At 62.2% G+C, this 113,676-nt stretch carries 98 protein-coding genes, 1 tRNA gene and 3 pseudogenes (1 of these 102 only partly in view); 51 read left to right on the top strand and 51 right to left on the bottom strand.

What is annotated here, in order from left to right:
- Window positions 1-1,489 carry the 5' portion of a GMC family oxidoreductase gene (locus ROS217_RS01695; RefSeq protein ID WP_009815912.1) on the bottom strand. Its footprint begins 125 nt before the window's first position, so only the first 1,489 of its 1,614 coding nucleotides appear in the window; the start codon lies at window positions 1,487-1,489; its stop codon lies off the left edge, out of view.
- A 115-nt stretch (window positions 1,490-1,604) separates the two neighbouring features.
- On the opposite strand from ROS217_RS01695, the gene ROS217_RS01690 reads away from it, so the two are divergent.
- The 4 genes from ROS217_RS01690 to ROS217_RS01675 all read left to right on the top strand — a co-directional run bounded on the left by ROS217_RS01690 (window position 1,605) and on the right by ROS217_RS01675 (window position 5,745).
- Window positions 1,605-2,840: a TRAP transporter substrate-binding protein gene (locus tag ROS217_RS01690; RefSeq protein WP_009815911.1), complete on the top strand. Its 1,236-nt coding sequence runs from the start codon at window positions 1,605-1,607 to the stop codon at window positions 2,838-2,840.
- 98 nt (window positions 2,841-2,938) lie between these two features.
- On the top strand, window positions 2,939-3,607 hold the full coding sequence (locus ROS217_RS01685; protein WP_009815910.1) for a TRAP transporter small permease: 669 nt from the start codon (window positions 2,939-2,941) through the stop codon (window positions 3,605-3,607).
- A gap of 1 nt (window position 3,608) precedes the next feature.
- The gene (locus tag ROS217_RS01680; protein ID WP_040650288.1) at window positions 3,609-4,967 is read left to right on the top strand and encodes a TRAP transporter large permease; all 1,359 of its coding nucleotides are present in this window, start codon (window positions 3,609-3,611) and stop codon (window positions 4,965-4,967) included.
- Window positions 4,968-4,980: 13 nt separating this feature from the next.
- Window positions 4,981-5,745 carry an IclR family transcriptional regulator gene (locus tag ROS217_RS01675; protein ID WP_009815908.1) on the top strand — a complete coding sequence of 255 codons (765 nt, stop codon included), beginning with the start codon at window positions 4,981-4,983 and terminating at the stop codon, window positions 5,743-5,745.
- 7 nt (window positions 5,746-5,752) lie between these two features.
- Here ROS217_RS01675 and hemF read toward each other — a convergent pair whose 3' ends face one another.
- Genes hemF through clpS form a run of 4 tightly spaced genes read right to left on the bottom strand, consistent with a single transcriptional unit; the run spans window position 5,753 to window position 8,850 of the window.
- Window positions 5,753-6,643, bottom strand: a complete 891-nt coding sequence (gene hemF / locus ROS217_RS01670; protein WP_009815907.1) for an oxygen-dependent coproporphyrinogen oxidase — start codon at window positions 6,641-6,643, stop codon at window positions 5,753-5,755.
- A gap of 28 nt (window positions 6,644-6,671) precedes the next feature.
- Window positions 6,672-7,472, bottom strand: a complete 801-nt coding sequence (locus ROS217_RS01665; protein ID WP_009815906.1) for an SDR family NAD(P)-dependent oxidoreductase — start codon at window positions 7,470-7,472, stop codon at window positions 6,672-6,674.
- 45 nt (window positions 7,473-7,517) lie between these two features.
- Window positions 7,518-8,510 (bottom strand): class I SAM-dependent methyltransferase, encoded by a 993-nt coding sequence (locus ROS217_RS01660; RefSeq protein WP_009815905.1) that lies wholly within the window; start codon window positions 8,508-8,510, stop codon window positions 7,518-7,520.
- A 1-nt stretch (window position 8,511) separates the two neighbouring features.
- On the bottom strand, window positions 8,512-8,850 hold the full coding sequence (gene clpS / locus ROS217_RS01655) for an ATP-dependent Clp protease adapter ClpS (protein WP_009815904.1): 339 nt from the start codon (window positions 8,848-8,850) through the stop codon (window positions 8,512-8,514).
- Between the two features lie 282 nt (window positions 8,851-9,132).
- Between clpS and ROS217_RS25090 the strand changes: the two are divergent.
- Window positions 9,133-9,237, top strand: a pseudogene (locus ROS217_RS25090) (IS6 family transposase); the annotation flags it as partial.
- Window positions 9,238-9,467: 230 nt separating this feature from the next.
- Here ROS217_RS25090 and ROS217_RS01650 read toward each other — a convergent pair.
- Window positions 9,468-10,763, bottom strand: a complete 1,296-nt coding sequence (locus tag ROS217_RS01650) for an NAD(P)/FAD-dependent oxidoreductase (RefSeq protein ID WP_050766403.1) — start codon at window positions 10,761-10,763, stop codon at window positions 9,468-9,470.
- A complete protein-coding gene (locus ROS217_RS01645) occupies window positions 10,763-11,443 on the bottom strand; it encodes an HAD-IA family hydrolase (protein WP_254656466.1) in 681 nt (226 codons plus the stop codon). Before ROS217_RS01645 ends, ROS217_RS01650 begins: the two co-directional genes overlap by 1 nt.
- 132 nt (window positions 11,444-11,575) lie before the next feature.
- On the opposite strand from ROS217_RS01645, the pseudogene ROS217_RS24580 reads away from it, so the two are divergent.
- The 9 genes and pseudogenes from ROS217_RS24580 to ROS217_RS01605 all read left to right on the top strand — a co-directional run.
- A pseudogene (locus ROS217_RS24580) lies at window positions 11,576-11,722 on the top strand (LysR family transcriptional regulator); the annotation flags it as partial.
- Between the two features lie 192 nt (window positions 11,723-11,914).
- Entirely contained in the window at window positions 11,915-12,514 is a 600-nt protein-coding gene (locus ROS217_RS24575) for a LysR substrate-binding domain-containing protein (protein ID WP_254656465.1), read from the top strand.
- Complete coding sequence (locus tag ROS217_RS01635; RefSeq protein WP_009815899.1) at window positions 12,511-13,416, top strand: LysR family transcriptional regulator; 906 nt, start codon at window positions 12,511-12,513, stop codon at window positions 13,414-13,416. The genes ROS217_RS24575 and ROS217_RS01635 overlap by 4 nt, the downstream gene beginning before the upstream one ends.
- Window positions 13,417-13,506: 90 nt before the next feature.
- A complete protein-coding gene (locus tag ROS217_RS01630; RefSeq protein WP_009815898.1) occupies window positions 13,507-15,009 on the top strand; it encodes an FAD-dependent oxidoreductase in 1,503 nt (500 codons plus the stop codon).
- A 49-nt stretch (window positions 15,010-15,058) separates the two neighbouring features.
- A complete protein-coding gene (locus ROS217_RS01625) occupies window positions 15,059-15,901 on the top strand; it encodes a transporter substrate-binding domain-containing protein (RefSeq protein WP_009815897.1) in 843 nt (280 codons plus the stop codon).
- Window positions 15,902-15,952: 51 nt separating this feature from the next.
- Entirely contained in the window at window positions 15,953-16,699 is a 747-nt protein-coding gene (locus ROS217_RS01620) for an amino acid ABC transporter permease (RefSeq protein ID WP_009815896.1), read from the top strand.
- The gene (locus tag ROS217_RS01615; RefSeq protein WP_040650287.1) at window positions 16,696-17,496 is read left to right on the top strand and encodes an amino acid ABC transporter permease; all 801 of its coding nucleotides are present in this window, start codon (window positions 16,696-16,698) and stop codon (window positions 17,494-17,496) included. Before ROS217_RS01620 ends, ROS217_RS01615 begins: the two co-directional genes overlap by 4 nt.
- A 14-nt stretch (window positions 17,497-17,510) precedes the next feature.
- On the top strand, window positions 17,511-18,272 hold the full coding sequence (locus ROS217_RS01610; protein ID WP_009815894.1) for an amino acid ABC transporter ATP-binding protein: 762 nt from the start codon (window positions 17,511-17,513) through the stop codon (window positions 18,270-18,272).
- A gap of 69 nt (window positions 18,273-18,341) precedes the next feature.
- Entirely contained in the window at window positions 18,342-20,375 is a 2,034-nt protein-coding gene (locus tag ROS217_RS01605; protein ID WP_009815893.1) for an NADH:flavin oxidoreductase, read from the top strand.
- A gap of 575 nt (window positions 20,376-20,950) precedes the next feature.
- Here ROS217_RS01605 and nthA read toward each other — a convergent pair.
- The 4 genes from nthA to ROS217_RS01585 are packed head-to-tail and all read right to left on the bottom strand — an operon-like array spanning window position 20,951 to window position 23,317.
- Window positions 20,951-21,607, bottom strand: coding sequence for a nitrile hydratase subunit alpha (gene nthA / locus ROS217_RS01600; RefSeq protein WP_009815892.1), 657 nt, complete (start codon window positions 21,605-21,607; stop codon window positions 20,951-20,953).
- Window positions 21,597-21,875: an SH3-like domain-containing protein gene (locus ROS217_RS01595; RefSeq protein WP_009815891.1), complete on the bottom strand. Its 279-nt coding sequence runs from the start codon at window positions 21,873-21,875 to the stop codon at window positions 21,597-21,599. Before ROS217_RS01595 ends, nthA begins: the two co-directional genes overlap by 11 nt.
- Window positions 21,868-22,206 carry an SH3-like domain-containing protein gene (locus tag ROS217_RS01590; protein ID WP_009815890.1) on the bottom strand — a complete coding sequence of 113 codons (339 nt, stop codon included), beginning with the start codon at window positions 22,204-22,206 and terminating at the stop codon, window positions 21,868-21,870. Before ROS217_RS01590 ends, ROS217_RS01595 begins: the two co-directional genes overlap by 8 nt.
- 40 nt (window positions 22,207-22,246) lie before the next feature.
- Window positions 22,247-23,317 (bottom strand): flagellar motor switch protein FliG, encoded by a 1,071-nt coding sequence (locus tag ROS217_RS01585; RefSeq protein WP_009815889.1) that lies wholly within the window; start codon window positions 23,315-23,317, stop codon window positions 22,247-22,249.
- A gap of 125 nt (window positions 23,318-23,442) precedes the next feature.
- On the opposite strand from ROS217_RS01585, the gene rnr reads away from it, so the two are divergent.
- From rnr to ROS217_RS01555, 6 genes are all read left to right on the top strand, one after another.
- Window positions 23,443-25,698 carry a ribonuclease R gene (gene rnr, locus ROS217_RS01580; protein ID WP_009815888.1) on the top strand — a complete coding sequence of 752 codons (2,256 nt, stop codon included), beginning with the start codon at window positions 23,443-23,445 and terminating at the stop codon, window positions 25,696-25,698.
- 293 nt (window positions 25,699-25,991) lie between these two features.
- Window positions 25,992-27,209, top strand: a complete 1,218-nt coding sequence (locus tag ROS217_RS01575) for a lytic murein transglycosylase (protein WP_009815887.1) — start codon at window positions 25,992-25,994, stop codon at window positions 27,207-27,209.
- On the top strand, window positions 27,206-27,832 hold the full coding sequence (locus ROS217_RS01570) for a paraquat-inducible protein A (RefSeq protein ID WP_009815886.1): 627 nt from the start codon (window positions 27,206-27,208) through the stop codon (window positions 27,830-27,832). Before ROS217_RS01575 ends, ROS217_RS01570 begins: the two co-directional genes overlap by 4 nt.
- 14 nt (window positions 27,833-27,846) lie before the next feature.
- Window positions 27,847-28,455: a paraquat-inducible protein A gene (locus ROS217_RS01565; protein ID WP_050766401.1), complete on the top strand. Its 609-nt coding sequence runs from the start codon at window positions 27,847-27,849 to the stop codon at window positions 28,453-28,455.
- A complete protein-coding gene (locus ROS217_RS01560) occupies window positions 28,452-30,545 on the top strand; it encodes an MlaD family protein (protein ID WP_009815884.1) in 2,094 nt (697 codons plus the stop codon). The genes ROS217_RS01565 and ROS217_RS01560 overlap by 4 nt, the downstream gene beginning before the upstream one ends.
- A gap of 5 nt (window positions 30,546-30,550) precedes the next feature.
- On the top strand, window positions 30,551-31,114 hold the full coding sequence (locus tag ROS217_RS01555) for a PqiC family protein (protein WP_009815883.1): 564 nt from the start codon (window positions 30,551-30,553) through the stop codon (window positions 31,112-31,114).
- Between the two features lie 245 nt (window positions 31,115-31,359).
- Here ROS217_RS01555 and katG read toward each other — a convergent pair whose 3' ends face one another.
- From katG to ROS217_RS01535, 4 genes are all read right to left on the bottom strand, one after another.
- The gene (gene katG / locus ROS217_RS01550; RefSeq protein WP_009815882.1) at window positions 31,360-33,525 is read right to left on the bottom strand and encodes a catalase/peroxidase HPI; all 2,166 of its coding nucleotides are present in this window, start codon (window positions 33,523-33,525) and stop codon (window positions 31,360-31,362) included.
- A gap of 158 nt (window positions 33,526-33,683) precedes the next feature.
- The gene (locus tag ROS217_RS01545; protein ID WP_009815881.1) at window positions 33,684-34,103 is read right to left on the bottom strand and encodes a PaaI family thioesterase; all 420 of its coding nucleotides are present in this window, start codon (window positions 34,101-34,103) and stop codon (window positions 33,684-33,686) included.
- Window positions 34,100-35,122, bottom strand: a complete 1,023-nt coding sequence (locus ROS217_RS01540) for a phosphotransferase family protein (protein WP_009815880.1) — start codon at window positions 35,120-35,122, stop codon at window positions 34,100-34,102. The genes ROS217_RS01545 and ROS217_RS01540 overlap by 4 nt, the downstream gene beginning before the upstream one ends.
- The gene (locus tag ROS217_RS01535; protein WP_009815879.1) at window positions 35,119-36,762 is read right to left on the bottom strand and encodes a long-chain-fatty-acid--CoA ligase; all 1,644 of its coding nucleotides are present in this window, start codon (window positions 36,760-36,762) and stop codon (window positions 35,119-35,121) included. The genes ROS217_RS01540 and ROS217_RS01535 overlap by 4 nt, the downstream gene beginning before the upstream one ends.
- Before the next feature lie 112 nt (window positions 36,763-36,874).
- Between ROS217_RS01535 and ROS217_RS01530 the strand changes: the two genes are divergently transcribed.
- The 4 genes from ROS217_RS01530 to ROS217_RS01515 are packed head-to-tail and all read left to right on the top strand — an operon-like array spanning window position 36,875 to window position 40,804.
- Complete coding sequence (locus ROS217_RS01530) at window positions 36,875-37,864, top strand: metal ABC transporter solute-binding protein, Zn/Mn family (protein ID WP_009815878.1); 990 nt, start codon at window positions 36,875-36,877, stop codon at window positions 37,862-37,864.
- Window positions 37,861-38,652, top strand: coding sequence for a metal ABC transporter ATP-binding protein (locus ROS217_RS01525; RefSeq protein WP_009815877.1), 792 nt, complete (start codon window positions 37,861-37,863; stop codon window positions 38,650-38,652). The genes ROS217_RS01530 and ROS217_RS01525 overlap by 4 nt, the downstream gene beginning before the upstream one ends.
- A gap of 2 nt (window positions 38,653-38,654) precedes the next feature.
- On the top strand, window positions 38,655-39,854 hold the full coding sequence (locus tag ROS217_RS01520; RefSeq protein ID WP_009815876.1) for a metal ABC transporter permease: 1,200 nt from the start codon (window positions 38,655-38,657) through the stop codon (window positions 39,852-39,854).
- Entirely contained in the window at window positions 39,854-40,804 is a 951-nt protein-coding gene (locus tag ROS217_RS01515; protein ID WP_009815875.1) for a metal ABC transporter permease, read from the top strand. The genes ROS217_RS01520 and ROS217_RS01515 overlap by 1 nt, the downstream gene beginning before the upstream one ends.
- Here ROS217_RS01515 and ROS217_RS01510 read toward each other — a convergent pair.
- Window positions 40,758-41,507: a WecB/TagA/CpsF family glycosyltransferase gene (locus ROS217_RS01510; protein ID WP_009815874.1), complete on the bottom strand. Its 750-nt coding sequence runs from the start codon at window positions 41,505-41,507 to the stop codon at window positions 40,758-40,760. The genes ROS217_RS01515 and ROS217_RS01510 overlap by 47 nt on opposite strands.
- A gap of 209 nt (window positions 41,508-41,716) precedes the next feature.
- Here ROS217_RS01510 and ROS217_RS01505 point away from each other — a divergent pair, with 209 nt between their 5' ends.
- From ROS217_RS01505 to ROS217_RS23950, 6 genes are all read left to right on the top strand, one after another.
- Window positions 41,717-42,871 (top strand): Gfo/Idh/MocA family protein, encoded by a 1,155-nt coding sequence (locus tag ROS217_RS01505; protein ID WP_009815873.1) that lies wholly within the window; start codon window positions 41,717-41,719, stop codon window positions 42,869-42,871.
- On the top strand, window positions 42,862-43,761 hold the full coding sequence (locus ROS217_RS01500) for an NAD-dependent epimerase/dehydratase family protein (RefSeq protein ID WP_009815872.1): 900 nt from the start codon (window positions 42,862-42,864) through the stop codon (window positions 43,759-43,761). The genes ROS217_RS01505 and ROS217_RS01500 overlap by 10 nt, the downstream gene beginning before the upstream one ends.
- Window positions 43,758-44,999 (top strand): glycosyltransferase family 4 protein, encoded by a 1,242-nt coding sequence (locus ROS217_RS01495; RefSeq protein WP_009815871.1) that lies wholly within the window; start codon window positions 43,758-43,760, stop codon window positions 44,997-44,999. Before ROS217_RS01500 ends, ROS217_RS01495 begins: the two co-directional genes overlap by 4 nt.
- Complete coding sequence (locus tag ROS217_RS01490) at window positions 44,996-45,955, top strand: glycosyltransferase (RefSeq protein ID WP_009815870.1); 960 nt, start codon at window positions 44,996-44,998, stop codon at window positions 45,953-45,955. Before ROS217_RS01495 ends, ROS217_RS01490 begins: the two co-directional genes overlap by 4 nt.
- A 9-nt stretch (window positions 45,956-45,964) precedes the next feature.
- Window positions 45,965-48,073 (top strand): NAD-dependent epimerase/dehydratase family protein, encoded by a 2,109-nt coding sequence (locus ROS217_RS01485; protein WP_009815869.1) that lies wholly within the window; start codon window positions 45,965-45,967, stop codon window positions 48,071-48,073.
- 167 nt (window positions 48,074-48,240) lie between these two features.
- Window positions 48,241-49,374 (top strand): CpsD/CapB family tyrosine-protein kinase, encoded by a 1,134-nt coding sequence (locus tag ROS217_RS23950; protein ID WP_009815868.1) that lies wholly within the window; start codon window positions 48,241-48,243, stop codon window positions 49,372-49,374.
- A gap of 217 nt (window positions 49,375-49,591) precedes the next feature.
- On the opposite strand, the gene ROS217_RS01470 is transcribed toward ROS217_RS23950, so the two are convergent.
- The 7 genes from ROS217_RS01470 to ROS217_RS01440 form a co-directional block, all read right to left on the bottom strand.
- Window positions 49,592-50,890, bottom strand: a complete 1,299-nt coding sequence (locus tag ROS217_RS01470; RefSeq protein WP_009815867.1) for a GumC family protein — start codon at window positions 50,888-50,890, stop codon at window positions 49,592-49,594.
- Window positions 50,891-51,105: 215 nt separating this feature from the next.
- A complete protein-coding gene (locus ROS217_RS01465) occupies window positions 51,106-51,765 on the bottom strand; it encodes a 4'-phosphopantetheinyl transferase family protein (RefSeq protein ID WP_009815866.1) in 660 nt (219 codons plus the stop codon).
- Window positions 51,762-56,267: a MupA/Atu3671 family FMN-dependent luciferase-like monooxygenase gene (locus tag ROS217_RS01460; protein ID WP_009815865.1), complete on the bottom strand. Its 4,506-nt coding sequence runs from the start codon at window positions 56,265-56,267 to the stop codon at window positions 51,762-51,764. Before ROS217_RS01460 ends, ROS217_RS01465 begins: the two co-directional genes overlap by 4 nt.
- Window positions 56,264-57,238 (bottom strand): glycosyltransferase family 2 protein, encoded by a 975-nt coding sequence (locus tag ROS217_RS01455; RefSeq protein ID WP_009815864.1) that lies wholly within the window; start codon window positions 57,236-57,238, stop codon window positions 56,264-56,266. The genes ROS217_RS01460 and ROS217_RS01455 overlap by 4 nt, the downstream gene beginning before the upstream one ends.
- Window positions 57,235-63,624 carry a type I polyketide synthase gene (locus ROS217_RS01450; protein ID WP_254656361.1) on the bottom strand — a complete coding sequence of 2,130 codons (6,390 nt, stop codon included), beginning with the start codon at window positions 63,622-63,624 and terminating at the stop codon, window positions 57,235-57,237. The genes ROS217_RS01455 and ROS217_RS01450 overlap by 4 nt, the downstream gene beginning before the upstream one ends.
- A 104-nt stretch (window positions 63,625-63,728) precedes the next feature.
- On the bottom strand, window positions 63,729-65,096 hold the full coding sequence (locus ROS217_RS01445) for an oligosaccharide flippase family protein (RefSeq protein ID WP_009815862.1): 1,368 nt from the start codon (window positions 65,094-65,096) through the stop codon (window positions 63,729-63,731).
- Between the two features lie 47 nt (window positions 65,097-65,143).
- Complete coding sequence (locus ROS217_RS01440; protein WP_009815861.1) at window positions 65,144-65,986, bottom strand: glycosyltransferase family 2 protein; 843 nt, start codon at window positions 65,984-65,986, stop codon at window positions 65,144-65,146.
- 92 nt (window positions 65,987-66,078) lie between these two features.
- Here ROS217_RS01440 and epsE point away from each other — a divergent pair, with 92 nt between their 5' ends.
- On the top strand, window positions 66,079-67,299 hold the full coding sequence (gene epsE, locus ROS217_RS01435) for an exopolysaccharide biosynthesis GT4 family glycosyltransferase EpsE (RefSeq protein WP_009815860.1): 1,221 nt from the start codon (window positions 66,079-66,081) through the stop codon (window positions 67,297-67,299).
- 250 nt (window positions 67,300-67,549) lie between these two features.
- Here the strand turns inward: epsE and ROS217_RS01430 are convergent, their stop codons facing one another.
- The 8 genes from ROS217_RS01430 to ROS217_RS01395 form a co-directional block, all read right to left on the bottom strand.
- A complete protein-coding gene (locus tag ROS217_RS01430) occupies window positions 67,550-68,596 on the bottom strand; it encodes a threonine aldolase family protein (RefSeq protein WP_009815859.1) in 1,047 nt (348 codons plus the stop codon).
- A complete protein-coding gene (locus ROS217_RS01425) occupies window positions 68,596-69,066 on the bottom strand; it encodes a YcgN family cysteine cluster protein (RefSeq protein WP_009815858.1) in 471 nt (156 codons plus the stop codon). The genes ROS217_RS01430 and ROS217_RS01425 overlap by 1 nt, the downstream gene beginning before the upstream one ends.
- Window positions 69,063-70,001: a bifunctional riboflavin kinase/FAD synthetase gene (locus ROS217_RS01420; RefSeq protein WP_009815857.1), complete on the bottom strand. Its 939-nt coding sequence runs from the start codon at window positions 69,999-70,001 to the stop codon at window positions 69,063-69,065. The genes ROS217_RS01425 and ROS217_RS01420 overlap by 4 nt, the downstream gene beginning before the upstream one ends.
- A gap of 42 nt (window positions 70,002-70,043) precedes the next feature.
- Window positions 70,044-73,394, bottom strand: a complete 3,351-nt coding sequence (locus ROS217_RS01415) for an efflux RND transporter permease subunit (RefSeq protein ID WP_009815856.1) — start codon at window positions 73,392-73,394, stop codon at window positions 70,044-70,046.
- A 5-nt stretch (window positions 73,395-73,399) separates the two neighbouring features.
- Window positions 73,400-74,851: an efflux RND transporter periplasmic adaptor subunit gene (locus ROS217_RS01410; protein WP_009815855.1), complete on the bottom strand. Its 1,452-nt coding sequence runs from the start codon at window positions 74,849-74,851 to the stop codon at window positions 73,400-73,402.
- A 106-nt stretch (window positions 74,852-74,957) separates the two neighbouring features.
- The gene (gene moaB, locus ROS217_RS01405; RefSeq protein ID WP_009815854.1) at window positions 74,958-75,500 is read right to left on the bottom strand and encodes a molybdenum cofactor biosynthesis protein B; all 543 of its coding nucleotides are present in this window, start codon (window positions 75,498-75,500) and stop codon (window positions 74,958-74,960) included.
- Between the two features lie 4 nt (window positions 75,501-75,504).
- A complete protein-coding gene (locus ROS217_RS01400) occupies window positions 75,505-76,125 on the bottom strand; it encodes a LysE family translocator (protein ID WP_009815853.1) in 621 nt (206 codons plus the stop codon).
- Window positions 76,122-76,916, bottom strand: coding sequence for a uracil-DNA glycosylase (locus tag ROS217_RS01395; protein ID WP_009815852.1), 795 nt, complete (start codon window positions 76,914-76,916; stop codon window positions 76,122-76,124). Before ROS217_RS01395 ends, ROS217_RS01400 begins: the two co-directional genes overlap by 4 nt.
- A gap of 178 nt (window positions 76,917-77,094) precedes the next feature.
- Between ROS217_RS01395 and ROS217_RS01390 the strand changes: the two genes are divergently transcribed.
- From ROS217_RS01390 to plsY, 5 genes are all read left to right on the top strand, one after another.
- A complete protein-coding gene (locus ROS217_RS01390) occupies window positions 77,095-78,042 on the top strand; it encodes an aspartate carbamoyltransferase catalytic subunit (RefSeq protein ID WP_009815850.1) in 948 nt (315 codons plus the stop codon).
- Window positions 78,039-78,572, top strand: a complete 534-nt coding sequence (locus tag ROS217_RS01385) for a hypothetical protein (RefSeq protein ID WP_009815849.1) — start codon at window positions 78,039-78,041, stop codon at window positions 78,570-78,572. The genes ROS217_RS01390 and ROS217_RS01385 overlap by 4 nt, the downstream gene beginning before the upstream one ends.
- Window positions 78,569-79,012, top strand: a complete 444-nt coding sequence (locus ROS217_RS01380; RefSeq protein WP_009815848.1) for a hypothetical protein — start codon at window positions 78,569-78,571, stop codon at window positions 79,010-79,012. Before ROS217_RS01385 ends, ROS217_RS01380 begins: the two co-directional genes overlap by 4 nt.
- Before the next feature lie 141 nt (window positions 79,013-79,153).
- Window positions 79,154-80,440 (top strand): dihydroorotase, encoded by a 1,287-nt coding sequence (pyrC, locus tag ROS217_RS01375; protein ID WP_009815846.1) that lies wholly within the window; start codon window positions 79,154-79,156, stop codon window positions 80,438-80,440.
- The gene (gene plsY / locus ROS217_RS01370) at window positions 80,431-81,039 is read left to right on the top strand and encodes a glycerol-3-phosphate 1-O-acyltransferase PlsY (RefSeq protein WP_009815845.1); all 609 of its coding nucleotides are present in this window, start codon (window positions 80,431-80,433) and stop codon (window positions 81,037-81,039) included. The genes pyrC and plsY overlap by 10 nt, the downstream gene beginning before the upstream one ends.
- Before the next feature lie 220 nt (window positions 81,040-81,259).
- Here the strand turns inward: plsY and trhO are convergent, their stop codons facing one another.
- Window positions 81,260-82,174, bottom strand: coding sequence for an oxygen-dependent tRNA uridine(34) hydroxylase TrhO (gene trhO / locus ROS217_RS01365; RefSeq protein ID WP_009815844.1), 915 nt, complete (start codon window positions 82,172-82,174; stop codon window positions 81,260-81,262).
- A gap of 105 nt (window positions 82,175-82,279) precedes the next feature.
- Between trhO and pncA the strand changes: the two genes are divergently transcribed.
- From pncA to ROS217_RS01350, 3 genes are all read left to right on the top strand, one after another.
- Window positions 82,280-82,876 (top strand): bifunctional nicotinamidase/pyrazinamidase, encoded by a 597-nt coding sequence (pncA, locus tag ROS217_RS01360; protein ID WP_009815843.1) that lies wholly within the window; start codon window positions 82,280-82,282, stop codon window positions 82,874-82,876.
- A 61-nt stretch (window positions 82,877-82,937) separates the two neighbouring features.
- Complete coding sequence (locus ROS217_RS01355) at window positions 82,938-83,525, top strand: uracil-DNA glycosylase family protein (RefSeq protein WP_009815842.1); 588 nt, start codon at window positions 82,938-82,940, stop codon at window positions 83,523-83,525.
- Entirely contained in the window at window positions 83,518-84,303 is a 786-nt protein-coding gene (locus ROS217_RS01350) for an SseB family protein (protein ID WP_009815841.1), read from the top strand. The genes ROS217_RS01355 and ROS217_RS01350 overlap by 8 nt, the downstream gene beginning before the upstream one ends.
- A gap of 10 nt (window positions 84,304-84,313) precedes the next feature.
- Here ROS217_RS01350 and ROS217_RS01345 read toward each other — a convergent pair whose 3' ends face one another.
- From ROS217_RS01345 to ROS217_RS24265, 10 genes are all read right to left on the bottom strand, one after another.
- Window positions 84,314-85,246 carry a 2-hydroxyacid dehydrogenase gene (locus tag ROS217_RS01345; RefSeq protein ID WP_009815840.1) on the bottom strand — a complete coding sequence of 311 codons (933 nt, stop codon included), beginning with the start codon at window positions 85,244-85,246 and terminating at the stop codon, window positions 84,314-84,316.
- Window positions 85,247-85,251: 5 nt separating this feature from the next.
- Window positions 85,252-86,391, bottom strand: coding sequence for a rod shape-determining protein RodA (gene rodA / locus ROS217_RS01340; protein WP_009815839.1), 1,140 nt, complete (start codon window positions 86,389-86,391; stop codon window positions 85,252-85,254).
- Window positions 86,388-88,331 carry a penicillin-binding protein 2 gene (mrdA, locus tag ROS217_RS01335; RefSeq protein WP_009815838.1) on the bottom strand — a complete coding sequence of 648 codons (1,944 nt, stop codon included), beginning with the start codon at window positions 88,329-88,331 and terminating at the stop codon, window positions 86,388-86,390. The genes rodA and mrdA overlap by 4 nt, the downstream gene beginning before the upstream one ends.
- The gene (locus tag ROS217_RS01330; protein ID WP_009815837.1) at window positions 88,328-88,867 is read right to left on the bottom strand and encodes a hypothetical protein; all 540 of its coding nucleotides are present in this window, start codon (window positions 88,865-88,867) and stop codon (window positions 88,328-88,330) included. The genes mrdA and ROS217_RS01330 overlap by 4 nt, the downstream gene beginning before the upstream one ends.
- Window positions 88,860-89,789 (bottom strand): rod shape-determining protein MreC, encoded by a 930-nt coding sequence (mreC, locus tag ROS217_RS01325; RefSeq protein WP_040650284.1) that lies wholly within the window; start codon window positions 89,787-89,789, stop codon window positions 88,860-88,862. Before mreC ends, ROS217_RS01330 begins: the two co-directional genes overlap by 8 nt.
- Window positions 89,790-89,820: 31 nt before the next feature.
- Entirely contained in the window at window positions 89,821-90,867 is a 1,047-nt protein-coding gene (locus ROS217_RS01320; protein ID WP_037275078.1) for a rod shape-determining protein, read from the bottom strand.
- Window positions 90,868-90,999: 132 nt separating this feature from the next.
- On the bottom strand, window positions 91,000-92,301 hold the full coding sequence (hisD, locus tag ROS217_RS01315; RefSeq protein WP_009815834.1) for a histidinol dehydrogenase: 1,302 nt from the start codon (window positions 92,299-92,301) through the stop codon (window positions 91,000-91,002).
- 103 nt (window positions 92,302-92,404) lie between these two features.
- Entirely contained in the window at window positions 92,405-92,875 is a 471-nt protein-coding gene (locus tag ROS217_RS01310; protein ID WP_009815833.1) for a DUF2948 family protein, read from the bottom strand.
- On the bottom strand, window positions 92,872-94,140 hold the full coding sequence (murA, locus tag ROS217_RS01305; RefSeq protein ID WP_009815832.1) for a UDP-N-acetylglucosamine 1-carboxyvinyltransferase: 1,269 nt from the start codon (window positions 94,138-94,140) through the stop codon (window positions 92,872-92,874). The genes ROS217_RS01310 and murA overlap by 4 nt, the downstream gene beginning before the upstream one ends.
- 5 nt (window positions 94,141-94,145) lie before the next feature.
- A complete protein-coding gene (locus tag ROS217_RS24265; protein ID WP_009815831.1) occupies window positions 94,146-94,313 on the bottom strand; it encodes a hypothetical protein in 168 nt (55 codons plus the stop codon).
- 86 nt (window positions 94,314-94,399) lie between these two features.
- Here ROS217_RS24265 and ROS217_RS01300 point away from each other — a divergent pair.
- Window positions 94,400-94,474, top strand: a tRNA-Thr gene (locus ROS217_RS01300).
- Window positions 94,475-94,526: 52 nt separating this feature from the next.
- Here ROS217_RS01300 and ROS217_RS01295 read toward each other — a convergent pair.
- Complete coding sequence (locus tag ROS217_RS01295; protein WP_050766399.1) at window positions 94,527-95,579, bottom strand: DMT family transporter; 1,053 nt, start codon at window positions 95,577-95,579, stop codon at window positions 94,527-94,529.
- Window positions 95,580-95,783: 204 nt separating this feature from the next.
- On the opposite strand from ROS217_RS01295, the gene ROS217_RS01290 reads away from it, so the two are divergent.
- From ROS217_RS01290 to ROS217_RS01280, 3 genes are all read left to right on the top strand, one after another.
- The gene (locus ROS217_RS01290) at window positions 95,784-96,986 is read left to right on the top strand and encodes a hydantoinase/carbamoylase family amidase (protein ID WP_009815829.1); all 1,203 of its coding nucleotides are present in this window, start codon (window positions 95,784-95,786) and stop codon (window positions 96,984-96,986) included.
- A gap of 145 nt (window positions 96,987-97,131) precedes the next feature.
- Window positions 97,132-97,449, top strand: a complete 318-nt coding sequence (locus ROS217_RS01285) for a 4Fe-4S dicluster domain-containing protein (RefSeq protein WP_157046504.1) — start codon at window positions 97,132-97,134, stop codon at window positions 97,447-97,449.
- A gap of 86 nt (window positions 97,450-97,535) precedes the next feature.
- On the top strand, window positions 97,536-98,201 hold the full coding sequence (locus ROS217_RS01280) for an alternative oxidase (RefSeq protein ID WP_009815827.1): 666 nt from the start codon (window positions 97,536-97,538) through the stop codon (window positions 98,199-98,201).
- 27 nt (window positions 98,202-98,228) lie between these two features.
- Here ROS217_RS01280 and ROS217_RS01275 read toward each other — a convergent pair whose 3' ends face one another.
- A complete protein-coding gene (locus tag ROS217_RS01275) occupies window positions 98,229-98,930 on the bottom strand; it encodes a response regulator transcription factor (RefSeq protein WP_009815826.1) in 702 nt (233 codons plus the stop codon).
- Window positions 98,927-100,864, bottom strand: coding sequence for a hybrid sensor histidine kinase/response regulator (locus tag ROS217_RS01270; protein WP_009815825.1), 1,938 nt, complete (start codon window positions 100,862-100,864; stop codon window positions 98,927-98,929). Before ROS217_RS01270 ends, ROS217_RS01275 begins: the two co-directional genes overlap by 4 nt.
- A gap of 199 nt (window positions 100,865-101,063) precedes the next feature.
- On the opposite strand from ROS217_RS01270, the gene ROS217_RS01265 reads away from it, so the two are divergent.
- From ROS217_RS01265 to ROS217_RS01230, 8 genes are all read left to right on the top strand, one after another.
- Window positions 101,064-103,010 (top strand): AMP-binding protein, encoded by a 1,947-nt coding sequence (locus ROS217_RS01265; RefSeq protein WP_009815824.1) that lies wholly within the window; start codon window positions 101,064-101,066, stop codon window positions 103,008-103,010.
- Between the two features lie 26 nt (window positions 103,011-103,036).
- Complete coding sequence (locus ROS217_RS01260) at window positions 103,037-103,855, top strand: ABC transporter ATP-binding protein (RefSeq protein WP_040650283.1); 819 nt, start codon at window positions 103,037-103,039, stop codon at window positions 103,853-103,855.
- 102 nt (window positions 103,856-103,957) lie between these two features.
- The gene (locus ROS217_RS01255) at window positions 103,958-104,944 is read left to right on the top strand and encodes a branched-chain amino acid ABC transporter permease (protein ID WP_009815822.1); all 987 of its coding nucleotides are present in this window, start codon (window positions 103,958-103,960) and stop codon (window positions 104,942-104,944) included.
- A gap of 4 nt (window positions 104,945-104,948) precedes the next feature.
- Window positions 104,949-105,203, top strand: coding sequence for a hypothetical protein (locus tag ROS217_RS01250; RefSeq protein WP_009815821.1), 255 nt, complete (start codon window positions 104,949-104,951; stop codon window positions 105,201-105,203).
- Window positions 105,204-106,280, top strand: coding sequence for a branched-chain amino acid ABC transporter permease (locus ROS217_RS01245; protein WP_009815820.1), 1,077 nt, complete (start codon window positions 105,204-105,206; stop codon window positions 106,278-106,280). It abuts the gene before it with no gap.
- Between the two features lie 99 nt (window positions 106,281-106,379).
- Window positions 106,380-107,666, top strand: a complete 1,287-nt coding sequence (locus tag ROS217_RS01240; RefSeq protein ID WP_009815819.1) for an ABC transporter substrate-binding protein — start codon at window positions 106,380-106,382, stop codon at window positions 107,664-107,666.
- 106 nt (window positions 107,667-107,772) lie between these two features.
- Window positions 107,773-108,597 carry an ABC transporter ATP-binding protein gene (locus ROS217_RS01235; RefSeq protein WP_040650282.1) on the top strand — a complete coding sequence of 275 codons (825 nt, stop codon included), beginning with the start codon at window positions 107,773-107,775 and terminating at the stop codon, window positions 108,595-108,597.
- Window positions 108,598-108,642: 45 nt separating this feature from the next.
- Window positions 108,643-109,863 carry a phenylacetate--CoA ligase family protein gene (locus ROS217_RS01230; protein ID WP_009815817.1) on the top strand — a complete coding sequence of 407 codons (1,221 nt, stop codon included), beginning with the start codon at window positions 108,643-108,645 and terminating at the stop codon, window positions 109,861-109,863.
- 57 nt (window positions 109,864-109,920) lie between these two features.
- Here ROS217_RS01230 and ROS217_RS01225 read toward each other — a convergent pair whose 3' ends face one another.
- The 6 genes and pseudogenes from ROS217_RS01225 to ROS217_RS24260 all read right to left on the bottom strand — a co-directional run.
- On the bottom strand, window positions 109,921-111,159 hold the full coding sequence (locus ROS217_RS01225; RefSeq protein WP_009815816.1) for an NAD(P)/FAD-dependent oxidoreductase: 1,239 nt from the start codon (window positions 111,157-111,159) through the stop codon (window positions 109,921-109,923).
- A gap of 67 nt (window positions 111,160-111,226) precedes the next feature.
- Entirely contained in the window at window positions 111,227-111,619 is a 393-nt protein-coding gene (locus tag ROS217_RS01220) for a rhodanese-like domain-containing protein (RefSeq protein ID WP_198134849.1), read from the bottom strand.
- Window positions 111,620-111,712: 93 nt separating this feature from the next.
- Window positions 111,713-112,009 carry a hypothetical protein gene (locus ROS217_RS01215; protein ID WP_157046503.1) on the bottom strand — a complete coding sequence of 99 codons (297 nt, stop codon included), beginning with the start codon at window positions 112,007-112,009 and terminating at the stop codon, window positions 111,713-111,715.
- A complete protein-coding gene (locus ROS217_RS23945; RefSeq protein ID WP_157046502.1) occupies window positions 112,002-112,295 on the bottom strand; it encodes a hypothetical protein in 294 nt (97 codons plus the stop codon). The genes ROS217_RS01215 and ROS217_RS23945 overlap by 8 nt, the downstream gene beginning before the upstream one ends.
- A 68-nt stretch (window positions 112,296-112,363) precedes the next feature.
- Entirely contained in the window at window positions 112,364-113,254 is an 891-nt protein-coding gene (locus ROS217_RS01210; RefSeq protein WP_040650862.1) for a DDE-type integrase/transposase/recombinase, read from the bottom strand.
- A 31-nt stretch (window positions 113,255-113,285) separates the two neighbouring features.
- Window positions 113,286-113,676: pseudogene (locus tag ROS217_RS24260) on the bottom strand (hypothetical protein); the annotation flags it as partial.

Here is a 113,676-nt window from a genome sequence, read left to right as displayed (position 1 = left end):
CAATGCCATGCACCCGGAGCCGTGCATCGACCACGGTATCCGGTCCCTGTCCCATCTTGCAGGTGCCGGTTGGGTGATAGATGGTGGTCGAATACCGCCTTGCCCAGTCAAGCGTGCCCTCGTAATCCTCTAGATCAAGCGTGCGGTCGGGGCGGAATTCTTCCGAAATCTTGGAGGTGAGAGGTGCGCATCGAGCTATGCGGCGGGCGATTTTGATCCCTTCCACGATGGTTCGGCAATCGGTTTCAGTGGAAAGATAATTCGGGTGGATCTTGGGGTAGTGACTCGGGTCGGCAGAAGTGAGTCGAATCTCGCCTCTACTCTCGGGCCGTAATTGACAGACCGACATCGTAAAGGCTGAGAATGGATGCACCCCCTCGCCGGGACTGTCGGCGGACCATGGCTGAACGTGGAACTGAATATCCGGTGTCTCGACATGGTCGCCCGTACGCATAAAGCCGGTGGCGAGGCTTGCGGCCATGGCCATGGGACCGGCGCGAAAGAGGGCATATTTCAGAGCAATTCGCGCCTGATTGGTCAGGCTGCGTACTTCGTCGTTCAAGGTGGGTTCGTTGCATTTGAAGACCAGCCGCGCCTGCAGATGGTCCTGCATATTGCGGCCCACGGCGGGCAGATCATGGCGCACTTCAATACCATTATCGTGCAAATGAGCCGCTTCGCCCAACCCCGACAGCATCAAAAGCTGCGGTGATCCGATCGCCCCAGAGGACAAAATCACCTCGGCGTGCGCTTTGACCACATGTTCGCGTCCGGCGCGGTCACGGTAGGCCACACCTATTGCGCGTCTGCCGTCAAAGAGGATGCGGCTGGCCTGAGCATGAGTGACGATGGTCAGGTTCGACCGCTTGCGGGCTGGGTTGAGAAAGGCCACGGCGGCAGAGCAACGCCGTCCGTTGCGCGTGGTCAACTGGAAATAGCCGACACCTTCTTGCTTGGCCCCATTGTAATCTGGGTTGAACGGATAGCCAGCCTCTTGGGCTGCCGCCACCCATGCGTCACATATGGGCCTTTGCAAGCGCATATTGGACACCCAAAGCGTGCCTTGATCGCCGTGATAGTCATCAGCACCGCGCTCCTGACGTTCTGACCGTTTGAAGAGAGGCAACACATCGTCCCATCCCCAACCGGGATTGCCCATCTGCGCCCAGCGGTCGTAATCCTGCGGTTGACCACGCACATAGAGCAGCCCGTTGAGCGAGGACGACCCACCCAGAACCTTGCCGCGCGGCCAATCCAGCGCACGGCCGTTCAGGCCGGGATCTGGCTCTGTCCGATAACACCAATCCACGCTCGGATTGTGCATCGTCTTGAAATATCCGACCGGAATATGGATCCACGGGTTCCAGTCGCGCCCGCCAGCCTCAAGCAGAACCACCTTGATCGTGGGGTCTGCAGAGAGACGATTCGCCAGAACGCATCCAGCAGAACCGGCGCCGATGATCACGTAATCCGCTGAAATCTCCGACATTCCTGCCTACCCTCCTCAATCCTGACGCGAGGAAAAAATTATCCTTGCCAGATCAAGGATAATTCGATCATTATTGAGACTGCAAGTATCAAAATTGCAAAATAGGGAGGAGACCATGAAAGTATCGAAAGCCCTGAGCGAGATTTCTCGCCGGGATTTGTTCCGTCTGTCAGGTCAGTTCGGCCTGTCATCCGTGGTGTTGGGCGCGGGCGCTCTGACTGGGGCGGTCTCGCTCCCGTCTTTGGCGCGTGCCGCCGAGAGCACCTATGACAAGCGGTTCGGGAAAGAACCCAAACATACTCTAAAACTGGGAGCCTCAGGCTTCAACGCGCGCAACCTGCTGATCGAGCGGGCTGGCGTTCTGGAATTCGCCCGCGATCTGGAGGAGCGGACCGACGGCGAAATTCGCGTTGAATTCATTGGCGACAACCAGATCTGCGGTCAGCTCAACTGTGTTGAAAAAACCCAGTTGGGGGTCGTCGACATGTATGCGGCCTCGACCCAAAACTCTGCCGGTGGCGCGCCCTATCTCAATGTGCTGGATTATGCCTATATGTTCCCCAGCCGTGCCGCACAGTATCATTTCCTCTACAGCCCCGCCTCGCAGAAAATCCTACGCGAGCCTTTGGAGCAACGGCATGGCCTGAAATTCCTGTTTTCGCATTGCGAACTCCGCGGTCTGCAGATGGGTCAATCCTTTGCTCAAAAGCCAACAGTGACCAAGATTGAAGAGTTGTTCGGCACCAAGAACCGCGTCACTGGCACACAGTTGGGGCGCATCGCCATGCAGCTTCTCAATCTCAATCCGGTGCCGGTGGCCTGGGAAGAGACGCTTGATGGTCTCAAGCAGGGTTTGATCGACGGTGCTGAGACATGGGCCTCTGCTGTGGCCTATGCCAATATGTCGCCAGTGGTCAGCCAGTCTGTTGATCTCAAGTTCTTCTGTGGCACCGAGCATACCTCGATGTCGGCCAAAGTCTTCGACGCGATGGAGGGGCATTTACAGGATGCGATCATGGAATCCGCCTATCTGGCGCAGGTCCATGTGCAGGCTGCCAATGAGGCGGCGCTGGTCAAGACCGTCGGGTTCTCTGATCCGCAACTGCCCGGTACTATTTTTGCCGAGAACAACGTGCGCCCGGCCTTTCTTGCGGATGACCAGATCAAGATCGCCGAGGAAATGTGCTCGCCAGAGTTCAACCCCGAGCCTTGGGCGCAGTGGCGTGAGCGGCTCAATGGCTGGTCAGGTGGCATCGATACCTATCAGGCGATTTATGACGTGGCGCGGGAAATCCCGGTGGATACTCTGCCCGAAAACGTCGAACCGCGCCGGTGGTGGCGGTCGGCCTGAGCCTTTGACACAGGAACCGGGCTGCCCTCCGGGTGGCCCGGGCGACAACGCAACGATTGATGTTGCGCAATTGGAATGACCCGAAGGGAGATTCAAGCATGACCGGCTGGTTTCAGGGCACAGGCGAAATCCTGAGCGCCCTCATGGCAGGCGATTCCTGGATGTTGAGCGCGGCGATGAACCAACCTGCGGTTTGGCCGCTTGGTCTCGCTGCGATGTTGGCGCTGTCCCTGTTGGTCCTTTTGCTCTATCGCCTCAGCCCTTGGGCCGAGCGCAATCTGGAGCAGACACTCATGGTCGTCTCCTACCTTGCCATCGGTGGTATCATTTTCGTTGAGGTGTTCCGCCGCTTCGTCTTCTCGCAACAGGTGCCGTGGTCTACAACGTTGCCGCCATTTCTCTTTCTCATCATGACGTGGTTCGGATGCAGCTATAACGTTAAACTGCGCACGCATCTGGCCTTTGCCGAATTTCGAACCGCCATGCCGCGCGGCGGGCAAATTGCCTGCCTGATGCTGGATGCGGCTCTGTGGATCGGATTTTCATGGGTGGTTGTCGTCACCTCGTCCAAGGTCGTCGCCAATTCCGCCTCGAATTTTCAAATCATGCTGGGCACCGACAATGTCATGCAATGGTGGTTCCTGCTTTCCGTGCCGATAGCGTTTATAACCCTAGTGGCCCGTGTGATCGAGAATGCACTGACGGATATTGCGAACTTCCGTAGCGGTGAGACCCTGATTACCCAAGCCGTTATCGGAGGTGATTGAGATGTCCGATCCAACCCTTATCACCCTGATTTCTATCGCAGTTACCTTTCTTTTCATGTTCGGCGTGCCGGTCTTTCTGGTCATCGGTTACTGGGTCATCGGCATTTCCTTTGTGCTTGGTATGTCCTTGCAGAATATCGGCGGGGCATTGGCAGATGTGTTCACCGATGGCTTTGCACTTCTGGCGATGCCGCTCTTCATCCTGACCGGAGATCTGATAAACCGCTCCGGCATTGCGCGGCGCCTAAGTGATTTCGCCTATGCGTGCCTTGGATGGATCCGGGGCGGGCTTGCCATGGCCGCACTGGGGGCCTGCGGGCTCTTTGCCGCAATCTCCGGTTCGAATTCTGCCACGACCGCGACCATCGGCTCGATGTTACACCCTGAAATGGTCAAGGGAGGCTATGACGAGCGCTTTTCGGCGGCCACGGCGGCGGCGGGCGGCACGGTGGGGATCATCATCCCACCTTCGATCATCTTCATCGTCTATGGGTTCCTTCTTAATCTGCCGATTTCAGAACTGTTCGTCGCGGGCATCATTCCCGGCACCCTGATGGTGCTGGCGATGATGCTGGCCGCGTTCCTGATCTGCTGGCGCAACGGCTGGGGCATTCTGATCGCGCTCAGCCCGATGCGCGTGCTCAAAACAGCCATCGGAGCATGGCTTGGCTTCTTCGCCATTGGTCTCGTGCTCTGGGGGATCTACACTGGCAAGTTTTCCCCGACCGAGGCCGCAGGTGTGACCGTCGGCTTCTGCGTGATCGTGGGCTTTGTCAGCTTGCCGCTTTACACGCTCATGGGCGGGGCCAAGGGCCGCGATGTCAGCGAAAAGAAAATCTCGGAAATGCTGGTGGTAGAAGGATTCAGCCCTCTGGAACTGCCGTCGATCACTATGCGTTCGGCACAGATCACGGGTATTCTGGCACCGCTCATCGCCGTGTCGGTGGTGATGCAACAGATCCTTTCGGTACTGGGTGCGCAGGAGACCATTAGCAGCTTTGTGACGTCGATGGGCGGCTATTACGCTGTGCTTTTCACCTCCATGGCCATCGTTTTTGTCTGTGGCATGGTGCTGGAAAGCTTGCCGGTCACGATCATCCTTGCACCCATTCTCGCCCCGATTGCACATGCCGTGGGTGTCGAGCCGGTGCAGTTTGCGGTGATCTTCCTTGTGGGCGCGTCGATCGGATTCATCACGCCGCCCTATGGTCTCAATCTCTATGTTGCGTCTGGGGTGACGGGCGTTCCCTATTTCAAGCTTTTGCGCTACACGGTTCCCTATCTCGTGGCTCTGCTCGCGGTCTGGTTCCTTGTCGCACTGGTTCCCGGTCTCTCGACAGCGCTGCTTCCACAACGGTGAAGATGGGCTAGGCATGGACGGCGAGGACTCAGCAACGATACCGACCAACCTGCGGCTGTTGCTGGTGATCGAAGAGATTGCGCGCGTGGGCGTCCCCATCACGCCGACCGAGGTCAACGCCGCGATTGGCCTGCCCAAGCCTACCATCCACCGCCTCTTTGCCACGTTGGAGGAGGAGGGGTTTCTACAACGCGATCTTGATGGGCGAAGTTATTCGCCGGGGCCGCGCCTGCGTACCTTGGCGGGGGGAGTGCTGTCATCGCTGCGAATTCGCACCGCTCGGCAGGCAGTTTTGCAACGTCTCAGCCGTCAGATCGGCGAAACCTGCAATATCGCCCTGCCGGATCGGGACGCGATGATCTATCTTGAGCGGATCGAGACGGAATGGCCTCTGCGTATCCAACTTCCCATCGGTACGCGTGTGCCGTTTTATTGTACGGCCAGCGGCAAGATGTATCTCAGTACGCTCGCGCGCAGTCATCTGATGCGATACCTCGGCGCGACTGATCTTGAGGCGCGCACGCCCAACACGCTGACAGATCCTGACGCCCTCTTGCACGAGATTCAGCAGGTGCGAGTTCAGGGCTATTCTCTCGACCGCGAGGAATTCATGGAGGACATGATCGCCCTCGCCGTCCCGATTTTGGACGTTAACGACCGGCTCATGGCGACACTGGCGTTTCACGCGCCAACGCAGCGTTTCAGCATCGAGAAGGCAATGGATTATCTCGGTATCATGCGCGAGGCAGCGTCCGATCTGTCACAGCTCGTAGCCTAACGCGGCGTCAGATCCATTTCGCCATCGGCGGAAGGCTCATCAATACGGCGTTCGCATCATGCCCGGTGGCGAGACCGAACTTCGTGCCACGATCATAGACAAGGTTGTATTCGGCATAGAGGCCGCGATGGACCAGTTGGGTATCCTTGTCGGCCTCTGACCAATCCTGCACCCGGCGCTTTTCGATCAGTGGCACATAGGCGGGCAAGAAGGCACGACCGATGTCTTGCGTCAGGGCAAAATCCGCCTCCCAGTCGCCGGTATTGCGATCATCCATGAAAATTCCGCCAACGCCACGCGCGCGGTTGCGATGCGGTACAAAGAAATACTCATCCGCCCATGCTTTGAGTGTGGGGTAGAGGTCAATGCCATGCGGATCGAGATGCGCCTGTTGTTGAGCGTGAAAATGCGCCGTGTCCTCGGGATACTCGATGCAGGGATTGAGATCGGACCCGCCCCCGAACCACCATGCATGCGGCGTCCAGAACATCCGCGTGTTCATATGCACCGCAGGCGCGTGCGGGTTCTGCATATGCGCCACAAGGCTGATGCCCGAAGCCCAGAACCGCGGATCGCTGTCCATCCCGGGCACGCCGCGCGCCGCCATCGAACGCTGTGCCGCCTCACCCAAGGTGCCATAGACCTCTGAGACATTGACGCCAACCTTTTCAAACACCCGGCCCCCGCGCAGCACGCTCATGAGGCCGCCACCGGCGTCCGATCCGTCCTCGCTGTGGCGGCGGGTGTCGCTGACCTCAAAGCGTCCCGGCGCGGTGTCTGACAGGGGACCGTTGGCGTGACTGTCCTCCAGCCCCTCGAAGGCGGCGACGATGTCATCGCGCAACTGGCGGAACCAAGCGGCGGCGCGGGTTTTCTGTTGGGTAAATTCGTCGGTCATTCGTCTTGTCCTAAGGCAATGATGCCTATTAGTGCGCCGGGGCTGCGCAGGGGTCAAGCAGGGTGCGACCACCATCGACCGTCATGATCTGCCCGGTCATAAAGGCCGATCCGTCGCAGGCGAGGTAATGCACCGCCTCGGCCAGTTCCGCAGCAGAGGCGATCCGACCGAGCGGAGTGTGGCACTCGATGTCGGCACGATAGTCGCTGTGTTCGCGCAGGGTTTCCTTGAGCGAGGCGCTCATGACCGACCCAAAGGCCAGCGCGTTAACCCGAATCCGATGTGGTGCCAGTGCAAGCGCAAGACTGCGTGTCATCTGGTCAAGAGCTGCGGAAGAAATCGAATAGGCCAGCAGAGAAGGATGGGTGCAGCGCGCGGCAATCGACGAGATGTTGACAATCGTGCCGGCACTTCCTTCGGTTTGGCCTTCGGATTGTTTGATCATCCGACGCGCGACCTGTTGGCTCATCCGTAGCGCAGTCAGCAGGTTTTGCTGCAACAGCATCTCGACCGCATCATCATCCGGGTTCAGTGCATCAGAGGGGACAATCTGACGGCAGGCATTCACGAGGATGTCGATCTGCTCGAATGCATCAATTGTGGCGGATATGAGATTGGCTTGGGTCAATTTCTCGCGCAGATCTCCTGCGAAATAGCGGACATTGCTGCTATCGTCATTCTCACCCAATTCCTTGATCAGCCGCGCCTCGTCCATGTCGGCAAAAACGACATTGGCGCCCTTGTCCACGAAATGACGACCGATCGCGAGACCGATTCCGTTCGCCCCGCCGGTGATGATCGCGGTTTTGCCAGAGATTGAGAATGACATGCTGGGCCTTTCGAGCTGGGTCCAAGACGTACGCGCTGGATGTCGCTAGTGGGTTTTCCGCGCGGGACGGCTGGCGTGAAGGATCTTGAAGCGGGTATCGCCTGCTGCCTCTGCGACCGACGAGAAGCATTGTGCAAGCGTGGTTTCATAGGGGAGATGGCGATTGGCCACCATCCAGAGTGCGCCCGAGGGTTTGAGCATTCCCGCCGCTGCACGAATGAAGGCGCGGCCCAGATCTGGATCGGCGGCGCGACTCTCGTGAAATGGCGGGTTCATGATAACGGCATCGGCGCGCGCCTCAGGTTGCCATCGGGTGGCGTCAGCCCAATGAAAATAGGCGCGGGAATCCATGACGTTCTTGCGCGCGCAGGTGAGTGCCGCATGGTCCGCCTCGACCAGATCAAGCCGGGCAATGCTGTCGCGCTCCAGCGCACGGGCGCTCAGATAGCCCCAGCCGGCGCCCAGATCAATCACATACGCGCCCAGCTTGGGCGGCAGGCTGTTGGCCAGAAACTCGGATGCGGGATCAATGCCATCCGCAGAAAACACGCCGGGTGCGGTGACATAACCGCCTTCGATCTCTTTCGGCACGGTCGCGGCCCACTCGGAGAATTCCGGCCCGGCGGCCAAACTGAAGATCTTGCCATGCGCCTTGGACAGCGGCGCGCTGATTGTCACGCGGCGGCGACAATCCCGCAGCACCGATTCTATGCCATCGGTTTTCAGACCATCGACGATCACCGGGCCATCGGTCACCGATGCAGCCTCTGCAAGCGTGGCACGGGCTCTTGCCTTGGCCCGGGGCAGACAGAGGATCGCCGCACCATATCGCCCTTCGGGCGCAACAGCGCAGTCATATCCCAAACCTGCAAAGTAATCGAAATCGGGTTTTAGCGTGGTGATCACCTGCACCCGATCCATCGGCAACGCCGACAGGTCCGACTCCACACGCGGCGTGAAAACGGCAATCCGCCCCGCTTCGGGAATGGTAACAACCCCGTCGGCGAGGGCAATGGTCAGGCGTGTGGCAGTGGCCAAGTTATTCTTTTTCCATTGTGCATTGCAGCGGGTGCTGGTGGCGGCGGGCAAAATCCATCACCTGCGCCACCTTGGTTTCGGCAATCTCATGACTGAACACACCGACAACGGCGAGGCCTTTCTTATGCACCGTCAGCATGATTTCAAACGCCTGTGCATGTGACATGCCAAAGAAACGTTCCAGCACGGCGACCACAAACTCCATCGGCGTGTAGTCATCATTGAGCAGCAGAACCTTATAGAGCGGTGGACGCTTGGTCTTGGGCCGGGTGGCGACCACGACCGCAGGATCTCCCGCGTCCTCATCGGGCCCGGCCATTGTAATCGGATGTTGGATCATTTGTGTCGCACTATCGGATTATTGCCATGGGACAGGGTCTGTTTCATGACGTCTATATATCTTTTGCCCCCGGTTAGAAAAGGGTCAGCGTGAAAGAAGCGGTTCAATCCGTTGTGTCCGCTCCCGGCTCGATCAGCGCGGGGCCACGCGCGCGGCTGGAATTGACCCGAGGATCGACGCGCCACATCCCTAATGTGGTCTCCGGTGCGGGCCGCATGAGGGTGTTGTCACGTTAACGGGTCTAAGGTCGCTGGTTCATTGATCTGGTCTTTGGCGGTGGCGATGCAGACAGAGACAATCAGTTACAAGCGCCGCCGGTTTCCGCCCCGGACCATTGCGCATGTTGTCCGGCTCTACGCCCGGTTCAACTTGGCTCTGCGCGAGGTCGCGGGTCGGTCATGCAAAACCTGGGTTTCGAGATTCTAGCTTGAAGTGGAATATTCGTAGTACATGTTTGGATCGCTGGGTCCAAAGAACGAATAGGCGCGAACAGGAACACTCAAAACCTAGCCTCAGAGGTTTCGGGCAGTTCAAGGTCTTAAACTGGAGAATGCGGCCGCTAGCTCACAAGTTTGGGGTCACTACCGGTATACCGCGTCCCTTGGAGGAATCCGTTTCTAGAGACCGGCGGCGTCGAGCATTTCGTAGAAAAAGGTTGTCGAGCGAACAGCGATTGCGCGTAAAGGGTAGAATGGAACTTTGGGGATGCTTGCGCGCGCGATCAGTGCAAGGTGATGCGGTTGGCCGGTCATGCGCCTGGCGATCTGATCCCCGACAAAGCCCGACATAGCGACACCGGCACCGTTGAACCCCGCCGCATAACCAATGCGGTTCGACAGGAGGCCAGCTTGTGGAAGACCGTCAAAGGTCAATGCAACCTGACCGGACCAGCGCAGCGCAATCGGCACATCGTGCAGGTCGGGAAAAATCTTGAGCATTGCGCCTTCAAGTCGTCGAAAGGCGGCTGGTGCATCGACGGCCCCCAATGCGCCGCGCCCACCAAAGATCACCCGCCCATCCACCTTGCGGAACCAGCGCATCATGCGGCGGGTTTCGGTATAGCTTCGGCATTTGGGTAGCAAAAGCTTATCGAGATGGTCGGGCAAAGGCTCGGTTGCGACCATGGCACTTCGGAACGGTACGATACTCCGGGCGATAGGCTTTCCCGCTGGAGTAAGCCAAGAGTAAGCGTTGGTGGCCACCAGAACGCGGTCAGCGATGACGCTTGCGCCCGGTGTCGTCAAGACCACCCGTTCGCCCTTTTCCGCGATGGATTGCACGGGGGTCTGGGCAAAGACGCCAATGCCACGGGCTTTGGCTGCTCCCCATAGGCCCAGCAGATAGGCGAGGGGCTGAATGGTTCCGGCACCATCCTGCAACACGCCGCCGACAAAGCTGCTGGAACCTGTCTCCTCGGCGACGGCCTCGGCGCACAGCACGTGCAATCCGGTGTCGCCCAAAGTGTTTCGCAACCAGTCTGCCTCTTGCCGAGCGTGGTAAAGGGCCTTGGCTGAATGCGCGCATTTCAAAGCACCAACCCGGCGAAATCCAGTGCTCGACAAATCAAATCTGTTGAGAGTGGTCGTCAGATGCTCGACGCTGGCGGTTGCAATGGCGTGCATACGTTGCGCCATCTCAAGACCGTGCGATCGGGCAATGTCGCTGAAACCACGGCGGAATTTAGCGGATACGACGCCGCCGTTCCGACCGCTGCCGCCGATCCCTGGCTCTCCAGCCTCGAGCACAATCACGCTTAAACCTGCATCGGCAAAGGTGTGGGCCGCGTGCAAACCGGTATATCCGCCGCCAATGATCGCAATGTCATACGCGCAATCCTGCAGCAGCGCCGGATAGTCCGGGCTGGCGGGTTCTTGGTCTCGCCAAAGCGATTTGGCCGGCGGCGGAAGCGGCATCATGCGGCCCCAAGTACGGCGTCGGCAAGCGCTTTGAGGCTGGGCAGGCGCAGATCAGGTTCGGTAAAGCTTGCCGGATCCGGGGTTGCGCCGTAGCCCACCTGATCATGCCGTCGTTCGATCCAGCATGTTTTATAGCCCAAGGATTTAGCGACGCCGATATCGTGATGCTGGCTTTGGGCAACGTGCAGAATTTCGCTTTGTTTGTAGCCAAGCGCCGATTGCCGACCACGGTTGAAAGCAAAGAATTCCGGGTTCGGCTTTGCGCATTGCGCCTCGTCGCAGGTCACTGCGTCGTGAAAAGGCAGACCGAGTCGATGCGCATAGGCGGAGTATGCCGTGCGATCCGCGTTGGTCATCGCCACCAGACGGAACCGCGTGCGCAAACGCCCGAGGGCCTCGACAGATTCTGCGAACGCAGGCCATTCTAGGACTGAAAGCTGAAAGTCGCGGGCGGCATCTGGGGTGGTCGGTAGGCCGAGCTCTTGGGCGAGATGCACGTAAACATCTGCGAAAACCTCGCTGGAGCGCCCGTAGTTCAGGTCGCGACCCGCCATGTAGGGGCCAAAGATGTCATCATCAGACAGATGGGCGGCGGCACTGCCACCGATGCGGCGCACGGCGTCCAAAACGCCTTTTTCAAAGTCGATGCAGGTGCCGACGATATCGAATGTCAGCATCTTGAACGCGGAAAAATCCATGGAAGCCTCATGTTGTTTGCCCCGGTCGGGCGTTAGTAATGAAGTGACAATGATGCAGAGCCCCCCATTTGAGCAATTGCCAAATACTGAGACTTTCCATAACTTGAGATCATGAATGGATTGCGTCGAAAATTGCCCTCTGCGAATGCGCTCTTCGTGTTCGAAGCCGCTGCACGGCATGAGAATTTCACCCGCGCTGCTGAAGAGTTGAACGTGACCCAGCCTGCGGTTAGCCGCACGCTCGCGGGTCTTGAAACGCATTTGGGGGCGCAACTGTTTTTGCGTGGCAAGCCCGGAGCCCGACTGACGGATGATGGATTGCTGCTGAAAGAGGTTGTGGAATCGGCATTCTCTCAGATAAACGGCGTTCTCGATCAGTTGCAGGAGCGACGCACGGGCAAGGCGCAGGTTACGATATCGGTTTCTACCGCCTTTACCACGCATTGGCTGATGCCGCGCATCGCACAGTTTCAACAGGCTTTTCCAAGTGTCGATCTGCGCTTTCAACTGATCCCCGGTCCGGTGACTGGCCCGACAGCCGGGGTCGACATTGCCATGCGTTATAGCAGTGCATCAGAGACGTCGGGGCGTTTTGTCATGCGTGAAGCTTATGTTCCGGTCTGCGCGCCCGGCTATCTGAACCCGCCGCCGCAGGATGGGCCCGCGTTGATCCGTTTGGATGGCGAGGCCACCGAAGGGGTGGCGTCCTTGATGCCAGGACTGGGTCTTCGGCGCGAAGGACAACTGGGATTCTCAGACTATGCCGTGGTGATTCAGGCAGCACTCGTGGGGCAGGGTATTGCCGCGGGTTGGATGAACATTGTCAGCTACTGGATGAACGAAGGACGCCTAGTGCCCGCGGTCAACGAGTTGGTCTTTCCAGGTCGAGATTGCCGTATCTTATCGCGCACCGATGGCGCGAATGCCGATGTCGTTCAAGCGGTGAGAGACTGGTTGGTGGACGAGATACAGTCTGACCTGAGGAAAATTGCGACGCTCTATCCGCCACTTGGTGTCGATAGCGTTCTGAAACCAAGAGATTATTTATGAAATTGCATCCATCGGTTTACGAGGCATTTCAAGTCGTCATGCGGTCAGGGACCGTATCTGGTGCCGCAGACTATCTGGGCCGTAGTCAACCAGCCGTCAGCCGCATGATCGACAAGTTGGAAAGCAGTGTGGGCGTGAAGCTGTTTGAGCGACGCAAGGGGCGTGTTGTGCCCACCCATGCAGCGCATTTATTGCTGGACGAGGTGGAACGGTTGTTCGTGTCCCTGTCGTCACTGGATGATTTCAGCCGTCGGATGGAAGAGGGGCAGGATGGTGGTGTCAGAATTGCCGCTCTGCCAGCTCTTGGGTTGGATTTCCTACCGGAAGTCATTTCGCGGTTCTCGAAAGATAGACCCCAAGCCCGGATCAAGCTGAACGTGCGCATGTCGGTCAGCGTTGAAAAGTGGGTTGCGACCCAGCAAGTGGATTTTGGGCTTGCTGAAACGCCGTTCCAGCTCTCCGGGTTTGGAACACGGATTTTTGCAGATACAGTCTATATCGCCGCCATTCCCGCCGATCATGCGCTCGCCGAGGAAGAGGTCGTACGCCCCGACCATCTACGCCGTGAGCCGCTGATCGGTTGGACCGTCTCGGTTTCCGCTCGCCGCATTTTCGACGACATTATGCAGGGCGCGGGGATCGTACCACAGCAGCTGATCGAAACCACGATGTCGGCCACCATGTGCAGCATGGTCAAGCGCGGCTTGGGGCTGGCGGTGGTGGATCCCTTCACGGCATGGGCCAATCCGGACCCCAGAATTGTTTATCGCCCGTTTCTTCCTCAGATTCCGTGCAGGTTTGCATTGCTGCGACCGGACACCCGGACGCCAACCGTGCTGGCCACCGAGTTGATCGGCCATGCGGAAAGTCTGCGGGATGAGGTACTTGCCCAGATGAGGTAGGCGGCGACACCTTTCAGTATGCGCTAAACGTATATTGAAAGGCTAACTTTGCATTTTGATTCTAATGACCGCTGGTTCTTAATACGGTCCATGAACCAGAAATCCGGCTCAAGTCCCGCGTCTGACGCACAAGAATTTGACGTTGTCATCATCGGTGGCGGCGTCAACGGAACCGCCGCTTTGCGTGAACTGGCGCGGGCGGGATACGCGGTATTGCTGGTCGAGGCAGAAGACTTGGGCGCGGGGGCCAGCGGTCGGTCTTCGCGGATGCTCCATTGCGGATTGCGCTATCTGGAAACGCCCAATCCGGTATGGAACGCACTGCGCCACCCCATCCGCTTTGCGCGCGCGTTGGGCATGGCGCGCGACGCTATGACTGCGCGGGCGGAGTTGTCGCAGGATACCGACGTCGGGACACGGCCCATCGAATTGTCCTTTCCAATCTGGCGCGATGGGCCGTTTCCGCGCTGGCAACTTGACGCGGGGTTGCGACTGCTTCAACTGATCGGGCCGTCGGAGCCATCGCTTGACCGTACGATCCGTGACGCGGATGCCGCGCGCGCGCATCCCATCGGCCGCAATCTGCGCAATCAGGACGCGCTTCGCGGCATGGTCAGCTTTCGCGAATACCTGTTTTCCGCACCCGAGCGGCTCTGCATCGACAATGCGCTGGACGCGGAGGCCTATGGGGCCAAACTGCGGTTGATGACCCGAGCCGAGTTGCGCGGACGCGACGGCTCTGGGCTATGGCGGATGGCTTTGGATGGGCCAGAGGGCAACACCGAAATTCTGGCCCGTGCAGTCCTGAACATGGCCGGAAGCTGGGCTGACGAGGTCGGGAATTTTGGTAAGCGGCTGATACGAGGCACCAAGGGAGCGCATATCATTCTGCGCTTGCCCGATGGTTTTGCCAATCGCGGAATAGCGACGGTGCATCGGGGCGGGCATCCGTTTTACGGCCTGCCATTGGGCGATGATCGTTTCTATTTCGGACCGACGGAAACCCTGTTCGAGGGGGATGCGCGGAACGCCCATGCCGATGCTGACGATGTGGCCTTCTTGTTGGCGGAGGCAAACTATCTGCTACCGGGGCTCGGCCTGACGCGAAACCATATCGAACAATGTTGGGCCGGTGTGCGCCCTCTCACCGAAGACCCAGATCGCCCGATGGGCGCGCGCGAACGCCGTGTGCATGATCTGGCACCGCAGGGGTTTGAAAACGTTTTGGCGATGACTGCGGGGCCAGTGATGAGCCTGCGCAGCGCCGGACGGCGGATGTTGTCTGAGGTTTCAGCACGGATCGGGCCGCCGCCTCCACGTGCAACCATCAGCCTGCGTGGCGTGTCCCAAGCTAGCCAAAATCCTGTCGAGTACGCCGTGACCCACGAACATGCGCCAGACCTCTATTCGGTGTTGACCCGGCGCACCGGAGCCATCTGGCACGGGTTGATCAGCGGCGAGGACGCGGCACGGGTGGCCGACACTGTTGCCCCGCTGTTCGGCTGGTCCAGTGCGGAAAAAGATCATCAGGTCGCGGCATTTCTGGCCCGACAGGAAACCGAATTCTGTGCGCCTTCGGATCACAGGAGATAACCGGAAAAGCCGGCAAATTAACGGTAGAGACCCCAACAAGGAGAGACCAATGATCACTCTAAAAACACTGCTCGGTACGATCGCAATCACTGCACTGACTGCGACAGCGAGCTTTGCCCAAGACGTCGTAAACGACCGTTTCAAAGAAGTGTTGGAGCGTGGTGTGCTGCGCGTCGGCGTTCAGGGCGCGTTCAAACCCTGGGCCTTTCGTGCGCCAGAGGGCACCATTCAAGGCATCGAGGTCGACCTCGCCCAAACGGTCGCCGACCGTATGGGCGTGACCTTGGAAACCGTGGTGATTTCCTCGGCCAATCGGATGGAATTCTTGCAACAGGGCAAGGTTGACCTGCTGATTGGTGCCATGTCCGACCGCCCTGACCGCCGCAAGGTCGTAGGCATCATCGAGCCTGCGTATTGGACCTCTGGTCCCACCCTCATGGCCAAAGAAGGTGTCATCTCTTCTTGGGATGATATCAAGGGCAAGCCGGTTTGCGGCAAGCAGGGCGTGTTCTACAACAAGATCGCGGAAGTCGAGTTTGGTGCGAATGTCGTGGCCTTTGGCGGCAACACCGAAGCGAAGGAAGCGCTGCGTTCGGGCAAATGCCTGGCATGGGTTTATGACGACACTTCGATTGCGGCAGACATCGCAAGTGGCGAATGGGACGGCTATGAAATGCCTGTAGACACGGTGTTTTCCAACCCGTGGGGCGTTGCTGTGCCGCTTGAGGAAAAGGACGGCATCTGGGGCGCTTTCATGTCCGGCATGGCCTATAACTGGCACAAGGACGGCACGCTGATTGAGCTTGAAAAGAAATGGGGCGTCAAGGCGTCGCCGTGGCTTGCCGCGCTGCACGAGCAGTTGCAGTACGACAATTCTTATCTCGACAATTGATGATACCGGGGGGGGGTAACATCCCCCCGACCTTTGGACAGGATAACACGCGTGCTGGACCTTATCGCGCCGTTCTTTGAACGGCTATACGACACCACCGGGCTTAACTTCTCGCCGTTTTACAACTCCTATGACTGGGGTCGGCTGGTCGAGGGGATGTGGGTTTCGGTCAAACTTATCACGGCGATCATCGCGGTTTCGTTGGTGATCGGTGTGATCGGTGCGGGTGCGCAAACATCACGGCTGCGGATCATACGTTGGATGGTGTCGGCCTATATCGAGATTTTTCGCAACACGCCCCCCATCGTGCAGCTTTTGTTCTTTTACTTCGGGCTCGGTGCGATCACCCCGCAGGTGGATATGGGCGGTTGGTACGAGCCTGCAATTGGGTCGTTTGGGTGGGCGGTCATTGCCATCGGCATTTTTGGCGGCAGCTATAACGTCGAGATTTTTCGTTCCGGTATCGAGGCGGTGCCAGCCTCGACGAAAGAGGCGGCGGAGTCGCTCGGCTTTTCCGGGTTCAAGATATTTGTCTACGTGACCTTTCCGCTGGCCTTGCGCATCTGCCTGCCCGCGCTCACCAACAACATCGTCTCGCTGGCCAAGACGTCATCGCTGGCCTATGTGATTGCGGTTCCCGAGATCACGTATTCGCTAAGCGGCATCTGGTCGGACAGCGTGAACGTGCCAGAAATGATGCTGCTTCTCTTTGGCTATTACATCGTTCTGATTGCGATCATCGCGCGGATCATGACCATGATCGAGCGTAAAATAGCACTGCCGGGGTACGGACAATGACGCCGAATTGGACCGTTTCCCGTCTGACGTGGCGGGCCCCCGTTCTTGCGGCAGGGCTATGCGTTCTGGCTACATTGGCCGCTATGGCACAAGATGGGTCAACCGGACGCCCTTCGGCGTTGGCCACGCTGATCACCTGGGTGCCGTTTATCCTCAAAGGGTTTGGGTTGAACTTGGTGATGAGCGTTCTGGCTATGGCGCTGGCCACGGTTAGTGGTGTGATCTTGGGCTTTATGCAGATTAGCCCAGTCACCCTGATCCGGCTCCCTGCCAAGCTGGTCACGAACCTCTTTCGCAACTCACCTTGGCTGGTAATCTTATTTGCGATCATGTTTCTTGTGCCGTTTCAGATCACGCTGCCGGGTGGAGACAAGGTGATGGTTCCCGACTGGCTTAAGGCCACTTTCGGCTTTTCCTTGCCGGTCATGGCGAATGTCTCGGAAATTCTTCGCGGAGCGGTGGCGTCGATCCCTTCTGGCCAATGGGAAAGTGCTGAGAGCCTTGCATTTACGCGCGGTCAGACGCTTCGTCATATCATCTTGCCGCAATGTATCCGCCGGATGCTTCCGCCGTGGATGAACTGGTACGCGCTGCTGACCTTGATGACGCCGATGGCGGCAATCCTTGGCGTCAACGAGGCGCTTGGCAACACACAGGCAGCCATGGAAGCGGCAGGGTCGCGTCCCGAGTTCCTGATCCCTTTCTACCTCTTTCTGATGACGATCTTCTTTGTCGTCATCTATCCGATATCAATTTGCACCCGTCGGCTTGAAAAACGCTTCGCCACTGGGTCCTGACAGGAGACTTGACGATGATGTCCCCCACCGGAAACTGGACCGTCGAACAGCCGATCGTGGCCTTGCACGGTGTCCACAAGAGCTTTGGTAGCCTTGAAGTGCTCAAAGGCATCGATATCGACGTCATGAAGGGTGAAGTGGTCTGTATCATCGGACCGTCGGGTTCAGGTAAATCTACCCTGATCCGCACGATCAACGGGCTAACCCCGGTCAGCAAGGGATCGGTAAAGGTCGAAGGGATTGAGGTGCATGATGCAAAGCTCGACAAGCTGGCGCTGCGGCGCAAGGTCGGGATTGTGTTTCAGCAATACAACCTCTTTCCGCACCGCACTGTTTTGCAAAACGTGATGATGGCGCCGCTGCTGGTGCTCAGGGAAAACCGCACAGAGGTCGAGGAGCGGGCCCGCGCCCTGCTGGCCAAGGTCAAGTTGAAGGATAAGGAAAACGCCTATCCTGCGGAACTGTCGGGCGGTCAGCAACAGCGTGTCGCCATCGCCCGCAGCCTGTGCATGCGGCCCGACGTGATGTTATTCGATGAGGTGACGGCAGCACTCGACCCCGAAACGGTCAAAGAAGTGCTTGTGACCATCAGGGATCTAGCGATGGACGGGATGACGTGCATGTTGGTCACCCACGAGATGGGCTTTGCCCGCGAGATATCGGACCGGGTCTATTTCACCGATGCAGGGCGTATCGTGGAAAGTGGCCCGCCGTCGCAAATCTTTGAAACACCGCAAGATCCGCGCACGCAGGAATTCCTGTCCAAAGTGCTCTGATCCCGACCCTGAACGATAGTCGACAATTTGACGGGCCTGCACGGCCGCGTCCCAACCGGAGTTTATGCCATGGCCATCCAGAGCCCCATCCGCGCGAAAGACCCGCTGCTGCAACCGCTCCAGATTAAAAAGCTGGTTCTGCGCAATCGGATCATGAGCACATCGCATGCCTGCGGGCTGGAGAAAGATGGCTTTCCGCAGGAGGCCTATCAGGCCTACCACGAAGAAAAGGCACGGGGCGGCATTGCACTTTCAATGTTTGGTGGGTCGTCGAATGTCGACATCGACAGCCCAAACATCTTTCAGCAGCTCAATGTCGGCACCGACCTGATCATTCCGCATCTGCAACGCTTTGCAGAGCGGATGCATGCGCAAGGCGCGGCGTTGATGTGCCAGATCACACATCTCGGGCGGCGGGGTGATCCCTATGCGCAGGATTGGCTGCCGCCGATTGGCCCGTCTCCGATCCGCGAGACATTGCACCGTGGCATCCCCCGAGAGATGGATGAGCACGATATCGCGCGGGTGGTCAAAGCCTATGGTCAGGCCGCGCGCCGCTGCGAGGAAGGCGGGCTGGACGGGATCGAAACACTTGCTGCCGGACATATGATCGGACAGTTCCTGTCACCCAAGACAAACCACCGCACAGACCGGTTTGGCGGGTCTTTGGAGAACCGGGTGAGATTTGCCTTGATGGTGCATGACGAAATCCGTCGCAATGTCAGCGGTGATTTTATCGTTGGCATGCGCTATGTGGTGGACGAGGGCATTGACGGCGAACTGTCTGCAGAGGACTGCCTGGCGGCGGCGCAGATCCTTGAGCGTGAAGGCTCTGTCGATTTTTTCAATGCGCTTTTCGGGTCAATGGACACTTCTCGGTCGCTGTCGGAAGAAGTGTTCCCCGGCATGGGCATGCCAGCAGCCCCTTGGGTGGCGGCCGTTGGCCGGTTTAAACGCGAGGTGAAGCTGCCGGTTTTCCACGCGGCGAAACTCTCCGACATGGCCTCGGCACGCTTTGCCGTCTCCGAGGGGCATGTGGATATGGCGGGGCTGACCCGCCCGCATATCGCAGACCCGCATATGGTGAACAAACTTATGCGCGGGGAAGAGCACCGGATACGGCCATGTGTCGGGGCCGGTCATTGCCAGTCACAGCATCGCCCCAAATGCCTCCATAACGCATCAACCGGACGCGAGTTGACGATTGGCCACCGCATTGAACGCACACAAACCCCGCGCGATGCCGTTGTTGTGGGGGCTGGCCCTGCCGGGTTGGAAGCGGCGCGGGTTTTGGCGGAACGTGGTCACAACGTCCGCCTCTTCGAAGCGGCCGCGCAGCCGGGTGGTCAGGTGCTTATGGCCGCAGCGGATTGGCGACGAGATCTGATTGGTATCATTGATTGGCGTTTGGCCGAGTTGGAAATTCTGCGCGTCGCGGTGGAATGCAACCGCTACATGGACGCGGAAAGTGTCGCCGCGCTCAATCCTGATCTGGTCATTCTGGCAACGGGCGGCATCCCGCAAACCGAATTTGGCGCAGGGGATGATCTGGTGCATTCGGCATGGGACATCGTAGGTCGGCAGGTCACGCCGGTTGGGGATGTCCTGATCTGGGATAACACCGGCCGACATCCGGCGTTGTTGGCTGCGCAGAGTGCGCAGGCGGAAGGGGCGAATGTGCGGCTAGCGACCATCGATGTGAACATCGGTCAGGATCTCGTCTATCCGGAGTCCACGCGCTGGCACAAAGAGTTTGCCAAGTCTGGCCTGCGTCCCGAGGGCAACCTGCGGCTGATCGGCGTCGCGCGCAAAGGCAACAAGCTACAGGCGACATTAATGAACGAGCTGACCCATGCCATCGAACAGACCCTCTATGATCAGGTGATCGTCGAAATGGGCACGATACCGATGAATGAGATGTTCGAGGAACTGCGCAGGCAATCGGCCAATGATGGGGTCACAGACCTTCATGCGCTCAAGAACCTTACGCCCCAACCCAGACACGGCAAAGGGTATGAGCTTTACCGCATCGGCGATGCGCAGTCGTCACGCAATATCCACGCGGCGGTTTTTGACGCCTTGCGGCTTTGTTCGGTGGCTTAAGCCTCGCTTACGCCTATCACCGATATCGGATCTGATGCCGGAGCGTTCAGAATCCTACACCAACGCGGTTTGATCACCTTTTGGGCAACGTCTATTCTCTGGTGAGAAGGATGTGGGTCCACCCAAGTGGCGAGATGTGCGCCAAAGGTCTTGTCACGTTAACCCACCGGGTTTGCCAAGTCTGACCTGTTGTTCGTCGATCACACGACGTTTGCCGCTGATGTCCAGGCCTCGCATACGTCGAGCCGATGGTCGCGAAACGTTTCACTCCGACTGGTAATCGGAGACCCCAGATGACTCGCTGTCGTTTTCGGAAAGGCCGATGGCAGGTCGCGGCGCGGTTATCGAGTCCCTTGTGTGACCAATGATCAAGACCCGGCGCGACCTCGCGCAGACCCAAGTTGAACCGGGCGTAGAGCCGGACAACATGCGCAATGGTCTGGGGCGGAAACCGGTGGCTCGGCGATGGTTCCGGCAGATCGTTGTCAGGGGCCGTCCCAAAGACCTGCGCCATGGCGTCAGTGGGCAGGGCGATGACAAGACGACCGCACCTCCTTGGCTGGCCCTCGGTCCGGTCAGGGTTGGCGAGGCAGGCCGGTGCCGATCATTGAATCACGGGTAACAAGGCTGGCCAACTGCTCTTGGCTCAGTCCTTCGGTCCCCTCTGGTCGGGCAGGCAACACCATATAGCGCATGTCGGCGGTGCTGTCGTGAACCCGAACCGCGACACTCTCAGCCAAATCAAGACCGAATTCCCGCAACACAGCGCGCGGCTCGCGCACTGCGCGGCTGCGGTATTCGCGAGTTTTGTACCAGTCGGGCGGCAGGCCCAAGAGGTTCCGGGGGTAACAGGAACAGAGAGTGCAGACGATCAGATTATGCGCGTCTGCGGTATTCTCGACAGCAATCAGGTTGAGCGGGCCGATATCGAATCCCATCTCGCGGCTTGCGGCAGAGGCATCAGCGAGCAAGCGCGCCTTGAAATCGGGATCAATCCACGCCCGCGCGACAACCGCTGCACCATTTGCGGGGCTGCGGGCGTCCATGACCTCGATCTGAGTGGCTATCTGAGCAGGGATCAGGTGAGATTTTTCCACCAACAACTCACGAACGGCAATTTCCATGCGCTGCCAATAGGTCAGCGGGCCGTCATTGTCGGCGCGATAGGGATGACCCGAGGAGCTCATGCCCTCGTGGTGATAGTCGTCGTGATCGTGGTGGTCATGCGGCATGGATGACCACCTTCTCCAACCAATGGGCGTAGATCTCGGCATCGAGCGTGTCGTTTGGGTTCTCCGCTGCATCACCCCAAATTTCTGCCATGGAAAAGCGCACGCGATAAAGCGGCTTTTCTTCGGCCGACAGGCCATAGGCCAATTGCTCAGGATTGTGAAACGCGCCCAAGGGCCGCTCGATCTCACCCGTCTTGCCCCTGAGATACCACGGCACGCGGACATGACCCGGCGGTGTCAGCGCCTTGACTCGCACCCGCTCAGCCATGTTGCGCCTCGGCATAGGTCGGGCCACGCGCGGCGATCTCATCCATCCGGGTGGCCAATTCCTCTAGGGAATAGATCCCCGCTTCCAGCAAGTTCTGATTTACGGCGGCGATCCAGCGTTCGTAATAGCTGTACTTTTCAAAGGCGTCTTCGCCCATATCCTCAATCGCGCGGCGGAGCCCGTCGACGGTAAAGAGCCCCTTTTGCCCGCAGAGCACCATCAGCGCATCAATTCGCTTTTCCCAGAGAGCAAAGTCATGCCCTTCCATCGGCACAGGCCCGGCTGCCTGTCCGCCCATGTCGTGCCAGCGGCGTCCATCCCAATCACTCATAGGTCCAAGCCTATGTCTGGCTTTTCCGCTTGTCCAGTGGTCAGTCGCCGCTCTGCTCCTCATCTTCCGGGGTGACAAAGCTGATCTCGCCAGCCGCTTCTAGCGTGCGTACGGCATTGACGACGGCTGCCATCGCCTCTTCGGCGTCGCGCAGACGGACACGGCCCCGCTCTTGCATTTCCTCGCGGATCGCCTCGGACATGCGTTTCCCGAGATTATTCAGAATGAACTCCGCCACCGTCGCCACATCGCCTGAGGCTGCTCCGGCGAGGGCCGTGACCAAGACCGCCTGATCCAGCTCACGCGTGATCCGGGGAATATCGGTGGGTTTCACCCGGTCTGATATATGCACAAAGGTAAAGATCGCGCGGCGGACAAGTGCCGCGAATTCCTGATCGGTTTCCTCGAGACCGGTCAGCACGTCATCGCGGGTGGCCGCAAGGGAGAAATTCAGGATTGCGCCCACGCGTTCCACCGCCCCTTGGGCAAATGCGGTTTCAGGCACGTCATGCAGTTCTGCCGCCAGTGCCAAGCCGATCCTGTCAACTGCTTCGGGACTGACCGATCCGGTTTGTGAGACCGCATAGGTGATCCGCCGCGCCAGTTCACCCGGCAATTTGCCCAATAGATCCGCAGCGCGCGATACCTCGAGCTTGGACAAAAGGACCGCCGCCACCTCTGTGCTTTCGCGCTCAATAATAGGAATGAGAGCCGTCAGATTTGCCTCCTTTACCTGGTTCCAAGGATCGCCGTATTGCCGCACACCCGCCTCTTTGCGGAGCCGCGCGGCGGTTTGCGGACTGATCCGACCGCCAAGAGTCGACAGCGCACCTGCCACGCCACGCGGAAAGATCAGCCCCATGCCCTCTAGCTCCTGCGCAAACTCCGCGACGACATCGGCCAGCGTGCCGCGATCGACATAGCGCATGGAGCCCATTTGCGTCGTCAGGCGCGCTTGTAACCCGTCAGGCAGGTCAGTCAGCGCAATCTCGGCGCCCTCATTGATCAAGAACCGGACAATGATTGCAGCCTTTTGCGACCGGGTCAGATGGGCCGCGGCCCCGCCGCGTGGCGCTGGCGCTATCCGGGCAAGTGGGGTGGTTGCTTTCATTTTGGGCCTCTGCTCGGGTCTTGAACGACCTTAAAGGTCAAAGCGTGAAGAAATCTCTAAACCTGCCCCGGCATTTTGACGGTTTCCCGGATGACGTCGCTTTCGCTTCGTGCTAGGGCCAAACCATGAGCCAGATGCCCAACAAAGACGAGATCCTGCAATGGATCTCGGATAACCCGACCCTCACCGCAAAACGTGATATTGCCAAGGCTTTTGGCATCAAGGGGGCTGCGCGGATCGACCTCAAGCGCCTGCTCAAGGAGTTGGAGGACGCAGGCCATCTTGAGAAGCGCAAGAAGACCTACCGCGATCCCGACCGGCTGCCGCCTGTCAGTGTTCTTCAGGTTACTGGTCCGGCCTCTGACGGCGAGCTGTTGGCCAAGCCTCTGGAATGGACCGGCGAAGGGGTGGAGCCAATCGTTCTGCTCATCCCGCGCGCCTCTGATCCGGCGATGGGTGCGGGTGACCGTATTCTGGCGCGACTGCAAGAGGTCAAGGGCGAAGCCCATCACTATGAGGCGCGGCTCATCCGGCGGATCGGTACCAACCCGCGCAAGGTCTTGGGGGTTTTCCGCAAGGGTGCCGAAGGGGGCCGTATCCTGCCTATCGACAAGGGCGATGGCAAGGAATGGGCGGTGGCGGCGGACGCCACCGGCGGCGCTCAGGATGGTGAACTCGTCGAGGCCGAACAGGCCGGGCCCGCAGGCCGTATGGGCCTGCCGCGGGCGCGGGTTCTGGAGCGGCTGGGCGATCCGTCTGCCCCCAAGGCGGTCTCGCTGATCGCCATTCATCAGCACGGCATTCCGGACGCCTTTCCCGACGACGTGATCGCCGAGGCGGACGGCATGAAACCGGCGGGCCTGAAGGGGCGCGAGGATCTGCGTGACATGCCTCTGATCACGATTGATCCCTGGGATGCGCGCGACCATGACGATGCAGTCTGGGCGCATGCCGACGACGATCCCAAGAATGCTGGCGGGCATGTGATCTGGGTCGCGATTGCCGATGTGGCACATTACGTGCGCCCCGCTACTGCGCTCGATCACGAGGCCCGCAAGCGGGGCAATTCGAGCTACTTCCCCGACCGCGTGGTGCCGATGCTGCCCGACCGCCTGTCGGGCGATCTGTGCAGCCTGCATGAGGGCGTGCCGCGCGCCTGTATCGCAGTGCGGATGCAGATCAACGCCCATGGCGACAAGATCGGGCACCGCTTTGTGCGCGGGCTGATGCGCTCTGCCGCCTCGTTGAATTATCAGCAGGTTCAGGCCGCACAGGACGGCAACCCGGATGACAAATGCGGGCCACTGGTGGAAGACGTGATTACCCCCCTTTATGCGGCCTACGCCGCATTGGAGGAGGCACGGCGGCGCAGGCAGCCGCTCGACTTGGATCTCCCTGAACGCAAAGTGGTGCTGAGCGACGAGGGCAAGGTTCTGTCGGTCAATTTCGCCGACCGGCTGGATGCGCACAAGTTGATCGAGGAATGCATGGTGCTGGCCAACGTGGCCGCCGCAGAGACGCTGGTTGCCCGGAAATCGGCGCTCCTGTTCCGCGTTCATGAGGAACCTGCACCAGAGAAATTGGAAACGCTGCGCGATGTCGCCGAGGCGGCTGGTCTGGTTCTTGCCAAGGGGCAAGTGCTGAAAACTGCGCATCTCAACGCGCTCTTGCATGCCGCACGCGATACGGATCATTCCGAGGTCATCAACATGTCCACCCTGCGCGCCATGACGCAGGCCTATTACGCGCCGCAGAATTTCGGGCATTTTGGTCTTGCCTTGCAGGCCTATGCGCATTTCACTTCGCCTATCCGGCGGTATTCCGATCTGGTGGTGCACCGGGCGTTGATTTCGGCGCATGGCTGGGGCGATGACGGGCTGAGCCATGAGGAAGAGGCGCGGCTTGAGGCGACAGCGCAGCACATTTCCGACACCGAACGCCGCTCGATGATGGCTGAGCGTGACACGAATGACCGCTATCTGGCGGCGTTTCTTTCGGAACGGCTGGGTGAGGAATTTACCGGTCGGATCAGCGGCATCGCCAAGTTTGGCGCCTTCGTGAAACTCGACGAAACCGGGGCCGATGGACTAATTCCCGTGCGCTCGCTGGGGCGGGAGTATTTCCATTTTGACCGGGACGCTGGCACGTTGATGGGGTCTGATACAGGCTTGACGATTGGCCTTGGACAGCGCGTCACGGTCAAGCTGGCAGAGGCCGCTCCTGTGACGGGCGGCATCGCGCTGGAACTCGTCAGCATCGAGGGCACGACCATGCCCAGAGGGCCGCAAGGTTCGCGTGGCAAACCCCCGAAACGCAAGCTTGGGAGCGCCAAGCGCAAGGCCGCTGTGGAAAAACGCAAAGTGGAACGCAAGCGCCGATAGGTCGTCGCACGAGAGTCGCGCGCTGTGGTGTATGACCTTGAAATGCCGCACGATCATCGAGCGCTTCGTCGCGCAGTAGATCGGCGGTCACGCGCGCGCCGACCGCGAGATTGCTTTTGATTCGGAGACAATCGGGCTATCCTGTCTCCAGAGCCACATCACAAGGGGGCCAAGCCATGCGAGCGGTACACCTAGGACTACTGAGCTTTTTGATCGGAACGACACCGGCTTTTGCCGGTGCAGTGGAGCAATCCTTGCGTCCACAAATGAGACCCGGTTCGGGCGTCATATCAATGGCGGTCATCGTTTCAAGCGACCTGCCGGTGCGCAGTCTGCGGCCGCAATTGCGACCCGAGACACAGGGCAACGCTGTCATCGTGCAGGCCAGTGCAAACCCCGGATTCGACAATTGGATCGCTGGCTTTCGCGGACGTGCGGTGGCGCAGGGGGTCAACGGGCAAGTGTTCGACCGGGCCTTTCGCGGTGTGACCTTCAATCCCGAGATCGTCGCAAAGGACCGGAACCAATCAGAATTCAAGCGCGAGATATGGGATTATCTCGACAGCGCGGTGTCGCCGGTCCGTGTCAAAAATGGCGAGGAAGCGGTACGCCGCAACCGACGTGCTCTGGACCGGATTGAGGCGCATTACGGCGTCGAGAAAGAGGTTGTCGCCGCCGTATGGGGTATGGAGAGCACCTATGGCGAGCGGTTGGGAGATCTGCCGCTGATTCAGTCACTGGCAACGCTGGCTTATGACGGGCGGCGGGGGGCGTTTTTCGAAAAGCAACTCATCGCGGCCTTGCAGATCCTGCAATCGGGCGATGTGACGCCTGAGAACATGAAGGGATCCTGGGCCGGAGCCATGGGGCACACGCAATTCATTCCGACCTCCTATCTTGCCTATGCTGTGGATTTCACCGGAGATGGCAAACGGGACATCTGGTCAGACAACCCAACCGACGCTCTGGCCTCAACGGCGGCCTATCTCAAGCGCTTTGGCTGGACCAAGGGTCAGCCTTGGGGCGTCGAAGTGCGATTGCCACGGGGGTTCAGCACCGGGTCGGCCAAATCAAAACGAATGCCCTCCCAATGGGCGGCGCAGGGTGTCGTGGGTGTCGATGGTCGCGCGGTCCGGGATTATGGCGGCGCGTCGATCTACCTGCCAGCGGGGCTGCAAGGACCGGCCTTCATGGTCTTTGACAACTTCGGGGTCATCAAACGCTACAACAATTCCGATGCCTACGCGATGGGGGTCGGCCATTTGGCGGATCGGATTGGCGGAGGGCCCGAAGTTCAGGGGGCATGGCCGCGTGGATATAATCCCCTGTCTTTTGACGAACGGATGGAGATGCAGCGACGCCTGCAACGCAAAGGCTTTGGGATCGAGAAGATCGACGGGATCATCGGTCCCAACACGGTCAATGCAATTCGCGCGTTTCAGCAATCGGTTGGGGCAACGCCGGACGGGCTGCCCTCACAAGAGTTGCTGGCGCTTCTCAAGCGATCGTGAGTGAGCCATCAGACCATCGCGATGATCTGGCCGGATTGATCGCCTGTCCGGAATGCGATCTGGTCTATACCGCGCCACAGGTGGCGATGCGGCAGCGCGCGGTGTGCGCGCGCTGTCACACGGTGTTGATTGCCCCCCGGCGCAAGGCCGGTAAGCAACTCATCGCTCTGGCGTTGACGGTCCTCATTCTAATTGCGGCGGCAACATTCTTTCCGTTTTTGTCGATCGGCGCGGGGGGCATGCACCATGATGCGTCGATCCTTCAGGCCGCCTTTGTATTCGAGGGGGGGCTATCGGTACTTTCCATCGCGGTTCTGTTCTTTATCGTGCTGATACCGGCGCTGCGCCTTGTTCTGCTGATCTACGTGCTCGCTCCCATCATTCGTGATCGTCCCCCCGCGCCGCTCGCGCGGTCTGCGTTCCGCTTGTCAGAATCGCTGCTGCCATGGTCCATGGCCGAGATATTTGCCATTGGGTGCGCGGTCGCGCTGGTCAAATTGAGCGATCTGGCCGATGTGGTGTTTGGCCCGGCGGCGTGGATGTTCGCGGTGTTGGTGGTCTTGGTGGTCGCCACTGACAACCTGATGTGCCGCTATTCGATCTGGGCCTCGTTGGACGAATGAGGACGGCGCGCGATATGGGGCTTGTGGGGTGTACCCGCTGCATGCGGGTGAGCCACTCTGGCACGCAGATCTGCCCGCGCTGCGGGAGTGCGCTGCAGTCCCGTGATCCGTTCTCGCTGCAAAAGGTTTGGGCGTGGTGGCTTCTTGGGCTGGGGTGTTACATCCCGGCAAATATCTATCCGATGCTGGAAACGCGCACCTTGGTCAGCACGCAGAGCGATACAATTGTGGGCGGTGCGGTAACGCTGGCGCAGCATGGCAACTGGGGCGTGGCGCTGATCATTCTGGTAGCCAGCGTGGTGATCCCCGTGGCCAAGTTCTTCGCATTGGCGGGACTTGGCATCGGGGTCTGGCGCGGCTCGCGCCTGTCCGAGAGACAGCGGCATCTGCTCTACGAGGTGGTAGAATACATCGGGCGTTGGTCCATGATCGACGTGTTTGTGGTGGCGATCCTGTCCTCCTTGGTGCAATTGCAGGCGCTGGCGACCATAACACCGGGGCGTGCCAGCCTGTTTTTCGCTCTTTCCGTGATTTTCACGATGCTCTCGGCGCAGAGTTTTGATAGCCGCTTGATCTGGGACAGTGCCCGCAGACCTGATCGCAAAGAGGACACCCACCCGTGACGCATGACGATATGACCCCGCCTGAGGCCATTGTGAAACCTGCAGGCCGCCGCCTGTTGGAGCGGGTCTCGGTGATATGGCTGGTGCCCTTGGCGGCGCTTGTCATTGTGCTGGGTGTGGCGTGGCAGACCTATGCAGATCGTGGTCCGCTCATTGAAATCGGGTTTGACAATGCCTCCGGCGTGCGGCCCGGCACCACCGAATTGCGCTACCGTGATGTGTCCGTCGGCTTGGTAGAGGATGTCAGCTTTGCCCCCGGATTGGGCCGGGTTCTGGTCAAAGTGCGGGTGGATCAAGAGGTTGCACCCTATATCGACAATGATGCCCAATTCTGGGTCGTGCGTCCGCAGGTCAGTGCGCGCGGCGTGACCGGATTGGGCACGGTGCTATCGGGCGTTTATATCGAAGGGCTCTGGGATGAGACGCCCGGCGAGGTGTCGGAGCGGTTCGACGGTCTGTCGGATGCGCCGCTGGAACGGGTGGGCCAGAGCGGTTTACGCCTGATGTTGCGCGCGCAAGGCAAGGCGTCTTTGGTCGAGGGAGCACCGATTGTCTATCGCGGAATCGAGGTCGGGAGGGTCGGCAGGCCGACCATCACCGCGGACGGTTCGTCAGCACAGGCCGAGGCGTTGGTTTTTGCCCCGCATGACAGCCTGATCAACAGTGCGACGCGGTTTTGGGACACGTCCGGGTTTTCCTTTTCGTTGGGGCCAAGCGGCGCGCAGCTCGATTTCTCTTCGGTGGCGGCGCTTGTGTCGGGGGGCGTCACGTTCGAGACCATGATCTCCGGTGGGACACCGGCGCAATCGGGTGACGTTTATACAGTTTTTCCTGAAGAATCAGCGGCGCGCGCCAATCTCTTTGTCGGCGATGACAGCGAAGTCCTCTCGCTTTCGGCGGTCTTTGAGGAGAATATCGCTGGCCTTAGCGTTGATGCACCGGTTGAATTCAATGGCTTACGCATTGGGCAGGTGAGTGCGCTCAACGGTTTTGTCGATAATGAACGCTTCGGTGATGGACGGGTTCGGCTCTTGGTCACGCTGGCGATCCGGCCCGGGCGGCTGGGGTTGGAAGGCGGGGCGGGGCGCGATGCGGCGCTTGCGTTCCTGCGTGAGAGTGTGGCCTCGGGGCTTCGGGCACGCTTGGCATCTGCCTCACTTCTGACCGGAGGGCTCAAGGTCGAATTGGTCGAAATTGCAAATGCGCGACCTGACGAGATCGAAGAATTCGGTGAGGATGGCCTATTCATTCCCACCACCGAGAGTGACATTGCAGATGTGTCGGCCACCGCCACGGGGGTATTCGAGCGGATCAACGCCCTGCCTGTAGAAGAGGTGATGTCCGAGGCTATCGCCTTGATGCAAAACGCAAATGCGCTAATTTCCAGCTCCGATATCCGCGCCGTTCCGGGCAATGTCAACGCGCTGTTGGATGAGACGCGGGGCGTCGTCGGCGCGCCAGAGGTGCAAGGCTTGCCTGGGCGGCTGGACGCGGTCTTGACGGAAATGGAGACACTGGTTGCTCAGATCGCGCAAGAGGCCTTGGCCGCCAAGTTGAGCGCGGCGCTCAGCGATGCCTCTGCGGCCTCTCAGGGGGTCAGTGATGCGGTGAGTGGTGTGCCGGACCTTGTGGCGCGGATGGATGCTGTGGCGCGCAAGGCTGAAACGGTTGAAATTGACGCCATGGCAGCAGAACTGACCGCGCTCATTCGGTCGGCTGAGGCGTTGTTGGCCGGGGATGGTGCGCAGGCTTTGCCCGAGACGTTGAACGCAACACTTGAAGAATTACGTAATGTTTTGGCACAGTTACGAGAAGGCGGGGTGGTCGAGAACGCAACCGCCGCCCTTGGGTCGGCTCGCGATGCGGCGGATACTTTTGCCGAAGCCGGGCGGGATCTGCCGGGGTTGATTGCCGAGGCGGAAGCGGTCTTGGCGCAGGCGCGGGGGACTTTGGCGGGCTATGCGGCGGAAAACGGGGTGGGCCGGGATGCGCGGGCAGCGCTGCGCGAGGTTGAACGGGCTGCCCGAGCCGTGTCATCCTTGGCCCGAACGATTGAACGCAATCCGAACTCTTTGCTGTTAGGACGTTGATTATCATGAAAAAAATATCCGCTTTCGTCGTTTTGACCGCCCTCATCGGCTGCACCTCTGTCCCCGAGCAACGGCTGACTGTGCCGCGTGCGGCGATTGAGACCAAGCAGCGGATTGCCTTTGGTTCGGTCGCGCTGCGCGAGGTGTCATTGCCGGGATATGCGGCGGGGGAACAGATCTATCTCTCTGATTCCATGGGAATTTTAAGAACGCAGCCGGGTTTGTTATGGGCGGATGATCCGGGTCGGGCAATCACGCTGGAGCTAAGCCGGCATCTTGCGCAGATGACGGGGGCGCAGGTGGCGGCTGAACCTTGGCCATTTGGTGGAGTCCCAGAGGCGCAGGTCGAGGTGCGGATTGAAGAGATGCTGGCACAGGATGTGGGTGTTTTCCGGTTGGCAGGCCAATATTTTGTGTCATCTGAGAGCGGACGTGCGCGAGCGCGGCTGTTTGATCTGAGCGTTCCAGTGGCCACGGGAGAGGATGCAAGCGTCGCGGCGATTGCCGCCGCACGCGGTCAGGCGGTGCGGGATCTCGCAGTCGAGATTGCGCGCAACGGGTTGCCGTAGGGTACATCCGGTACATTTTGGGCCCCGGTTATGTACACAAGTCCAGGGCGGTGCGGATGCCTATGGGGTGAGAGCGGTGCTTGCCCCTGATCAGGGGCCATCGCGCTTGGGTCACAGGTCCGGTCAAGACAGGGTATCCCTCACGGGTTGGCAAATTCTCTGCAACTGTCTCTAAGATTCTCCAGACATCAAAAAGGCGCGGCGATGTCTCGCCGCGCCTCTCGCGTTTTGGTCGTCAGGTCCGGTCAGACCAGATCGAAGCGGTCTGCGTTCATCACCTTGGTCCATGCGGCGACGAAATCGCGCACGAATTTTTCGGGGGCGTCGTCCTGTGCATAGATCTCGGCATAGGCGCGCAGGATCGAATTCGACCCGAACACCAGATCGACGCGGGTGGCCGTGTGTTTCACCGCGCCCGATTTGCGATCCACGATGTTATAGGTGCCATCGCCATTCGGGTCCCACTTGAAGCCCATGTCGGTGAGCGTGGTGAAGAAGTCGGTCGTCAGTGCGCCCACCTTGTCGGTAAAGACGCCGTGCGTCGTGCCGCCGTGGTTGGTGCCCAGCACCCGCATACCACCGATAAGGCAGGTCATTTCATGCGCGCTGAGGCCCATGAGCTGTGCCCGGTCGAGCAGCATTTCCTCGGGGGTGACGATGTAATCCTTCTTGAGCCAGTTGCGGAAGCCATCGGCCAGCGGTTCCAGCACCTCGAAGGAGTCCCCGTCGGTCATATCCTCGGTGGCGTCGCCGCGACCGGGGGCAAAGGGCACCTCGATGGCGAAACCTGCGGCTTTGGCCGCCTGTTCGATCCCGAGATTACCGGCCAGAACGATGACATCCGCTACGCTGGCCCCGGTTTCTGCTGCGATCGGTTCGAGCGCTGCCAGAACCCGCGCCAGACGGGCAGGCTCGTTGCCCTCCCAATCCTTTTGCGGGGCAAGGCGAATGCGCGCGCCATTGGCCCCGCCGCGCAGGTCAGAGCCGCGGAAGGTGCGGGCGCTGTCCCAAGCGGTGGCGACCATGTCCGACAGGCTCAGACCGCTTGCGGTAATCTTGGCCTTGACGGCGGCGACATCGTAGCCGGTCGACCCCGCCGGGATCGGGTCTTGCCAGATCAGATCCTCTTGGGGCACGTCCGGGCCGATGTAGCGGGCCTTGGGGCCAAGATCGCGATGCGTCAGTTTGAACCATGCGCGGGCAAAGCAATCCTCGAAATAGGCTTGATCCGCCATGAACTTTTCGCAGATGGCGCGATAGGTCGGGTCCATCTTCATCGCCATGTCGGCATCGGTCATCATCGGCATGACACGCTTGGAGGTGTCGGTTGCGTCAACCGGCATATCCTCTTCCTTGATGCCGATGGGCTGCCACTGTTGCGCGCCTGCCGGGGATCTGGTGAGTTCCCAGTCATAGCCGAACAGCAGTTTGAAATAGCCCATGTCCCACTTGGTCGGATTGGTTGTCCAAGCGCCCTCGATGCCAGAGGTGACGGCATTGGTGGCCTTGCCGCCGAGGTTGGGGTTGACCCAGCCAAAGCCTTGCGTTTCGAGATCGGCGGCTTCGGGTGCATCGCCCAGCGTTTCGGCATCGCCATTGCCATGCGCCTTGCCGACGGTATGACCGCCGCAGGTCAGAGCCGCGGTTTCCTCGTCATTCATGGCCATGCGGGCAAAGGTCTCGCGGACCTGTCCTGCGGTCTTGAGCGGATCAGGCTGACCGTTCACGCCTTCGGGATTCACATAGATCAGGCCCATCTGCACGGCGGCGAGGGGGTTTTCCATCGTGGCCGGGTTCTCGACGCTCTCATAACGGCTGTCACTGGGGGCCAGCCATTCCTTTTCCGCGCCCCAATAGGTGTCTTTCTCGGGGTGCCAGATATCTTCGCGGCCAAAGGAGAAGCCAAAGGTTTTGAGGCCCATGGATTCATAGGCCATGTTGCCTGCGAGCAGGATCAGGTCGGCCCAGCTCAGCTTATTGCCGTATTTCTTTTTGACCGGCCAGAGGATGCGGCGCGCCTTGTCGAGGTTGCCGTTGTCGGGCCAGCTGTTGAGCGGGGCAAAGCGGATGTTGCCATGGCCACCGCCGCCGCGCCCATCGGCCAGACGGTACGAGCCCGCAGAATGCCATGCGAGGCGGATCATCAACCCGCCGTAATGGCCCCAATCAGCGGGCCACCAGTCCTGGCTGTCGGTCATCAGCGCCTTGACGTCGGCCTTGACGGCCTCGAAGTCGAGGGTCTTGACCTCTTCGGCATAGTTGAAATCCGCCCCGAGCGGATTGGTTTTCTGGTCGTGCTGGTGCAGGATATCGAGGTTTAGGGCCTTGGGCCACCAATCCATGACGCTGGTGCCTGTTTCTGTCATGCTGCCATGCATGACCGGGCATTTGCCAATGTTGTTGCCGTCCATTTTCGTCTCCTACTTGAATGTTGTCTTCGGTGAGGTCGCCCAGAGTCGTCGCGATGGGTGCGTCTGATTCCTTGGGCCTGCGCGGTATCCTTGATGGGTGTACCAGATGCGTTCAATAATTAATAATTGGTTTTACTAACCGTATTCATAGTCTGGGGTTATGGGTTTCGATCCCGCCGATAGCGAAATACGCCGGTGCCCGTGGCGATGAGCGCGCCGGTTTCATCCCGCACGGTGCCTTCGGCAAAATAGGTGGATTTGCCGCCGCCCGTGCGCCGTGCCTCGGCGATCAGCCGTGGTCCGGTGGCCTGCCCCAGATAATTGACCGTCAGCGACAGGGTGAGCGCCATCTGCTGCCGCTCCGGGTCGCCGGTGTAGCACCCAGCAAAACCCATGGCGGTATCGAGCATGGTGGCGTGGATGCCGCCATGCGGCAGACCCTGACGGTTCATCAGAAACGGCTCCAGCGGCAATTCCAGCCGTGCAAAGTCTTTGGACCAGGCGCACAGGCGATAGCCGAGATGGGTTTGCAGTGCCGAGGGCGGTTCGAGGAGGTTTGGGTCGATGTCCTGGGTCATGTCTTGTCCTTGGTCGCAGAGAGGCCCGCGCGGGCGAAGTCGGGCACATACTCCCCGAGGCGCAGGCCGCGTGCGGGGTCAGAGGCGTTGCCATCCAGCGCACGTTTCTTGACGCCTTGCAGAATGGCCGCCATACGGAAATAGCTGAAGGCGAGGTAGAAATGGAACCCCTCGATCGGGGCAATGCCGCGCCGTTCGCAATAGCGGGCGATGAAATCCGCGTCTGACCAAAGGCCAAGCGCGGCGCGGTCCACACCCGCAAGGCCGCGCCCCTCTGCGGTGGCGGGCATCGACCATTGCATGATCACGGCGGCAAGGTCGGCGTAGGGGTGGCCGAGGGTGGAAAGCTCCCAGTCGAGCACGGCGACGCAGGCGGTGCCATGGGGCGCAAAGAGCAGATTGTCGAGGCGGTAGTCACCATGCACCAGCGTGCGTTGCCCATCCTCCGGGGGGATATGCGCATCGAGCCATGTCATGAGGGCGGTCATGTCGGGCAGGTCATCGGTGGCGGTGGCGGTATATTGCGCGCACCAGCGGTCCACCTGACGACGGTAGTAATTACCGGAAGGGCCATAGTCCGTGAGGCCGGTTTGCGCGAGGTCAATGTCATGGATGGCGGCCAGAACGCGGTTCATCTCGTCGAGGATGGCGTGACGTTCGGGCGGGGTGAGGCCGGGCATCGCGGGGGCGTCAAAGCTGCGGCCTTGCACCTCGTCCATGATGTAGAAGGGCGTGCCGATGACCTGCGCGTCTTCGCACAGCAGGTGCATGCGGGCGACGGGGACGGATGTGTCTTGCAGCGCGCGCTGCACGCGGAATTCCCGCTCGACCGCATGAGCGGATTTCAAGAGCACGCCGGGCGGTTTGCGGCGCAGGACGTAGCTGCGCGTGGGGGTCATCAGACGGTAGGTGGGGTTGGATTGCCCGCCGCTGAATTTCTGCGCCGTGAGCGGCCCAGCAAAGCCCGGAAGATGCGCGGCAAGCCATGCCGCGACGGCGTCTGTATCGAGGGCGCTCATGCGCCGTGCCCGCGGTGGTCGGGGTGGATGTAATCGGCGAACTGGTCGCGCAGCGTGAGTTTCGAGACCTTGCCGGTGGCGGTCAGCGGCAGCGCCTCGACCCAGAGCAGATCGTCGGGCAATTGCCATTTGGCGAAATGGGTTTCCATATGGGCGCAGATCTCTGACAGTGCGGGGCGGTCCGGCCCTGTGGCCACCGCGACCAAGATAGGGCGTTCGCCCCATTTCGGATGCGGCACTGCGATCACCGCGCAGGCAGCGATGCCGGGATGCGAGAGGGCCGCGTTTTCCAGATCAATCGAGCTGATCCATTCGCCACCCGATTTCACCAGATCCTTGGAGCGGTCGCGGATCGTGAGCCGCCCTTCGGGGCTGACCGACGCGACATCGCCGGTGCCGAACCAGCCCTCGCTATCCATCGCGGCGCGGGTGGCCTCGGGGTTCTCGAAATAGCCGCTGATGACGGTATTGCCGCGAATGAATAGCTCGCCCGCCGCCTGACCGTCATGCGGCAGGCGCTGGCCCGCGTCATCGACGATCTTGTACTCGACGCCAAAGAGGCGACGCCCGGCACAGCATTTGGCGGCGATGCGGTCCGCCATCGGCGCCACTTGCAGCGCCGGGGACAGGACGCCATAAGCGCCGATCGGGCTGGTTTCGGTCATGCCCCAAGCCTGCGAGACCACGACGCCGCGCGTCTCATAGGCTTCGATCATCACGCGCGGCATGGCAGAGCCACCGACCACCAGATCGGCAAATCCGGCGGGGATGCGCCCCTGTGCCTTGATTTCCGCCAGCAGCCCCGCCCAGACGGTAGGCACCCCCCATGCGGAATAGACACCCTCAGCGTCCATCAGGCGAAAGAGGCTGGCCCCATCGAGATGCGGTCCCGGCATCACCAGCGTCATGCCGGTGAGCGGTGCCACATAGGGCAGCCCCCAGGCATTGACGTGAAAGAGCGGCACCACAGGCAGCACGCGGCCCCCTGCGCGAAAGCTCGAGGTCTGGCAGAGCGGCACTTGCAGCGCATGCAAGAGCGTGGAGCGGTGGGTGTAAAGAGCGCCCTTGGGGTTGCCGGTGGTGCCGGAGGTGTAGCAAAGACCGGCGGCGGTCTCCTCAGCGAAGGTGGGCCAGTCAAAATCGGGCGACTGCGCGGCCAGCAAATCCTCGTAGCAGAGCGCCTCAAAGGCGCAGTCTGGCATATGCGCGCGGTCGGTCAGGATCACAAAACGCAGGTCCGGCGGCAGAGCGGGCATGAGCGCCTCGATCAGCGGCACGAAGGTCAGATCGAGACACAAGAGCCGGTCGCCGGCATGCGCGATGATATAAAGCAATTGCTCATGCGAGAGGCGCGGGTTGAGGGTATGGCACACCGCGCCGATGCCCGAAATCCCGTAATAAAGCTCGAAATGCCGGTGGCCGTTCCACGCCAGTGTGCCGATCCGGTCGCCCGGGTCCAACCCAAGTGCCGTGAGCGCCTGCGCCAGCTGTGCCGCCCGCGCCAGCGTTTGCGGATAGCTCTGGCGGTGCAGATCGCCCTCGACCCGCGCGGACACGATGCCGTCGGCGGCATGCGCCTCGGCGGCGTGCAACAGGATGTCGATGATCCTGAGCGGCCGATGCATCATCTGGCCCTGCATGGTGGTTCCCTTCCTCGTCCCTCGCGGACGGACGGTGGCATGAAAGCGGAGGGGGATCAATCGGGGCGGAGGGGGTCTTGACTTGTTGCGAATAATTCTCATATTCATTCTCATGTCACATCATATCACAACCTTTCCGCCTCTGACCCGCCGCCGCGCGCTTGGCCTAGCGCTTGGCGCGGCCGTTCTTGCCTCGCGCCCTGCAGTCGCCCAAACCGCCCCGCTCGAGGTGGTCGCCACCACCGGCATGATCGCCGACGCCGCGCGGGTCGTGGGTGGCGACCGCGTTGCGGTGCGCGCCCTGATGGGGCCGGGGATTGATCCGCATTCCTACCGTCAGACCCGCAGCGATATTGCCGCTCTTGCCCGCGCCGATCTGGTGCTCTGGCACGGCCTTTATCTTGAGGCGCAGATGGAGGAGTTTTTGCTGAAGCTTGCCGCGCGCTCGCCCGTTGTGCCGGTGGGCGAGGCGGTGCCCGACGCCGCGCGCATCGCGCATGAGGATTACGAGGGCCGCTATGATCCGCATGTCTGGATGGTGCCGGACCTGTGGGCCTCTGTTGTGGACCGCATCGCCGAGACGCTGAGCGCCGAACGGCCCGAGGATGCGGAGCTCTTTGCCAGCAATGCCGCGCGCTACAAAGAAGATCTGGCGCGGCTGGGCCGCTATGCCACGGGCGTTCTGGCCTCGGTGGCTGTGCCTGCGCGCGTGCTGGTCACGGCGCATGATGCCTTTGGCTATTTTGGCCGGGCCTATGGATATCAGGTGGAGGGCATTCAGGGGCTGTCCACGGAATCCGAGGCTGGTCTGGCGCGCATCCGTGATCTGGTCGATCTGTTGGTCAGTCGCCAGATCAGGGCGGTGTTTGTCGAGAGCACCGTGTCGGATCGCAATATCCGTGCCCTGATCGAAGGGGCGGCGGCGCAGGGCCATGAGGTGATCATCGGCGGCGAGCTTTTCTCGGATGCGATGGGCGCACCCGGCACCTATGAGGGCAGCTATCTGGGCATGATCGACCATAATGTGACCACCATCGCCGGTGCGCTGGGCGGCACCGCCCCGGCGCGCGGCATGGATGACCGTCTGGCGGTGGGGGGATGAGCATGGCACTGGAACTGGTTGGCAGGGCCACCGCGCCAGACACTGACAGCCCGCTGTCGATCCGGGGGCTGACGGTCTCTTATGGTGAAAAGCCGGCGGTGTTTTCCGTTGATGTCAGTTTTCGCCCCGGTCAGATGACCGCCATCGTTGGCCCCAATGGCGCGGGCAAATCGACGTTGCTCAAGGCTGCACTCGGGATCATCCGGCCCCTGTCGGGGCAGATCACAAGCTATGGCCGCCCGCTGCACGAGGGGCGCGCGCGGATTGCCTATGTGCCGCAGCGCGCCAGCGTGGATTGGGATTTCCCGGCCCGCGTGCTCGATGTGGTGATGATGGGTCTCACCCGTGAACTGGGTCTCTTGGGCCGGGTGCGGGCCAGCCACCGCGCCCGCGCCACGGCCTGTCTTGACCGGGTCGGGATGGCAGGCTTTGCCCATCGCCAGATCGGGCAGCTCTCGGGCGGGCAGCAACAGCGGGTGTTTCTGGCGCGGGCCTTGGCGCAGGAGGCGGATCTCTATCTGCTGGATGAGCCCTTTGCTGGCGTCGATGCCGCCACGGAAAAGGCGATTATTGCGGTGCTGCACGGGTTGCGCGCCGAGGGCAAGACCGTGATCGCCGTGCATCACGATCTGGCCACGGTGGCCGAATATTTCGACCGCGTGTTTCTCATCAACACCACCGCCATTGCCGAAGGTCCGGTGGCCGAGGTGTTCACTCCTTCGCATTTGCAAACCGCCTATGGCGGGCGGCTGGCGCTGGCGCAGATGGGTGGGGCGGCGGCGGGCTGAGCATGCTTTGGGACGCGCTCACGCTGCAACTGGGCTATAACGCCACGCTGGTCACGCTGGGGGCTATGATGCTCGGCGTGGGGGCGGGGGCCACGGGCACCTATCTCTATCTGGGCAAGCGCGCGCTGGTGTCGGATGCGATCAGCCATGCCACGCTGCCCGGCGTCGTGCTGGGGTTCATGGTGATGGTGGCGCTGGGGGGTGAGGGCCGGTTTCTGCCGGGGCTGATGCTGGGGGCGGCGCTGTCGGCGGGTCTGGGTCTCTTGGCGGTGACAGGGCTGACGACGCGCACGCGGCTGCATGAGGATGCCGCGATTGGCGCGGTGCTGTCGGTGTTCTTTGGCTTTGGCGTTGTCCTGCTGACGGTGGTGCAGGTGATGGATGCCGGGCGGCAGGCGGGGCTTGAGACGTTTTTGCTGGGCGCTACGGCAGGCATGTTGCGCGACGAGGCGCTGACGATTGCGGCGGGCGGCGCCGTGGTTCTGGCGCTGGTGCGGCTCTTGCATCGGCCGATGATCCTTGTGGCCTTTGATCCCGAATATGCGGTGGGGCAGGGGATGCGGCTTGCGCGGGTCGATCTGGCGATGATGGGGCTGGCGCTGGCCATCACCGTGACCGGGCTCAAGGTGGTGGGCCTCGTCCTTATCGTGGCCCTCTTGATCATCCCGCCGGTCGCGGCGCGGTTCTGGTCCGAGCGCGCGGGGCATGTGGTGATGATCGCGGGGGCGATTGGCGGGGTTGCGGGCTATCTGGGGGCTGCGGTGTCGGCCACGGCACCGGACCTGCCCACGGGGCCGCTCATTGTGCTGGCAGCCTTTGCGCTCTTTGTGCTGTCGCTCTTGATGGCGCCGGGGCGCGGCGTGCTGGCGGCGGCGCTGCGGCATCTGCGGTTTCAGCGCCGGGTGCATCTGCGCCAAGGTCTCTTGGCGCTGGCGGCGGGGCAGCCGGTCTACGAGCCGTTGACCCTGCGTCTGATGCGCCGGGCCGGGCTGGCGCGGGCCGATGGCGTCGCGACCGACACAGGGCGCGCCATGGCGGCGCGGGCGCGGCTGGATGAGCGGCGCTGGCAAATCCTGCGCTCGGACCCGGCGTTCGAGGCGGCGGCGGCGCGGTACGATGGGCTGACACCGTTGGACGAGGTATTGACGGGCGATCAGATTGCCGCACTGGACCGGGGGCTTGGGCCAGAGGGGGCGGTGTGATGGGGCAGGATTTCGTCATGCTGTCGCTCACGCCGCTGCTGATTGGCATTGCGGCGGCGGTGGCCTGTGCGTTGCCGGGGAATTTCCTGCTGCTGCGGCGTCAGGCGCTGATCGGCGATGCGATCAGCCATGTGGTTTTGCCGGGGATCGTGGCCGGGTTCCTTGTGACCGGCATGGTCGCCACCGGGCCGATGATGCTGGGGGCGGCGGCGGCGGCGCTGGTGGCTGTGATCCTGATCGAGGTGATCCGCCGTCTGGGCCGGATCGAACCGGGGGCGGCGATGGGCGTGGTCTTTACCGCCATGTTCGCCGCGGGCGTGCTGCTTCTGGAACAAAGCGCCGCCTCTGGCGTGCATCTCGACGTGCAACACGCGCTTTATGGCAATCTCGAAAGCCTGATCTGGCTGGATGGCTATGGCTGGGGCGCGCTGACCGATCCGAACGCGCTGGCGGGCTTGCCGCCCGAACTGGGGCGGATGGTCGCCGTCCTGCTCTGCACCGTGCTTTTTATCGCGGTGCTGTGGCGCCCCTTGGTGATTGCGACCTTTGACGAGGGATTTGCCCGCGCCATGGGCATCCCAACGGCCATTTTGGGGCTGGCCCTGGTAGCGGTGGCGGCGCTGTCGGCGGTGGCGGCCTTTGACGCGGTGGGGTCGATCATCGTGATCGCGATGTTCATCTGCCCCCCCGCGAGCGCCCGTCTGATGACGGACCGATTGGGACGTCAGGTGGCGTGGAGCGTGGTCTTTGCCACGCTGTCGGCGGTGTTGGGCTATGTGCTGGCGGGCTACGGCCCGCTCTGGCTGGGCTATGACAATGCGGTCAGTGCGGCGGGCATGATCGCCACGGTCTCTGGTGTAATCCTTGGGGGAGCCGCGCTTTTTGGTCCGCGGCGGCAGAGCGTCAGCCGCGCAGACGCCACGTCTCTCGCATCAACTCTGGCAGAATAGCCGCGCAGCGTGCATAGCGGGGCAGCATCCGGCGTGGGCTGGCGAACGCGCGCCACAGCCATTCGAAGGCCAGACGTCGCAGCCAGAGCGGCGCGCGCGGTTGCACCCCGGCGATGAAATCAAGCCCGGCACCGATGCTGGCAAAGCCCATATGCGGCAGGGCGGCATTGGCGCGGGCGGCGAAAATCTCTTGCTTGGGCGCGCCAAGCGCCACGAGGCATAACCCCGCACCCGAGGCGCGCAGCGCGGCAATCACCTCGGCCCCTTGAGGGCCCGTTGGATCAAAGGCCATCGGTGGCGCGATGCGCGCGGCGATCACCAGCCCCGGCACACGGGCGCAAAGCCCCTCTCCGGCGGCGTGCAAGGCCGTCTCAGTGCTGCCGACAAGGGCCACGGTTGCCCCGGCATCGGCCGCAAGCTGCGCCATCGGCACCACCAGATCGGCCCCTGGCACCAGCCCGACGGGACGCCCGGCAAGGTACGACAGCCATACCACCGGGTTGCCATCGGCAACGATCAGATCATGCTGCGCATAGGCCGCCAGAAAGGCGGGATCGCGGCGCAGTTTCACCAGATGGTCAAGGTTGAGCGTCGCCAGCGCAAAGCCGCTCTTGTCGCGCAACCGATTGCTCAGGACCATTAGCAGGCGCGAGGCATCGCGGGGCGCGATCCGTATCACCTGATCCTGAATGTTAAATTCCACCCGATTCCCCTACGAAAGTCGCGGCCTTTGGTGCTATATCTACCCTAGTGCGTGGTGACACTAGGGCGAAAATGTGCAGCTTTTGCGGCGACGCGGTGGGCGACTGTGCCCGCGTTGCATCAGGGGCGTGCAAAGGCTTGAAACTGTAGGGAAATGGTCGGATTGTTGCCATGATCCTGTGATTATCCGAGGCGCAAGATACAGGGGTAATGATGCAGGCAGAGGGCAGAGGGAGCAGCAGCCGAGAGACACGGCTGGGGCGCGTGGCGCTGGTGGGCTGCGGATTCGTGGCCGATCTCTACATGCGGTCGCTCGCGGCCCATCCCGAGATTGCCGTGATCGCCGCCCATGACCATGATCCCGCGCGGCTGGCCAAATTTGCGGCGCATTGGGGCGTTGCGACCGACGCGACCCTCGCGGCGCTCTTGGCGCGGCTCAGCCCCGGCGATGTGGTGCTGAACCTCACGAACCCTGCGGCGCATTATGCCGTGAGCCGCGCCTGTCTTGAGGCAGGCCATCACGTCTGGTGCGAAAAGCCGCTGACGCTTGACGTCGCGCAGGCCCGCGCGCTGCATGATCTGGCAGCGGCGCAGGGGCTCATGCTGGCCTCTGCGCCGTCGTCGGTGCTGGGCGAGGCGGCACAGGTGCTGATTGGCGCGGTGCGGCGCGGTGTGGCGGGCACGCCCCGGCTGATCTATGCCGAGATGGATGACGGTTTTATCCCGCAGGCCCCCTATGCCAAATGGCAGAGCGAGAGTGGGGCAGCGTGGCCCCATGCCGATGAATTCGCGGTTGGCTGCACGCTGGAGCATGCGGGCTATGTCCTGAGTTGGCTGATCGCCATGTTCGGCAGCGTGACGCGGGTCGTGTCGGCCTCTGCCGAGGTCATCCCCGATAAACCGGGTGCGGCGGGGGCACCCGATGTTTCGGTTACTGTGCTTACCTTCGAGAATGGCCCGGTGGCGCGGCTCACATGCTCGATTGTGGCCTCTCATGATCACCGCCTGCGGGTCTTTGGTGACGAGGGCGTGTTGCAGGTGCGCGAGGTATGGGACAATGCGGCGGCCGTGCGGTTCTTCCGGCGGTTCACCCTGCGGCGCAGGCTGATCGAGCATCCCATCGGGCAGCGCATCCGCGCGCGTGGGCCCTCGCATCCCAAGGTGGGGCGGTGGGGGGCGGCGTCGATGAATTTCGCCCTTGGTCCTGCCGAGATGCTGGCGGCTTTGGCCGAGGGGCGCGCCTGTCGGTTGACAAATGCCATGGCGCTGCATCTGACCGAGGTGACACTGGCGCTTCAGGGTCCAAGCGGCGTGGCGGAGATCGAGAGCCGCTGCGCCCCGATGGAGGTGGCAGCATGGGTCTGAGCCTAGTTGTCACCGGTGCAGGCGGGTTTCTGGGCCGGGCAGTGGTCGCAGAGGCCCGCGCGCGGGGTCATGCGGTGCGGGGCGTGACGCGCGCCGAGGTGGATCTGGCGGCGGGCGGGGTGGGCGACATGCTCGACGGGATTGACTGCGTGATCCATCTGGCCGGGGCGCTCTCGGGGGACTGGGCCGTGCAGGACCGCGACACGCTCACCGCCACGCGCCACCTCATTGCGGCGATGCAGGCGCAGCCTTTGCCGCCGCGTCTGGTACTGGCGAGTTCGATTGTCGTCTACAGCGCCGATGCGCTGGGCGTTGTCACCGAGGCAACGCCGCTGGAAGACCGGCCGCAGCGGCGGGACGCCTATGCCCGCGCCAAGCTGGCGCAAGAGGCGATGTTGCGCGAGAGTGGCCTGCGCCACACCATTTTGCGCCCCGGTGCGATCCTTGGGCCGGGGCGGGTGATGAATGCCCATCTGGGGCCGGGGATCGGGGGCACGCTGATCCTGATGGAGCGGGGCGGCGAGGTGCCGGTGGTGTCGCTGGCCGATTGCGCCCGCGCCTTTGTTCTGGCGGCAGAGGCACCGGGCGAGGGGCGTGCGCTCAATATTCTGGGCGCGGACCTGCCGACGCGGGCGCGGTATGTGGACGCCCTGCGGCGCACAGGATGGCCGCGCCATGTGGTGCCGTTCAACTGGCGACTGCTGGCACCCTTGGCAGGGTTGCTCTCGCCCTTGGGCGCGCGCGTGCCGGGTCTCTTGCGCCCCGCTGTGCTGCGCGCGCGGATGCGGCCGCTCCGCTATGATATCGCAGCGGCGGAATTGGCGCTGGGCTGGCAGCCGCAAGACGATTTCGAGACGGCGTTTGCGCGCGCGGCGGAGGGCGCGGCATGACCCTGCGCATCGCCTATCTGACCGGCGAATATCCCCGCGCCACCGATACGTTTATTCAGCGCGAAGTGGCGGCGCTGCGGGCGCGGGGCCTCACGGTCGAGACCTGCTCGATCCGCCGCACCGGGGCGGAGCATCACACCGGACCCGAGCAGCGGGCCGAGGCGGCGGGGACGTTTCATGTGCTCGAATCCGCGCTCTCATTCCGCCGTTTGATTGCGGCGCATCTGGCGGCGTGGCGCAGGCCGGGGGCGTGGCTGCGCGCCCTCCGTCTGGCATGGCGCACCAGCCCCGGCGGGATCAAGGCGACGCTTTACCAGGTCATCTATCTCGCCGAAGCCGCCGTTCTGGCGGAGCATTTGCGCGCCGGTGGGCTGACGCATCTGCACAATCACATCGCAAAATCGAGCTGCACCGTGGCGATGCTCATGTCGGAAATGTCGGGCATTCCCTATAGTTTCACGCTGCACGGGCCGGATATTTTCTATGAGCCCTATCGCTGGCGGCTGGATGAAAAGATCGCCCGCGCGCGTTTCGTTGCCTGTATCAGCCACTTCGCCCGCTCGCAGGCAATGGCGTTTTCCGCGCCGGAGCATTGGAACAAGCTGCATATCGTGCATTGTGGCGTCGATCCGGCGCGTTATGACACGCAGACCCCAAAGGCGCGTGCGCATTTGGTTTTTGTTGGCCGTCTGGCGGGGGTCAAAGGCGTGCCGGTGCTCTTGCAGGCGCTGCAAGGACTGATAGCCGAACACCCCGATCTGCGCCTAACGCTGGTGGGCGACGGACCAGAGCGCGCGGCGCTTGAGACTTTGGCGCAGGGTTTGGGCGACCATGTGGAGTTCGTCGGCTATCAGTCACAAGACGCGGTGGCGGCGCTTTTGTCAGAGGCGACGCTGCATGTCCTGCCCAGCTTTGCCGAGGGCGTGCCGGTTGTGCTGATGGAGGCGATGGCGGCGCGGGTGCCGGTGGTGACAACCCGCATCGCCGGCGTGCCGGAATTGGTCGAGGACGGGGTGAGCGGCCTCTTGGTGCCGCCCGGTGATGCCGATGCCCTGCGTGTGGCGCTTGGTCGGTTGCTCACTGATGCCGACCTCTGTCGCGTCATGGGCGAGGCGGGGCGCGTCCGGGTGCGGACCGAATTTGCTTCGGACACCGAGGCGGCATGGCTGGCCGCTCTTTTTCAGGGTTACGCAGAGGGGGTGCCCCCCAAACACCTCAGACCGGAAGGGCAAGAATGAAAATCGCCGTTGTTCTGATCGGACGCAATGAGGGCGCGCGGCTTGTGGCGAGCCTCGCCTCGCTCAGCGGGCAGGGGCTGCGGGTGGTTTATGTCGATAGCGGTTCGAGCGATGGCAGCGTGGCCGCAGCGCGGGCGGCAGGGGCCGAGGTGGTGGAGTTGGACACAACCACGCCCTTTACCGCCGCGCGGGCGCGCAACGCTGGCTTTGCCGCGCTGGCCCCGGACCTGCCCGACGCGGTGCAATTCATCGACGGCGATTGCATCGTGGTGCCGGGTTGGATCGACCGGGCTGCGGCGGCGCTGATGGCGGAGGACCGCATCGGCCTTGTCACCGGGTGGCGGTCGGAAATCCACCCCGAGGCCTCGGTCTTCAACGCGCTCTGCGATCACGAATGGCACCGGCCTGCGGGTGAGATCACAGCCTGCGGTGGCGATATGCTGGTGCGGGTCGCGGCCTATCAGGACGTCGGCGGCTTTGACGGCACGATCATCGCCTCTGAGGATGAGGAAGTCTGTCAACGTCTGCGCAAGGCGGGCTGGCGGTTGGTCCGTTTGGCCGAACCGATGACCCGGCACGATGCCGCGATGCGGACCTTTGGCCAATGGTGGCGGCGCGCGGTGCGCTCTGGCCATGGCTTTGCGCAGGTGGGGGAAATGCACCCAGGCTATTTCGCGCGGGAACGCGCGCGGGTCTGGGCCTATGGGCTGGCTCTGCCGCTTTTGGCTGTGGCCGGGCTTTTCTGGCTTCCGTTGCTGGCCGGCGTTTTGTCGGCTTATGCGTTGTCCTATGCGAAAACGGTGCAGGGGTTGCGCAGCACCGGGATGGGCACGCGGAGCGCGCTGCATCAGGGGCTCTTTCTCAGCCTGTCCAAATTTCCAAATCTGATCGGCATGGTGACCTACAAGCTGCGCAAGTGGCGTGGCGATGCGATGCAGATCATCGAGTACAAGTGAGTGAATTGAATGTCGGATAAAGTGATCAACGTGGGCCTGATTGGTGCGGGCTATATCGCAGGCTGGCATGCCGAGGCGTTAAAGCTGGTGCCGGGGGCGCGGCTGGCGGCGGTCTGTGATCTGTCGGCCTCTGCCGCCGAAGGCTTGGCGGGCGCGCATGGGGCGCGGGCGTTTTCCTCGGTCGAGGATCTGATTGCGAGCGGTGCGGTCGAGGCGGTGCATATCCTGACGCCACCCGACAGTCACGCGGCGCTGGCGCGCAAATGTCTGGCGGCGGGGCTGCATGTTTTGATCGAAAAGCCGGTGGCCCTCTCTGGCGACGAGACCGCCGGGATTGCCAGTGTTGCACGGGCGGCGGGGCGGTATTTTGCCGCCGGTCACAATTTTCTTGGGCTGCCCAGTTATCTGCGCCTCAAGGATCAGATCGCACGCGGCGAATTGGGCCGTATTTCCAGCGCCGAGATCACCTGGGCCTTGCCGCTGGCCCCTTTGCGCTCTGGCCCCTATGGCCTCTGGCTCTTGCGCGAACCGCGCAACCTCTTGCTGGAACTCGGGCCGCATCTCTTTGCCTTTGCCCATGATCTCTTTGGGCCGGTCACCGTGACCGGGGTTTACCTGAGCAAGCCCGTGGCCCTGCCGGGGGCGGGGACGCGACCGCAAAGCTGGCGGATCACGGCAGAGGCGGGGGGGGTTGATCTTGCCTTCAACCTGCAACTGGTCGAAACGGTCGATGACCGATCGCTGATCCTGCGCGGTTCCTCGGGTCTGGCGCGGTTGGATTATGCAGCCGATGTGCTGACCGTGGCCCATGAGAACACCGCTGATCTGGTGCTCAATCCGTTCCTGCGCCAGATGGGCGCGGCCTGGGGGCATCTGTGCGACGGCGCGGGAAATGCCGCGCGGCAGGTCGGATCGCTCAACCGGAAATCGCCCTATGCGCTTGGCTTTGTCGGCTCGTTTGAGGCGTTCTATACCGCCATCCGCACGGGCGAGCCGCTCGATGCGCGCTTTGACGGCGTGGCGGCGGAAGCGGTGATGCGTGCGATTGATGCGGCGATTGCGCTGATGCCTGATCAGGGCCGCGAGACATGGGCAGCGCCCAAGGCGCGGCGCAAGCCAAAGCCCACGGCGTTGGTGATTGGCGGCACCGGGTTTTTGGGACGCGACCTCACGCGCGCGCTGGTGGCGCGGGGGCAGGATGTGCGGGTGCTGTCGCGCGGGGCGCATGGCCCGTTTGACGACCTGCCCGAGAGCGTCGAGACCTGCGCGGTCAGCCTGCGCGATGAGGCCGGGCTGAGCCGCGCGATGGAGGGGGTCGAGGTGGTTTACAACCTTGCCCGCGCGCTCGGCACCTCTTGGGAGGAGTGTTTGGAGAATGACGTCGCCGTGTCGGACCGGATTGCGCGGGCGGCCCTGGCGGCGGGTGTGGGCCGATTCGTCTATACCGGCACGATTGCCTCTTATGACATGTCCAATCCGCAGACGGTGATCACCGAATCGACGCCCTTCGCGCCGGATATGCGCGACCGCAATCTCTATGCCCGCTCCAAGGCGGAATGTGAGCGCAGACTTTGGGAGATGGCGCGCGAACATGGCCTGCCGCTGACCATTGCGCGGCCGGGAATCGTGGTTGGTCATGGCGGACCGTTGCAACATTGGGGCATCGGGCGCTGGCATGGCGCGGGGGCGGTGCGGCTCTGGGGATCAGGGGACAACCCGCTGCCTTTTGTGCTGATCGGGGATGTGTCGGACGCGCTCATCCGGATGGGCGAGAGCAGGGCAGCACCAGGGCAATCCTTTAACCTTGTCGGCGATGTGCCGCTCTCGGCGCGCAGTTATTTCAACGCGATCCATATGCGGTTGGGCGCGCGGATTCGTGTGAGTTCCGGCAATCTGACGGCGATGTGGGCGGCGGATGCGGTCAAATCGACGCTCAAGACCTATGCCCTGCGCCGCCCCGGCGTGATCCGCGCGTCGCGGCGAGACTGGCAATCGCGGGCGCATTTCGCACCGTTCGACAATGCCAAACCCAAGGCGCTGCTGGGCTGGCAGCCAGTGTCGAACCATGAGGAATTCTTGCAAGAGGCGGTGGATCGGGCTGGGCTGATCGGCTTTTGAGAGATGAATCGTCGGCACACAATCCTTGAGTTTTGGTCGCATTGTTGCCGGATTTTCCGGCCATACCTGAGGCAACAGGCAGGAGACCGAGCAATGGCAGGACAGGCCACCCCCGGCAGACCCACAGGCACGCGCCGCGGCGCGGGGCCGTGGCATGGGGTGCGATCATGAAACTCAAGCGCCATGAAGAGTATATGCGCCGCCGCGCCGCCCGTCGGGCCGAGATGGAGGCCGAAGCCGAAGAGGACGCGGCGGTCTTGCACCCCAACCTTGACTGGCCGGACGACGAGGACTCGGTGCTTGCCACAGTCCCCGAGTTGCTAAATCTTCCTGAGCCTGAGCCTGAGCCTGAGCCTGAGCCTGAGCCTGAGCCTGAGCCTGAGCCTGAGCCTGAGCCTGAGCCTGAGCCTGAGCCTGAGCCTGAGCCTGAGCCTGAGCCTGAGCCTGAGCCTGAGCCTGAGCCTGAGCCTGAGCCTGAGCCTGAGCCTGAGCCTGAGCCTGAGCCTGAGCCTGAGCCTGAGCCTGAGCCGGTGGTCGCCTCAGATGTCGCGCCAGAACCCACACCTGCGCCTCCGCCGCTGCTGTGGCCTGCGCTGCGCCGGGTGGTGCTCGACCCCAAGCATCTGGCCATGCACCGACTCATTTCTGCCACGCGCGAGGACCCCGCGCATGTTGCCTTTGACGTGCTGCGCACCAAGCTCCTAGCGGCGCTGCGAGCGAATGGCTGGCACCGGGTGGCGATTACCTCGCCCTCTCCCGATTGCGGCAAATCCTTTGTCGCGGCCAATCTCGCGATCAGCCTGTCGCGGCAATCGAGTGTGCGCACCGTGTTGATGGACATGGACCTGCGCCGCCCCTCTTTGGCCCATACCCTGGGCCAGCCAGATCCCGGACGCATGGCCGGGTTCCTGAGCGGTGATCTTCCGCTTGAACGGTTTTTGGCCTGTCCCGAGGACAATCCGCTCCATATCGGTCAGACCCTCGCCATGGGGCTCAACGACAGGGCAGAGCCCTATGCCGCCGAAATCCTGCATGCGCCAGAGACCGGCGAGGTGTTACAGGACATGTATCGTCGGCTAGCCCCGGATGTGGTGATCTTTGACATGCCGCCCGCGCTTTATTACGACGATGTGCTGGGGTTCCGTCCGCAATTCGACGGGGTGTTGATCGTGGTGGGCGGCGGGCGCACCACCGCGCGGCATCTCCGTGACCTCAAGGCGCGGTTCGGCACGGACACGCCGCTCTTGGGCGTGGTGATGAACCGGGCCGAGGGCGAGAGCATCGCCAAATACGGCTACTGACCGGGTGAGAGGCGCCGGGGCTCCGGCTGAGGCCGTCAAGGTCTCGGTCCGAGAGGGTGCGCGGCGCGCGTGCCGCGACTTGGTCCGCGCGGGTGGCGCCTTGCGTGGCAGTTACAGGCCAGATCCCAGCAAGTGACTCGGACGCCAGCCTGAAGCGGTTTGGTTTTTCGGCGCAATTTCGAACCGAGAAAGCCTATCCCCTTTCTCTGAAATTGCTTTAGTTGCCGCTCAGCATCCGCAGCGGCATCAGCCGCTCCTGCGCAAACCGTACTAGAATGGGAACGATGAGCAGGATCATCACCACAGTTCCGGCGATCTTGAGCGCGCGACGCCGCCGCTCGTGACGCAGGCGCACGATCGGGATGGTCACAACAGGCGTGATCTCCAGCTCTTGTTCGAGCTGCGCCGCGCTGCGGATCGCCGGGTTCATGATTTCGAGCAGAACCGCAAATCCGATCCCGGCAACAAGGCTGGCGACAGCGCCCGCAATCACCAGTTTCTTGCGACTGGCCGAGACCGGAAACTCGGGGGGAATCGCGGTTTCCAGAATCTCGAACCGTTCTTGTTGCTGGCGCGATTCCAGCACGCTTGCCATTTCCGCCTCGACCCGGCTGGTGGTGATCGTGCTCAACTGGTCCTGCAACTGGGTCAGATTGCGGGTGAGCGCGCCCAATTCCCGCTCGACGCGGGGGGCCGCCGCCAAGGCCGCCTCATTCTCGGCGATGCGCCCGGCCACCAGCGCGCGCTGTTCCGTCAACTGACCGATCTGTCGGGCAAAGACTTCTTGGCGTTGGCGCGAGGCCTCGGTTTCCAGCGTGATGATCTGCTGATCAAGCGCAAGCAGCGTTTCATTCAAGGTGCGCAATTCCTCGCGGACCGGCGTGATGCTGGTGGGCAGGGATTCGGCATTGGCGCGTTTGAAATCGGCGATGACGCCTTCGACTTCCGCGATGCGCGCACTGACCCGCGTCTCTTCGGCACTGAAGAAATCAAAGGTTTCGCGGACCAGCGCCATCCGCCGCTCGCGGTTTTCGGCAATCACGGTCTCGACGAAATCATTGGCCACCTCGGCGGCCTTGACCGGATCGTTGAGATTCACCGTCACACTCAGACCCGAGGGGGTCGTTGCCGGACCCATGCCGGGAACACCAACGGTGATCGGTGTGATGCGAGCGGAAATCCGCAGCTGATGCACCTTTTCAGCCATTGGCATGTCGCGGGCATTGGCAAAGAGGCCGTGCCGCTCGATCACCTTGACCAGATTGTCCCGCGCCATCAATCGCTGTTCGATCAGTTGCAGCCGTTGATTGGCATCGGTGGCAATCGTTTGTCCGGCCAGATCGCTGCCGACCTGCGGCGTCTCGATCTGAATGACGGCGGTGGCCTGAAATACCTTGGGCTGATTGAGCGCCACGATGATCGACAGAATTGCGCCGACCACAGCCACCAGCACGATCAGCCAGAGCTTGCGGTGCAAGAGCCGTATCAGATCGGGAAAGGACTGGATCGCGCTCATGGCTTGCCTATCAGTATCGTTTCAACGCTGTTGAACGCAAAAAACCGTTCGGGTTACTCGATGCTGACGGAGGGCCCCGCAACTGCGAGGTGCCATCCTGTCAGCCGAATGCCCCCAAACGGCCCTGACAGAATTAAGTCTCAACTTGGCCACAATTTAGCAATCGCGCCATAATTTCGCCACAGGTTATTTGCCGGGGTTTGGAAACAGACTGTTCAGAGGCGGGGCAGGGCGACCAATGCGGCGAGGATTCCGTTGGCTTGGACCAGATGACCGGCAAAGCGCGTTGCGGGTGAAAAGGGGGGGCAGGGGGGCTGGAGTTGGGCGATGAACCCGCCTGCCCCGTCAAAGCTGACCTCAAGATCGTGGAAGGAAAGCAGCCTGCGGCTCTGGGTGTATTGCGCCTTGTAGGTGGCTTCCTTGGCGCAAAAGAGGCCGCGTGACAGCAGGCCACTGGGGTCTTGGGCCAGTGCGCGGCGCTCGGCCGGGGTGCAGATCGTGGCCAGGGTGTCCTCGGGCAGGGGCAAGGCCGGTTCGAGGTCGAGGCCAAGCCCGGCCCAGTCCCGCGACCAGCCCACCAAGGCGAGACAGAGACCGGCGCCGTGGCTGATCGTGCCGGTCAGCCCCTCAGGCCATAGCGGCGCGCGGTCGGGGGGCATCGGGATGGGGGCGGGGGCGTGGCCAAGGCTGGCCAAGGCCATACGCGCCGCGCGGCGGCCCGCCGCGAATTCGCGACGCCGGGCGGGCACCGCGCGGGCCATGGCGGTGGCTTCCTCGGGCCAGAGGCCGGTCGCCTCGGCGGAAGGATCGCTTGCGGCCAGAGCGAGCCCTTCGGGCAGGAGGGCGCGCAGCGCGGCGATCAGCGCGGCGCTCACCCTTGGCGCGCCGCCCGCATGGCGCGGCGACGGGCCATCGCATCCGCCCGTGCATCGGCGCGACCGGGGGTCGGGGCCGGTGTGGCGGTATTGGCGGGGGCGGGGGGCGCGTCGCCGCGCAACTCCGCCACACGCGCCGCCAGTGTGGCCAGTTTCGGGCAGCGGAAGATGTCGGTGATGCTGAGCCGGTCCACCGCCAGCGTGGTTCGGATTTCGCGATGTGCCTGCACCGCCAAGAGGGAATGACCGCCCAGATCAAAGAAACTGTCCTGTGCGCCAATCTCGGACACGCCCAAGATCCGCGACCAGATCGCGGCGATCTCGCGCTCCAACGTGTTGGCGGGGGTGACGGGTTTGGGGGCTGCGGCGGGGCGCGGTGCCGTGATCCGGGAGTCCGGGGCAGGCAGCGCCTTGCGGTCGACCTTGCGGTTGGGGGTGAGGGGGAAGTGATCCAGCACAACGAAATGCGCCGGGATCATATGCGCGGGCAGATGCGTGGTCAGATATGCGCGCGCGGCCTCGGGCGTGGTCGTGCCGCGCAGATAGGCCAAAAGGCGCATGTCGCCGGGGGTATCCTCGCGCGCCAGCACCACCGCTTGTGCGACACCTGCGCAGCCCTCAAGCGCCGCCTCGATCTCGCCCAGCTCTATCCGGTAGCCGCGCAGTTTCACCTGCGCATCGGCGCGACCGATGAAATCGAGCCGCCCGTCGGCGCGCCAGCGAACCAGATCGCCGGTGCCGTAGATGCGCCCACCTGCCTTTGATTCTTCCGCCCGGAACGGATCAGGCCGGAACCGGTCTGCCGTCAGATCGTCGCGCCCGAGATAGCCGCGCGTGACGCCATCGCCGCCAATCCACAACTCGCCCGCCATGCCCACGGGCACCGGCTGCATCTCGGGGTCGAGAACATATGTCTGCGTATTGGCGATGGGTGTGCCGATACTCGAGGGACCGGGGGTCTCTTCGGCGGGGCCGGTAGTGGACCAGATCGTTGTTTCAGTGGGACCATACATATTCTCGATGCGCGCGCGCGTGACCTGCCGCAACTCTTGCACCAGAGCGCCCGGCAGCGCCTCGCCGCCCAGCATCAGACGCCGCAGCCGCCCGAGGGCGTGGCGGGATTCGTCGTTCATGGCGATCATGCGGGCCATTGAGGGGGTGCATTGCAGATGCGTCACGCCGTGGCGCAGGATCTGCGCGGCGATGGAAAAGTCATCCTCTGGGATAGCTCCCACGCGGTTTGAGCGGTCCAGCACGCGCGCGAGTGGGCGCAGACCGTCAAGCACCTGTCGCGCCGGAATACCGTAGTCGATGAGACAGGCCACCTCATCCACGCCGATCCGTTTCAGCCCCTCGACGCGGGCGACGCAATCTTCAACGGTGCCGAAAAGGCCGGAGTCCTCGAAATAGCGCTCAAAGGCGAAATCGAGGATGCCATCGAGCTCCTCTTCGCTAAGCGAGCCCAGATCCAGCTCGAACGGGTTGCTGATCCCTTTCGGGCGTTTGAAGGCCGGGAAGGCCCAGGCATATTGCTTGATGAGGCCAGCGGCGGAGCGCAGATAATCCTTCATCGGCTCGCGCGCGACGCGCCGTGCCTCTTCGCGCGTTTCGGCCACATAGCTGTGCAGCATCAAGGTCACGGTGAAGGCATCCGGATCATGTCCCGCCTCGCGCAGGGCGGTGCGGTAGAGGGTGATCTTGCCTGCCACCTCGTCGATGGACTGCCCCAAGAGATGTGTCAGTACATTGGCCCCATGTGCGCCCGCCTCGCGCCATGTCTCGGGGTTGCCGGCGGTCGTGACCCAGACGGGCAGTACCTTGGACACCGGGCGCGGTTGCGTCACCACGGCATGCATCGAGCCATCTGCGCGGGGGAATTCCACCGCCTCGCCGCGCCACAGGCGGCGCAGATCGCGGATCGCCTCGAACATGGCGGGCTTGTTGTGGGGTGGGGTATTTTCCGGGCGCAGGATGAAATCGTCAGGGTGCCAGCCCGAGGCAATCGCCAGACCCGCGCGCCCGTTGGTGAGGTTGTCGATCACCGCCCATTCCTCGGCTATCCGTGCGGGATGGTGGAGCGGGGCCACGCAGCTTCCGGCGCGCACGGCGATGTTTTGCGTGACCGCCGCGACGGCGGCACCTGTCACGGACGGGTTGGGATAGGGGCCGCCAAAGGCGTGGAAATGCCGCTCGGGTGTCCAGACCGCGCAAAAGCCATGGGTGTCGGCGAATTGCGCGCCTTCCAGCAGGGATTTGTATTTGTCGCGTCCGCTGCCATCGTCATTGCCCCAGTAATAGAGGCTGAATTGCATGCCCCGATCAGAGGTCGCAAGCTGCCCCGAGGACACCAGCGCGCGGCTTTCCTCGCCGCTGAGCACCAGCGTGTAACCGCGCGCGAGGGTGTAGAACAGCTCGAGCACGGAAATGTCGAAATTGAGGCTGGTCACGGCCAGCCAGACCGCCCCCGGTTCCGCCGGGATGCGGTCATCCATCCCGGCAAAGAAATTGGCGACGTTGCGATGCGTGACCATCACCCCCTTGGGGCGGCCCGTCGAGCCGGAGGTATAGATCACATAGGCCAGATCGTCAGGGCCCGCGCCGCCGTCAACCTCTGTGTCGGGCGCGTCGCTGAGGCGCGGGTCGGTGTCGAGCGTGAGGGTCTGCGCGGTTGGCGGCAGGGTCTGTGCCACGTCAGAGCGGGTGACGACCACGCGCGCGCCGCTGTCGCTGAGATAGAGCGCCAGACGCTCGGCGGGATAGGCCGGGTCCATCGGGACATAGGCCCCGCCCGCTTTCCAGATTGCGAGGGCGGCGGCCAGCATATCGGCAGAGCGCGGCAGGCAGAGGCCCACCAGCACGCCGGGGCCGACGCCCATCTGGCGCAGCACATGGGCGATGCGGTTGGCGCGGGCGTCAAGGGCGGTATAGGTGAGGGTTTCACGCTCAAAGACCACGGCGCGGGCATTTGGCGTCTTGGCGATCTGTGTGGCGATCAGGCGATGCAGGGGCCGGGCGTCATAGGCCGTATCAGTGCGGTTCCACGCCTCTGTGACCAGTCGGCGCTCGGCCTCGGGCATGGCGGCAGCCTCGCCGCGTGCCAGCGCCTCGAGCCGCCGCGCGAGAAGGTCGGCCAGAGCGGGCGAGAGCCGGGCAGCGTCATAGACGAGCGTTGGCGTATCGGCGAGGTCGAGGGTCAGCGCCGTGCCGGGGATGAGGCCGCGCCCGGCCAGACGCAGGCCGATATGCGGCGCTTGTGCGGCGTCAAGCGCCGGGTCACGGGCAAAGAGATCGAGCGCGAAGGCACCATGCGCCTCGGCCTCGGGGATGGTTTGGCGCAGGTCCGAGACCGCCACCGGCACCCAAGGGCAGACATGGCCCGGTGACGGTGCGGCCTCGACCGCCGCCCCGGCATAGGCGATATGCGTGGCCTCTGCGCCGCCCAAACGCGCGGCCCAGAGGCCAATCGCGTCGAGCGTATCGGCGGGCAGATCAAGCGGGCGGCGTTCTTCTGCGCCTGTACCGCTGCCCAGTGGCAAGGTTATGGGGCGCATGGCGCGCAGAGCGTTGCGCCAATAGCCATCCTGCGGGGCGAGTTTTGTCAGAAGGTCGGTGACGGGATGTGAGGTCAGCACCGAGCCCACCGCGATACCGGCGAGATCGACCGCGCCACCCTCTGGCCCGGTCAGTGCGCTGAGCCGCAGCGCGCCAGCGGCGGTGGCCACGGTCAGGCGCGTTGCATCGACACTGAGGACAACGCCCGGTGCGCCGCTGCCCGGCACCACCTCTGCCCGGCCCACGAGGAGCACGCGGTCGCCCGCGATGATCCGCGTCCTGTTGAGCGGATTGGCATAGCCGCCGTGATCGAGCGCGCGCACCAGCCGCGCCAGAGACTCGGCGGTTTGGCTGAAATCGAGGCAGAGCCCCTCGGGGCGCTGATCGCGGGCGAAATAGCTGCGCGCGCTGAGGTCTTGGGTCTGGGCCGTCACGGCCCCCTGTTCCAGCGCGGTGATGACATCGGGAAAGCTGTCGAGCGCTGCGGCGTAGCATTTGGCGTTGAGGGTAAAGGCGGTTTCATCCACCGAGATGTCCACCATGCGCTGTGCGACGATGCGCCCCTCGTCCACCCCGCCTTCGATCAGGTGCCAGGTGATGCCGTGCTGCGTCTCGCCGTTCAGAATGGCCCAGACCGGCGCATTGAGACCAGCATAGCGCGGCAAGGGGCCATCGTGGAAATTGACCGCGCCGCGCGTGGCGCGCGCCAGCACGGTTTGCGGCAAGAGGTCGAGATTGGCGATGGAGAGGAGCCAGTCGCAGCTCAGATCGCCCAAGCGCTCGGCCAGACCCGGACCGGGGGCGACGGTGCGCAGCCCCTTGGCCTCGGCCCAAGCCGCCACATCGGGGTGGCGGGTGACCACCGCCGCGATGCCATGCCCGCGCGCCAGCCATGCCGCGCCACAGTGCAGGGCGAGGGATTCGTTGCCGATCAAGAGGGCCTGCATCATGGTTTGATCCTTTTTGGCCTGTTCAGCGCCGCGCAAAGGTCACCCAGCACCAGATCGCGCAGGAAATGCGGCGGGCGGCCCGCACCCTTGCGCCGGATGAAGCGCCAGAGCGTGCCCAGCCCCGCGCCCAGCAGATGCGCCAGCGTGACAAGGGCGAGATAGGCGGCGCCGTGGTTCTTGGTGAAATAATAGCGGCGCGAGGCGAACCAATAGGCGGGCACGCGGTCCCAGTGCTTCATCCCGGTGCTGACCGATCCGATATGCTCAATCCGGCTATTTGCGACGAAATCGGTGCGCCAACCCGCGCGCGCGGCGCGCAGGCAGAGGTCAGTTTCCTCGAAATAGAGGAAAAATTCTTCGTCAAAGCCGCCGATTTGGTCGAGCACGTCTTGGCGGATCATCAGGCTGGCCCCCGCCAGCCAATCGACGGTCTGCGAGGTCTGGGGCACGGGCAGGGGCACGGCGGCATTGCGCAGGAGGCGGCTGATGGGGCCGATCCGCGCCGCGCCCTCAAATTCGCCCAAGATTGACGGAAAGCGAAAGCAGGTCACATGCGCTGCGCCATCCGGGCCATGGATATAGCTGCCTGCAAGCCCGGTTTGCGGGGTCGCTTCCAGATGGGAGAGCAAGGCGGCAATGGCATCGGGGGCGGGAAAGGCATCGGAATTGAGGATATAGACGTAATCGGGGCGTGTGCCGTCGCTGAGACCGGCGCGCATGCCCGCGTTATTGCCCGCGCCAAAGCCGCCGTTATGCCCCGATTGCACCACGCGCACCCGGTCCCAATCGGCAACACCGGCCTGCATCGCCTCGAACGAGCCATCGCCGGAGTCGTTGTCCACCAGCACAATCTCGCCCGCGATTCCCTGCATGGCGTGGCGGGCGGCATCCGCTGCTTTGAGGCTCATGTCGGGAGTGCGCCAGTTGAGCACGATGGTGAGAACGCGAGGGCCTTCTTGGGGCGCGGTCATTCTGCGGCCTCGCGTCGTTTGCAGACCGCTTGCGTGGCTTCCGCGGCCTCGATCACGCGGCGCATGCGCGCGGCCAAGACCCGCACATTGGGCTCCAACACCATGGAATCATGCGTGCCGGGCACCTCTGTCACCTGCACCTGCGGGGCAAAGCCCGCCCAGTCATTGTCGGCCAGGACATAGGCGCGCTCGCTGCTGACCCAGCGGCCATCGGAGACCTGCCATTTGCCCACCAGTGGCGGACGGAAGAGATGCAGCGCGCCTGCCCATGGGCGCAGCTGATATTTGGCGATGGCGCGGTAAAACGCCGCCTCAATGGCGCTGTCGTGGAATTGATGCGCGTCGGTCACGGCCTCGGGTTTGGGGCGGCGTTTGGTGATTTCCCAAGCGATCCGCCGCGCTGCCCACCGCAGCGGATAGAGCGGGCCACCGGCCCTGAGTTCCTGCCATTGGATCATCAGCCGGTCGCGACGCGAGAGCGGGCGGCGTTGGGGCAGCGGCGTGTCGAGCAGAACGATCAGCGCCACCTCTTCGCCTGCCGCGCGCAATTGCTGCGCCATTTCATAGGCGGTGATGCCGCCGCCCGAGAAACCACCCAAGAGATAGGGGCCGTGCGGCTGGACTTGGCGCAGTTCGGCGATCATGTCGCGCGCGGCCTCGGTCAGATCGTCATGGGGGGCAGCGCCGCCATAGAGGCCACGCGCCTGAAGGCCGTAGAAGGGCCGATCCTCGCCCAAGAGATGCGCCAGATGCCGCAGGTTCAGCACATTGCCGAACATGCCCGCGACGAGGAAGAAGGGCGTTTTCGGCCCGCCTTCGCCCCGGTGCATCGGCACCAGATGGGTAAAACGGCGCTGCGGTTCTTGTGGTGCGGGGGCGTCCTGCCCGGCCTCCTGCGGCCCGATTTGCGCCTCGATCAGCGCGGCACAGGCGCGGATGGTGGGGGCCTCGAACAGGATCGAGATGGGTAGATCGACGCGGTAAGCCTTGCGGATCATGCCAAAGAGGCGGACGGCGATCAGGGAATGGCCGCCAAGGTCAAAGAATGAATCCTCGGCCCCGACCTGTTCCAGCCCGAGCAGGTCAGACCAGAAGCCGGCAAGCCGCGTCTCGATCTCGCCCTCGGGGGCGACAAAATCGCTGTCGAGATCGGGGCGTTCAAAGCGCTGTCCGGTGCTGTCCGTGCTGTGCGCGCCCGCCTCTGCCTGCGCGATGAGCGCGGGCAGGTCGAGCGAGGAGACAAGGATTTGCGGCGCGGACTGTGCCAAGGCCCGGCGAAACGCCTCTGCCCCCTCAGTGGGGCGGATGCCCTCGCGCAGGTTGTGGCGCAGGCGCTCTTCGGCGGGGCTTGTCGGCGCGCTCTCGGTCTGGCCCTCGAACCGGACGTCACTGGCGCGCGGCGGCGTGAGGGTGAGGCCGCCCACCTGTTTGCGGATGGCGAAATCGGTGATCTCGATCAGCACCCGGCCCGCGGCATCGCAGAGCGTGATATCAAAGCGCGCGGTTTCATCGCTCGCGCGGTTTTGGGCCGCGTTGCGGATATGGGACCAGATCTCGGCCCCCAAGGGCGCATGGACGCTGAGCGCGCCATAGGACATGGGCACCCAGAGATCGGCCCCGTCATAGCCCGCAATCAGCCCCATGGCCCACCCGGTTGCGATATCCATCAGCGCGGGGTGCAGGAGATAACCTGCGGCCAGGTCGCCTTGCGCGCTCTCGGGCAAGGTCAGATGCGCCAGACCCTCGCCCGTGCCCAAGCCCATCGCGCGCAGCACGCGCCAGCGCGGGCCGAAATCAAGATGCACCTCTTGTGGGGCGGCGAGGGCGGTATCGCCCGCCTCTTGCCAGCCCTGCATACGCTGACGTATGGAGGCAAGATCGAGCGCCGCAGGCGGGGTGAGCGGCAAAAGGCTCAGCCCGGCCTCGGCCAGTGTGAGCCAGCCCTGACGCCCGGCCTGCGCGTGATCGCCCTCGATCCGCGCGGCATAGCCGGTGTCAGTGCGGATCAGCGTCAGGCGCATGCCACGGGCGCCGCCCTCGGGCATGTCAAAGGCGCGCAGGAACCACAGATCGCGGATTTCAAACGGGCCATCCTCGCCTTGCGCGCGCAGCGCCTCGGCCAAAAGCTCCAGATAGCCGGTGCCGGGCAAGAGCGCCTGACCGGATTTGGTGCGGTGCTGATCGAACACCCAGAGCCCGGCATCATACTGGGCGTGCAGCACGCGGTTGCCGAGCTCGTCATGGCTGGCCTCATGTACCAGCGGTGCCGCGACCGGTAGGCGCGGAGCGGCGAGCGCGTCGCCGCGTTGCTGCGCCACCGCCTCGGCGGCCATGCCCACCTCGGCCCAGATGCCCCAGTTGAGGGCAATGACGCGGGTCTTGTCGTCCGCGCGGCTGCGGGCATAGGCGTTGAGATAGGCGTTGGCGGCAACGTAATCCACCTGTCCCGCCGGGGCGGTCGCGGTGGAGGAAGAGGAGAAAAGCACCAGCCAGTCGAGCGTGCCGTCGGGAAACACCTCATCCAACACCTGCGTGCCGTGGATTTTCGGGGTAAAGACATCCTCGATCGTGTCGGGGCTTTTGCTGAGGAGGGGGGCATCCTTGATCACGCCCGCCGCGTGGATCACGCCATGGAGCGTGCCAAAAAGCGCCGCGATCTCGGCGCGGGCGGCTTGCATATCCTCGATATTGCTGACATCGCCCGCCACGACCATGACCTGACCGCCCAAGCCCTCCAATCGCTCGACGGCGGCGATACGCCGGGCCAGCGGATCGCCTGCACCGCGCGTGGCCATCACGCGCGGCCAGTCGGCGCGGGGGGGGAGCGGGCGGCGGGCCATCAGGACGATCTTGGCGTTTGAACGCGTGATCAGATCCTCGGCCAAGGTTAGGCCGATGCCGCCAAAACCGCCGGTGATCAGCACGGTCTGGCCCAGCGTGATCGGGGTCTCGGCGGGCAGGAGAGGTGTGGCCCGCCAGCCTGCCTCATAGCGCCGCGTGCCACGCAACGCTGCCACATGGTTGCGCGGGGGCTGCATCAGATCCTCAATCACCTGCGTCACCAGCGCCGCATCCACGCCGCGCGGGGGCAGCGCCAGATCAAGGCTTGCCGCCGTCACCCCCGGCAGTTCGCGCGGGATCACCCGGAGCGGGCCTATCAGCGTGGCCTTGGCGGGGTCGCGCAGACCCTCGTCGCGGACCTGCGCCGCATCGTTGGTGAGGGCGGTGATATGGAGGGGCGTTGAGAGCCCTTCGTCGACCATGGCCTGCGCCAGAAAGAGCAGGCTGTAAAAGCCTTGTTCCTGCACGCGGTGGAAAAAGCTCGAACCGGGGCGGTGGCGGGCGTCCCGTGTGACCAGCCAGAAATGCGCGATGCGGGTGGGCATGCGGCCCTCGGCATTGAGGGCGCGGATCAGCGCGTCATAGCCTTCGCGCCCACGTTCGGGCGAGAGGGCGAAGCGCCCCGGCGCAAGGGCTGCGAAGGCGTCGCCGGTCGTGACATACGTTACCGTATGTCGCGCCGCCGCGAGCCGCTTGCCCACTGCCGCCGCAAGCCCTGAGTCATCCTCGAAGATCAGCCATGTTTCGGGCGGGAGTGCGGCCAGATCGGCCTCGCTGGCAATCTCGACCTCGGCCAGATGCGGTCGCCAATGGGGCAGGTAGCCCCAATCGGTCAGATCGTCGCGGCGTGTGGGCCAGTCGTCTGCACGCGTGTCGCCTACCGTGCCGGGGGTGATGAAATAGGGCTTGTGCTGAAAGGCGTAAGTGGGCAGCGGCACGCGGGCGTGCCGGGCCTCGCCCCAGATTTGATCCCAGTCGATGCTGACACCTACCGCCCACATCCGCGCCAGCATCGCCATGAAATAGGCGTCGTCGGCGATGCTATCCTCGGGGTGGCGAAGGGTGCCGATGACCTGATTGGCGCTGATCGCGCCATGGGCCTGTGCGAGGGAGGCCAGCACTTTGCCCGGCCCCACCTCCAGGAACACGCGGCGCGGACCCTCGGCCAGGCGGCCCAGACCATCGGCGAAATGGACGGTGTTGCGCAGGTGGCTGACCCAATAGGCGGGGTCGGTCGCCTCGGCTGCCGTGAGGTAATCGCCGGTGCGGTTCGACAGGATGGGGATTTGCGGGGCGTGCAGGGGAATGGAGCGCAGGTAATCGCCAAAGCGGGTCAGGATCGGTTCCAGCATCCGCGAATGCGCGGCGATGTCGATGGGGATGCGCGCGGTCTCGACCCCCGCCTCTGCCAGACGCGCTGCCAGATCATCCAGCGCCGCCTGCGGGCCGGAGGCCACGCTGAGCCCCGGCGCGTTGACCGCCGCGATGTCGAGCGTCTCGCCAAGGTAGGGGCGCAGCGCCTCGGCCCCAAGGGGCACGCTGAGCATGCCGCCCTTGGGCACCGTGTCAAACAACTGCCCGCGCAGATGCACCAGCCCGATGCAATCCTCGAAGCTGAGCACACCGGCGAGACAGGCGGCGGTATTCTCGCCCATGGAATGCCCGATCAGGGCGGCAGGGGTCACGCCCCAGCTCTGCCAAAGCTGCGCCAGCGCGTATTCGGTGATCATGATCAGCGGCAATTGCACGGAGGGCTGTTTCAGCCGTTCCGTTGCCGCCGCCATATTGGCGGGGTCGGGCAGCCAGAGCGCGCGGATGTCGTAATCGAGTTTGGGTTGCAGCACCTCCAGCCCGCGATCCATCCATTCGGCAAAGACCGGCTCTGTCTCGTAAAGGTCGCGCGCCATGCCGGCATATTGCGCGCCGCCGCCGGGGAACATGAAGACGACGTCGGGCGTGTCGAGCGCCTCATGGGTAAAGACGCGGCGCGGATCGCCCTTTTCCAGCAGGGTTGCGGCCTCGTCGTGGGAGGAGGCCACCACCACGCGGCGGCGTTCAAAGGCGCGGCGGCCTTGCTTGAGGGTCCAGGCCACATCGGCCAGCTCCTGCTCCGGATGCGCGCGCAGATGCGCGGCCAAGCGGGCGGAAGTCTCATCAAGCGCCGCTTTGGAGCGGGCAGAGATCACCAGCGGCTGAAAGGGCCAATCGCTCGCCTCTGAGGGCGCGCGCGCGGGGGGTTCCTCGAGCACGACATGGGCGTTGGTGCCGCCGACGCCCAGTGAATTCACGCCCGCGCGGCGGGGATGATCGCGGCGCGGCCAAGCGGTGAGCCGGTCATTGACCGCAAAGGGGCTGCCGTCAAAGGCAATCGCGGGATTGGGCGCCTCATAGCCCAAGGAGGGCGGCATTTGCCCGTGATAAACCGCCAGCGTCGCCTTGATCAGGCTGGCCACGCCCGCCGCCGTATCAAGATGGCCGATGTTGGTTTTGACGCTGCCGATGCGGCAGAAATCGACCGCTTGGGTGGTCTCGCGAAACGCTTGAGTGAGGGCGGCCACCTCAATCGGATCGCCCAGATAGGTGCCGGTGCCGTGGCATTCCACGTAATCGACGGTCTCGGCGGAGATGCCCGCCACGGCCTGCGCCTCGGCCACTGCCGCCGCTTGACCATCGACGGATGGGGCGAGATAGCCCGCCTTGGCCGCACCATCGTTATTGACCGCCGATCCCTTGATCACGCCCCAGATGTGATCGCCATCAGCCAGCGCATCCGAGAGCCGCCGCAGCACCACGACGCCCGCGCCAGACCCGAACACCGTGCCCTGCGCGCGGTGGTCAAAGGCATGGCATTCGCCGTCGGGCGACAGGATCTCGCCGTCTTTATAGAGATAGCCGCGCCCCTGCGGCAGCTCAATCGTGACGCCGCCCGCCAGCGCCATGTCACATTCGCCATTGAGCAGCGATTGCGACGCCACATGCACCGCGACAAGCGAGGTGGAACAGGCGGTTTGCAGGCCGAGCGATGGCCCCTTGAGATCGAGAAGATGGCTGAGCCGGGTGGTCAGGAAATCCTTGTCATTGCCGGTGTGGCGCAGCAGAAACATCCCCACATCGTCGACGAGGTCGCGGTTGGAGCAGAGGTTGAAGTAGAAATAGCTGCCCATGCCGCAGCCCGCGAAAACGCCGATGGAGCCGGGGAAATGCTCGGGCGGGTGGCCTGCATCCTCCAGCGCCTCCCACGCCACCTCCAGAAAGCGCCGGTGTTGCGGGTCGAGGATCGCGGCCTCTTTGGGACCAAAGCCAAAGAATTCGGCATCGAACATCTCGAATCCGTCAAGGGGTGCGGCAAAGGGCACGTAATCGGGGCGGCGGATCATCTGCGCGCGCTCGCCTGCGGCCAGTAACTCGGCCTCGGTCATGCGCCTTATGGCACGCTGCCCCGCGCAGAGGTTCTGCCAATACTCCGTCACGTTCCGCGCCCCCGGCAGGTGCGCGGCCATGCCGACAATGGCAATCTCGGTGCCGTCAGGCGACGGTTGGGTCATGTGATCCGCCATCAAATCCACTGCTCAAATCATACGGTGCCAAAACTCGCCCGACAATGCGACTGTTTTGCGGCATGCCCTTGGCGATAATGGTGTTTTCTCAGTTACCAGCCAGAGAGCCGCGCCAGATCAGAGAGCGCCGCAGCGTTGAGCCAGAGCGCCAGCGCCGCCAGCGCCAGCCCCAGTGCTGCCATGGCTGCGTCATGCAGCGGGTCCCAGGCCTGCATGTGTCGTGCCAGCCAGATCACCACCGGATAGGCCAGCACCATCGCCGCCCCATAGCCCAGAAGGGCCCCCATCAGCCCGCCCCATGCGAGGCCCAGCAGGAGGGCCACAATCATCGACGCCGCCTTGGCCAGGGTCAAAAGGAAGAAGCGCCGCGAATCCCCCGCCGCGAGCGAGGCCTGATCATAGGTCATCACGATGATCTGCGGGAGTTGCATCAACGCCATCAGCACCACCACCGCGCCGGCCATAGTATAGCGGTCGTCATACATGATCCCCACCAGCCAGACGCCGAGGATGGCAAACCCGGCCGACAGCGCCATCAGCCCGCCCGTGACCGCAAAGCGCATGCGTCGCAGCTTGGCGAAATTGGCGGCGCTCTCTTGCGGGGGCAGCTCGCGGTAGATCGGGATCAGCAGCCGCCATGTCAGCATATGGCCCAAGAGCATCGGAAAGGAGGCGAGGAAGAAGCCGATATTATAGACACCAAAGACATCAAAGCTGAGGTATTTGCCCAAGATGAGCTTGTCCGCCTGATTGAAGAGAAAGCCGCAGATGGTGCTGAGGAAAATCCATTTGCCGAAATGGATGAGTTCCGAGGTCGCCAGCCGTTCCCAGCCCATCCGGTTCGATGCCCCCGGCAGAAAGAGCCAGAACAGCGCCAGCGCAACGCCCGCGCTGAGCACGCCCGATATCACCAGCGCCCAGACCGACTGCCACCACCACGCCAGCGCCACCGCCGCCACGATGCCGGTGATCTGCACCGCGAATTCGATGGCCGTGACCCGGCCCCAGCGCAGATGCCGCTTGGCGGAGTCAAGCGCGGTGGGGTTGAACCCGGTGATCAAGAGCGACAGCCCCGCCACCGGCAAAAGCTGCATCAAAAGGGGGTTGTCGTAGATCACCGCCACCGGCCAAGCCAGCGCGCAGGCCAACAGCCAAAGGCCCACGCCGCGCAGCGCCTGAATGGTCCAGGCGGTGTTGAGAAAGGCCGGATCATCGCCACGTTTGCTTTGCATGATTGCGGGGCTGACGCCCACGTCGGAGAATTGCATCAGGCCCTGGATGATGACCGAGACGATGGCCATCAGGCCAAAGGCCTCGGGGAAAAGCAGCCGCGCAAGGATCAGGTTCGACGCCAGCCGCAGCACCTGCGCCCCGCCGAATCCCGCGACAGTCAGCGCCGAAGACCGCAGCGCCCGCGCCAAGAGCCCCTCGCCCGAGAATATCGTCGTTAGCCGCTGCATCCGCCTCACTACTCCGTCGTTCCGGTTGCTCCGGACTTCGCGATGACTCAGCGGCCTCGCGCCCAGTCGTCCCCACCCTGCCGCAACCGCACGGCAATCGCCACAGCAATATAAGCGAGAAAGCCCAGAGGCACGCGCAGGGCGGCGCGCAGCACCCACGCCGGCCCACGAGGCCGCGCGTCGTCATTGGCCAAGAGCGCCGGGTACAGGCGCGAGATTTCCGCGACGCCCGCATCCTGCCTGCGCCGCACCCGGATCAGCGCGCCAAACCCCTCGACAATCGGCCAGCTGTAGGGGGCGGGCACCGCGTGGCGTTCGCGGGGGGCAAAGTGCAGCCGGGCAAAGGTATCGTCCGAGATAATCCCCGGCCAATCGCCCCACCGCGACCGACCCGCGCGGGTCATCGCAAAGAGGCCGCAGCCGGGCACGCCGTGGTGGAAAAAGGGCACGCGACGGTAAAACCCGGCATAAAGGCGGCTGAAGGCGTTGCGCGGTGTGGGAATCACAACCTGACCGCTGGCATAGCCCGGCCCTGTGCGGTCGAGCGCCTCGGCGATCTGCCGCAGGAGCGGGGGTGAAACCAAGACATCGGCATCGAGATAGGCCAGCACCGCGCCCCGCGCCACCGCCTCGCCCGCGCTCAGCGCGCCGGGTTTGCCACCCTGCGGCATGTCGAGCACGCTAAGCGTCCAATCGCGCGCCTGCGGACGGCAGGCTTCGGCCTCGGCCACGGTGGTATCGTGACAACCATTGGCCACGACGATCACCTCTGCCCCGCCCGGCACCGGCTCCGAGGCAAAGAGCGCCTGCAGGCAGGCGTCGATCATCCCCGCCTCGTTATGGGCGGGAATGATGACGCTGAGCCGGGGTGCGGTTTTGTCCGTCAACAAAGGGTTTCCAAATCCATCGCCCGCGAGCCTGTGCTGAGCCTGCGCGGCATGCTAGAGCTTATCCGACAAACTGGCGGCAAGCGGAACCGAAAATGCCTGATCCCCTGAACCTTGGCTATCTTGTGCCCCAGTTTCCGGGCCAGACGCATATCTTCTTCTGGCGCGAGATTGCGGATCTGGAGCGCTTGGGCGCGGTGCCGCATCTCTTGAGCACGCGACCTCCGCCGCCCGGTCTTGTATCCCATGACTGGTCTGACGCGGCCATCGCGCGCACCACCTATCTCGGGCGGCCCACGCCCGGTCACGCGCTGACGGGTCTCTTGCGCGCGCCGTGGTCCGACATCTTGCGTGAACGGCAGGGCGGTGAATTCCTCAAGGATGTGCTGATCTGCCTGCCTGCGGCGCGGGCGCTCATCCAGAACTGCCGCGCGCGGGGGATTGGTCATGTGCATGCCCATTCCTGCGGGCGTGCCGCGCTGATCTGTGCCTTGGCGCGGCTGATGGGCGGGCCAAGCTATAGCCTCACGCTGCATGGCGCGCTGTCGGATTATGGTCCCGGTCAGGGGTTCAAATGGCGGCATGCCAGCTTTGCGACCATCATCACCCATAGGCTCATGGCCGAAATGCGCGATGTTCTTGGCCCCGACCTGCCCGCCGATGTGATGGTACAGCCGATGGGCGTCGATACCGAAGATTTCAAGCGTGACACGCCCTATCTGCCACCTGCACCCGGTGCGCCGCTGCGGCTCTTTTCCTGTGGGCGGTTGCACCGGGTCAAGGGGCATCAGGATTTGCTCTCGGCGCTGCGCCTGCTCTTGGATCGCGGCATCGACGTGCAGTTGGACATCGCGGGCGAGGATGACGCAGGCGGCACCGGCTATCGCGCTGAATTGCAAGCGCATCTTGAGGCGCTGGGTCTGGGCGCGCATGCCCGGCTCTTGGGGGCTGTCAGCGGGGCTGAGGTGCGGCGGCATCTGCTGGCGGCGGATGTGTTCGTATTGGCCAGTTGGCATGAACCGCTGGGCGTCGCCTATATGGAGGCCATGGCCTGCGGCGTGCCCACCATCGGCACGGATGCGGGCGGGGTGCGGGAATTGATTGATCCGGGCGAAAGCGGGCTCTTGGTGTCGCCGAAATCGCCGCAGGGGCTGGCCGAGGCCATTGCCACCCTTGCCGATGATCCCGCGCTCTGCGCACGCCTCTCTGAGGCCGGGCGCGCGCGCGTGGTGCAGGATTTCCGCTCGAGCCAAGGGGCCGAGACACTGATCGCGGGCGCAAACCGGGCGATGGCTAGGGGCGGGGTGAGTGCCTGATGTTGACATTTGCCCCAAACGACGAGCCGCGCGATTGCTGGGCCGGGGACTAGCGAAGCAACGGCCGTGGATGCCGCTTAATGTCAGCCAAATCCGTATGACTCCAAAGAGGTAGACGCCCTCTCAAAATCGCTAGGCCGCGGGACGGCCAAGCGATCGCGCGGCGGCGCTTCGCGCCTTGTTCCGCGCGGGCTTGCACGGGGCAACGTCAGCAACACACCAATGCCTTCGTGCCACCCCAGCCCGCGACCTAACCCTGTGCAATCTCCAGAAACCGCGCGATCTGATCCTCGGTGACGGACCAATCGCACACGAAACGCGCCATCAGCGGCTCATCCATCGCACCGCCGTCCAAAGGCCCCTCATAGAGCGCATAGGCCGCCCCCGCCGCCTTGAGGCGCTGATGCGTGGCGCGGGGCAGGCGGGCAAAGATCATGTTGACGTCGCGCGCAAACACCATCTCGGCCCCCGGCACCGCGCGCAATCCGGCTTCCAGCACCGCCGCGCGGTCATTGGCCTCTTGCGCCGTGCGCAGCCACAGATTATCGCGCAGATAGCCCAGCATCTGTGCCGACAGATACCGATGCTTTGACACCAGATGCGCCGACCGCTTGCGCCGCAACTCAAACTCCCAGGCATTCTCGGGGTTGAAGAAAATCACCGCCTCGACCCCCAGACAGCCATTCTTGGTGCCGCCCATGCTGACCGCGTCAATGCCGGCGCGCCATGTCATTTCCGCAGGGGTGCAGCCGAGGGCCGCCACCGCATTGGCAAAGCGCGCGCCGTCCATGTAGCAGGGCAGCCCGTGATCGCGCGCCACTTGGGTCAGGGCCGCAATCTCGGCGCAGGTGTAAATCCGCCCGCGTTCGGTCGCCTGTGTCAGGGCGAGCGGCCCATGCTGCGGATTGTGCACATCTCCGGCGGGCCAGACCGCAATCGCGCGCGCCAGATCCTCGGGCGTCATCTTGTCCGCCGCACCCACAAGGCTCAGCTTGGCGCCGCCGGTGAAAAACTCGGGCGCGTTGCATTCGTCGGTGTGGATATGCGCAAGCGGCGTGCAGAACACCGTCTGCCACGGCTCCGAGAGGGTGGCCAGCGCCAGCGCATTGGCCGCCGTGCCGGTCGCTACCAGATAGACACTGGCCTGCGGTGCCTCAAAAAGCGCGCGCAGACGGTCGCGCACCTCATCCATCTGCGCCTCTGTGCCATAAGAGGGCGCATGACCCCGATTGGTCTCGGCCATCGCTTGCATGACGGCGGGCAGGGCCGGGCCGGAATTGTCAGAGGCGAACTGCATCAGAGCGGCTCCTCGATGATGTGATCTTCCCAATCGTCCTCGGGCACCTCGAATTCCGGCAGGGTCCGGTGCCGCATCGACACGCCTGCGTCATGCACGCTGGCTGGATCGCCGGAAATCAACGGATGCCAGGGATAGAGCGGCTTGCCGAGATGCAAGAGCTTGTAGGCGCAGGTTTCCGGCAACCAATAGGCATGGCTCTCGATCGTATGCGGCTTGAGCGTGATGCATTCGGGCACAAACTGATGCCGGATCGGGTATTGCGCACAGAGGCAGGTGGTATCGTCAAACAGGCGACAGGCGACGCGGGTAAAGGCCACCTCGCCGGTTTCCTCATCCTCCAGCTTGTTCATGCAGCATTTGCCGCAGCCATCGCAGAGCGCTTCCCATTCGGCGCGCGTCATGCGGTCAAGGCGCGTGGTTTCCCAATAACGCGGGCGTAATCCGCTGCGGTTGATGGCATCGCTCATAGCGCGGCCAGAATGGCGCGGGCGCGGGCGCAATCGGCGTCCATCTGCGCGATGAACGCCTCCAGACTGTCGAATGTCGCCTCGGGGCGCAGGTATTCTATCAGCCCGACCGACAGGTTTGCGCCATAGAGATCGCCGGTGAAGTCAAAGATGAAGGTTTCGATATTGGCCTCTTCGCCCTGAAACATCGGCCGCACGCCAAGCGAGGCCGCGCCATGATATTGCCCCTTATGCGGCCCATCCAGCACATCGACCAGAACGGCATATATGCCGAACTTGGGCGGATGCAGCCCCTTGATCGACATATTGGCAGTCGGGTAGCCGAGCGTGCGGCCCCGCTGCTCGCCGCCAATCACCGGCCCGTCGATCCGGTGCCAATGGCCCAGCATCGCAGCGGCGGCGCGCGGCGCGCCCTCGCTCAATGCAGCGCGGATCGCCGTTGACGACACTTGCCCAATCTCGCCCTCGAGGAGCGTGGCGATGGTCACGTCAAACCCCATGTCGTCGCCGAACTCTTGCAGCATCGTGGCATTGCCCGCCCGTCCCTTGCCAAAACAGAAATCCGCGCCCACCACCACATGACGCAGGCCCAGACCGTCGCGGATCACAGTCTCCGCAAAGGCGCGCGGGCTGAGCGCCGCCAGACCCGCGTTGAAATTGATCTCATAGAGCCGCTCAACGCCCAACTTTTCCAGCCGATGCGCCCGCGCCTCGCGGCCCATCAGGCGAAAGGGCGGTGCGTCGGGGGCGAAATACTCGCGCGGATGCGGCTCAAAGGTCAGGATGCCCAAGGGCGCGCCAATGCGCTCCCCCGCCGTGCGCGCCAGCTCAATCACCGAACGGTGGCCGATATGCACGCCATCGAAATTGCCGATGGCGGCGCTGGCGCCCCGGTCGGCATCGGTGACATAGGTGTAATCGCGGATGATACGCATGGGCAGAGGGGTAGCGCTGCAACGCCGCCTGTGCAAGAGCGATCAGGCGCTGCGCGGGCGGCGCAAGGCTGTGACGAGATAGACCAGCAAGAGGCCAAGCGCGCTGCCCATCAGAAACAGCGCCAACGCCGCGCCAATAGGTGGCAGCGGCATCAGCGCCGCCAGCGGCGCCGGCAAATCCCCTGTCACCAGAACCCAGCCCATCGTGGCCCCGAACCAGCCCAGCACCATCGCGAGCCCGGCACCAAACACGCCCTGCAGCCCCGCGCGTCTGCGCCACAAGCCCCGTCTGAGCGCCGTCACAGGCCGTCTGAGATCGTGCCCGATGGCCAAGAGCGCCGGCACCACCAACAGCACCAGCACCATCCCGAACCCAAGACCGTAAACCAGCGTGATCACCGTCGGCTTGAGAAATTGCGCCTGAGTCGAGCGTTCAAAGAGCAGCGGTGCCAGCCCCAGAACCGTCGTCAGCGTGGTCAGAATCACAGCGCGCAGCCGGTCGGCGGTGCCTTCGATGATGGCCGGGACCAACCCGCGCGATTCCGCATGTTCGTCAATCGACGTGACCAGCACGATGGAATCGTTGATGATGATGCCGGTCATGCCCAGCAATCCCACCACCGTGAACATCGACAGCGGCACATCCCATTGCGCATGACCCCAGATCGTGCCCACCAGACCAAAGGGGATAATTGCCATCACCACCATCGGTCGGGTCCAACTCGCAAAGACCAGCGACAGCACCAGATAAATCCCCAAGAGCGTCGCAATCAGGCCAAGGCGCGCGTCGGCCATAAAGTCATCTTCTTGTTCGCTGAGGCCCGCGAGGCGGTATTCCACCTGATAGCGCGCGGCGACATCGGGCAGGATCTCGGTTTCCAGCGCCTGCACGATTTCGGCGGCGCGGGCCGGATCATCCTCGGAAATATCACCCGTCACCGTCACCAGCCGCAGGCCGTTCTCGCGCCGGACCGAGGCAAAGCCGGTGCGTGTCTCGACGCTGACCACATCAGCCAGCGGCACATACTGCCCGGTCGGCGTGCGCAACTGCATGCGTTCGAGAAAGTCGGCGGCCAGTTCATCCTCGGGAAGTTCCACCCGCACCTCGGCAGAGCGCGGGCCGTCGGGATAGGTCGCGGCCTCGATGCCGTTCACCCGGTTGCGCAGGGTCTGGCCAAGATCGTCGATGCTAAAGCCAAGGGCCGCCCCCTGCGGAGTAAGGTCCAGGATCATCTCGGCCTTGTCATAGGCCAGAGAGTCCTCCAGCGCCGACACTTCGGGATAGCGCCCGAGTGCTGTTTTCAGCGCCTCAGCGGCGGATTTGAGTTGATCCGCCGCCGCGCCGTAGAGTTGAATGTCGAGCGCATCACCACCCGGCCCCGCCCGCGATCCGCGAAAGCTCAGCGTCTCGGTCAGCGGATGCTGCTCCACCCGCTCTTGCAGAGCGGCGACAAAGGCGAAACTGGAGTAGGGCCGTAAATCGGCGTCGATCAGTTCAATGGAAATCCCGCCCAAGAGATCGGCCTCGCGGGTGTCCGACCCCGACAGGCCGCGCCCCGCAGCGCCCCCCAATTGCGCCACCACATAGGCCAGCGGGTTTGCCCCATGCTCGGCCTCGTATTCAGCGCCCAACTCTTCGGCCGCGCGCTGCAAGGCGCGCATTTGCGCCAGCGTATCGTCGCGCGTGGCCCCGGGCAGCATGGCGAAGTTGCCCGTCACGCTGCCCTGTTCCGGCGCGTTGAAAAACCGCCATGTCACATCGCCGCGCATAAAACTCGCGACCTGCGTGGCCAAGAGCAGCACCGCCGCCGCCAACACGACATAGCGCGCCCGGATCACCAGCCCGATCAGCGGGCGAAAGGCCCGGTCGCGAAACACGCCAAAGCCCCGGTTTACCACCCGGCTCGGGATGTCATACCAATGGACCTTGGCCGAATGCGCCAAGGCATGCGCCATATGGTTGGGCAGGATCAGGAAACACTCGATCAGGCTCGCGGCCAGAACAGCGATCACCGTGAAGGGGATATCATAGATCAGATCGCCAAACCGCCCGCCGATCACCACCAGCCCGAAAAATGCAATCAGCGTGGTTAGCGTGGCGGCAAAAACCGGCAGTGCCATGCGTCCGGCGGCGCGCTCTGCCGCGACCATTGGCGGCTCGCCCAGCTTGCGGTGCCGCGCATCGGCGTGTTCGCCCACCACGATGGCATCATCCACCACGATCCCCAGCGTGATGATCAACGCGAACAGCGAAATCATGTTGAGCGTGAGGCCGGCCGCATACATCAGCGCCAGCGCGGCCAGCATCGCGACCGGAATCCCCGCCGCCACCCAGAACGCCGTGCGCGCGTTCAGAAATAGAAAGAGCAGCCCCACCACCAGCGCCAGACCCGTCAGCGCATTGTCCAAGAGCATCTTGATCCGGCCCGAAATCGCCTCGGCGCGTGTGCGGATGAGGTCAATGCTCACCCCTTCGGGCAGGGTTTCGGCCATGCGGTCGGCCACCGCCTGCACCTTGGCCTGAATATCAAGCGCATCCCCCCGCGCCGAGCGGTCCACGCGGACGTTCATGGCCGGGGCATCGCCGACGTAATAGGCCAGCGCCCGCGTCGCCCCTTGGACCCGCACCCGCGCCACCTCACCCACCGTCAGCGCGCTGCCATCGGGGGCAATCCGCAGGGTAATGCCAGCAATGTCGCGCGCGCTGCGCTTGTCAGAGCCGGTGCGCAGCCGGGCATTCGCCCCGGTCATGTTTCCGGCCGGATCGGCGGTGATCTCGGCGGCAATGGCGGCGGCGATCTCGGCCATTGTGATGTCATTGGCAATGAGCGCCGGACCCGGCACCTCGATCACGGTTTCGGGGGCTGCCACACCCTCGATCGTGGTGCGCGTGACCCCCGCATCAAAGAGCCTTGTCACCAACTCATCCGCCAGCCGCGCCAGTTGCTCGGTGCCGACCGGGCCGGTGATCACCACATCCGTCACCTGATCGCGCCAGGCACCGCGCCGCACGACGGGTTCATCGGCCTCGTCTGGCAGGGTGGTGATGATATCGAGCGCCGCCTGCACCTCGTCGGCGGCACGCCCCATATCCCAGCCCGGCTCGAATTCGAGTGTCACCAGCGCGCTGTTCTCACGGCTGAGCGAGGTCGCGGCCTCCACCCCCTCCACCGCCAATAGGGCCGGTTCCAGCACCTGCACGATGGCCCCGTCCACATCCTCGGCGCTCGCACCGTCCCAGGCCACCGACACGCTCACATTGTCGATCACCACATCGGGAAAGAACTGCGCCCGCATACGCGGCAAGGCCATCAGACCCAAGGCGATCATCAGCACCAAGAGCAGGTTGGCCGCCGTGCGGTGCCGCGTGAACCATGAGATCAGGCCCGGCATGCTACTCAGCCTCCGATCCGGCGTTCCAGCCGTTCCACCGTGCTCAACGAGACCTCGGGCTGCTCCAACTGCGCCAGCAACCGGCGCTTGGCCTCGTCCGGCATATCGGTGCTCGCCTCGACATAGGCCATGAGGCGCGCGCGCCGATCCGGGCTGAGCGTCACGGTGTCGGCCTCTGGCGCGGCCTCGGCGCTCTCCAGTTTGCGCACCTTGATGCCCGTGCCCAGAACCGGCGTGCGCTCGGCCACCACATCGCGCCCCGCTAACCCTGCGCCGCGCACCAGAATATCATTGCCCTGCCGCCGCAAGAGCGAAACTTCGACCGCTTCCAGCCGCTCGTCCGCGCCAATCACCAGCACCCGGCCATCCGGCCCCAGCGCCGTGGCAGGCAGGCGAATAGCGGCGGCAAGGGGCGGCTCCTCGACGGTCACAGTCACGAAATCGCCGGGCTTCATCGCGGGGGCAGTGTCCAGCGTGGCAAAGACCAATCGCCCGCTTTCACCTTCGGCCAAAGTCGCGGATTGCCGCGTGATCCGCCCCACAGCGCTCAGGTCCAGCCCGCCGGTATCAAGCGCCACCCTGACCGGTGCGTCGATCAACCCGCCGCCCGCATCCAAGAGCCGCGCATATTGCACGGTGGAAACCCGAAACGCCACTTCCAGTGCTGCCCCATCCACCAGTTGCGCCAGTTGTTCATTGGCGGCCACCAGACGGCCTTCAACCACGCTCACCTCGCTCAGCGTGCCGGTGAATCCTGCGGTGATGCGCGTTTCAGCCAGCCGCCGCTCGGCCTCGGACAGCGCCAGGTCGGCGCGGGCGGTGGCGGTGGCGGCCTGATCAATGCGCGCCTCCGCGAGCGCCAGCGCCTGACGGCTGGCCAGCACCGTCTGCCGCGCCTGCACCACGTTGAACTCGGCGCTCTCCACAGCCGTGAGCGTACCCACGCCCCGTGCCTCTAGATCACGTTGCCGCGCCAAGGCGCGGTCCTGAATCTCGGCCTGCTCGCGCCGTGCGGCCAATTCATCGCGCGCGAGATCCAGCGCCCGCGCCGCCTCGCGCGCCTCGGCGCGGGTATCCATCAGGTCGGTGCGTGCGCGGTCCAATGCGCTCTGGGCATCGGCGGGGTCGATCCGCGCCAGAAACTGTCCGGCGCGCACAATGCCGCCTTCAATGAACTCAGGCGCCAACTCGGTGATCACCCCGGTCGCCTGCGCGCGGATTTCCAGCGTGCGACGGCTCTCGATCTGGCCAAAGGCGGTCAGGGTGGGGGTAATCTCGGTCTCAACGGCGCGCACCGTCCGCACGGCAAAGGCGCGTTCCTTGCGCTCGGGCACGCGCACCTCGCGTGCCATGCGCTCTTGCACCGCACTGACCACGGTCTGCCCGGCATAGGCCAAAAGCCCCAAGGTCAATGAGACCAGAAAGAGCCCGATCAGACCCTGACGCAGAAACCGCATGATGCGCAACCTCTTGGGCCGGCCCGGTTGGCCGACTGACCCCTTGTAATGTAACCCCGGCGGGCCGAATGCCAAGCCGGATACGAGGGTCCAACGCCGCCGCGCGTCACTTCCGGCGCTTGTGCTCGTCAAGCCGCGGCATGATTTCCACAAAGTTGCAGGGCCGGTGCCGATAATCGAGCTGATATTTCAGGATCTCGTCCCAGGCATCCTTGCAGGCCCCCGGACTGCCGGGCAGCGCAAAGAGATAGGTGCCCCCCGCGACGCCACCCGTGGCGCGGCTCTGCACCGCCGAGGTGCCGATCTTCTGCATCGACACGATGGTAAAGACCGTGCCAAAGGCGTCGATCTCTTTCTCATAGACATCGCGATGTGCCTCGACGGTCACATCGCGCCCCGTCAGGCCGGTGCCGCCCGTGGAAATCACCACATCCACCTCTGGATTGGCTATCCATTCGCGCAATTGCTCGGCCACCTGATCCCGCTCGTCGCGCACGATCATGCGATCCGCCAGAATATGCCCCGCGTCCTCGATCCGCGCGACCAGCGTATCGCCCGAGCGGTCATCGGACATGTCGCGGCTGTCGGAGACGGTCAGCACCGCAATCCGCACCGGGATGAACTCCTTGGTCTCGTCGATACGCGACATGGGGTCAGCTCCTTTGCATGAGGGCGAGGCGGGCCGCCAGCGCGGCAAAGATCGTGGCCGAGGCAATACCCAAGCCGCGCGCGAAACGCGGCGAGGTCGTCAGACGGCGGCCCAGCCCCCCGGCAAAAACCCCGACCGCGCCGTTTATGACAAACCCGCCGACGGCCAGCACGAGCCCAAAGATCAGGAACTGCGGCAGGATGGCGCGTGTGGGATCAATGAATTGCGGCACAAAGGCCAGCACAAAGAGAATGACCTTGGGATTGAGGAGATTGACCAGCACCCCTTCGCGAAACGCGCGCCCAACACTCAGCACCGGCGCATCCGGGCGCAATGGCGCCATGCGCAGCGCCCCCCAAGCCAGCCACAAGAGATAGCTTACCCCGAGCCAGCGGATCACATCCAGAACCACCGGCTGCGCGGCGATGGCCGCCGCCAGCCCCAATCCCGCCAGCGTCACATGTACCATGCCTCCCGCCGAAATCCCGGCACTCGCCGCCAGCGCCGGGCGCGGCCCTGCGCGCAGACCCAGACCAAGGCAGAACATCATATCCGCACCGGGCGTAAGATTGAGCGCCAGACCAGCGGGAACAAAAGCCAAGAGCATCAACGGATCAACGATCATTTTGTCGCCTCGCGCAGCCGCGCCTTGAGCGCCAGCAGATCGGCCCATGCCTCGCGCTTGGCCGCAGGCGTGCGCAAGAGATAGGCCGGATGAAACATTGGCAGCGCGGGCTTGCCATAGGCCTCGGCCCATGTGCCGCGCAGCCGGGTGATGCCGCGTTTGCCGAGACCTGCATCACAGCTGATATTGCCCATCAGCACGATGAGATCCGGCGCGATCAGATCCACATGCCGTGCCACGAAGGGGCGCATCATGGCGATTTCCTCGGTGCTTGGGTCGCGGTTTTGCGGCGGGCGCCACGGCAGGACATTGGTGATATAGACCGCCTCTTGCGGCGCGTCGGCCCCGCGCGTCAGGCCGATAGCCGCCAGCATCCGGTCCAGAAGCTGCCCGGCACGACCCACAAAGGGCAAGCCTTGCAGATCCTCGTCCCGCCCCGGTGCCTCGCCGATGATCATCACCCGCGCGGCCGGGTTGCCATCACAGAACACCAGATTGCGTGCGCCACGCTTGAGGTCGCAATGCGGATAGGCCCCCAGCGCAGCGCGCAGCGCGTCCCGGTCCGGGGCTGCCGTGGCAGAGGCGCGCGCCACAGCCACCGGATCGCTGCTCTCGGGGGCCACCGGCGCGGCGGGCCGCCCCTCAGCCTTGGGCGCGGCGGCGGGCTTGGCGACCTTGTCCGGCAAGTCATAGCGATTGATCGGCGCATCACAGATCGCCTCGGTCGCGCCAAGCTCGATCTGCCAGACCAGACTGGCCAGCGCATCATGGGGGCGGAGCGTTGATTCCATGCGCGTGACGCTACCCCGTGGCGCGCCCCGGTGAAAGAGCCATGATGGCGCGCCCGCGATCCAGCGCGGATTTGAGTATTTGCAGAACGATGAACGCCAAACGCCCAGGCGCAAACCCCGCCTTGCCCTGCGGCACCAGCGGTCTTACAAAGCGGGATGAACCGGCTCGGAGGGCGGCATGACATTTCCACACGCGCATCTCTTGGGGATCGAGCCGCTGTCCCCGGCGGATATCACCGCGATTCTCGATCTGGCCGAGGATTACGTGACCCTCAACCGCAGCGCCACGAAACATGGCGATGTGCTGGCGGGGCTCACGCAGATCAACATGTTCTTCGAGAATTCCACCCGCACGCAGGCCAGTTTCGAGCTGGCAGGCAAGCGTCTGGGCGCGGATGTGATGAATATGGCAATGCAGGCCTCGAGCCTCAAAAAGGGCGAAACCCTGATTGATACCGCGCTCACGCTCAACGCCATGCACCCCGACCTGCTGGTGGTGCGGCATCCCCACTCCGGCGCGGTGGACCTCTTGGCGCAAAAGGTGCGCTGTGCGGTGCTCAATGCGGGCGACGGGCGGCACGAACATCCCACCCAGGCACTCTTGGATGCGCTGACCATCCGCCGCGCCAAGGGGCGGTTGCACCGGCTGACCGTGGCCATCTGTGGCGACATCGCCCATAGCCGCGTGGCGCGCTCGAATATCCTGCTCTTGGGCCGGATGGAGAACCGCATACGCCTGATCGGCCCGCCCACGCTCATGCCCACAGGCATCGACGCCTTTGGCGTCGAGGTCTATGATGACATGCGCCGCGGGCTGGAGGGCGCGGATGTCGTGATGATGCTAAGGCTGCAAAAGGAACGCATGGACGGCGGGTTCATCCCGTCGGAGCGCGAATATTACCACCGCTACGGGCTCGATGCTGAAAAGCTGGCCCATGCCAAGCCCGATGCCATCGTCATGCATCCCGGCCCGATGAATCGCGGCGTCGAGATCGACGGCGAGATTGCCGATGACATCAACCGCTCGGTCATTCAGGATCAGGTCGAGATGGGCGTCGCGGTGCGCATGGCGGCAATGGACCTGCTCGCGCGCAATCTGCGCGCACGTCGGGCGGCAGCGGCATGAGCACGCGGCTGCAGATCCCGGCGGGAGAGGCCCATGTGGTGCGCGTCTTTGCCGTGGACGAGGACCGCGCCAAACCCCATGCCGATGAGGCCATTCTCCAAGCTCTGGGCGCGGGAGAGTTGAAAACCTCGGAAATCGAACTCTTCGATCTTGAGGATTTGCAGAGCATGACCCTGTCGGACTATCTGGCCGAGGGGCATGGCATCGCCGCAGGCGACCTTGGCCCGATGCGCGGACAGTTGAACGGGCTGAAGGGCCGAGTTCTGATCCTGCCGTCCCGCGCCTTTGAAGGTCGCGCCCTCGAAATGCGCCCACGTGCGCCGCTGCGCCTGATTGGCCGGTTTTCCGAGGATACGGCCCCCCCCGCGCGCTTTGCCCCGCTGCCCAGCGGCGGTGCCGAGGGTGTGGTCAGCGCCCGCGCCAATGCCCGTCCGCGCGGCGCAGGGCGTCTTCGGCTGATGGCCTTTGCGGCGCTGGCCCTCCTGGCCATCGGGGCGGCGGTGGCCATCGGTCTGGCGGTCAAGCTGTGATCGGCGATCTCATCCATTCCATGACACCCACAACACCGCTCGATCTTGGCGAACGCGTGATGCATAGCTTTCACCCCGACCGCAGCGCCTATTGGCGCGATCACGCCTGGCTTGCCGCCGGGGCGATGGCGCTTGGCATGGGCATCCTCTGGGCGATCGGCAATCCGCATGCCTGGACCGGGGCGGTGGGCGGCCTTGCGGCGATTGCCGTGCGCGGCTTTTACGTGGCCTCCGATGAGCTCAAGGCGCGCTGGGATCTGACAGACCGGCGCCTACTCGGCCCGCAAACCCGCGCGGTGCGTCTTGCAGAGATTAAAACGGTGCGCGGGCTTGGCAGTGCTGTGCAGGTGATCACCGCCGCAGGCGACAAGCACCTGATCAAATATCAAGCTGACCGCGCAGGCACCGAGGCGCGGATACGCGCCGCCGCAGGAGTGTAAGAGGGCAGGATGCAGGAACCGAAAGACCCACGCATGTCCGGCAAAGTCGCGATGGCAGCACTGCTGGTGATCGCGGCGCTGACGGTGGTGATGGTCTGGGTGGCGGGATGAACAGTGCCAAAGCCGAAAGAAAGTAACAGTATGACCCAAACCCTTTTCACCAATGCCCGCCTGATTGACCCCGAGGCGGGGACGGATGCCCTCGGCTGGCTCCTGATCGACAAGGGCGTGATTGCCGCGCGCGGCACGGGTGCCGCACCGCAGGCCGAGGCCGTGATCGACTGCGGCGGCCATTGCCTTGCCCCCGGTATCGTCGATATCGGCGTCAAGGTCTGCGAGCCGGGCGAGCGGCACAAGGAAAGCTACCGCTCTGCGGGCCTCGCGGCGGCGGCGGGCGGGGTCACCACCATGGTCACCCGCCCCGATACATCCCCCGCCATCGACAGCCCCGAAGTGCTGGAATTTGTCGCCCGCCGCGCCAATGAGGCGGCCCCCGTCAATGTGCTCGTGATGGCGGCGCTGACCAAGGGGCGGCAGGGCCGCGAGATGACCGAAATCGGCTTTCTCATGGATGCGGGGGCGGTGGCCTTTACCGATTGCGACCATGTGGTGACCGACACCAAGGTGCTGAGCCGCGCGCTGACCTATGCCCGCTCGCTTGGCGCGCTGGTGATTGGCCATCCCCAAGACCCCGGCCTGAGCGCCGGGGCGGCGGCAACCTCTGGCAAGTTCGCCTCGCTCCGGGGTCTACCCGCCGTGTCGCCCATGGCCGAGCGGATGGGGCTGGACCGTGACATAGCCCTTTTGGAAATGACCGGCGCGCGCTATCACGCCGATCAGATCACCACCGCCCGCGCGCTGCCCGCGCTGGCGCGGGCCAAGAAGAACGGGCTTGATATCACGGCGGGCACGTCGATCCATCACCTGACGCTCAATGAGCTGGATGTCTCGGACTACCGCACCTTCTTCAAGGTCAAGCCGCCGCTCAGATCCGAGGATGACCGTCAGGCCGTGATCGAAGCGCTGCGCGAGGGGCTGATCGACATCATCAGTTCGATGCACACGCCGCAGGATGAGGAATCCAAACGCCTGCCGTTTGAAGAGGCGGCAAGCGGCGCTGTGGCGCTCGAGACGCTGTTGCCCGTCGCGCTGCGGCTCTATCACGCCGAGGCGCTTGATCTGCCGACGCTGTTCCGGGCGATGTCGCTCAACCCTGCAAAGCGGCTGGGATTGGCCTCGGGGCGGTTGGCCGTTGGCGCGCCTGCCGATCTGGTGCTGTTTGATCCGATGAAGCCCTTTGTGCTGGACCGCTTCGCGCTCAGATCGAAATCCAAGAACACCCCCTTTGACGGCGCGCGCCTGCAGGGTAAGGTTTGCGCGACCTATGTCGCAGGCACCCGCGTATTTGAGGCCGACACATGCCCCTGATCGAGACCACCACAACCCTGCTCCTGCTCTGGGCCGTGATCGGCTATCTTCTGGGCTCCATCCCCTTTGGCATGGTGCTGGCGCGGGTCATGGGCCTTGGCAACCTGCGCGAGATCGGATCGGGCAATATCGGGGCCACCAATGTGCTGCGCACCGGCAACAAGACGGCGGCGGCACTGACGCTTTTGCTCGATGGCGGCAAGGGGGCGGTGGCTGTTCTCTTGGCGCGGGCCATGGCCGGCGAGGACGCAGCACAGCTGGCGGCATTGGCGTCATTCGTGGGGCATTGCTACCCGGTCTGGCTTGGCTTTCGCGGTGGCAAGGGGGTGGCGACCTTTCTTGGCATCCTTCTGGCGCTGGCGTGGCCGGTGGGGCTGGCAAGCTGTGCCATATGGCTGGTAACGGCGCTGGTCACGCGGGTGTCATCCAAGGCCGCGATCATGGCGGCGGCGCTCTCGACCGGCTGGATGGTGGTGCTGGGCTATAGCGCGGGAATGATGCTGGCCTTCGTGCTGTCGTTGCTGATCTTTTGGCGGCACCGCAGCAATATCGCCCGGATCAAGGCGGGGACAGAGCCGAGGATTGGGCAAAAGGAGTAGGGGGGCGTAAATTTAGCCCCGCGCGGAATCAAGGCGCGGAACGCGCCGCCGCGCGATCGCTGGGCCGTCCCGCGGCCTAGCGATTTGGACAAGTCGCGCAACATTTAGAGGTTATGCGGGCTTTGCTGGGATAAAGTGCCAGTTGCCGCCGTAGCTTCGCTAGTCCCCGGCCCAGCGACCGCACGGCTTGCCACATGTGGCAACCAACAGCCCCTATCTCTTACCCCTCGTGAACGATCTTGATATGCCGCGCGCCCCGCGCCTCGGCCAAGGCCATCTGCTTTTGCCGCTCGCGAAACCGGGCCTTGTCCTCTGCGCTCGTCTCGTCCACGCACTGATGACAGGCGACGCCCTCTTCATACTCGGGCCGCCCCATATCGCCGGGCAGGATCGGGCGGCGGCAGGCATGACATAACCGATGCGGCCCCTGTTTGAGCCCATGGCCGACCGACACCCGAGCATCAAAGACAAAGCATTCGCCCTGCCATGTGCTCTGATCCGCAGGCACCTCTTCGAGATATTTCAGAATACCACCCTTGAGGTGATAGACCTCCTCAACCCCTTGCCCCAACAGGTAGTTGGTGGATTTCTCACAGCGAATGCCCCCGGTGCAGAACATCGCAATCCGCTTGTTGTGAAAGCGATGCTTGTTTTCCTCCCACCACGCCGGGAAATCGCGGAATGTCGCAGTCTGCGGATCGACAGCGCCTTCAAAGGTGCCAATCGCTACCTCGTAATCATTGCGCGTGTCGATCACCGCCACATCGGGGCTGCGGATCAGATCATTCCACGCGGCAGGCTCAACATAATGCCCGACCCGCGCACGCGGGTCGACATCGGGCTGCCCCATGGTCACGATCTCTTTCTTGAGCCGCACCTTCATTCGGCGAAACGGTTGCGCGGCGCTTTCGCTCTCTTTCCACTCCAGACCGTCACAGCCGGGCAGCGCGCGGATATGCGCCAAAACGGCGGCAATCCCCGCCGCAGGCCCGGCAATCGTGCCATTGATCCCCTCGCGCGCCAGCAAGAGCGATCCGCTGATCTTTTCGGCGTCACACAGGGCTTGTAGCGGCCCCTGCACGGCGGCGGGGTCGTCGAACCGGGTGAAATGATAAAGCGCTGCAATCTTGTACATGGCGCGCGGCTTACGCCCCCTCGCGCCCCCTCGCAAGAGGACAATCCGCCGCCATTGACGCGAGGGCCCGCCCTGCCTACCCCTATAGGGCAAAGGAGACTTGCCATGACATCCGCGCTACTCGTGATCGACCTGCAAAATGACTTTTGCCCCGGTGGGGCGCTCGCCGTACCCGACGGCGATCAGATCGTGTCGGGCATCAACGCCGTGATGGAGACGTTTGGCGCGGTGATCCTGACTCAGGATTGGCATCCCTCTGGCCATTCCTCATTTGCGTCGTCACATCCCGGTAAATCCCCCTATGAGATGACCCAGATGCCCTATGGCCCCCAAGTGCTCTGGCCCGATCACTGCGTTCAGGGCAGCGAGGGGGCGGCGTTTCACGCGGGGCTGAACACAACGCGCGCGGACCTCATCCTTCGTAAAGGCTACAACCCCGCCATCGACAGCTATTCGGCGTTTTTCGAGAATGACCAAACGACCCCCACCGGGCTGCATGGCTATCTGCAAACGCGCGGCATCACGGACCTCACCATGGTCGGCCTCGCCACTGACTTCTGTGTCAACTACTCGGCCCTTGATGCCGCCCGCCTGGGCTACCGTGTCACCGTCAGGCGCGATCTGGCGCGGGGGATCGACCTTGGCGGATCACTGGCGACGGCAGAGGCGGCGATGGCGGCGGCGGGTGTCACCCTTCAATGAAGGGCGCGTGCAAAATGCGTACCGAATCCGAGTACAAAGTGTCTCGCATGTACACAAAGCCATGACGGATCTACCCTCGGAAATCCGCGCCTGCCGTCTGTGTGCCGACCGCTTCGCCGCCAGCGAGACGGCGCATTCCCCCCGCCCGGTGGTCTGGTTTCAACCCTCGGCGCGCCTCTTGATCGCCGGGCAGGCACCGGGGCTGCGGGTGCATCAGTCGGGCAAGCCATTTGATGATCCCTCCGGCGATCGTTTGCGCAATTGGCTGGGGCTAAGCCCTTGTGAATTCTACGATAAATCCCGTGTTGCAATTGTGCCGATGGCCTTTTGCTTTCCCGGCTACGATGCCAAGGGATCGGACCTGCCGCCGCCGCGTATCTGTGGCAAAACATGGCACGCTCGTGTGATGCAAGCCCTTGATAATGTGAAATTAACCGTGCTCGTGGGTGGCTATGCCCACAAATATCACCTCGGCGTCAAAACCGGCGTGACCCAGACCGTGGAGGCATGGCGCGACCATGCCCCACGCATTTTCACCTTGCCGCATCCCTCGTGGCGCAATACCGCTTGGCTCAGAAAACACCCGTGGTTCGAGGCCGAGGTTCTGCCGGAATTACGCGCACAAATTCAAAGGGTTATCCATGACTGACCTGACCCCGCTCGACGCCGCCCATGCCGCGATGGAGCGCACAGCCGACGAGGCCACAGCCCGCCTGCGGTTTTACGAGACCTTGGCGGCAAGCGAGCTATACCTCTTGCTGAAATCTGAGGCAGAGAGTGATCAGCTTGACCCGGAAGTGTTTGATTTATCTGATCATTCCTTTGTCCTCGTGTTCGACCGAGAGGACCGCTTGGCGCAATTCGCAGGCCGGATCGTGCCCTATGCGGCGCTCAGCGGACGCAGCATTGCGACCATGCTGGCGGGGCAGGGGGTGGGCCTTGGCGTCAATCTTGACGTTGCCCCTTCGTCGATCCTGCTCCCGCCCGAGGCGGTGGATTGGCTGGCCGAAACCTTGGGCGGTGCCCCGACACAGATTGAGGCGCGACCAGAAAAATTCAGCGCGCCCAAAGGCTTGCCAGAGAACCTCTTGCTTGCGCTCGACGCGCGGTTGGCCAGCATGGCGGGGCTGGCAGACCTCGCCTATCTGGTCGGCGTGACCTATGACACGGGCGCGAGGGGGCATCTCTTAGGGTTTGTGGATGCCCAACCAGAGGCGCAAGCGGCCCTCGCCCGCGCTGTGTCTGAGGTTCTGATCTTTTCGGGCCTTGAGGCGGCAGCGCTCGACGTGGCCTTCTTTGCCGCCTCCGATCCGGTCGCGGCACGTCTGGCACACTGCGGATTGCGCTTTGATCTGCCCGAACCACCTCGGCCATCGGTGCGCGCGGCCCCCGGCTCTGACCCGGATAAACCGCCACTTCTCAGATAGTTATCCCGTTTCAATAGCCCTTGGTGCGATCCACCAGATGCAAAAACGGCTCTCCCGCCTCGCCGCGCCGGACATTCTCGATGATCACCCGCGCCGCCGTGATGGGCCGCGTTTCGGAGGCGATATGCGGCGTCACCGTCACGCGCGGATGCGCCCAATAGGGATGTGCGGGCGGCAACGGCTCCACCCGGAACACATCCAGCGTGGCATGTCCGATATGCCCTGCGTCCAACGCAGCCAAAAGCGCCTCATCGTCAATCAGCGGCCCGCGTCCGGGGTTCACGATCATCGCCCCTTTGGGCAGCAAGGACAGCCGTTCGGCATTCAACAGGTTCTCGGTCTCGGCCGTCATCGGTAGCAAAAGAACAAGGATTTCAGCGGTTTGCAGCGCCACGCGCAGCCCGTCATCGCCCGAGAGACAGGTGATCCCCGGCACCTCGCGCGCACTGCGCCCCCAGCCTGTGACCGGAAACCCAAGACCGCGCAACGCCTTGGCGCAAGCCTGTCCCAGCACCCCCAGACCCAGCACCGTAACGGGGCGATCCTCGGCCAAAGGGGGGATCGTCTTGCGCCAGACCCCGTCCTGCCCAAGGATATGCGCATCCATCCCCAGATGATGCCGCAGCACATGGCCCGTGACCCATTCCACCATCCCTTGCGTCAGCCCATGATCGACCATCCGCGTCAAGGGCACCTTTAGCGTTTGATTTCCAACGATATTCTCGACCCCGGCCCAGAGGTTCAACACGGCCTTGAGGCGGGTATAGGGGGTGAAATCCTGCACCGCGCTGTTGGGGGCATAGACCATGTAATCGACGTCTTCTGGCGCGAGATCGAGTGCAAGGTTCGCGGCGACACCCGCCTCGGAGAGGGCTGATTTCAAAGGCTTTTCATAGATGTCCCACTGCTCGGGTCGAGCAGCAAAGAGGATATTGGGCGTCATTAGTCCTACCTTGGTTTGTGGATATGGGCGCTCTGGACAAGGCCAAAGCCTACCATGAGCACGAGCATCGCCGATCCGCCATAGCTGACCAGCGGCAGCGGCACGCCGACCACGGGCATCAGGCCCATGACCATCGCCATATTAACGGCGAAGAACAGGAAGAATGTCATCGCCACCCCCAGAATGAGCAATGACGAATAGCGGTCCTTGTTGCCGAACGCCGCAGAGACGCAGAACACCAGGATGAGCGTATAAAGCCCCAGAATGGAAACGCCGCCGATAAAGCCGAATTCCTCGGCCAGCGTCACAAAGATAAAGTCTGTATGTTTCTCAGGCAGGAAGTTGAGCCGCGATTGCGTGCCCTGCATAAAGCCCCGGCCCGTCCAACCGCCAGAGCCGAGCGCGATCTTGGATTGGGTGATGTGATAGCCTGCGCCAAGCGGATCATTATCGGGATTGAGAAAGGTGTCGATCCGGCGATACTGATAGTTTTCAAGCAGTTGCCAGTCGGTGCCGCGACTTTCGAACACAGCAAAGATCAAAGCCACCACAGCAAGGATCACGGTTGCGAAATAGGCCCAATGCACACCTGCGACAAACATCATGACCCCCCCCGCCGCCAAGAGCAGGATCGACGTGCCGAGATCGGGCTGGCGCAGCACAAGGGCCACTGGAGTAAGGATCAAGCTCACCGGAATGAGCACCCATACAGGCCGCGACACCCGCGACATCGGCAGCCAATCGTAATAGGCGGCCAATAGCATCACGAGCGTGATCTTGACCAGTTCCGAGGGTTGCAGCCGCATGAACCCAAGTTCGATCCACCGCTGCGCACCCTTGCCCTCGACCCCAACCAGAGCGACGGCGATCAGAAGGGCGACTGAAATCAGATAGGCCAGAAGCGACATATTGCGCCAGAACCAGATTGGCACCATGGCGACGACGAGCATCACAGCGAGGCCGAGCGCAAATCGCTTCATCTGAGGTTCGGCCCAGACTGACAAATTCCCCCCCGCAACCGAGTAAAGCATGAGAAAGCCGATCCCCGCGACCGCGCAAAGCAAGAGGATAAGCGGCCAGTTGAGATAGAGGATCTTGCGCGCGCCCGACGGGGCGGTCTTGATGGAGTGTTCGAGATAACTCATGCGCGGTCCCTGTCTTCGGCATCGGGGCTCGGGCGGGTATTGCGCAGCTTTTCCTGAAGGGCCTTGATATTGGGACGGTCGGCCTCGGGATAGGCGGTGAGCGGCGGGTCTTCGCCGTATAGGGCCTGAAGGATGACATCGCGGGCAATCGGCGCCGCGACGGTTGATCCCCCGCCGCCATGTTCAACCACCACCGCCACGGCATATTTTGGGGCGTCAAAGGGCGCAAAGCTGACAAAGAGCGCGTGATCGCGCTGTTCGCGGGGCAGGGCACTATTGCTGAGCACGCCGGTTGCGCGTTCGCCGGTCGAGATGTTGCGCACCTGACTGGTGCCGGTCTTACCTGCCATGCGAAAAGCATCTTCGACAATGCGACTGCGATAGGCGGTGCCGCGATTGCTGTTGGTGACGGCAAACATCGCGCGGCGCACCTCGCGCAGCAGGTTTTCATTAAGGCCCATCGGTTCACCGTGGCCAGAAGGCTGTTCGACCCCGTCGATGGATTTGACCAGACGGGGCGTCACGCTCCGGCTGGTGGCCAGACGTGCTGTCATCACCGCGAGTTGCAGTGGCGAGGCCAGCACGAAACCCTGCCCGATCGAGGCATTGGCGCTATCCCCCACGACCCAAGGCTCGCCACGATTGGCCACTTTCCATTCGCGCGTCGGGGCCAACCCCTTGGCTACACTGGTCATTGGCAGGTCAAACTGCACCCCAAGACCCAGACGTTCGGCCATGGCGCTGATGTTCTCGATCCCTGTCCGCAAGGCGAGTTCGTAATAATAGACGTCGCAACTTTCGCGGAGGGACAGGTGGAGATCCATGTTGCCATGCCCGCCGCGTTTCCAGCAGTGAAAGCGGCGGCCACTGATTTCCAGATGGCCGGGGCAATAGACCGTGTCCTGAAGCGACATATCCCCCGCCTCGAGCGCGGCAAGCGCCGTCACCATCTTGAAGGTGGACCCCGGAGGATAAATGCCCTGCACCGCCTTGTTGGGCAGCGGGCGGTAAGGATCATCGAGCAGGGCGCGATAGTCCGCCACAGAGATGCCGCGCACAAAGAGGTTGGGATCGTAACTGGGGGAAGAGGCACAAGCCAAGATGTCACCGGTTTCGCAATCCAGCATCACCACCGCCGCGCTCTCTCCATCAAGGCGCGCGTTGGCGTAGGATTGCAATGTGTTGTTCAGTGTCAGTTGGATGTCTGCCCCCGGCTGCCCCTCCTGACGGTCAAGTTCGCGCATCACGCGCCCTGCGGCGTTGACCTCGACACGTCGTGTCCCAGCAGAGCCGCGCAACAGGTTCTCGTGCTGCGCCTCGAGGCCGATCTTGCCAATCTGAAAGCGGGGCAGCCGCAAGAGTTGTTCCGGCGCGTCAATCCGTTCGAGATCACGGTCGCTGACCGGGCCGACATACCCGACCACATGCGCATGATCGCCCCGCAGCGGATAGCGGCGCGAAAGACCGACTTCGGGATGCACCCCCGGCAGAGCGGGCGCGTTGACCGCGACGCGGCTGATCTCCTCCCAAGTGACGCGGTCAGCGACCGTCACGGGGGTATCGCCGCGCAGTTCCGTCAATTCACGCCGGGCCTTTTCCAACTCGCCCGGATCCAGTTCGACCAGTCGGGCAAGTCGGGCTATGATTTCGTCCACGTCGCGGGCCTGTTCTCGGATCATGGTGATCCGGTAGCTGGGCACGTTTTCGGCAATGACCCGTCCTTCGCGGTCAAAAATGCGACCGCGCGTTGGGGGAATGAGCTGAACGTTGATACGGTTTTCATCGGCCAAAAGGCGGAACTGATCGGCCTGTTCAAGCTGCATATAGCGCATGCGCAGCGCGAGCGCGCCCATCACGCCCAATTGCAGCCCACCCACGACCAGACCGCGCCGGGTGATCCGTCGCTGGCTCTCTGCGGTGTCGCGGGGCGGGCGTCTCATAGGCGCGGCCCCGCCGTATCAAGATCGCCGGGCGCGCGCTTGCGCACACCCAACAAGACATGTGACAGGATAGCCATGGCCGGGTATGCGACCAATGTTGACAGGAGTTGCATCAGGCTGAGACCCAAAGGGGCCTGATCCACCATGAGAAGCGCCAAAATAACCCGGTTGGCAACGGTGATCAGAACCATGGTGCTGGCGACTGAAGCCCATTCCGCCGCAAAGGTTAGATCGCGCAACGAGGGCGCCCGATTGCGCAGGGTCTGTGTACCAATGACCATCAGCGCGGCCCAGAGTCCCGGCGGTCGCTGCAACATCAGATCCAACCCGAGTGTCACCACGGCCACCAGAAGCACCGGAACATAGTCCGGTCGACGCACCGCCCAGGCAAAGGTCAGCGCCATCACGAAATCCGGCCCGGCCCATTTCGGCGGCATATGCTCCAACGGCAGGAGGTGCAGAAAGAGCAGAGTGATACAAAGCACGAGATAGAGCGCCCGCATGACCCAAGACCGTGGCACGAGTGCATCAGCCATTGCCAGCCTCCGCAGCCTCTGCCGGATCGGTCGGGATGGCAGGGCCCTCCGTGCCGGGTAGGATCAAGGGGGCGATCACTTGTCCGGGGTCGGTCAACCGCTCTTTCTCATAGCTGCGCAGAACGCGCAGGAACTCTAGTCGCTCGTAGTCGGCAGATATGCGGACGCGCATACGACCGCCCGGATCTTCGGCCAGTTGACCGACCAAAAGACCAGCGGGAAACACTCCGCCATCGCCCGAGGTCAAAACGCGGTCGCCCGGGCGCACTTGATCCGGGGCTTCGACGAAATCGACCACCGGCGCGATGGAGTTATCGCCGATGATCAGCGCGCGCTGTCCCGACGGCTGGATCGTGACCGGGATACGGCTCGAGGTGTCGGTGAGCAGGATCACCCGCGCGGTGTTGCGTCCAACGCCGGAGATTCGCCCAACCAGCCCCAGACCGTCCATCGACGCCCAGCCATCCATGATGCCATCGCGTGCGCCTACGTTGATCAGCACGGATTGCCGAAAGGGCGAGCCGCTGTCCGCCATCACCACGCCGGTGACATAGGTCAGACGCGGATCGAGCTGCACATTGTTGAGATCGAGCAGGCGGGCGTTTTCCTGTTCGAGTTGCAGGGCCGCCTCTTTCCACGCCTTCATCTGTTGCAATTCGCGGCGCAGATCCTGATTTTGTTGGTACATCCGCTGATAGCTCTGGAAATCGCGCAGAATGTTGACCGCCCCCGTGACCGGCGCCATCGCCCAGTCGAACGACGGGACGACCCGGTCTACGACCTGCGCGCGGAACCTCTCGACGCGCGGGCTGTCGATCCGCCAGATCAGAAAAATACCAAGCAGGCACAACAGCAGAACCCCCAGAAGCAGGCGCTTCAGTGGACCGCTGTAATCTTCGCCTTGTCCCCGGTCCCTAGCCACGGAATCCCCCTTCTACACAAAGGTGGGTGGTTCAGCTGTCGTAGTCAATCGCGTGGCGCAACTGCTTTTCAAACTCGAGCGCCTTACCGGTGCCAAGGGCCACGCAATTGAGACTGTCGTCGGCGATGGACACGGCCAGCCCGGTCTGTTCGCGCAGCGCCAGATCGAGATCACCCAAGAGAGCGCCACCTCCGGTCAGCATCACGCCCCGGTCGACGATATCGGCTGCCAGATCCGGCGGAGTGGCCTCAAGCGCCGTCATCACCGCCTCGCAGATCTGTTGCACCGGTTCAGCGAGCGCTTCTGCGATCTGTGCCTGACTGATTTCGATTTCCTTGGGCACGCCGTTGAGCAGGTCACGACCACGCACATGCATCGAAGTGCCACGCCCGTCGTCGGGCATGCGCGCCGTGCCGATGCTGGTCTTGATGCGCTCGGCGGTGGATTCGCCCACCAGCAGGTTTTGCTGGCGACGCAGATAGTTGATGATCGCTTCGTCCATGCGGTCGCCACCGACCCGCACCGAGCGGGCATAGACGATATCGCCAAGGCTGAGAACCGCGACTTCGGTCGTGCCGCCGCCGATGTCCACCACCATGTTGCCGGTGGGATCGGTGATGGGCATGCCAGCCCCAATGGCCGCAGCGATCGGCTCCGCAATCAGGCCCGCCCGGCGTGCGCCAGCAGAGAGCACCGATTGCCGGATCGCGCGTTTTTCCACCGGCGTCGCGCCATGGGGTACGCAGACGATGATCTTGGGCTTGGAGAAGGTCGAGCGCTTGTGCACCTTGCGGATGAAATGCTTGATCATCGCCTCGGCGGTGTCGAAGTCGGCAATAACGCCCTCGCGCATGGGCCGGATTGCCTCAATGCTGCCGGGTGTGCGACCCAGCATGAGCTTGGCATCCTCGCCCACGGCCAGCACTTTGCGGACACCGTCCTTGATGTGATAAGCGACAACCGACGGTTCCGAAAGGACGATGCCACGTCCTTTGACATAGACCAGCGTATTCGCCGTTCCCAAATCAATTGCCATGTCTGATGAAAACAGACTGGGAATCCTATCAAATATAGACATATGCGCCCGTGCCCTGTCGCTCAAAACGATGATTAACCCCGCGACTCGGGGTCTGGGGCGTTTGCCCTTATAGTGTCCGGATGGCGCGGGTGAAAGGGTGCGTTTCGAGTTCGCAAGCGTCAAACCGCCGCTTTAAGTGTTCAGATGGTCAAGTCTCGCGCGCACGGAAAGGCCATGTGCTTCAAGGCTCTCGGAGATGGCCAGCGTTTCGGCCGCGGGGCCGATAGCGCGCAGCGCTTCGGGCGTCATCTTGGCCAGTGTCGTGCGCTTGAGGAAATCCATCACCGACAGCCCGGACGAGAACCGGGCAGAGCGCGCCGTGGGCAGGACGTGATTGGGCCCACCCACATAATCGCCAATCGCCTCCGGGGTCCAAGCCCCCAGAAAGATCGCCCCGGCATGGGTGATCTGTTCGGAAAGGGTGTCAGGATCAGCGACGCAAAGCTCCAGATGTTCAGGCGCGATACGGTTCGAGAGCGTTGCTGCTGTGGCCATGTCGGGGACAAGAATAATCGCGCCATAGTCGCGCCAGCTGGCCCCCGCAATGGCGCGGCGCTCGAGCGTTTCAAGGTGGCGGTCGATGGCGGCGCTGACCGCGTCGGCCAAATCGGCATCGTCGGTGATCAGAATGGCCTGCGCGCTCTCGTCATGTTCTGCCTGGCTCAGCATGTCGAGCGCGATCCAGTCGGGGTTTTGCCCCCGGTCGGCAATCACGAGGATTTCCGAGGGGCCGGCGATCATGTCGATGCCGACTTTGCCGAACACCCGCCGCTTGGCGGCGGCGACAAAGGCGTTGCCGGGGCCGGTGATCTTGTCCACCGGGGCAATCGTTTCGGTGCCATAGGCAAGGGCGGCAATCGCCTGCGCGCCACCGATGCGATAGATTTCATCCACGCCCGCGATTTGCGCGGCCAAGAGAACCAGCGGGTTCGCCTTACCATCGGGGGTCGGCACCACGATGGCCAACCGCTCGACCCCAGCCACCTTGGCGGGAATGGCATTCATCAGCACGGATGAGGGGTAAGAGGCCAAGCCGCCCGGCACATAGAGACCCGCCGCAGAAACGGGAGTCCAGCGCCAACCCAGCCTTGCGCCGCTCTCTTCGGTCCAGCTTGCATCCTCGGGCATCTGCCGCGCGTGATAGGCGCGGATGCGGCTGGCGGCCAGGTCCAACGCGTCACGCTCTGCCTGCGGCACTTGACCGATCAGCGCCGCAATTTCTTGAGGTGAAAACCGCAGCGTTTCCGGCGTCAGCGTCAGGCGGTCGAACCGCTCGGTCAAGGCGATCACCGCTGCGTCCCCACGGGCGCGCACATCGGCGATGATGCCCGCGACGATATCGTCCACATCGGGGCTGTCCTCGCGTTTGGCGCTCAGCAAGTCTGTAAAGCAGGTCTCGAAATCGGGCGCGGTGGCGTCAAGCGTGATCGGCATGGCGGTTCCTTTCGCCGGGGGACATAGCGGGGTGGGACCCCTGTCTCAAGTCCCCGCATTTTTCTTGGGGCAAATACTCATACTCGGCGGCTGGCGGTGCGGATCAGCCCTCGTGATGGGGCACCTTGCCCGAAGGTGCGCGGTAGGGCCGTGTCACATCCTTGAGTGTGACCTCCAGGGCCTCGACCTCCAGCCGCAGCGCGCCATCGCCTGCCAGTGTCACGAGCACATGGCCCGCGCCCTCTGCTCCCGGCTCGAAGGTGATCGCGAGCAGCGACAGGATCATATCCTTGTCTCTCCGGTCGATGCCTTGGCTGGCCACACGCAAAACATTGTCCACCACCAAGAGCGATCGTACCCGTTCCGGCCCATGCCGTGGCTGACCCTGATCCTCCCACCGAAAGCGGTTGAGCAGCAGGCCCAAGCGACGCTGCCCCGCCTGCCATGTCATTTCGGTGATTGGAAAGACCGCATCCTGTGCGAGGCTCGAAATCACCCTGAGATCATCGGCGTCCATCGCCCCAAGATTGAGCGGCGCTTCGCGTCCATCCTCGAATTTGGCGTCTTGGGTCATTGACCACTGATCCTCTCGATTTTCGCACCGACGTTGCCCAGCTTTTCCTCGACCCGCTCATAGCCGCGATCAAGGTGATAGACCCGGTTGACGATGGTTTCGCCCGCTGCGGCCAGACCCGCAAGGATGAGCGACACAGAGGCCCGCAGATCGGTGGCCATGACCGGTGCACCCTTGAGGTGATCAACCCCGGTCACCGTGGCGGTGCCACCATGGACCTCAATCTTGGCCCCCATCCGCATCAGTTCTGGCGCATGCATGAAGCGGTTCTCGAAAATGCGTTCCTCCAGAACCGAGGTGCCTTCGGCGGTACACATCAACGCCATGATCTGCGCTTGCAGGTCGGTGGGAAATCCGGGGAAGGGCTCTGTCACCACATCGACAGAGCGCACCAGTCCGTTCTTGCGGCTCACCTTGAGACCCTTCTCGGTCTCGGTCACGCTGACGCCCGCCTCTTCGAGCTTGTCACAGAAAGCACCCACAAGGTCGCGCCGCCCGCCAAGGCATTCCACCTCGCCGCCGCAGATTGCAGGGGCAAGCATATAGGTGCCGAGCTCGATCCGGTCGACCACCACGGGATGTGTCGCACCACCCAGACGGTCCACGCCCTGAATGGTGATCGTGCTGGTGCCCTCGCCTTCGATCTGCGCGCCCATGCGGCGCAGACATTGCGCAAGATCGACAATTTCCGGCTCGCGCGCCGCGTTCTTGAGCACCGTCGTGCCCTTGGCCAGTGTCGCCGCCATCAGCGCGTTCTCCGTGGCACCGACCGAGACGATGGGAAACTCAAAAATGCCACCCTTGAGGCCACCGGGCGCGCGGGCATGCACATAGCCATCGCGCAGGTCCAACTCTGCGCCCATCGCTTCGAGTGCGCGCAGGTGCAGGTCTACGGGCCGCGCCCCGATGGCGCAACCACCGGGCAAAGACACGACAGCATGTCCATCGCGCGCCAGCATTGGCCCAAGAACCAAAATCGAGGCACGCATTTTGCGGACGATGTCATAATCGGCCACATGATTGTCCAGGGCATGTGAAGACAGTGCTAGAACTTGACCACCCTGCATCTGCGCCACTTCTGCCCCCAAGGATTGCAAGAGCGTGGTCATCGTCTTGATATCTGACAGGCGCGGCGCGTTCGTCAGGGTCAGGGGTTCTTCGCTGAGCAACGTGGCGGGCATCAGCGTGAGGCAGGCATTCTTGGCCCCTGCAATGGGGATTTGCCCACTCAATGGCCCGTTGCCGGTGACGATAATCGAATCCATCTGCTCTACCCTTCATCCTTGTCGTCGGTTGCCTTCGGGTCCGGCGTCTCGTCGGCCCGTGCGCGCATCTGCGCCTTACGCCGCGCGAGATTGGCCTTCAATGCCGATTTAAGCCTGTCGTCTCGGCTCTGACCTTGTTTCGCGCTCGTATCCGGCGTTAGTTTTTTATTCATGGCCTCTCTCTTACAGGAGGTGAGAAAAACCGTCCAGTTACCCCTTGCGCCATATGCAATAAGCGTCTAATCAGCGCGCCACACGTGCTGCTGTAGCTCAGTGGTAGAGCGCGTCATTGGTAATGACGAGGTCGGGAGTTCAATCCTCCCCAGCAGCACCAGTTTTCCCCGTTTTGCGGTGACCTTCCATCAGGAAACTCTGGCCGTGATGGTCTATGCGCCCTTGAAATTGATGCTTCCTTCGCGTTCGAGAGCGTCGTCGAGTGCCATTTTTTCGGCGATTTCCGCGCGGCGTTCTGCCTTTTGACGGCGAAGTCGGCCATATTGGCCGATGCCGATCCCTGTAAGGATGATCGCACCGCCGGGGATCAGGCCGGGGCCAGGGTCTTCTCCGAGCAACAGCATGGCGATAACGAGCGCTGCGACGGGAGAGAACGACGTGGCCAAGGATATATCACCCGAGCGCGCATATTTCAGGCCGAGGGTCCATGAAAACTGTCCCACGACGATGACGAGGATGGCATATACCCAGACCCATTTCCAAACGATGCCCGAAAAAATGTCTTGAAAATGCAAGGCTCCATAGAGGTAGATCGCGAGGAAATAATAGATGATCGTGCCAAGAATGGTTCGATAGATTGAGAAGATTCCCAGTGGAATGCCCTTGAGCCCAACCCGGCTGACGATGGTCGAGGCGATGAAGGACAGGGTCGCAAACACCGTCGCAATCTCACCCTTTCCAAATGTAAAGGCGGCACTATCGCTGTTCAGAACCAGCATGAGAAGTGCGCCCAGAAGGGCAATCAGACCAGCGGCAAAGGCCCAATAATCAAGTTTTTCCCCAAGAAGGAGGAACGTTGTGAGCAAAAACAGCGGCGGTTCGATCCGCCCGATCAGTACCACATTCGTAACGGTGGTGTAATCGAGCGCGATAAAGAACAGGGCCGGTGTCACCGCTGATGACAAAAGTGCCGAAAGCGAAAGAATCCCCCAATCCTTGCGCGTGAGCCTGCGCAGGGTCTCGCGTGTCCAGTCTTTGTGAAACATGATGCCCATCGGAATGAGCGACAGCAGAGACCCCAGAAAGAGCAGATTGCAAAGCGTAACGGCGTTGCGCCCCATCACGGGATGTTCTCGACCAATATCGGCCAGCAACGAGACCACGGAATTGGACGCCGCGTAGACCAGCACCGCAACCCAGACCAGGACAGCGCCCATCAAGGCCAAAGATTTGCCTGAAGGCTCTCTATTTACGGCGATGTTCATTGTGGCTGTTCCCGTTCTCTCGTGACCGTTCTGGGCCAGATCCTGCGCCATCTTCGCCAGACCTGTTCAAAAAGCAACAAAACGATGATCACGCCTTGGTGGTGAGGAAGAGAGACACGTTGGTGGTTGCGATCGAAACACAGCCATTGCCCCTGCGGACGAGGTCTGTAACCTGCGCGAAGATGCACAAGTCGGGGGGGTGTGATGCTCGAGGTCAAACCGGAACGGTTTTTGGATGATCTGCACCATCTGCGCAGCTTTGGTGCCGCGGGGGTGGGCAAGGGCGTGGTGCGGCCTGCCTATAGCCCGCCCGATATTGCCGCTCGGCACTGGTTGGCAGAGCGTATGGCAGAGGCAGGGCTCAGACCGCAATTTGATCCGGTGGGCAGTCTTTTTGGATTGGTTGATGGGCCATCGCTCTTGCTGGGCAGTCATAGTGACAGTCAACCTGAGGGCGGTTGGCTGGACGGCGCGCTGGGAGTGATTGCCGGGTTGGAAATCGCCCGAGCCGCCCGAGAGGCGGGTGGCCCGCCCGTGTCAGTCGTATCCTTTCAAGATGAAGAAGGGCGCTTTGGCGTGACCACGGGCAGCGCGATCTGGTCGGGAAATCTGGCTCTGGAGGTGGCGGACCGGCAGACGGATCGAATGGGCGTCAGCTTTGCCGAGGCGCGTGCGGCGATGGCGCATTTGGCGGGAAAGTTTGTCGATCCCTCGCAGTTCTCCGGGTTCATGGAACTGCATATCGAACAGGGCCCATGGCTGTCCGAAGCCAAGGAGGCTGTGGGGATTGTTACTGATATCGTAGGGATTCGGGATATGCGGATCACCTTTGACGGCGAACAAAACCATGCGGGCACCACGCCCATGCATCGCCGCCGGGATGCCTTTCAAGGGCTTGCGCGGTTCAACGCTCTGATCAACGAGCGGTTTCGCAACGTGGTGTCTCCACAAACCGTCTGGACCATTGGGCATGTCGCGCTGCACCCGGATGCGCATTCTATCGTTCCGGGGCGCGCGACCTTCTCGATGCAATGGCGCGATGGAGATACCGAGCGATTGAGCCGCATGGAGACAGTCATTCGCGACGCCGCCGAGGAGGTTGCGAGCGCGGCGGGTCTTGGCCTCAGCTTTGGCGATATGCTGGGACTGGAACCGGTGCCGATGGATGCGCGCCTGCGTGCAGCGCTTTGCGAGAGTGCGGACACGGTCGCTCCGGGACGTTGGCGACAGATGCAATCGGGCGCGCTGCATGATGCCACCAATGTGGCGCGACTGATGCCAGCGGCCATGCTTTTTGTGCCGTCGATCAATGGCATCAGCCATGCCTTCGCCGAAGACACTGACGAGGCTGATTTGGTGACCGGTCTCATGGTGCTCGCGGGTGCGGTGGGGCGCGGTTCAGTCTGACACGTATGCTGCACTGCTGCGTGACAAGTAACGATATTTTTACACAATGAACGGATCTGAATCATGGGCGAGTCGCATGTCTTTATTTTCCATTCGAGGTTGGCGGGGTGACTCAGATTTGTGGGCCGGAGGAGGGCGGAAACATATGCTGTATGAGTTTAGAGATCGTATGTTGCCGGATGTCGAAGGTCTTGATGCTCTGCCGCGCCCGCCGGGTGCGGTGCGTGAAATGCGTCTTGCCGACCTATGCACCGGGTGTGGTGATTGCGTCGCAGTCTGTCCGAACCAGATCATCGAGTTGGATAAGGAACGTTTGCCGGTTGTTATCTCGATTCAGAGTTGTGGACTGTGTGGCCTATGCGCCGACGTCTGCACGCATGGTGCGATCGAGTTCACCCGCGAGACGCGATCCGGTCTGACGCGCGTATTACAGGCTGAGGCCAGTAACGGGCCGATTTTCTGATGACGCAACGGTGACGGGGCGCAGGTCCTGCACGATATGTCGCATTCTGAATTCATCTTTGGGCCCCATCTTAAGGGCATGCAGAGATGGAGCGTTGCACGAAATCCGAGATGAGCTTTCAACACGATGACACGACGGACCTAGACGTCCACCATACGCCGCGTGATATTCACGACCGGGTTGCTCTGCGGATCGTGAAATTCATGCGGATTTTTGCCGACGCCTTTTTTTCCAAGCGTTACGGTCACCGGGCTGTGGTCCTTGAGACCGTGGCCGCGGTTCCGGGCATGGTGGGTGGCCTGTTGCGGCATCTCAAATCCATTCGCCATATCCGTGATGATCAGGGATGGATCCGCGAACTGCTGGATGAGGCCGAGAATGAGCGCATGCATCTGATGACCTTTATTCACATTGCGCAGCCGTCACGGGCAGAGCGCATGTTGATCATGGTGGCGCAGATGATTTTTTATAATGTGTTCTTCTTTACCTACCTCTTTGCGCCGCGCACCGCCCATCGGATTGTCGGATATCTGGAAGAGGAAGCGGTGGTCAGTTACACACAATACTTGGCCGAAATCGATGCTGGCGGCCAAGAGAACGTGGCGGCACCGCAAATCGCCATCGACTATTGGAATTTGGGTGCGGATGCCCGTTTGCGGGACGTCGTGATCAGGGTCCGCTCGGACGAGGCTTATCACCGCGACACAAATCACCGCTTTGCCAATGAAATCATGGAGGGGCGTGATCCATAAGTCCAAGGGGAGATTTTCAGACTTTTCCTATCCCCACGCCACATCTCCCAGAAAGATATAGCCCGCGCCATAGATCGTCTTGATCAGGCGCGGATTTTTGGGATCTTCGCGCAGCTTTGTGCGCAAGCGCGAAATGCGGACATCCATGGCGCGGTCAAAGCTCTCGCCCGCCGCTCCGCCAAGCGCCTCTTGCATGGCCTGCCGGGAGATCAGGCGTTTTGGGCGTTCGAGAAAGAGCCGCAGCACCTCGCCTTCGGCATGGGAAAAGGGTGTTTCAACGCCCGTTTCATCTTCCAGCATGTATCGATCGAAATGGGCGGTCCAGCCGTTGAAGCGTGCCACCTCACCCGTTTGTGGTGCAGGTGTTCCTCGCCGCAACCGGGCGCGGACCCGCGCCACCACCTCGGCTGGATCAAAGGGTTTGATGATGTAATCATCTGCGCCAAGTTCCAGACCCGTGACCCGGTCCTGCACCTGCGCACGGCCTGAGATAATGATCACAGTCGCCCCCTGCTCTAGCGCCAGCCGATGCACGAGGCTGAGCCCATCACGATCCGGCAGCGACAGATCTACGAGGCAGACATCTGGCGTCGTACTGCGCAGGGCTGCTTCGAACTCTGTGGCGCGGCCGAAGGTCATGGTGCGAAACCCGGCTTCGGTCAAGGCCTCGGCCAGCATGGAGCGGATCGCAGGTTCGTCGTCAAGAATCGTAACAAGCGGCGCGGTCATAGCATCTCTCCGGCAGTGAGGGCCGCATCTAGCTGGGTTGCGGTGAAGGGCTTGCGCAGTACTGGGACGCGTTTGGCGGCCTCGCGATGCAGCGGGTCGTCAGGCGGCAGCGACGTCATGAGCACCATTGGGCACCCTGTGCGGCGGGGCAGGGCGGCCAGATCGAGTCCGGTTCTGTCACCTTCCAGAACGATGTCCGACAGGACGGCGGAAATCTCGGGTAAATCGGCAATCAGGGCTGACGCTTCGTCCACGCTCGCTGCCTCGATCACGCTATGACCGGCACCCCGTAGCATATCGCGCAGGGTCGAGCGCAGATCCGGGCTGTCCTCGACCAAGAGCACGAGCCCGGGCGGGCGTGCCGCCCCGGCTGGGCGCAGGGGCAGGCGCAGAGCCACGCGCCCGCCTTGGTCGGTGTTGTCGAGAATGACGCGCCCGCCCGCCAGTTTGGTCATGTCGTAGACCATGGACAGGCCAAGCCCCGATCCCTCGCCCCCTTTGGTGGTAAAGAACGGATCGAGCGCATGTTTGAGCGCCTCGGGGCTGAACCCGGGTCCGGTATCGGTGACCGCAAATTCGAGCCATGTGTCCTGCAGGGGGTGGGTGGTGAGAGTGATCGTGCCACTTCCTGCACAGGCATCGCGGGCGTTGAGTACCAGATTGATCAGCGAGTCCTGCAACATGCCCGGATCAAGCAGGTAACGGTCATTGATGCCTTCGCGCCCGAAGTGAAGTGTGATGCCAGAGGGCAGCGCAGAGCGGGCCAGTGTTTCAAGATCGTCCAGAAAAGCGGCAAGATCCGTGGGCACCGGTTCGTGTTCGCGCGGGCCGGTCATGTCGGCGATCCGGTTCAAAAGCCCGCCCCCGCGCCGCGCTGCGGCCAGCGTGGCGTTGATCAGCTCTTGCGCCGCAGGTTGAAGGCCCATCCGCCCAAGTCGTGATTGCATGCCCAGAATAATCGTCAGAAGGTTCGAGAAGTCATGCGCAAGGCCAGAGGTCAGCTGAGCGGCCATCTCGCGACGCCGTGTTTGTTGCAAGGCGGCTCGAGTCTGACTTTCTTCAGTGATATCCATGGACAGGATATAGACGCCGCCGCTGGAATGATCCGGCGTCAGGGCCACACGGACGCGCCGCGAGCTTGGTTCATGGGTGAATTCAAAAACCGAGGCTTGTCCGGCATAGGCCTTGCCGAGTTCCGGCCCGATAATGGCCCATGTCTCCGGTCCCAGCACCTCTGCCGCGTGCACGCCGATCAGGTCAGCGCGTGAGCCGGGCATGACGGAGGTCAGTCGGCGGTTGGAATAGGTATAGCAGTGGTCCGGGCCGACATGTGCGATATGGGCGGGCATCATCTCGGCTGTGAGGCGCGTGCGCGCCTCGGCCTCGGAAATCTGACGCTTGGCCTCTTCGAGTGCTGTGATCGTTGCCTCAAGCTGGCGATTGGTCGCTGACAATTCCTCGGAATACTCGACCAACTGGTCGGATAGCTCTTCGGAGCGTGAGCGCAAAAGCGCTTCTTGGCGTTTGGTGCGTGTGATGTCGGTATAGACCGTGACCCACCCCCCTTGCGGAAGCGGCGTGCCTTCGACGCTGATCGTGCGGCCATTGGCGCGGGCGCGTTCCATGTAATGCGGCTCGAACGCGCGGGCGATTTCAACGCGGGTGGCGACAAACGCGTCGACATCTCCCACATCACCGTAATCGCCACGTGTCGCCAGATAGTGGATTGTGTCGGCAAAATCGGCGCCAGGGGTCACGAGCGTATCGGGCAGGGCGAACATTTCCTGAAACCTCCGATTGCAGACGGCAAGCTGGAGATCACGGTCATAGATTGTCAGTGCCTGCTGAATAAGGTTCAGCCCGGCCATTGTCATGGCGTCATGATCGGCGCGGCTTGGGCACATGAAGGGGTCCTCCTCTTCTTTGGCTAGCATCGGAAAACCTCTCCGCAAAGGGCAATCGTCGCCCTGTTACAATTCGTAAGGTTTGCGAAATGTTCAGGAAAAAGTTGACGGCGACGGTGATTCTCGCACCCTCTAGGGAGAGGAGAATCGCCTCAAGGCGGTCGGATGCTCGTGAACGCGGGCAAAGGGAGGATATAACTTGGCACAGCCGTCACAGGCGACGGACGGGATGGATTCCGTTCCGGCGCTCTTGCAACGTAACGCCACGCGGTTCGCGGATAAATCCGCCTACCGCGAAAAGGAATATGGTATCTGGCAATGCTGGACCTGGGCCGAGGCGGAGAAGGAAATTGAGGCACTTGCCTTGGGTCTCATCAACCTTGGCGTGAATGAGGGCGATTTCATCGCGATCATTGGCCAGAACCGCCCACATTTTTATTGGGCGATGGTCGCCGCGCAATCAGTCGGAGCGATCCCAGTGCCGCTCTATCAGGACGCCGCCGCCCCCGAGATGGCCTATGTCATGGACCACTGCGGCGCCCGGTTTGCGATTGTGCAGGATCAGGAGCAGGTCGACAAATTGATCGAGGTGCAGGAGGGGCTGCATCAGCTTGAACATATGATCTACGTCGATCCACGTGGATTGCGGAAATACGATCACCACAAACTGCACCGCTTCATCGACATCCAGGAGCAGGGGCGCGCCGCCTATCACGAATGGATTGAGGATCTCAAGGCGCGGCGCGGCCGGCTTACCTATAACAGCGTCTGTGTTATGCTCTACACCTCTGGCACCACCGGAAAGCCCAAGGGCGTGGTTCTGAGCAACCGCAACATTATCGAAGCGTCGAAATCCTCGTCTGAATTCGACAAACTGACCACTGATGAAGAAGTGCTCGCCTATCTACCGATGGCATGGGTGGGTGATTTCATCTTTTCCATCGGGCAGGCCTATTGGTGCGGTTTCTGCGTCAACTGCCCGGAAAGCCCGGAAACCATGCAGACCGATCTGCGCGAGATTGGACCGACCTATTACTTCGCCCCGCCGCGGGTGTTCGAGACTCAGTTGACCAATGTGATGATCCGGATGGAGGATGCAGGGCGCGTCAAGAAGTGGCTCTTTGATCACTTCATGGCACATGCCCGGCGGGTCGGTCCTTCGATCCTTGATGGTAAGCCGGTGAGTGGAATGGACCGGCTGAAGTATGCGCTTGGGAACCTGTTCATTTACGGTCCACTCAAGGATACGCTCGGGCTTGGCCGGGTTCGGGTTGGTTATACGGCGGGCGAAGCCATCGGTCCGGAGATCTTTGATTTCTACCGCTCGCTTGGGATCAACCTGAAACAGCTCTACGGTCAGACCGAGGCCAGCGTATTCATCACCCTACAGCCAGATGGCGAGGTCCGCAGCGATACTGTCGGGGTGCCTGCACCGGGTGTGGAAATCAAAATCAGTGATACGGGCGAGGTATTCTACCGCTCTGCGGGTACGTTTGAGTACTACTATAAAAATCCCGAGAGCACGGCATCTACCAAGGATGCTGACGGCTGGGTTGCCACAGGCGATGCAGGCTTTTTCGAGGAAGGCAGTGGGCATCTGCGGATCATTGATCGCGCCAAAGATGTGGGCAAGATGGCTGATGGGCGGTTGTTCGCCCCCAAATACGTTGAGAACAAGCTCAAGTTCTATCCCAACATTCTGGAGGCGGTGGTGTTTGGCAACGGGCGCAATGCCTGCTCCGCCTTCATCAACATTGACCTCACGGCAGTTGGAAATTGGGCCGAACGCAACAATATCGGTTATGCGTCGTATCAGGAATTGGCCGGGCATCCGAGTGTGCTCGAAACGATCAAGGCCCATGTGGAAGAGGTCAATCGCAGTCTCGCCGACGATCCGATGCTGTCACATTGCCAAGTGCATCGGTTCCTTGTGCTTCATAAAGAGTTGGATGCCGACGATGGCGAGATGACCCGCACCCGCAAGGTGCGCCGAAGTGTGATATCGGAGAAATTCGATGACCTTCTGACCGCGCTCTACGATGGGTCGAGTGAAATCTACACCACCACTGAAGTGACCTATGAGGACGGCCGCAAGGGTGCGATCAGCGCTACCCTCAAGATCGTCGATGCCAAGGTCGCGCCGGTGGCAGCGGCGCATAAGGTGGCGGCGGAATGAGCGGGCCGGAACATAGGGAGGCGGTCATGCTTGACGCGAGCGAAGGTTACACGACCGAAGACGGTCGCAAAATCGGCGGCGTGGTGATGGAGATGAAGAACATCACACTACGGTTCGGTGGTGTGGTGGCGATCAAGGACATCAGTTTTGACATCCGTCAGGGAGAAATTCGCGCCATTATCGGGCCGAACGGGGCAGGCAAATCCTCGATGTTGAATGTGATCAGCGGGTTTTATCACCCGCAAGAGGGTGAGGTCTGGTATCAGGGCGCACGGCGCCCACAGATGAAGCCCTACGAAGTGGCACGCCAAGGAATTGCGCGCACGTTTCAGAACATCGCCCTGTTTGAAGGTATGACCGTGCTCGACAACGTAATGACGGGCCGCATCCGGCAAATGAAGGCGGGCCTGCTGTCACAGGCAATCTGGAAGGGCAAGGCAGAGCGGGAAGAGACCTTGAACCGCGAAGTCGTTGAAAAGGTCATCGACTTTCTGGAGATCCAGCATATCCGCAAGACCCCGGTGGGGCGTCTGCCTTATGGTCTGAAAAAGCGGGTGGAATTGGCGCGCGCGCTCGCGGCGGAGCCGTCAATCCTGCTCTTGGATGAGCCGATGGCGGGTATGAACGTCGAAGAGAAAGAGGACATGAGCCGCTTTATCCTCGACGTGAACGACGAATTCGGCACCACGATTGCCCTCATCGAACATGATATGGGTGTGGTCATGGACCTCTCCGACCGCGTGGTCGTGATGGATTACGGCAAGAAGATCGGCGACGGCACCCCCGACGAGGTGCGCAGAAATCAAGACGTGATCGACGCCTATCTGGGGGTCGCACATGACTGAGCTATACAGACCAACCTCGGCCGGATCGCGCATGCTTGCGCGGCTGGCCTCTGGGGCTCAGGCACTGCGCCCCATGCACTCTGCGGATAGGGAGTCAGTCTAATGCCTGATCAATTGATTTTCGGGATGGAGGTCGTGCTCAATGGCCTCATGGCAGGGGTGCTCTATGCGCTGGTCGCCTTGGGCTTTGTGCTCATCTACAAGGCGTCAGGCATCTTCAACTATGCGCAAGGTGTGATGGCGCTGTTTGCGGCGATGACCTTGGTGGGGATGATGGAGGGGCGCGTACCCTTCAGCCATTTGATCAACGCGATTTTCGGCACAGAAATCCATCACTTTGGGTGGCACCTGCCTGGGCTGTTGGCAATCCTGTTGACCATGGTGATCATGGTGGTGCTCGCTTGGATCGTGAATCAGTTGATCTTCCGGCATCTGGTGAATCAGGAGCCGATCATCCTCTTCATGGCAACGATTGGTCTTGCCTATTTCCTCGAAGGATTCGGGGATATGATGTGGGGCAGCGACATCAAGAAGCTGGACGTGGGCCTGCCGCAAGGGATCAACGACTGGATAGACGCCACGACCTTCGAGATCATGGGTTACGGCTTTTTCATCGACAATCTTGATATTGTGGCGACAGGGGTGGCGGCGCTTTTGGTGATCGCTCTCGTGGCCTTTGCACAATATTCCAAGCAGGGTCGCGCGATGCGCGCGGTGGCAGACGACCATCAGGCGGCTCTGTCCGTTGGCATCTCGCTCAATTTCATCTGGGTCATGGTTTGGTCGCTGGCGGGGTTTGTCGCCCTGGTGGCGGGCATCATGTGGGGCACCAAATCCGGCGTGCAATTCTCGCTCTCGCTGATTGCGCTCAAGGCGTTGCCGGTGCTGATGCTGGGCGGCTTCACCTCGATCCCCGGTGCGATCGTGGGGGGGTTAATCATCGGGGTGGGTGAAAAGCTCTTTGAATTTGCGATTGGTCCCATGGTGGGCGGGGCAACCGAGAACTGGTTCGCCTATGTTCTGGCTCTTATTTTCCTCGTGTTCCGACCGCAGGGTCTGTTCGGCGAAAAGATCATCGAGAGGGTGTGAGACCATGCAAAAGCTCATCGCCATCGTCAACGTGATCGCCTGGGCCGGGTTCTGGTCGTTTGGCTATCTTGCGCTGTCGGCTCGGGTAGAAAACACCGGGCAGATGGTCACCGCCGCAGTCCTCGCCGCATTGGGTGGGGGTGTGGGTATGCTCGCATACCTCTGGCTGGTGCGCCACACCGAGGCCACAGGGTATGCCAAACCCGCAAATCGCGCGATCAAGCGCGAAGACGACGAAATCCATGGGGAGGTTCTCTAGATGTTTTACCGTGAGGCGGGGGATTTCAAGACCTCCTATACCGACGACAGCCAGACCTTTCCGATCAAGTTTGATCGTTACCGCTATTATGTGGTGCTGGTTTCGGCCTTTGCGGTAGTGCCGTTTGTGGTCAACGATTACTGGGTCAATGCGGTGTTTCTACCGTTTCTGATTTACGCGATTGCCGCCATCGGTCTCAATATCCTTGTGGGGTATTGCGGTCAGGTGTCGCTTGGAACGGGCGGGTTTATGGCCGTAGGGGCCTATTCGGTTTACAAGTTGATGACCAGCTTTCCCGACGTAAGCATTCTGATTCATATCATTCTTGCTGGCGTCATAACGGCAGCTGTCGGGGTTCTATTCGGCCTGCCGTCGTTGCGGATCAAAGGGTTCTACCTTGCTGTCGCGACCTTGGCGGCGCAGTTCTTTCTGGTCTGGCTCTTCAATCGGGTGCCGTGGTTCTACAATTACTCGGCCTCTGGCCAGATCAGCGCGCCCGAACGTTCCTTTTTGGGCGTGCCGGTCACGGGGGCGGAAACTGCCCCTTGGGCGGCCTATCTCTTTTGCCTCGTGTTCGTGGTGGCCTCGGCAATCATAGCGCGCAACTTGACGCGCGGTATGGCCGGACGCAAATGGATGGCGATCCGTGATATGGATATCGCCGCCGAGATCATCGGGGTGAACCCGCTCAAGGCCAAGCTCACTGCTTTTGCCGTCAGTTCGTTTTTTGTGGGCATCTCGGGCGCGCTGTTTTTCGCTGTCTATCTGGGCGCGGTCGAGGTGGGCGAGGCCTTTGGCATCAACAAGTCGTTCCTCGTTCTCTTCATGGTGATCATTGGTGGACTTGGGTCGATTTTCGGGAGCTTTGCCGGCGCCGCGTTTCTTGTGCTGTTGCCGGTGCTTCTCAAGAACACGCTTGTGGGGGGGCTTGGCTGGCCCACCGATCTTGCCGCGCATCTTGAGTTCATCATTGTCGGCGCGCTGATCATCATCTTCCTGATTGCAGAGCCGCATGGGTTGGCACAGTTGTGGCGCGTGGCCAAGGAAAAACTGAGACTTTGGCCCTTTCCGCATTGAGGATGGGGCAAAGGTGGGTTGACGCCCACCCTACGAGATTGGGCGTAAAAAATCGCGTCCAAGACGAGACGTCGGAAAAACCAAGGGAGGAATAAACCGATGAAACAGAGACTGCTGACGGCGCTGACCGCCGCCATGTTGGTCGCAAGCCCGGCGCTGGCCGAGCTGACGGTCGTCGACACAAGCTATCGCACTGGGCCTTACGGCGCGAATGGCATCCCGTTCTCGGACGGCTACCAGGATTACTTTACCCTGCTCAACGAGCGCGATGGCGGCATTGGCGGGGAGAAAATCAATCTGGTGGAATGCGAGACGGGCTATAACACTGAAAAAGGGGTGGAGTGCTATGAAGCCACCAAATCCGCGGGCAATGGCGCGCTGATCTATCAGCCGCTCAGCACCGGCATCACGTATCAGCTGATCCCCAAGGTTTCCTCTGATGGCATCCCGATGCACACGATGGGCTATGGCCGCACCTCGGCCAAGAATGGCGAAGTTTTCAAGTGGGTTTTCAACTACCCTGCCAACTACTGGGATGGCGCAAGCCACGCCATAACCCATATTCTGAACGAGAACGGCGGTGATATCAAAGGGCGAAAGATAGCGCTCGTTTATCACAACTCTGCTTATGGCAAAGAGCCGATCCGCACATTGGAAGAGCTGGCCAAGAAGCATGGCTTTGAACTGACCCTGTTGCCGGTCGAACATCCCGGGCAGGAACAAAAATCGCAGTGGCTCCAGATCCGCCGCGAAAAGCCGGACAATGTGCTGATGTGGGGCTGGGGCGTGATGAACCAAGTGGCCGTGCAAGAGGCGGTCAACATCCGCTATCCCATGGACCAGTTCATCGGTATTTGGTGGTCCGGCTCCGAGAATGACGTAAAGGCCGCCGGTGAGGGCGCCAATGGCTACAAGGCACTGACATTCCACAATCTTGGGGATGAGTATCCGGTCTATGACGACCTTCGCAAATTTGTGGTGGATGGCGGAAAGGCCGCTGGTGCAGGCGATCAGGTGGGCTCAGTGCTCTATAACCGGGGCATGTATGCCGCGATGCTGGCCGCCGAGGCGATCAAGACCGCGCAGGAAATGCACGGCGTGTCCGCGATCAACGCAGCGCAGATGCGGGACGGCATGGAGAATCTTGAAATGACTGAGGCCAAGATGGCGGCGCTCGGCCTGCCCAACTTTGGCCCCGAGTTCAAGGTCAGCTGTCAAAACCACGGTGGCAACGGCTTTGGCGCCGTGTCGCAATGGGATGCGGCTGCGGGCGAGTTCAAGCTGATCACCGACTACTTCCAGTCGGATCAAGAGATCATCTCGGCGCTCGTGGCCGAGGACAGCGCGGCCTTTGCCGCCGAAAGCGGCATCACGCCGGGCTGCTGATCGGAGTGAGCCATTCCGGTCGCGGAGTGATCCGCGGCCGGAGACCATGAGTGTTTTGACAAGATGACGACGGGGCTGTCCTGTCTGTCTGAGACGGAGATCTGTGATGCTGGATACTTCCCCACGCGACGAGACCCTGCTTGAGGTCAACAACATCGAGGTGATCTACAATCACGTCATTCTCGTGCTCAAGGGTGTCAGCCTCAACGTGCCCAAAGGCGGAATAACGGCCCTCTTGGGCGGCAATGGCGCGGGCAAGACCACAACGCTCAAGGCGATTTCCAACCTGTTGAAATCCGAGCGTGGCGAGGTGACCAAGGGTACGATCACCTACCGCGGTGAGCGGGTACAGGATCTCATGCCCTCTGATCTGGTCAAAAAGGGCGTGGTGCAAGTAATGGAAGGGCGGCATTGCTTTGAGCATCTGACGGTCGAAGAGAACCTCTTGACCGGGGCTTATACGCGTGGTGTTTCGCGTGGCGAGATTGATGCAGATCTGAACATGGTTTACGACTATTTCCCTCGCCTCAAGGAGCGGCGAAAATCACAGGCTGGCTATACCTCAGGCGGAGAGCAGCAGATGGTCGCGATTGGTCGGGCGCTGATGTCGCGCCCTGAGACAATCCTCTTGGATGAGCCAAGCATGGGCCTTGCGCCGCAACTTGTGGAACAGATCTTTGGCATCGTGAAATCGTTGAACGAAGAGCAGGGCTACACGTTCCTGCTGGCTGAGCAGAATACCAATGTGGCGCTGAGGTTCGCGCATTACGGCTATATCCTCGAATCCGGGCGCGTGGTGATGGATGGCGATGCCAAAAGCCTGCGTGAGAACCCGGACGTCAAGGAATTCTACCTTGGAATGTCGGATGAGGGGCGCAAATCGTTCAGGGACGTGCGCAGCTATCGCCGCCGCAAGCGTTGGTTGGCGTGACGCGCGGTTTCCCATTTGCATGACCCTGCGCCAGAGGATGATGGCATGACCCAGTATTTTGATTCCCTTGAGACCCGAAGTGATGAGGCGCGCGCCGAAGCTCTGACACATCTGCTGCCGCAGCAGATCGCTCGGGCGCAGGTCTTGCCGGGCTATGCTGGGGCTTTGGATGGATTTGACGCGGCACAGATGACTGACGTGGCCAATCTGGCGCGCCTGCCAGTGCTACGCAAATCTGACATGGGGCGCGCGCAAGGACAGGCCGCGCCGTTTGGCGGGCTCACGAGTCGTGCCGCGCATGATTTCGCGCATGTGTTTCAATCGCCGGGGCCGATATATGAGCCGGGAGGCGTGGCACATGACTGGTGGCGGATGGGTCGATTTCTGCATGCCTGCGGTGTTGGTAGGGGCGATATCGTGCAGAACTGCTTTTCCTATCATTTGGTGCCTGCCGGAATGATCTTTGAGAATGGCGTGCGCGCGGTCGGCGCTGCGGTTTTGCCGGCCGGGACGGGCCAGACCGAATTGCAGGTTCGTGCTGCATATGATGTGGGGGTCACCGCCTATGCCGGTACGCCCGATTACCTCAAAGTTATTCTCGACAAGGCCGAAGAGATGGGAGTGTCACTCAAGATCACAAAGGCGGCCGTCGGGGGCGGGGCGCTGTTTCCGTCGCTGAGGGCGGAGTACGCCGAGCGGGGCATTCAGTGTCTGCAATGCTATGCCACGGCTGATCTGGGCAATATCGCCTATGAAAGCGCGGCACAGGAGGGGATGATCGTCGACGAGGGTGTGATCGTCGAGATCGTGACCCCCGGCACGGGCACCCCTGTCGCCCCCGGCGAGGTGGGCGAAGTGGTCGTGACGACGCTTAATCCTGACTATCCGTTGATCCGTTTCGCCACGGGCGATCTCAGTGCGGTGATGGAAGGGACAAGCTCCTGTGGCCGCACAAACCTGAGGATCAAGGGCTGGATGGGCCGCGCCGACCAGACCACCAAGATCAAAGGCATGTTCGTCCGTCCTGAGCAGGTGGCCGCTTTGGTGGCGCGGCATGACAGCATTTCACGCGCGCGTGTGATTGCCAGCCGTGAGGGCGAGGCAGATGTGATGACCGTTCGGATCGAGGCCGCTGGCGGTGAGGCCGAGCATTTTGCCGGGTCAGTTGCCGAGACACTCAAGCTCAAGGGCCGGATCGAAATCGTGCCACCCGGCAGCCTGCCCAATGATGGCAAGGTGATCGAAGACCTGCGCAGCTACGAGTGACGCCGCCTAAATCTTGAGAAGATTTCGGACCGCGATCTATTCAAGATCGCGGGGCCGTCATGAGAACCGATTGGCGTCATAAGGCGCAAGGTCGATATTCGGGCGCTTGCCGCTCAAAAGGTCGGCCACGATCCGCCCCGTCTTGGGGCCAGCTGTCAGCCCAATATGCTGGTGTCCAAAGGCCGCGTGTACACCCGTGCGCCCAATCTCGCCAATCAGCGGCAGGCTGTCGGGCGTCGACGGGCGAAAGCCCATCCATTCCTCGACACCCTTATAGGTCAAATCGGGAAAGACGCGTGCCGTGCCACGCCGGATTAAATCGAGCGGCGCGCGGGATGGACCCTTGGTGATACCGCCAAGTTCGACTGTTCCTGCACAACGAAGTCCATGCGCCATCGGGTTAACAGCGAATTTGCTGCTGGCGATGATCATCGGGTTGCGTGGCATCTGCGAGGGTTTGTTGAAGTGCAGGTGATAGCCGCGCTCGGCCTCGAGCGGCACCTTCAGGCCGAGTTTTTGCATCAGGGGTTTGGACCAGATCCCGGCCGCCAGCACAGCACTATCGCAGGGCATTTGGCCGCGATCCGTTTCGACACCAGAGATGTGTCCATCCGAGAGCGTAATGTCGCGGACTTCGGCCTGGACAAAATGCCCGCCTTCGTCCTCTAGGACAGCGACCAGATCGGCCATGTAGGCGCCGGGATTCAGAATGTGACCATGACCCTTGAGCGTTGCGAGGCATTGGATCGCGGGTCCGAGCATCGGCTCTGCCTCTTGCACGGCACCACCTTCCAACAACTCGGGCACATAGCCCGCCTCACGTTTGAGCGCCCAGCCATAGGCGTCAGCCTCAAATTCGGCTCGGCTTTCATAAGCATAGCTGAAATCACTGGAGGCCACCCATTTTTCGGCCCGCGTTCCGCGTGTGAGGGCAAGGTGTTGATCCAGACTGTCGCTGACAATGGCGGTGATCCCTGCCACCATGCGCCGCGTGTCTCGGTCATTGGCGTTGGCCGCGAATTTTATCAACCACGGGATCAGACGCGGGAAATAGGACCATTGCACAAAGAGTGGCTTATAGGGGTTCAGGGCATACTTCAGCCCGGTCGACAGCACGCCGGGCGTGTTGCCTGGCACAATTGCCCATTGCGCCAAGAGCCCGGCATTGCCAAAGGACGCGCCTGCGCCGGGGCCATCCTTGTCGAGCAGTGTCACATCGTGACCCGCCCGGCGCAGCCATATCGCAGCACTCAGCCCGCATATACCCGCGCCGATGACGATGATCTTGCTCGACATGATGTGCTGTCCCCTTTCTGTTTGCCTGCACGTTGGGCAACAGGGTGGGGGAATGCAAGAGAATGGTTCAGACCTTCTTGGGCTTTTCCGCCACTGTGCCGCCTGCTGCCTGCCAGCCTTTGAATCCGTCGCTGATGTGGCTCACGTTTTTCAGCCCCATTTCCTGAGCAGTTTGCGCTGAGAGAGCCGAGCGCCAGCCGGAGGCGCAGTAGAACACAAACCGATTGCCGCTTTGGAACTGCGGTTTTGCATAGGGGCTTTCGGGGTCGATCCAGAATTCCAGCATGCCGCGCGGACAATGGAACGCGCCAGGAATCATCCCGTCACGCTCCAACTCGCGAGGGTCTCGCAGATCGACAAAGGTCACGCCGTCGCAGCCGTGAAGGTTGAGCATCTCTGCGGCGGGACCGTGCTCGACCACCGCATTGGCCTCGGCCACCATATCCTTGATCTTTTTCACTTGTGTCTCCTCAGCTATGCCTTTTGTTTGCACGCTATCGTGTGCGGTGCCGGATGGAAACCCGGGGTAGTGGGTCACTTTGAAATTTAGACACTAACCGACCGTGATGGATAATTTTCCAGAGAAGTACCAAGTTGCCGCAATGATTAGGATTGCAAACAACCCACCAAGCACCCAAATTGCTCCTTTAACAAAGCTAACTTTGAGTCTTAGGTCGTCAATTTTATCGCCGTGACCCTCAACCGTTTTGATTAGCGCATCAACTTTCGTGGTAAGTTGACCGATGGACAGCATGACGAACCTGATGTCTGAAGTAGGGTGAAGATCGCGCGGTGTTGTCTGTGGAAATTCTTCTGGGCTTGTATCTTGCGGACCTGAACTATCAACCATTAGGGCCGCCTTCCCACTTGGTCTTAATCCAAGACCAGATGGCCGGGTTCGCCCGTCCATAGTAAGAAGCAGCTTCCACAACAATCGCTGAACCCACCGTCACGTTAGACCCGGTTGCAGACGTAATACCGATTTTGTTTGATACTTCTACAGCGGTTGCGCTGTCGGATATTAGCCAAAGTCCATCACCCAAAGGATACGTGTCGTTCGGGTAGACACGCTTGATGGCCGAGCCAAGTCGGTTATGATCAGCTTCAGCTTGCCGCATAATTACAAATATCGTCATACAGATGCTCTCATTTCCAATTCACGCTGGCAGACTTTACCGAGTATATGCAACTACATAATTTCCGGTTAAGTTATAACATTCCGCTTTTTGTAGGGTCCACGCTTCTTGGGTGCTTCCTCGTTTGCATCAATGATAGCAACCAGATCAGCAATATCCCAGAGACGATCCGTTAGACCCGCTTCCATCGCAGGCGTCACCTTCAAAGTCTGATGCACTTTGACGAAGTTGTAGTACATGAAGTGCAGCGCCACCGCATGCATGTGGTTCTCAACCTTCTTGCTGAAACCATTGGTCAGGCGGGTAAAGCGGCGCATGTGCATCCGCATGGTAAGGTTTTGACGTTCGACATATGATGTGCTGATCAGCGCCTTGTCTGGGCGGCCTTCTACAGTGCGCTTCTTGATGCCAGTACATTCGGCTGGCGAATACTTCTTTTCGTGCCCTTTGGTGCCGGTCGCACCGCCGTAAATCTTAATCAGTTGGGCATAGTCTACATCGCCACCGAACGCGCCCTCTACGGCTTCCAGATACGCCTTGTGCCCGTCTGTCGTTAGCTGGACCCGGTTCGCCAGACGGTCGCGCAGATCATCCATAAATTCGATTGCATACCCGCTGTCACGGCCACCAACCATGTAGGACACAATCAGTTTGCTGTCGCTGTCTATAGCGGTCCAAGTCCATGTATCGCCCGCGCCTTCTGGTGCGTCCTTTGCTGTCGGGACATTCTTTTGCTTGGCGTAGGTGAATGACCAGATTTCATCGCACTGGATTACCGACGCTTTGACGTTGCGCACATGCTCGTCATGGTACTTGGCGCATGACGCGCCAGCGTCAACAAGCAGCTTATTAACGGTGTTCTTGGACACGTCAGCAATGCGCGATGTGGCGCGAATTGAGTTGCCCTCCACCAGCAGGCGGACGATTAGGGCGCGGGTTTTTGTGTCGAGCTTTCTCATAAGCTCAATGTAATTGACCCGCGCCCCATAGTCAAGCATTTCGGTCAGTTTGACGTAAAGATATGGCATCAGAAAGATGCACGATCTTGTTGTCCAAGAAACCACTAGGCAAACCGCATATCGCTTCAATGTCCTTGGGATTGGTTGTGAGGGCGGACGCGATTTGAGATTTGGTTTGAACCCCATGTTCCACGAGCATTTTCATGGCATGATTAACCAGCGCAGGGCGCGACGTAGTTATCTCATCGTCATATGGTTCTTTCTTTCGAATCCCCTTCGCATTCATCTGGCGCAGCAAGTAACCATACTGATGTTTATTCAGTATCCCCAAATCCTTGGCCCTATAGCCAATTGCTGCAACCGCGACATTCCAGCGTAGCTTTAACGAGATTAGGTAGTTCAGAGACGTCCCTATTATTCCG

The organism is Roseovarius sp. 217, from assembly GCF_000152845.1.
Lineage (GTDB): Bacteria > Pseudomonadota > Alphaproteobacteria > Rhodobacterales > Rhodobacteraceae > Roseovarius.
Note: the sequence above shows the minus strand (reverse complement) of the source record. Positions and strands in the feature narration are given on the sequence as shown.

What these genes read in the sequence shown, in the direction of transcription:
- ROS217_RS01690 (WP_009815911.1), top strand. Translation starts at nt 1,605, where the DNA reads ATGAAAGTATCGAAAGCCCTGAGCGAGATTTCTCGCCGGGATTTGTTC.
- ROS217_RS01685 (WP_009815910.1), top strand. Translation starts at nt 2,939, where the DNA reads ATGACCGGCTGGTTTCAGGGCACAGGCGAAATCCTGAGCGCCCTCATG.
- ROS217_RS01680 (WP_040650288.1), top strand. Translation starts at nt 3,609, where the DNA reads ATGTCCGATCCAACCCTTATCACCCTGATTTCTATCGCAGTTACCTTT.
- ROS217_RS01675 (WP_009815908.1), top strand. Translation starts at nt 4,981, where the DNA reads ATGGACGGCGAGGACTCAGCAACGATACCGACCAACCTGCGGCTGTTG.
- hemF (WP_009815907.1), bottom strand. Translation starts at nt 6,643, where the DNA reads ATGACCGACGAATTTACCCAACAGAAAACCCGCGCCGCCGCTTGGTTC.
- ROS217_RS01665 (WP_009815906.1), bottom strand. Translation starts at nt 7,472, where the DNA reads ATGTCATTCTCAATCTCTGGCAAAACCGCGATCATCACCGGCGGGGCG.
- clpS (WP_009815904.1), bottom strand. Translation starts at nt 8,850, where the DNA reads ATGATCCAACATCCGATTACAATGGCCGGGCCCGATGAGGACGCGGGA.
- ROS217_RS01650 (WP_050766403.1), bottom strand. Translation starts at nt 10,763, where the DNA reads ATGCCGCTTCCGCCGCCGGCCAAATCGCTTTGGCGAGACCAAGAACCC.
- ROS217_RS01645 (WP_254656466.1), bottom strand. Translation starts at nt 11,443, where the DNA reads ATGCTGACATTCGATATCGTCGGCACCTGCATCGACTTTGAAAAAGGC.
- ROS217_RS24575 (WP_254656465.1), top strand. Translation starts at nt 11,915, where the DNA reads ATGCCGCGCATCGCACAGTTTCAACAGGCTTTTCCAAGTGTCGATCTG.
- ROS217_RS01635 (WP_009815899.1), top strand. Translation starts at nt 12,511, where the DNA reads ATGAAATTGCATCCATCGGTTTACGAGGCATTTCAAGTCGTCATGCGG.
- ROS217_RS01630 (WP_009815898.1), top strand. Translation starts at nt 13,507, where the DNA reads ATGAACCAGAAATCCGGCTCAAGTCCCGCGTCTGACGCACAAGAATTT.
- ROS217_RS01625 (WP_009815897.1), top strand. Translation starts at nt 15,059, where the DNA reads ATGATCACTCTAAAAACACTGCTCGGTACGATCGCAATCACTGCACTG.
- ROS217_RS01615 (WP_040650287.1), top strand. Translation starts at nt 16,696, where the DNA reads ATGACGCCGAATTGGACCGTTTCCCGTCTGACGTGGCGGGCCCCCGTT.
- ROS217_RS01610 (WP_009815894.1), top strand. Translation starts at nt 17,511, where the DNA reads ATGATGTCCCCCACCGGAAACTGGACCGTCGAACAGCCGATCGTGGCC.
- ROS217_RS01605 (WP_009815893.1), top strand. Translation starts at nt 18,342, where the DNA reads ATGGCCATCCAGAGCCCCATCCGCGCGAAAGACCCGCTGCTGCAACCG.
- nthA (WP_009815892.1), bottom strand. Translation starts at nt 21,607, where the DNA reads ATGCCGCATGACCACCACGATCACGACGACTATCACCACGAGGGCATG.
- ROS217_RS01595 (WP_009815891.1), bottom strand. Translation starts at nt 21,875, where the DNA reads ATGGCTGAGCGGGTGCGAGTCAAGGCGCTGACACCGCCGGGTCATGTC.
- ROS217_RS01590 (WP_009815890.1), bottom strand. Translation starts at nt 22,206, where the DNA reads ATGAGTGATTGGGATGGACGCCGCTGGCACGACATGGGCGGACAGGCA.
- ROS217_RS01585 (WP_009815889.1), bottom strand. Translation starts at nt 23,317, where the DNA reads ATGAAAGCAACCACCCCACTTGCCCGGATAGCGCCAGCGCCACGCGGC.
- rnr (WP_009815888.1), top strand. Translation starts at nt 23,443, where the DNA reads ATGAGCCAGATGCCCAACAAAGACGAGATCCTGCAATGGATCTCGGAT.
- ROS217_RS01575 (WP_009815887.1), top strand. Translation starts at nt 25,992, where the DNA reads ATGGCGGTCATCGTTTCAAGCGACCTGCCGGTGCGCAGTCTGCGGCCG.
- ROS217_RS01565 (WP_050766401.1), top strand. Translation starts at nt 27,847, where the DNA reads ATGGGGCTTGTGGGGTGTACCCGCTGCATGCGGGTGAGCCACTCTGGC.
- ROS217_RS01555 (WP_009815883.1), top strand. Translation starts at nt 30,551, where the DNA reads ATGAAAAAAATATCCGCTTTCGTCGTTTTGACCGCCCTCATCGGCTGC.
- katG (WP_009815882.1), bottom strand. Translation starts at nt 33,525, where the DNA reads ATGGACGGCAACAACATTGGCAAATGCCCGGTCATGCATGGCAGCATG.
- ROS217_RS01545 (WP_009815881.1), bottom strand. Translation starts at nt 34,103, where the DNA reads ATGACCCAGGACATCGACCCAAACCTCCTCGAACCGCCCTCGGCACTG.
- ROS217_RS01540 (WP_009815880.1), bottom strand. Translation starts at nt 35,122, where the DNA reads ATGAGCGCCCTCGATACAGACGCCGTCGCGGCATGGCTTGCCGCGCAT.
- ROS217_RS01535 (WP_009815879.1), bottom strand. Translation starts at nt 36,762, where the DNA reads ATGCAGGGCCAGATGATGCATCGGCCGCTCAGGATCATCGACATCCTG.
- ROS217_RS01530 (WP_009815878.1), top strand. Translation starts at nt 36,875, where the DNA reads ATGTCACATCATATCACAACCTTTCCGCCTCTGACCCGCCGCCGCGCG.
- ROS217_RS01525 (WP_009815877.1), top strand. Translation starts at nt 37,861, where the DNA reads ATGAGCATGGCACTGGAACTGGTTGGCAGGGCCACCGCGCCAGACACT.
- ROS217_RS01520 (WP_009815876.1), top strand. Translation starts at nt 38,655, where the DNA reads ATGCTTTGGGACGCGCTCACGCTGCAACTGGGCTATAACGCCACGCTG.
- ROS217_RS01515 (WP_009815875.1), top strand. Translation starts at nt 39,854, where the DNA reads ATGGGGCAGGATTTCGTCATGCTGTCGCTCACGCCGCTGCTGATTGGC.
- ROS217_RS01505 (WP_009815873.1), top strand. Translation starts at nt 41,717, where the DNA reads ATGATGCAGGCAGAGGGCAGAGGGAGCAGCAGCCGAGAGACACGGCTG.
- ROS217_RS01500 (WP_009815872.1), top strand. Translation starts at nt 42,862, where the DNA reads ATGGGTCTGAGCCTAGTTGTCACCGGTGCAGGCGGGTTTCTGGGCCGG.
- ROS217_RS01495 (WP_009815871.1), top strand. Translation starts at nt 43,758, where the DNA reads ATGACCCTGCGCATCGCCTATCTGACCGGCGAATATCCCCGCGCCACC.
- ROS217_RS01490 (WP_009815870.1), top strand. Translation starts at nt 44,996, where the DNA reads ATGAAAATCGCCGTTGTTCTGATCGGACGCAATGAGGGCGCGCGGCTT.
- ROS217_RS01485 (WP_009815869.1), top strand. Translation starts at nt 45,965, where the DNA reads ATGTCGGATAAAGTGATCAACGTGGGCCTGATTGGTGCGGGCTATATC.
- ROS217_RS23950 (WP_009815868.1), top strand. Translation starts at nt 48,241, where the DNA reads ATGAAACTCAAGCGCCATGAAGAGTATATGCGCCGCCGCGCCGCCCGT.
- ROS217_RS01470 (WP_009815867.1), bottom strand. Translation starts at nt 50,890, where the DNA reads ATGAGCGCGATCCAGTCCTTTCCCGATCTGATACGGCTCTTGCACCGC.
- ROS217_RS01460 (WP_009815865.1), bottom strand. Translation starts at nt 56,267, where the DNA reads ATGATGCAGGCCCTCTTGATCGGCAACGAATCCCTCGCCCTGCACTGT.
- ROS217_RS01455 (WP_009815864.1), bottom strand. Translation starts at nt 57,238, where the DNA reads ATGACCGCGCCCCAAGAAGGCCCTCGCGTTCTCACCATCGTGCTCAAC.
- ROS217_RS01450 (WP_254656361.1), bottom strand. Translation starts at nt 63,624, where the DNA reads ATGACCCAACCGTCGCCTGACGGCACCGAGATTGCCATTGTCGGCATG.
- ROS217_RS01445 (WP_009815862.1), bottom strand. Translation starts at nt 65,096, where the DNA reads ATGCAGCGGCTAACGACGATATTCTCGGGCGAGGGGCTCTTGGCGCGG.
- epsE (WP_009815860.1), top strand. Translation starts at nt 66,079, where the DNA reads ATGCCTGATCCCCTGAACCTTGGCTATCTTGTGCCCCAGTTTCCGGGC.
- ROS217_RS01430 (WP_009815859.1), bottom strand. Translation starts at nt 68,596, where the DNA reads ATGCAGTTCGCCTCTGACAATTCCGGCCCGGCCCTGCCCGCCGTCATG.
- ROS217_RS01425 (WP_009815858.1), bottom strand. Translation starts at nt 69,066, where the DNA reads ATGAGCGATGCCATCAACCGCAGCGGATTACGCCCGCGTTATTGGGAA.
- ROS217_RS01420 (WP_009815857.1), bottom strand. Translation starts at nt 70,001, where the DNA reads ATGCGTATCATCCGCGATTACACCTATGTCACCGATGCCGACCGGGGC.
- ROS217_RS01415 (WP_009815856.1), bottom strand. Translation starts at nt 73,394, where the DNA reads ATGCCGGGCCTGATCTCATGGTTCACGCGGCACCGCACGGCGGCCAAC.
- ROS217_RS01410 (WP_009815855.1), bottom strand. Translation starts at nt 74,851, where the DNA reads ATGCGGTTTCTGCGTCAGGGTCTGATCGGGCTCTTTCTGGTCTCATTG.
- moaB (WP_009815854.1), bottom strand. Translation starts at nt 75,500, where the DNA reads ATGTCGCGTATCGACGAGACCAAGGAGTTCATCCCGGTGCGGATTGCG.
- ROS217_RS01400 (WP_009815853.1), bottom strand. Translation starts at nt 76,125, where the DNA reads ATGATCGTTGATCCGTTGATGCTCTTGGCTTTTGTTCCCGCTGGTCTG.
- ROS217_RS01395 (WP_009815852.1), bottom strand. Translation starts at nt 76,916, where the DNA reads ATGGAATCAACGCTCCGCCCCCATGATGCGCTGGCCAGTCTGGTCTGG.
- ROS217_RS01390 (WP_009815850.1), top strand. Translation starts at nt 77,095, where the DNA reads ATGACATTTCCACACGCGCATCTCTTGGGGATCGAGCCGCTGTCCCCG.
- ROS217_RS01385 (WP_009815849.1), top strand. Translation starts at nt 78,039, where the DNA reads ATGAGCACGCGGCTGCAGATCCCGGCGGGAGAGGCCCATGTGGTGCGC.
- pyrC (WP_009815846.1), top strand. Translation starts at nt 79,154, where the DNA reads ATGACCCAAACCCTTTTCACCAATGCCCGCCTGATTGACCCCGAGGCG.
- plsY (WP_009815845.1), top strand. Translation starts at nt 80,431, where the DNA reads ATGCCCCTGATCGAGACCACCACAACCCTGCTCCTGCTCTGGGCCGTG.
- trhO (WP_009815844.1), bottom strand. Translation starts at nt 82,174, where the DNA reads ATGTACAAGATTGCAGCGCTTTATCATTTCACCCGGTTCGACGACCCC.
- pncA (WP_009815843.1), top strand. Translation starts at nt 82,280, where the DNA reads ATGACATCCGCGCTACTCGTGATCGACCTGCAAAATGACTTTTGCCCC.
- ROS217_RS01355 (WP_009815842.1), top strand. Translation starts at nt 82,938, where the DNA reads ATGACGGATCTACCCTCGGAAATCCGCGCCTGCCGTCTGTGTGCCGAC.
- ROS217_RS01350 (WP_009815841.1), top strand. Translation starts at nt 83,518, where the DNA reads ATGACTGACCTGACCCCGCTCGACGCCGCCCATGCCGCGATGGAGCGC.
- ROS217_RS01345 (WP_009815840.1), bottom strand. Translation starts at nt 85,246, where the DNA reads ATGACGCCCAATATCCTCTTTGCTGCTCGACCCGAGCAGTGGGACATC.
- rodA (WP_009815839.1), bottom strand. Translation starts at nt 86,391, where the DNA reads ATGAGTTATCTCGAACACTCCATCAAGACCGCCCCGTCGGGCGCGCGC.
- mrdA (WP_009815838.1), bottom strand. Translation starts at nt 88,331, where the DNA reads ATGAGACGCCCGCCCCGCGACACCGCAGAGAGCCAGCGACGGATCACC.
- ROS217_RS01330 (WP_009815837.1), bottom strand. Translation starts at nt 88,867, where the DNA reads ATGGCTGATGCACTCGTGCCACGGTCTTGGGTCATGCGGGCGCTCTAT.
- ROS217_RS01320 (WP_037275078.1), bottom strand. Translation starts at nt 90,867, where the DNA reads ATGTCTATATTTGATAGGATTCCCAGTCTGTTTTCATCAGACATGGCA.
- hisD (WP_009815834.1), bottom strand. Translation starts at nt 92,301, where the DNA reads ATGCCGATCACGCTTGACGCCACCGCGCCCGATTTCGAGACCTGCTTT.
- ROS217_RS01310 (WP_009815833.1), bottom strand. Translation starts at nt 92,875, where the DNA reads ATGACCCAAGACGCCAAATTCGAGGATGGACGCGAAGCGCCGCTCAAT.
- murA (WP_009815832.1), bottom strand. Translation starts at nt 94,140, where the DNA reads ATGGATTCGATTATCGTCACCGGCAACGGGCCATTGAGTGGGCAAATC.
- ROS217_RS24265 (WP_009815831.1), bottom strand. Translation starts at nt 94,313, where the DNA reads ATGAATAAAAAACTAACGCCGGATACGAGCGCGAAACAAGGTCAGAGC.
- ROS217_RS01295 (WP_050766399.1), bottom strand. Translation starts at nt 95,579, where the DNA reads ATGAACATCGCCGTAAATAGAGAGCCTTCAGGCAAATCTTTGGCCTTG.
- ROS217_RS01290 (WP_009815829.1), top strand. Translation starts at nt 95,784, where the DNA reads ATGCTCGAGGTCAAACCGGAACGGTTTTTGGATGATCTGCACCATCTG.
- ROS217_RS01285 (WP_157046504.1), top strand. Translation starts at nt 97,132, where the DNA reads ATGCTGTATGAGTTTAGAGATCGTATGTTGCCGGATGTCGAAGGTCTT.
- ROS217_RS01280 (WP_009815827.1), top strand. Translation starts at nt 97,536, where the DNA reads ATGGAGCGTTGCACGAAATCCGAGATGAGCTTTCAACACGATGACACG.
- ROS217_RS01275 (WP_009815826.1), bottom strand. Translation starts at nt 98,930, where the DNA reads ATGACCGCGCCGCTTGTTACGATTCTTGACGACGAACCTGCGATCCGC.
- ROS217_RS01270 (WP_009815825.1), bottom strand. Translation starts at nt 100,864, where the DNA reads ATGCTAGCCAAAGAAGAGGAGGACCCCTTCATGTGCCCAAGCCGCGCC.
- ROS217_RS01265 (WP_009815824.1), top strand. Translation starts at nt 101,064, where the DNA reads ATGGATTCCGTTCCGGCGCTCTTGCAACGTAACGCCACGCGGTTCGCG.
- ROS217_RS01260 (WP_040650283.1), top strand. Translation starts at nt 103,037, where the DNA reads ATGCTTGACGCGAGCGAAGGTTACACGACCGAAGACGGTCGCAAAATC.
- ROS217_RS01255 (WP_009815822.1), top strand. Translation starts at nt 103,958, where the DNA reads ATGCCTGATCAATTGATTTTCGGGATGGAGGTCGTGCTCAATGGCCTC.
- ROS217_RS01250 (WP_009815821.1), top strand. Translation starts at nt 104,949, where the DNA reads ATGCAAAAGCTCATCGCCATCGTCAACGTGATCGCCTGGGCCGGGTTC.
- ROS217_RS01245 (WP_009815820.1), top strand. Translation starts at nt 105,204, where the DNA reads ATGTTTTACCGTGAGGCGGGGGATTTCAAGACCTCCTATACCGACGAC.
- ROS217_RS01240 (WP_009815819.1), top strand. Translation starts at nt 106,380, where the DNA reads ATGAAACAGAGACTGCTGACGGCGCTGACCGCCGCCATGTTGGTCGCA.
- ROS217_RS01235 (WP_040650282.1), top strand. Translation starts at nt 107,773, where the DNA reads ATGCTGGATACTTCCCCACGCGACGAGACCCTGCTTGAGGTCAACAAC.
- ROS217_RS01230 (WP_009815817.1), top strand. Translation starts at nt 108,643, where the DNA reads ATGACCCAGTATTTTGATTCCCTTGAGACCCGAAGTGATGAGGCGCGC.
- ROS217_RS01225 (WP_009815816.1), bottom strand. Translation starts at nt 111,159, where the DNA reads ATGTCGAGCAAGATCATCGTCATCGGCGCGGGTATATGCGGGCTGAGT.
- ROS217_RS01215 (WP_157046503.1), bottom strand. Translation starts at nt 112,009, where the DNA reads ATGGTTGATAGTTCAGGTCCGCAAGATACAAGCCCAGAAGAATTTCCA.
- ROS217_RS23945 (WP_157046502.1), bottom strand. Translation starts at nt 112,295, where the DNA reads ATGACGATATTTGTAATTATGCGGCAAGCTGAAGCTGATCATAACCGA.
- ROS217_RS01210 (WP_040650862.1), bottom strand. Translation starts at nt 113,254, where the DNA reads ATGAGAAAGCTCGACACAAAAACCCGCGCCCTAATCGTCCGCCTGCTG.